This is a genomic window from Enterococcus sp. AMC1251, from assembly GCF_058216535.1.
The window spans coordinates 3,285,859-3,401,201 of the sequence record NZ_CM177098.1 but is presented as its reverse complement, the minus strand read 5'-3'; the positions used below and the strand labels follow the sequence as shown (position 1 = coordinate 3,401,201).

Annotated in this window: 111 protein-coding genes and 4 pseudogenes (2 of these 115 only partly in view); 85 read left to right on the top strand and 30 right to left on the bottom strand. The window is 34.9% G+C overall.

Annotated elements, in window-relative coordinates:
- On the bottom strand, nt 1-430 hold the 5' portion of the coding sequence (locus AC4BBR_RS16100) for a glucosamine-6-phosphate deaminase (protein WP_490460476.1). The gene continues 290 nt to the left of window position 1, outside the view; 430 of the gene's 720 nt are visible here — the first part of the coding sequence; it begins with the start codon at nt 428-430; its stop codon lies off the left edge, out of view.
- A 140-nt stretch (nt 431-570) separates the two neighbouring features.
- On the opposite strand from AC4BBR_RS16100, the gene msrA reads away from it, so the two are divergent.
- Nucleotides 571-1,104, top strand: coding sequence for a peptide-methionine (S)-S-oxide reductase MsrA (gene msrA / locus AC4BBR_RS16095; protein WP_490462142.1), 534 nt, complete (start codon nt 571-573; stop codon nt 1,102-1,104).
- A 40-nt stretch (nt 1,105-1,144) separates the two neighbouring features.
- On the opposite strand, the gene AC4BBR_RS16090 is transcribed toward msrA, so the two are convergent.
- Nucleotides 1,145-1,831, bottom strand: coding sequence for a prepilin peptidase (locus tag AC4BBR_RS16090; protein WP_490460475.1), 687 nt, complete (start codon nt 1,829-1,831; stop codon nt 1,145-1,147).
- Nucleotides 1,832-1,931: 100 nt separating this feature from the next.
- On the opposite strand from AC4BBR_RS16090, the gene AC4BBR_RS16085 reads away from it, so the two are divergent.
- From AC4BBR_RS16085 to AC4BBR_RS16075, 3 genes are all read left to right on the top strand, one after another.
- The gene (locus AC4BBR_RS16085) at nt 1,932-3,461 is read left to right on the top strand and encodes a gluconokinase (protein WP_490460474.1); all 1,530 of its coding nucleotides are present in this window, start codon (nt 1,932-1,934) and stop codon (nt 3,459-3,461) included.
- 62 nt (nt 3,462-3,523) lie between these two features.
- Nucleotides 3,524-4,261 (top strand): DUF5105 domain-containing protein, encoded by a 738-nt coding sequence (locus AC4BBR_RS16080; RefSeq protein ID WP_490460473.1) that lies wholly within the window; start codon nt 3,524-3,526, stop codon nt 4,259-4,261.
- 119 nt (nt 4,262-4,380) lie between these two features.
- Complete coding sequence (locus tag AC4BBR_RS16075) at nt 4,381-4,869, top strand: Dps family protein (RefSeq protein WP_490460472.1); 489 nt, start codon at nt 4,381-4,383, stop codon at nt 4,867-4,869.
- A gap of 187 nt (nt 4,870-5,056) precedes the next feature.
- On the opposite strand, the gene argH is transcribed toward AC4BBR_RS16075, so the two are convergent.
- Together argH and AC4BBR_RS16065 are read right to left on the bottom strand one after the other, a co-directional pair.
- Nucleotides 5,057-6,442, bottom strand: a complete 1,386-nt coding sequence (gene argH, locus AC4BBR_RS16070; RefSeq protein WP_490460471.1) for an argininosuccinate lyase — start codon at nt 6,440-6,442, stop codon at nt 5,057-5,059.
- Nucleotides 6,443-6,648: 206 nt separating this feature from the next.
- Nucleotides 6,649-7,851, bottom strand: a complete 1,203-nt coding sequence (locus AC4BBR_RS16065) for an argininosuccinate synthase (RefSeq protein ID WP_490460470.1) — start codon at nt 7,849-7,851, stop codon at nt 6,649-6,651.
- 381 nt (nt 7,852-8,232) lie between these two features.
- On the opposite strand from AC4BBR_RS16065, the gene rplM reads away from it, so the two are divergent.
- The gene (rplM, locus tag AC4BBR_RS16060) at nt 8,233-8,661 is read left to right on the top strand and encodes a 50S ribosomal protein L13 (RefSeq protein WP_071865853.1); all 429 of its coding nucleotides are present in this window, start codon (nt 8,233-8,235) and stop codon (nt 8,659-8,661) included.
- 13 nt (nt 8,662-8,674) lie between these two features.
- Nucleotides 8,675-9,067, top strand: coding sequence for a 30S ribosomal protein S9 (rpsI, locus tag AC4BBR_RS16055; RefSeq protein ID WP_010771970.1), 393 nt, complete (start codon nt 8,675-8,677; stop codon nt 9,065-9,067).
- Between the two features lie 147 nt (nt 9,068-9,214).
- On the opposite strand, the gene AC4BBR_RS16050 is transcribed toward rpsI, so the two are convergent.
- From AC4BBR_RS16050 to AC4BBR_RS16025, 6 genes are all read right to left on the bottom strand, one after another.
- Complete coding sequence (locus AC4BBR_RS16050) at nt 9,215-9,829, bottom strand: tyrosine-type recombinase/integrase (RefSeq protein WP_490462141.1); 615 nt, start codon at nt 9,827-9,829, stop codon at nt 9,215-9,217.
- Between the two features lie 13 nt (nt 9,830-9,842).
- Nucleotides 9,843-10,448 (bottom strand): integrase, encoded by a 606-nt coding sequence (locus AC4BBR_RS16045; RefSeq protein WP_490460469.1) that lies wholly within the window; start codon nt 10,446-10,448, stop codon nt 9,843-9,845.
- A 97-nt stretch (nt 10,449-10,545) separates the two neighbouring features.
- Nucleotides 10,546-10,827, bottom strand: a complete 282-nt coding sequence (locus tag AC4BBR_RS16040; RefSeq protein ID WP_490460468.1) for a helix-turn-helix transcriptional regulator — start codon at nt 10,825-10,827, stop codon at nt 10,546-10,548.
- Nucleotides 10,820-11,419, bottom strand: a complete 600-nt coding sequence (locus AC4BBR_RS16035; RefSeq protein WP_490462140.1) for a rolling circle replication-associated protein — start codon at nt 11,417-11,419, stop codon at nt 10,820-10,822. The genes AC4BBR_RS16040 and AC4BBR_RS16035 overlap by 8 nt, the downstream gene beginning before the upstream one ends.
- 426 nt (nt 11,420-11,845) lie before the next feature.
- Nucleotides 11,846-12,355 (bottom strand): hypothetical protein, encoded by a 510-nt coding sequence (locus AC4BBR_RS16030; RefSeq protein ID WP_490460467.1) that lies wholly within the window; start codon nt 12,353-12,355, stop codon nt 11,846-11,848.
- On the bottom strand, nt 12,355-12,684 hold the full coding sequence (locus AC4BBR_RS16025; RefSeq protein WP_490460466.1) for a hypothetical protein: 330 nt from the start codon (nt 12,682-12,684) through the stop codon (nt 12,355-12,357). Before AC4BBR_RS16025 ends, AC4BBR_RS16030 begins: the two co-directional genes overlap by 1 nt.
- A 172-nt stretch (nt 12,685-12,856) precedes the next feature.
- Here AC4BBR_RS16025 and AC4BBR_RS16020 point away from each other — a divergent pair, with 172 nt between their 5' ends.
- The 5 genes from AC4BBR_RS16020 to AC4BBR_RS16000 all read left to right on the top strand — a co-directional run bounded on the left by AC4BBR_RS16020 (nt 12,857) and on the right by AC4BBR_RS16000 (nt 17,773).
- Nucleotides 12,857-13,690 (top strand): helix-turn-helix domain-containing protein, encoded by an 834-nt coding sequence (locus tag AC4BBR_RS16020; RefSeq protein ID WP_490460465.1) that lies wholly within the window; start codon nt 12,857-12,859, stop codon nt 13,688-13,690.
- A 213-nt stretch (nt 13,691-13,903) separates the two neighbouring features.
- Entirely contained in the window at nt 13,904-15,532 is a 1,629-nt protein-coding gene (locus AC4BBR_RS16015; RefSeq protein ID WP_490460464.1) for an ABC transporter transmembrane domain-containing protein, read from the top strand.
- A 131-nt stretch (nt 15,533-15,663) separates the two neighbouring features.
- Nucleotides 15,664-16,242 carry a hypothetical protein gene (locus tag AC4BBR_RS16010; protein ID WP_490460463.1) on the top strand — a complete coding sequence of 193 codons (579 nt, stop codon included), beginning with the start codon at nt 15,664-15,666 and terminating at the stop codon, nt 16,240-16,242.
- Nucleotides 16,214-17,290: a radical SAM protein gene (locus tag AC4BBR_RS16005; RefSeq protein ID WP_490460462.1), complete on the top strand. Its 1,077-nt coding sequence runs from the start codon at nt 16,214-16,216 to the stop codon at nt 17,288-17,290. The genes AC4BBR_RS16010 and AC4BBR_RS16005 overlap by 29 nt, the downstream gene beginning before the upstream one ends.
- Before the next feature lie 102 nt (nt 17,291-17,392).
- Nucleotides 17,393-17,773, top strand: a complete 381-nt coding sequence (locus AC4BBR_RS16000; protein WP_490460461.1) for a hypothetical protein — start codon at nt 17,393-17,395, stop codon at nt 17,771-17,773.
- 271 nt (nt 17,774-18,044) lie between these two features.
- Here the strand turns inward: AC4BBR_RS16000 and AC4BBR_RS15995 are convergent.
- The 4 genes and pseudogenes from AC4BBR_RS15995 to AC4BBR_RS15980 form a co-directional block, all read right to left on the bottom strand.
- Nucleotides 18,045-19,307 (bottom strand): annotated as a pseudogene (locus AC4BBR_RS15995) (site-specific integrase).
- A gap of 66 nt (nt 19,308-19,373) precedes the next feature.
- Entirely contained in the window at nt 19,374-19,649 is a 276-nt protein-coding gene (locus AC4BBR_RS15990) for a helix-turn-helix transcriptional regulator (protein ID WP_490460460.1), read from the bottom strand.
- 41 nt (nt 19,650-19,690) lie between these two features.
- Nucleotides 19,691-20,293 carry a rolling circle replication-associated protein gene (locus AC4BBR_RS15985; protein ID WP_490460459.1) on the bottom strand — a complete coding sequence of 201 codons (603 nt, stop codon included), beginning with the start codon at nt 20,291-20,293 and terminating at the stop codon, nt 19,691-19,693.
- Nucleotides 20,294-20,771: 478 nt separating this feature from the next.
- A complete protein-coding gene (locus AC4BBR_RS15980; protein ID WP_490460458.1) occupies nt 20,772-21,101 on the bottom strand; it encodes a hypothetical protein in 330 nt (109 codons plus the stop codon).
- Nucleotides 21,102-21,305: 204 nt separating this feature from the next.
- Between AC4BBR_RS15980 and AC4BBR_RS15975 the strand changes: the two genes are divergently transcribed.
- From AC4BBR_RS15975 to AC4BBR_RS15925, 11 genes are all read left to right on the top strand, one after another.
- Nucleotides 21,306-22,157, top strand: coding sequence for a helix-turn-helix domain-containing protein (locus tag AC4BBR_RS15975; RefSeq protein ID WP_490460457.1), 852 nt, complete (start codon nt 21,306-21,308; stop codon nt 22,155-22,157).
- Nucleotides 22,158-22,378: 221 nt separating this feature from the next.
- On the top strand, nt 22,379-23,125 hold the full coding sequence (locus AC4BBR_RS15970) for a LytR/AlgR family response regulator transcription factor (protein WP_490460456.1): 747 nt from the start codon (nt 22,379-22,381) through the stop codon (nt 23,123-23,125).
- Nucleotides 23,126-23,429: 304 nt separating this feature from the next.
- On the top strand, nt 23,430-24,389 hold the full coding sequence (locus AC4BBR_RS15965) for a sensor histidine kinase (protein WP_490462139.1): 960 nt from the start codon (nt 23,430-23,432) through the stop codon (nt 24,387-24,389).
- A 164-nt stretch (nt 24,390-24,553) separates the two neighbouring features.
- Nucleotides 24,554-25,885 (top strand): radical SAM protein, encoded by a 1,332-nt coding sequence (locus AC4BBR_RS15960; protein ID WP_490460455.1) that lies wholly within the window; start codon nt 24,554-24,556, stop codon nt 25,883-25,885.
- On the top strand, nt 25,869-26,144 hold the full coding sequence (locus tag AC4BBR_RS15955) for a PqqD family protein (RefSeq protein WP_490460454.1): 276 nt from the start codon (nt 25,869-25,871) through the stop codon (nt 26,142-26,144). The genes AC4BBR_RS15960 and AC4BBR_RS15955 overlap by 17 nt, the downstream gene beginning before the upstream one ends.
- Before the next feature lie 469 nt (nt 26,145-26,613).
- Nucleotides 26,614-27,054 (top strand): signal peptidase I, encoded by a 441-nt coding sequence (locus tag AC4BBR_RS15950; protein ID WP_490460453.1) that lies wholly within the window; start codon nt 26,614-26,616, stop codon nt 27,052-27,054.
- Nucleotides 27,048-27,311, top strand: a complete 264-nt coding sequence (locus tag AC4BBR_RS15945; RefSeq protein ID WP_490460452.1) for a hypothetical protein — start codon at nt 27,048-27,050, stop codon at nt 27,309-27,311. Before AC4BBR_RS15950 ends, AC4BBR_RS15945 begins: the two co-directional genes overlap by 7 nt.
- Before the next feature lie 5 nt (nt 27,312-27,316).
- Entirely contained in the window at nt 27,317-28,162 is an 846-nt protein-coding gene (locus tag AC4BBR_RS15940; RefSeq protein WP_490460451.1) for an ABC transporter transmembrane domain-containing protein, read from the top strand.
- Between the two features lie 35 nt (nt 28,163-28,197).
- Nucleotides 28,198-28,983, top strand: coding sequence for an ATP-binding cassette domain-containing protein (locus AC4BBR_RS15935; RefSeq protein ID WP_490460450.1), 786 nt, complete (start codon nt 28,198-28,200; stop codon nt 28,981-28,983).
- Between the two features lie 18 nt (nt 28,984-29,001).
- Nucleotides 29,002-29,757 carry an ABC transporter ATP-binding protein gene (locus tag AC4BBR_RS15930; RefSeq protein ID WP_490460449.1) on the top strand — a complete coding sequence of 252 codons (756 nt, stop codon included), beginning with the start codon at nt 29,002-29,004 and terminating at the stop codon, nt 29,755-29,757.
- Nucleotides 29,754-31,034, top strand: a complete 1,281-nt coding sequence (locus AC4BBR_RS15925) for an FtsX-like permease family protein (RefSeq protein ID WP_490460448.1) — start codon at nt 29,754-29,756, stop codon at nt 31,032-31,034. The genes AC4BBR_RS15930 and AC4BBR_RS15925 overlap by 4 nt, the downstream gene beginning before the upstream one ends.
- 666 nt (nt 31,035-31,700) lie before the next feature.
- Here AC4BBR_RS15925 and AC4BBR_RS15920 read toward each other — a convergent pair.
- Nucleotides 31,701-32,831: pseudogene (locus AC4BBR_RS15920) on the bottom strand (IS3 family transposase).
- A 450-nt stretch (nt 32,832-33,281) separates the two neighbouring features.
- On the opposite strand from AC4BBR_RS15920, the gene purR reads away from it, so the two are divergent.
- From purR to AC4BBR_RS15860, 12 genes are all read left to right on the top strand, one after another.
- The gene (gene purR / locus AC4BBR_RS15915; protein WP_490460447.1) at nt 33,282-34,112 is read left to right on the top strand and encodes a pur operon repressor; all 831 of its coding nucleotides are present in this window, start codon (nt 33,282-33,284) and stop codon (nt 34,110-34,112) included.
- A gap of 190 nt (nt 34,113-34,302) precedes the next feature.
- Nucleotides 34,303-35,448 carry an ArgE/DapE family deacylase gene (locus AC4BBR_RS15910; protein ID WP_490460446.1) on the top strand — a complete coding sequence of 382 codons (1,146 nt, stop codon included), beginning with the start codon at nt 34,303-34,305 and terminating at the stop codon, nt 35,446-35,448.
- 1,132 nt (nt 35,449-36,580) lie between these two features.
- On the top strand, nt 36,581-37,141 hold the full coding sequence (locus AC4BBR_RS15905; protein ID WP_490460445.1) for a hypothetical protein: 561 nt from the start codon (nt 36,581-36,583) through the stop codon (nt 37,139-37,141).
- 1 nt (nt 37,142) lies between these two features.
- Nucleotides 37,143-37,355 (top strand): hypothetical protein, encoded by a 213-nt coding sequence (locus AC4BBR_RS15900; protein WP_490460444.1) that lies wholly within the window; start codon nt 37,143-37,145, stop codon nt 37,353-37,355.
- 107 nt (nt 37,356-37,462) lie between these two features.
- Nucleotides 37,463-38,824, top strand: a complete 1,362-nt coding sequence (locus tag AC4BBR_RS15895) for a sensor histidine kinase (protein WP_490460443.1) — start codon at nt 37,463-37,465, stop codon at nt 38,822-38,824.
- A gap of 313 nt (nt 38,825-39,137) precedes the next feature.
- Nucleotides 39,138-40,190, top strand: a complete 1,053-nt coding sequence (locus tag AC4BBR_RS15890; protein WP_490460442.1) for an efflux RND transporter periplasmic adaptor subunit — start codon at nt 39,138-39,140, stop codon at nt 40,188-40,190.
- Nucleotides 40,187-40,867 (top strand): ABC transporter ATP-binding protein, encoded by a 681-nt coding sequence (locus AC4BBR_RS15885; protein ID WP_490460441.1) that lies wholly within the window; start codon nt 40,187-40,189, stop codon nt 40,865-40,867. The genes AC4BBR_RS15890 and AC4BBR_RS15885 overlap by 4 nt, the downstream gene beginning before the upstream one ends.
- Nucleotides 40,868-40,870: 3 nt before the next feature.
- Complete coding sequence (locus AC4BBR_RS15880) at nt 40,871-42,058, top strand: ABC transporter permease (RefSeq protein WP_490460440.1); 1,188 nt, start codon at nt 40,871-40,873, stop codon at nt 42,056-42,058.
- Nucleotides 42,058-42,813 carry a LytR/AlgR family response regulator transcription factor gene (locus AC4BBR_RS15875; RefSeq protein WP_490460439.1) on the top strand — a complete coding sequence of 252 codons (756 nt, stop codon included), beginning with the start codon at nt 42,058-42,060 and terminating at the stop codon, nt 42,811-42,813. Before AC4BBR_RS15880 ends, AC4BBR_RS15875 begins: the two co-directional genes overlap by 1 nt.
- Before the next feature lie 19 nt (nt 42,814-42,832).
- A complete protein-coding gene (locus AC4BBR_RS15870) occupies nt 42,833-44,914 on the top strand; it encodes an ATP-binding cassette domain-containing protein (protein ID WP_490460438.1) in 2,082 nt (693 codons plus the stop codon).
- A 10-nt stretch (nt 44,915-44,924) separates the two neighbouring features.
- Complete coding sequence (locus AC4BBR_RS15865; RefSeq protein ID WP_490460437.1) at nt 44,925-45,338, top strand: thioredoxin family protein; 414 nt, start codon at nt 44,925-44,927, stop codon at nt 45,336-45,338.
- Complete coding sequence (locus AC4BBR_RS15860; RefSeq protein ID WP_490460436.1) at nt 45,339-45,830, top strand: thioredoxin family protein; 492 nt, start codon at nt 45,339-45,341, stop codon at nt 45,828-45,830.
- A 453-nt stretch (nt 45,831-46,283) separates the two neighbouring features.
- Here AC4BBR_RS15860 and AC4BBR_RS15855 read toward each other — a convergent pair whose 3' ends face one another.
- On the bottom strand, nt 46,284-46,931 hold the full coding sequence (locus tag AC4BBR_RS15855) for a FusB/FusC family EF-G-binding protein (protein ID WP_490460435.1): 648 nt from the start codon (nt 46,929-46,931) through the stop codon (nt 46,284-46,286).
- A 317-nt stretch (nt 46,932-47,248) separates the two neighbouring features.
- Between AC4BBR_RS15855 and glmU the strand changes: the two genes are divergently transcribed.
- The 3 genes from glmU (at nt 47,249) to AC4BBR_RS15840 (ending at nt 49,511) form a co-directional block, all read left to right on the top strand.
- The gene (gene glmU, locus AC4BBR_RS15850) at nt 47,249-48,631 is read left to right on the top strand and encodes a bifunctional UDP-N-acetylglucosamine diphosphorylase/glucosamine-1-phosphate N-acetyltransferase GlmU (RefSeq protein WP_490460434.1); all 1,383 of its coding nucleotides are present in this window, start codon (nt 47,249-47,251) and stop codon (nt 48,629-48,631) included.
- 271 nt (nt 48,632-48,902) lie between these two features.
- Entirely contained in the window at nt 48,903-49,124 is a 222-nt protein-coding gene (locus AC4BBR_RS15845) for a hypothetical protein (RefSeq protein ID WP_490460433.1), read from the top strand.
- A gap of 63 nt (nt 49,125-49,187) precedes the next feature.
- Nucleotides 49,188-49,511: a hypothetical protein gene (locus AC4BBR_RS15840; protein ID WP_490460432.1), complete on the top strand. Its 324-nt coding sequence runs from the start codon at nt 49,188-49,190 to the stop codon at nt 49,509-49,511.
- A gap of 279 nt (nt 49,512-49,790) precedes the next feature.
- Here the strand turns inward: AC4BBR_RS15840 and AC4BBR_RS15835 are convergent, their stop codons facing one another.
- Entirely contained in the window at nt 49,791-53,576 is a 3,786-nt protein-coding gene (locus tag AC4BBR_RS15835) for a 5'-nucleotidase C-terminal domain-containing protein (protein WP_490460431.1), read from the bottom strand.
- Between the two features lie 345 nt (nt 53,577-53,921).
- On the opposite strand from AC4BBR_RS15835, the gene AC4BBR_RS15830 reads away from it, so the two are divergent.
- The 7 genes from AC4BBR_RS15830 (at nt 53,922) to AC4BBR_RS15800 (ending at nt 60,372) form a co-directional block, all read left to right on the top strand.
- Nucleotides 53,922-54,029, top strand: coding sequence for an epipeptide YydF family RiPP (locus tag AC4BBR_RS15830; RefSeq protein WP_490460430.1), 108 nt, complete (start codon nt 53,922-53,924; stop codon nt 54,027-54,029).
- Nucleotides 54,030-54,340: 311 nt separating this feature from the next.
- Complete coding sequence (locus AC4BBR_RS15825; RefSeq protein ID WP_490460429.1) at nt 54,341-54,958, top strand: hypothetical protein; 618 nt, start codon at nt 54,341-54,343, stop codon at nt 54,956-54,958.
- Between the two features lie 138 nt (nt 54,959-55,096).
- Nucleotides 55,097-55,729: a YydI family epipeptide exporter ATP-binding subunit gene (gene yydI / locus AC4BBR_RS15820; protein ID WP_490460428.1), complete on the top strand. Its 633-nt coding sequence runs from the start codon at nt 55,097-55,099 to the stop codon at nt 55,727-55,729.
- A gap of 4 nt (nt 55,730-55,733) precedes the next feature.
- A complete protein-coding gene (gene yydJ, locus AC4BBR_RS15815; RefSeq protein WP_490460427.1) occupies nt 55,734-56,450 on the top strand; it encodes a YydJ family epipeptide exporter permease subunit in 717 nt (238 codons plus the stop codon).
- A 220-nt stretch (nt 56,451-56,670) separates the two neighbouring features.
- Nucleotides 56,671-57,642, top strand: coding sequence for a ribose-phosphate diphosphokinase (locus AC4BBR_RS15810; protein WP_490460426.1), 972 nt, complete (start codon nt 56,671-56,673; stop codon nt 57,640-57,642).
- A 487-nt stretch (nt 57,643-58,129) separates the two neighbouring features.
- A complete protein-coding gene (gene rsxC, locus AC4BBR_RS15805) occupies nt 58,130-59,419 on the top strand; it encodes an electron transport complex subunit RsxC (RefSeq protein ID WP_490460425.1) in 1,290 nt (429 codons plus the stop codon).
- Nucleotides 59,419-60,372 carry an RnfABCDGE type electron transport complex subunit D gene (locus AC4BBR_RS15800; RefSeq protein ID WP_490460424.1) on the top strand — a complete coding sequence of 318 codons (954 nt, stop codon included), beginning with the start codon at nt 59,419-59,421 and terminating at the stop codon, nt 60,370-60,372. The genes rsxC and AC4BBR_RS15800 overlap by 1 nt, the downstream gene beginning before the upstream one ends.
- A gap of 96 nt (nt 60,373-60,468) precedes the next feature.
- Here the strand turns inward: AC4BBR_RS15800 and celB are convergent, their stop codons facing one another.
- Nucleotides 60,469-61,815 (bottom strand): PTS cellobiose transporter subunit IIC, encoded by a 1,347-nt coding sequence (gene celB, locus AC4BBR_RS15795; RefSeq protein WP_490460423.1) that lies wholly within the window; start codon nt 61,813-61,815, stop codon nt 60,469-60,471.
- Nucleotides 61,816-62,132: 317 nt separating this feature from the next.
- On the opposite strand from celB, the gene AC4BBR_RS15790 reads away from it, so the two are divergent.
- Nucleotides 62,133-63,317: an IS110 family RNA-guided transposase gene (locus tag AC4BBR_RS15790; protein WP_490460422.1), complete on the top strand. Its 1,185-nt coding sequence runs from the start codon at nt 62,133-62,135 to the stop codon at nt 63,315-63,317.
- A 102-nt stretch (nt 63,318-63,419) separates the two neighbouring features.
- Here the strand turns inward: AC4BBR_RS15790 and AC4BBR_RS15785 are convergent.
- The 4 genes and pseudogenes from AC4BBR_RS15785 to AC4BBR_RS15770 all read right to left on the bottom strand — a co-directional run.
- Nucleotides 63,420-63,737 (bottom strand): annotated as a pseudogene (locus AC4BBR_RS15785) (family 1 glycosylhydrolase); the annotation flags it as partial.
- Nucleotides 63,738-63,911: 174 nt separating this feature from the next.
- Nucleotides 63,912-64,247 carry a DeoR/GlpR family DNA-binding transcription regulator gene (locus AC4BBR_RS15780; protein ID WP_490460421.1) on the bottom strand — a complete coding sequence of 112 codons (336 nt, stop codon included), beginning with the start codon at nt 64,245-64,247 and terminating at the stop codon, nt 63,912-63,914.
- A gap of 254 nt (nt 64,248-64,501) precedes the next feature.
- Nucleotides 64,502-64,570 carry a hypothetical protein gene (locus tag AC4BBR_RS15775; RefSeq protein ID WP_490462138.1) on the bottom strand — a complete coding sequence of 23 codons (69 nt, stop codon included), beginning with the start codon at nt 64,568-64,570 and terminating at the stop codon, nt 64,502-64,504.
- Complete coding sequence (locus tag AC4BBR_RS15770; RefSeq protein ID WP_490460420.1) at nt 64,546-64,689, bottom strand: hypothetical protein; 144 nt, start codon at nt 64,687-64,689, stop codon at nt 64,546-64,548. The genes AC4BBR_RS15775 and AC4BBR_RS15770 overlap by 25 nt, the downstream gene beginning before the upstream one ends.
- 134 nt (nt 64,690-64,823) lie before the next feature.
- On the opposite strand from AC4BBR_RS15770, the gene AC4BBR_RS15765 reads away from it, so the two are divergent.
- From AC4BBR_RS15765 to AC4BBR_RS15745, 5 genes and pseudogenes are all read left to right on the top strand, one after another.
- Nucleotides 64,824-67,169: a helix-turn-helix domain-containing protein gene (locus tag AC4BBR_RS15765; protein WP_490460419.1), complete on the top strand. Its 2,346-nt coding sequence runs from the start codon at nt 64,824-64,826 to the stop codon at nt 67,167-67,169.
- A 199-nt stretch (nt 67,170-67,368) separates the two neighbouring features.
- Entirely contained in the window at nt 67,369-68,565 is a 1,197-nt protein-coding gene (locus AC4BBR_RS15760) for an MFS transporter (protein WP_490460418.1), read from the top strand.
- 170 nt (nt 68,566-68,735) lie between these two features.
- Nucleotides 68,736-68,948, top strand: a pseudogene (locus tag AC4BBR_RS15755) (L-serine ammonia-lyase, iron-sulfur-dependent, subunit alpha); the annotation flags it as partial.
- A 65-nt stretch (nt 68,949-69,013) separates the two neighbouring features.
- Nucleotides 69,014-70,444 carry an amidohydrolase gene (locus AC4BBR_RS15750; protein ID WP_490460417.1) on the top strand — a complete coding sequence of 477 codons (1,431 nt, stop codon included), beginning with the start codon at nt 69,014-69,016 and terminating at the stop codon, nt 70,442-70,444.
- A 118-nt stretch (nt 70,445-70,562) separates the two neighbouring features.
- Nucleotides 70,563-71,849 carry an LPXTG cell wall anchor domain-containing protein gene (locus tag AC4BBR_RS15745; protein ID WP_490460416.1) on the top strand — a complete coding sequence of 429 codons (1,287 nt, stop codon included), beginning with the start codon at nt 70,563-70,565 and terminating at the stop codon, nt 71,847-71,849.
- 186 nt (nt 71,850-72,035) lie between these two features.
- Here the strand turns inward: AC4BBR_RS15745 and AC4BBR_RS15740 are convergent, their stop codons facing one another.
- The gene (locus AC4BBR_RS15740; protein WP_490460415.1) at nt 72,036-72,833 is read right to left on the bottom strand and encodes a MerR family transcriptional regulator; all 798 of its coding nucleotides are present in this window, start codon (nt 72,831-72,833) and stop codon (nt 72,036-72,038) included.
- Between the two features lie 125 nt (nt 72,834-72,958).
- Between AC4BBR_RS15740 and AC4BBR_RS15735 the strand changes: the two genes are divergently transcribed.
- Complete coding sequence (locus tag AC4BBR_RS15735) at nt 72,959-73,474, top strand: ClbS/DfsB family four-helix bundle protein (RefSeq protein ID WP_490460414.1); 516 nt, start codon at nt 72,959-72,961, stop codon at nt 73,472-73,474.
- 53 nt (nt 73,475-73,527) lie between these two features.
- Here the strand turns inward: AC4BBR_RS15735 and pgmB are convergent, their stop codons facing one another.
- Together pgmB and AC4BBR_RS15725 are read right to left on the bottom strand one after the other, a co-directional pair.
- Nucleotides 73,528-74,178: a beta-phosphoglucomutase gene (pgmB, locus tag AC4BBR_RS15730; protein WP_490460413.1), complete on the bottom strand. Its 651-nt coding sequence runs from the start codon at nt 74,176-74,178 to the stop codon at nt 73,528-73,530.
- A 20-nt stretch (nt 74,179-74,198) separates the two neighbouring features.
- Nucleotides 74,199-76,907, bottom strand: a complete 2,709-nt coding sequence (locus AC4BBR_RS15725; protein ID WP_490460412.1) for a glycoside hydrolase family 65 protein — start codon at nt 76,905-76,907, stop codon at nt 74,199-74,201.
- Between the two features lie 208 nt (nt 76,908-77,115).
- Between AC4BBR_RS15725 and treR the strand changes: the two genes are divergently transcribed.
- From treR to AC4BBR_RS15710, 3 genes are read left to right on the top strand one after another with little or no spacing between them, the layout of a single operon-like run.
- Nucleotides 77,116-77,829, top strand: coding sequence for a trehalose operon repressor (gene treR / locus AC4BBR_RS15720; RefSeq protein ID WP_490460411.1), 714 nt, complete (start codon nt 77,116-77,118; stop codon nt 77,827-77,829).
- A 34-nt stretch (nt 77,830-77,863) separates the two neighbouring features.
- Nucleotides 77,864-78,649, top strand: a complete 786-nt coding sequence (locus AC4BBR_RS15715) for a sulfite exporter TauE/SafE family protein (RefSeq protein WP_490460410.1) — start codon at nt 77,864-77,866, stop codon at nt 78,647-78,649.
- A 51-nt stretch (nt 78,650-78,700) separates the two neighbouring features.
- Nucleotides 78,701-79,132, top strand: coding sequence for a GNAT family N-acetyltransferase (locus AC4BBR_RS15710; RefSeq protein ID WP_490460409.1), 432 nt, complete (start codon nt 78,701-78,703; stop codon nt 79,130-79,132).
- A 68-nt stretch (nt 79,133-79,200) separates the two neighbouring features.
- On the opposite strand, the gene AC4BBR_RS15705 is transcribed toward AC4BBR_RS15710, so the two are convergent.
- Entirely contained in the window at nt 79,201-79,659 is a 459-nt protein-coding gene (locus AC4BBR_RS15705) for a DUF1433 domain-containing protein (RefSeq protein WP_490460408.1), read from the bottom strand.
- A gap of 53 nt (nt 79,660-79,712) precedes the next feature.
- Between AC4BBR_RS15705 and AC4BBR_RS15700 the strand changes: the two genes are divergently transcribed.
- The 4 genes from AC4BBR_RS15700 (at nt 79,713) to AC4BBR_RS15685 (ending at nt 81,720) form a co-directional block, all read left to right on the top strand.
- Nucleotides 79,713-80,519, top strand: coding sequence for a Tle-like phospholipase domain-containing protein (locus AC4BBR_RS15700; RefSeq protein WP_490460407.1), 807 nt, complete (start codon nt 79,713-79,715; stop codon nt 80,517-80,519).
- Nucleotides 80,520-80,666: 147 nt separating this feature from the next.
- A complete protein-coding gene (locus AC4BBR_RS15695; protein WP_490460406.1) occupies nt 80,667-80,849 on the top strand; it encodes a hypothetical protein in 183 nt (60 codons plus the stop codon).
- Between the two features lie 16 nt (nt 80,850-80,865).
- Nucleotides 80,866-81,279 carry a hypothetical protein gene (locus AC4BBR_RS15690; protein WP_490460405.1) on the top strand — a complete coding sequence of 138 codons (414 nt, stop codon included), beginning with the start codon at nt 80,866-80,868 and terminating at the stop codon, nt 81,277-81,279.
- A gap of 168 nt (nt 81,280-81,447) precedes the next feature.
- Nucleotides 81,448-81,720 (top strand): hypothetical protein, encoded by a 273-nt coding sequence (locus tag AC4BBR_RS15685; protein ID WP_490460404.1) that lies wholly within the window; start codon nt 81,448-81,450, stop codon nt 81,718-81,720.
- A gap of 126 nt (nt 81,721-81,846) precedes the next feature.
- On the opposite strand, the gene mscL is transcribed toward AC4BBR_RS15685, so the two are convergent.
- Nucleotides 81,847-82,296 (bottom strand): large conductance mechanosensitive channel protein MscL, encoded by a 450-nt coding sequence (gene mscL / locus AC4BBR_RS15680; RefSeq protein ID WP_490460403.1) that lies wholly within the window; start codon nt 82,294-82,296, stop codon nt 81,847-81,849.
- A 204-nt stretch (nt 82,297-82,500) separates the two neighbouring features.
- On the opposite strand from mscL, the gene yfmF reads away from it, so the two are divergent.
- The 5 genes from yfmF (at nt 82,501) to AC4BBR_RS15655 (ending at nt 88,023) form a co-directional block, all read left to right on the top strand.
- Nucleotides 82,501-83,769 carry an EF-P 5-aminopentanol modification-associated protein YfmF gene (gene yfmF / locus AC4BBR_RS15675; protein WP_490460402.1) on the top strand — a complete coding sequence of 423 codons (1,269 nt, stop codon included), beginning with the start codon at nt 82,501-82,503 and terminating at the stop codon, nt 83,767-83,769.
- Nucleotides 83,762-85,054: an EF-P 5-aminopentanol modification-associated protein YfmH gene (yfmH, locus tag AC4BBR_RS15670; protein ID WP_490460401.1), complete on the top strand. Its 1,293-nt coding sequence runs from the start codon at nt 83,762-83,764 to the stop codon at nt 85,052-85,054. Before yfmF ends, yfmH begins: the two co-directional genes overlap by 8 nt.
- 315 nt (nt 85,055-85,369) lie before the next feature.
- Complete coding sequence (locus tag AC4BBR_RS15665; protein ID WP_490460400.1) at nt 85,370-86,296, top strand: helix-turn-helix domain-containing protein; 927 nt, start codon at nt 85,370-85,372, stop codon at nt 86,294-86,296.
- 211 nt (nt 86,297-86,507) lie between these two features.
- Nucleotides 86,508-87,086 carry a CDP-diacylglycerol--glycerol-3-phosphate 3-phosphatidyltransferase gene (pgsA, locus tag AC4BBR_RS15660; RefSeq protein WP_490460399.1) on the top strand — a complete coding sequence of 193 codons (579 nt, stop codon included), beginning with the start codon at nt 86,508-86,510 and terminating at the stop codon, nt 87,084-87,086.
- A 271-nt stretch (nt 87,087-87,357) separates the two neighbouring features.
- Nucleotides 87,358-88,023 carry a hypothetical protein gene (locus tag AC4BBR_RS15655; RefSeq protein WP_490460398.1) on the top strand — a complete coding sequence of 222 codons (666 nt, stop codon included), beginning with the start codon at nt 87,358-87,360 and terminating at the stop codon, nt 88,021-88,023.
- Between the two features lie 157 nt (nt 88,024-88,180).
- On the opposite strand, the gene AC4BBR_RS15650 is transcribed toward AC4BBR_RS15655, so the two are convergent.
- Complete coding sequence (locus AC4BBR_RS15650; protein ID WP_490460397.1) at nt 88,181-89,614, bottom strand: DUF1958 domain-containing protein; 1,434 nt, start codon at nt 89,612-89,614, stop codon at nt 88,181-88,183.
- Between the two features lie 530 nt (nt 89,615-90,144).
- Between AC4BBR_RS15650 and AC4BBR_RS15645 the strand changes: the two genes are divergently transcribed.
- From AC4BBR_RS15645 to AC4BBR_RS15630, 4 genes are all read left to right on the top strand, one after another.
- A complete protein-coding gene (locus AC4BBR_RS15645) occupies nt 90,145-91,839 on the top strand; it encodes a patatin-like phospholipase family protein (protein WP_490460396.1) in 1,695 nt (564 codons plus the stop codon).
- Entirely contained in the window at nt 91,839-92,057 is a 219-nt protein-coding gene (locus AC4BBR_RS15640; protein WP_490460395.1) for a YdbC family protein, read from the top strand. The genes AC4BBR_RS15645 and AC4BBR_RS15640 overlap by 1 nt, the downstream gene beginning before the upstream one ends.
- A 16-nt stretch (nt 92,058-92,073) precedes the next feature.
- Nucleotides 92,074-92,958, top strand: coding sequence for a YicC/YloC family endoribonuclease (locus tag AC4BBR_RS15635; protein WP_490460394.1), 885 nt, complete (start codon nt 92,074-92,076; stop codon nt 92,956-92,958).
- A 69-nt stretch (nt 92,959-93,027) separates the two neighbouring features.
- Complete coding sequence (locus tag AC4BBR_RS15630) at nt 93,028-93,315, top strand: hypothetical protein (RefSeq protein WP_490460393.1); 288 nt, start codon at nt 93,028-93,030, stop codon at nt 93,313-93,315.
- Nucleotides 93,316-93,413: 98 nt separating this feature from the next.
- Here AC4BBR_RS15630 and AC4BBR_RS15625 read toward each other — a convergent pair whose 3' ends face one another.
- Complete coding sequence (locus AC4BBR_RS15625) at nt 93,414-94,862, bottom strand: DUF1958 domain-containing protein (RefSeq protein ID WP_490460392.1); 1,449 nt, start codon at nt 94,860-94,862, stop codon at nt 93,414-93,416.
- Between the two features lie 397 nt (nt 94,863-95,259).
- On the opposite strand from AC4BBR_RS15625, the gene gmk reads away from it, so the two are divergent.
- The 11 genes from gmk to AC4BBR_RS15570 all read left to right on the top strand — a co-directional run bounded on the left by gmk (nt 95,260) and on the right by AC4BBR_RS15570 (nt 107,175).
- Entirely contained in the window at nt 95,260-95,874 is a 615-nt protein-coding gene (gene gmk, locus AC4BBR_RS15620) for a guanylate kinase (RefSeq protein WP_490460391.1), read from the top strand.
- A gap of 4 nt (nt 95,875-95,878) precedes the next feature.
- Nucleotides 95,879-96,184: a DNA-directed RNA polymerase subunit omega gene (gene rpoZ / locus AC4BBR_RS15615; RefSeq protein ID WP_010766464.1), complete on the top strand. Its 306-nt coding sequence runs from the start codon at nt 95,879-95,881 to the stop codon at nt 96,182-96,184.
- Nucleotides 96,185-96,500: 316 nt separating this feature from the next.
- The gene (priA, locus tag AC4BBR_RS15610) at nt 96,501-98,933 is read left to right on the top strand and encodes a primosomal protein N' (RefSeq protein ID WP_490460390.1); all 2,433 of its coding nucleotides are present in this window, start codon (nt 96,501-96,503) and stop codon (nt 98,931-98,933) included.
- Between the two features lie 173 nt (nt 98,934-99,106).
- Nucleotides 99,107-99,601: a peptide deformylase gene (def, locus tag AC4BBR_RS15605; RefSeq protein WP_490460389.1), complete on the top strand. Its 495-nt coding sequence runs from the start codon at nt 99,107-99,109 to the stop codon at nt 99,599-99,601.
- The gene (fmt, locus tag AC4BBR_RS15600) at nt 99,594-100,535 is read left to right on the top strand and encodes a methionyl-tRNA formyltransferase (RefSeq protein WP_490460388.1); all 942 of its coding nucleotides are present in this window, start codon (nt 99,594-99,596) and stop codon (nt 100,533-100,535) included. Before def ends, fmt begins: the two co-directional genes overlap by 8 nt.
- A gap of 5 nt (nt 100,536-100,540) precedes the next feature.
- Nucleotides 100,541-101,905 (top strand): 16S rRNA (cytosine(967)-C(5))-methyltransferase RsmB, encoded by a 1,365-nt coding sequence (gene rsmB / locus AC4BBR_RS15595; RefSeq protein WP_490460387.1) that lies wholly within the window; start codon nt 100,541-100,543, stop codon nt 101,903-101,905.
- A gap of 15 nt (nt 101,906-101,920) precedes the next feature.
- Nucleotides 101,921-102,670 carry a Stp1/IreP family PP2C-type Ser/Thr phosphatase gene (locus AC4BBR_RS15590; RefSeq protein ID WP_490460386.1) on the top strand — a complete coding sequence of 250 codons (750 nt, stop codon included), beginning with the start codon at nt 101,921-101,923 and terminating at the stop codon, nt 102,668-102,670.
- Nucleotides 102,667-104,841 (top strand): Stk1 family PASTA domain-containing Ser/Thr kinase, encoded by a 2,175-nt coding sequence (gene pknB, locus AC4BBR_RS15585; RefSeq protein WP_490460385.1) that lies wholly within the window; start codon nt 102,667-102,669, stop codon nt 104,839-104,841. Before AC4BBR_RS15590 ends, pknB begins: the two co-directional genes overlap by 4 nt.
- 129 nt (nt 104,842-104,970) lie before the next feature.
- On the top strand, nt 104,971-105,870 hold the full coding sequence (gene rsgA, locus AC4BBR_RS15580) for a ribosome small subunit-dependent GTPase A (RefSeq protein WP_490460384.1): 900 nt from the start codon (nt 104,971-104,973) through the stop codon (nt 105,868-105,870).
- Between the two features lie 13 nt (nt 105,871-105,883).
- The gene (gene rpe / locus AC4BBR_RS15575) at nt 105,884-106,534 is read left to right on the top strand and encodes a ribulose-phosphate 3-epimerase (protein ID WP_490460383.1); all 651 of its coding nucleotides are present in this window, start codon (nt 105,884-105,886) and stop codon (nt 106,532-106,534) included.
- Nucleotides 106,534-107,175: a thiamine diphosphokinase gene (locus AC4BBR_RS15570; RefSeq protein WP_490460382.1), complete on the top strand. Its 642-nt coding sequence runs from the start codon at nt 106,534-106,536 to the stop codon at nt 107,173-107,175. Before rpe ends, AC4BBR_RS15570 begins: the two co-directional genes overlap by 1 nt.
- Before the next feature lie 44 nt (nt 107,176-107,219).
- Here the strand turns inward: AC4BBR_RS15570 and rpmB are convergent, their stop codons facing one another.
- A complete protein-coding gene (gene rpmB / locus AC4BBR_RS15565; RefSeq protein WP_010761898.1) occupies nt 107,220-107,408 on the bottom strand; it encodes a 50S ribosomal protein L28 in 189 nt (62 codons plus the stop codon).
- A 266-nt stretch (nt 107,409-107,674) separates the two neighbouring features.
- On the opposite strand from rpmB, the gene AC4BBR_RS15560 reads away from it, so the two are divergent.
- The 7 genes from AC4BBR_RS15560 to AC4BBR_RS15530 all read left to right on the top strand — a co-directional run.
- Nucleotides 107,675-108,037, top strand: coding sequence for an Asp23/Gls24 family envelope stress response protein (locus tag AC4BBR_RS15560; protein WP_010761897.1), 363 nt, complete (start codon nt 107,675-107,677; stop codon nt 108,035-108,037).
- A 66-nt stretch (nt 108,038-108,103) separates the two neighbouring features.
- Complete coding sequence (locus AC4BBR_RS15555; protein WP_490460381.1) at nt 108,104-109,777, top strand: DAK2 domain-containing protein; 1,674 nt, start codon at nt 108,104-108,106, stop codon at nt 109,775-109,777.
- A 250-nt stretch (nt 109,778-110,027) separates the two neighbouring features.
- A complete protein-coding gene (recG, locus tag AC4BBR_RS15550; RefSeq protein WP_490460380.1) occupies nt 110,028-112,064 on the top strand; it encodes an ATP-dependent DNA helicase RecG in 2,037 nt (678 codons plus the stop codon).
- Between the two features lie 582 nt (nt 112,065-112,646).
- Nucleotides 112,647-113,645, top strand: coding sequence for a phosphate acyltransferase PlsX (gene plsX / locus AC4BBR_RS15545; RefSeq protein ID WP_490460379.1), 999 nt, complete (start codon nt 112,647-112,649; stop codon nt 113,643-113,645).
- 143 nt (nt 113,646-113,788) lie between these two features.
- On the top strand, nt 113,789-114,028 hold the full coding sequence (gene acpP, locus AC4BBR_RS15540; protein ID WP_490460378.1) for an acyl carrier protein: 240 nt from the start codon (nt 113,789-113,791) through the stop codon (nt 114,026-114,028).
- Nucleotides 114,029-114,279: 251 nt separating this feature from the next.
- Nucleotides 114,280-115,287, top strand: coding sequence for an ABC transporter ATP-binding protein (locus tag AC4BBR_RS15535; protein WP_490460377.1), 1,008 nt, complete (start codon nt 114,280-114,282; stop codon nt 115,285-115,287).
- Nucleotides 115,287-115,343 carry the beginning of an ABC transporter ATP-binding protein gene (locus AC4BBR_RS15530; RefSeq protein ID WP_490460376.1) on the top strand. The gene runs 888 nt beyond the window's last position, so 57 of the gene's 945 nt are visible here — the first part of the coding sequence; the start codon lies at nt 115,287-115,289; its stop codon lies beyond the right edge, outside the window. Before AC4BBR_RS15535 ends, AC4BBR_RS15530 begins: the two co-directional genes overlap by 1 nt.

Genomic DNA, 115,343 nt, shown 5'->3' with positions numbered 1-115,343 from the left:
CTTCAAATTTTGTTGTACCTGGTAAGTTTCCGCAATAATGCCCATCTGCTCCGATCCCTAATAAAATCAAGTCCAATCCACCATCTTGTTCAATTCTTAAATCTTGAGATTTGTAGTTGGTTTCATCTAGTGGATGGATCTGATTCTCCGGAATTTCTGCTGGCTTAAAGAAGAGGTTATTGAGATTCGTCATTGTTACACCATAGCCTTTTTTCTGTTTGAATGGAATCTCGTCGAAGTTGTAATAATGAACATTATCAAAATAGTCCTTATTCTTTACATCAGCGATCAAGTATTCGTACATTTTAACAGGGGTTGAGCCAGCTGTGATCGCTAAGTTCACTCGTTTTTTCTGATACATTTTTCCTAATAAAATATTAGCGGCTACGCGGCTCATTTTTTCATAGTTTTCTTCAATGATGATTTTCATTTTTTTCACATCGCTTTCTTTTTATTAAATCTATCATGTGGGAACCATCCCATGTCAATGGATATTTTATTCTAGGCAAATCAATATCATTATTCCTTTATTCGGATTATGATAAAGTAAAAAGAAGAGGTGAAGTGATGATGGAACATAACTATGAAAAAGCAATTTTTGCTGGGGGCTGTTTTTGGTGTATGATTAAGCCTTTTGATACGCAACCTGGCATTGTTTCAGTAGTAGCTGGATATACAGGGGGGCATGTTGAAAATCCAACCTACGAACAAGTTACAATAGGAACAACTGGCCATACAGAAGCCGTTGAAATAACGTATGATCCAGCAGTTATTTCATATGAGAAATTGGTAGAAATCTATTGGCAACAAACAGATCCAACAGATGCTTTAGGACAATTTGCTGATCGAGGTGAATCTTATCGTCCTGTTATTTTTTATTCAAATGAAACACAAAAAGAAACGGCAGAAAAATCAAAAATAGCATTGGAAACAAGTGGTCGATTCGCACAACCGATTGTGACTAAAATTGAACGAGCACAACCTTTTTACCCAGCAGAAGACTATCATCAAGAGTATTATAAAAAACATAGTATACACTACAATCTGTATAAAGAAGGCTCTGGACGTGCAGGGTTTATTCGGAAAAATTGGAAAGATAAATAACTTAGAAATTGAGACAGAAGCAGATTTTGCTTTTGTCTCATTATTTACATAAAAATACAAAAAATAGTCCAATGCTTAAAAATGGTACAAAGGGAAGTTGCGTTAATGTTCTCTTTAACACGAATTGATAAAATAATAAGAAAAGCAATCCACTGCTACTGGCAATAAATAATAAGGAAATCAGTGATTCGCTTCCTAAAAGTGCTCCCCATACAGTCAGCAAGAGAATATCTCCGCCTCCTACTGAATCAGGAAGGATATAGTTCAACCCATTTAAACTAAAGAAGATAATGATGCTTGTAAAAAAATAAGTTGGTAAACCTAAGTAAATGTGTCCGAGACATAACAAAACAGATGATAGATAGAATATTTTAGGTTCAACGATTAAATAGAAAATATCTGTTAAAGATAAGATAACGGCTGTGAATAGAAAGAAAAGAGAATACAACGGGTAAATAGATTTAGAAACTATAAAAAGAGGAAGCAAGCCGCAAATTATTTCACTGTAAACATAAATAGATGATAATTTATGTTTGCAATGACGGCAACGGAAATGGAGAAAAACAATAGAGATAATTGGAATCAATTCTAAAGGTGTTAATTTAGTCTGGCAATAAGAACAATGAGAAGCGGGAAATAAGATAGATTTCCCAACTGGGAGCCGCTCAGCAGCTAAACAAAGAAACGAACCAATCACAGAACCTAAGATAAAATAAATAATTAACATAAAAATCTCCTTTCATAAATAAATACGCAAATAAACGCTATTTTAACTAGACAATTCTTTTTTTATTAGGAATAATGAAAGAGAGAAATGAGGCGAAAATATGGAAAAAATAGCAATTGGTGTAGATATTGGGACAACTCAGACAAAAGCAGTCGCTTTCAGAGCGAATGGAACAGTTCAGACATCAGCCTACGTTCGTTATCCACTCATTCAGGGAGCAGAAGGCATGGCGGAACAAGATGTGGAGCAGATTTTTCAAGCAGTAGTTACATGTATCAAACAGGTGGTAAGTGACGTGCACCCTATTGGGATTTCAGTTGTATCTTTCTCTACAGCGATGCATGGATTAATTGTCATAGATAAAAATAATCAACCGCTGACTCAAGTCATCACTTGGGCTGATAATCGCGCAGAAAAATATGCGGAGGAATTAAGGGATACCGCTTTAGGAAAAATGATGTATCAAAATACAGGAATGCCGATGCATCCAATGACTCCTTTTCATAAAATTCGATGGTTAAAAGAAGAATTTCCAGAAATTTATGAGCAAGCAGAGAAATTTATCGGTATGAAAGAGTATGTTTTTTATCGTTTATTCGGTCACTATGTTACAGACATTAGTACTGCTTCTGGGACAGGTTTTTTTAATATCCATGATCTTATTTGGGATCAGCTAGCGTTAGCGGAAATGGAAATCACAATCGAACAGTTGCCATTGTTGGTCACACCTACGCACCAATTAACAGGGTTAGATGCGGAATGGATAGAGCAATTAGGTTTGTCTACAAAAACCATTTTTGTGTTGGGAGGGGCAGATGGACCATTATCCAATCTAGGATTAGGCGCTATGAAAAAAGGAACAGCTACATTGACGGTTGGAACAAGTGGTGCATTGCGCTATATTGTTGAGCAACCTTACACTCATCCTCAAGCTGAGACTTTTTGCTGTGCTCTTGATGAGAATCATTGGGTAATTGGAGGCGCAACAAGTAATGGAGCTGGAATTTTCGATTGGGCGTGCGAAAATTTATTGAAAGAACTTCAAACAGAAGCGTGTATGGCTGGGAAAAATCCTTATGATGAGGTAATGGCGGCAGTAAAAGGAACGCCAGTTGGAGCTAAGGGATTAATGTTTCATCCTTATTTACTTGGAGAACGCGCACCGTTGTGGAATGCTGAAGCTACAGGAAGTTTTGTTGGTTTGAAGCGAAATCATGATGATAAATTGATGATGCGTGCAGTGATAGAGGGAATTTGTTTGAATTTAAAGCGTATTTTGACAGAATTAGAAGAGCTAGGCGGAACAGTGAGAGAAATTCGGGCAACAGGAGGTTTTGCTGATTCTGAGGTTTTTAAAAAAGTCATGGCGGATGTTTTTGGGTATAAACTTTCATTAACTAAAAGTATTGAAGCTTCAGCTTTCGGAGCAGTTTTATTAGGTTGGAAAAGTTTAGGTGTAATTCCAGATTTAGAGACAGCTTGTGAACAAGTTAAAATTTATGAAGTGGTAGATCCCAACCGTAAAAACTATCAGATATATCAACAGATTTATCCGCTGTTTATAACAACTCAGCAACAGCTATCCGCTAGTTATCATCAATTAGCTAAATTAAGAGTAGATTTAGAATAAAATTATTTTGACAAATAAGACTGAACTTGTTTTACTAGTAATAAGAGAACGGAGGAAAGGAAATGAAAAAATTATGGGTCATCCCCTTATTTTTAGTTGTGATTTTTCTGACAAGTTGTGGGTCTAAAGGGATCTCAGCAGAAGATGCTGGTGAGCTGTTTGTTGATCGCTTGGTGTATCAAACAGAAGAAAGTAAGTTTGATAAGGAATTTCGTGATGGCGAACAGGTTGGGAAGGAACTAGATGGAAATACTAAAACTTTCGAAAAAAATTTCATCAAAGGTTTGTCTTCTACAGGAGCAAAAGTTCCGCCAAAACAGGCTGACCAGTTAACAAATGAACTTTTACAGCAAGCGAGAGAAAAAGCAACCTATAAAATCGTTCAAATAGATGAAACAAAAAAGGGGACAACAATTACTTATTACGTAACTGGTTTAGATCTGGTAAGTGCGATGCAAGAGATGACAAGACAGCTAGTAAAAGTTACATTAGCTGATCCCGAAATAGCTAATGATGAGCAAAAAACATTAGAAGAAACTATTTCTATCTTAGAAGAGCGAGTTAAATCAATTAAAATAAAAACTGATCCAGTTGAAGTGAAATTACATTTAGAGAAAGAAAAAGGTAAGTGGTTTGTACCAGAGAATCAAAAAACGGTAGTATCTAATTTGTTTATGGCATTCATTTCTGGTTCAAAAGATACGGAGACGATGAATAAAGAATTGGAAGAAGCGTTAAACGAAGTTGCCAAAGAAATTATTGATTCAATGGACACTGTACCGATCCCTAAGAATAATTAACGTTTTAATTTATAATTATTATTAAATGATAATTTGTGTAAAAATGAAGATATTAGTGTACTTTTTTGTTATCTTGTAATACAATTGTATTAGATAAAAATTTAGGAGGATGATGTATAATGAAATTTGAACAAACTAAAGAAGTGTTGAACCAACTAGTTGCAGATCTAAGCCAGTTTTCAGTGGTAATCCACCAAACTCACTGGTATATGCGTGGACCAGAATTCTTGACATTACACCCTAAAATGGACGAATATATGGATCAAATCAATGATCAATTAGACGTTATTTCTGAGCGTTTGATTACATTGGACGGCGCTCCTTACTCAACATTACAAGAATTTGCTGATCATACTGGCATTGAAGATGAAATTGGCACATACGAACGTACAATTCCTGAACGTATGGAAAAATTAGTAGAAGGTTACCGCTATTTAGCTGACTTATACCAAAAAGGAATTGAAGTTTCTGGTGAAGAAGGCGATGATTCTACACAAGATATTTTTATTGCAAACAAAACAGATATCGAGAAGAATATTTGGATGTTGCAAGCAAAATTAGGTAAAGCACCTGGTATTGATGCAGATTCACGTACCAAAACTCGCTAATCAACAGAATTTGAAGAGCGTGGGACAAAACGAAAGATCAGTTTTGTTTCGCGCTCTAAATCCGAATAAACGGCGAGAAAAAAGCAGCGACTACGCTTCGCTCCGATCACATCAAATTCTAAGTGCTAAAGCACTAAGTTTTGAAGGCTTCGGAAATAAGCTAAACGCTTTTGTCTCGGCCTCTTTTTTAGTTTTCATCACTTTCTAGATTCAGCTTGCTGCGCTCAATGGCGGCTCTCACTTGATCGAATCCAGTTCCACCATACGAATGGCGACGTTCGATTGCTGTTTTTGATGTAAGTGTTTGGTAGATGTCTGATTCGATCAACGATGTAATCGCTTGGTATTCTTTTAATGGTACATCCTGTAAATAAATCCCTTGTTTTGTACACTGTAATACTAAATTTCCAACAACTTCATGGGCTTGTCTAAAAGGCATCCCTTTGTTTGCAAGATAATCTGCCAACTCTGTTGCGTTTGAAAAATCTTTTTCTGTCGATTGTTCCATTATTTCTTGATTTAGTTTCATTGTTTCTATCATGCCTGTGATAATCTCTAAACTAGTTAAAACTGTATGAGACGTATCAAACATGCCCTCTTTGTCTTCTTGCAAGTCTTTGTTGTAAGCTAATGGTAAACCTTTTAAAACGGTTAAGAGGCTGAATAAATTCCCATATACACGACCGGATTTCCCGCGGATCAATTCTGCCATATCCGGGTTCTTTTTTTGAGGCATAATCGAACTGCCTGTAGAAAAAGTATCCGTCAACTCGATAAATTGAAATTCGTGGCTGCACCACAAGATAATTTCCTCGCAAAAACGAGAAAGATGCATCATTAGAATAGAACTATTGCTAAGAAATTCTAAGATGAAATCTCGATCACTCACGCCGTCTATACTGTTTTCATAGACTGACGAAAAACCTAATAACTCAGCTGAATATACCTGATCTATAGGAAAAGTCGTTCCTGCAAGAGCGGCAGAACCTAATGGAGAGATATCGATTCGTTTCAAACTTTCAGAAAAACGTTCTTGATCTCGTGTAAGCATGCCGTAATAAGCCATTAAATGATGGGCGAAGGAAATAGGTTGTGCGTGTTGCAGGTGAGTGTAGCCTGGCATAATGGTCTCAATATTCTCTTCTGCTTTATGAACTAAAACTTGGCGAAATAAGTGGATTTTTCCGATGACTTCTTGAACGATTTCTTTTAAGTAGAGATGCATATCTGTAGCGACTTGATCATTCCTGCTGCGGCCTGTATGCAATTTCCCAGCAACAGGACCGATTTTGTCATGTAGATGTTTTTCAATGTTTAAATGGATATCTTCATTTTCTATACTGAATTCAAGCTCGCCAGCAGTTAACTTTTCCTGAATGGCATTAAGTCCCATAGTAATCTGCTCAGCTTCTGCTTTCGTTAAAATCCCGGTTTTAGCTAACATTTTTACATGAGCTAAACTCCCAGTAATATCTTGTTTGGCTAACGTTTGATCAAAAGGAATCGATGCACCAAAGGCATCTATCCATGCTTCACTTTTTCCTTCAAAACGTCCGCCCCATAATTTTTTCATTATATACACCTCATTTATGTATTATTATTCATTGTGATAAGTAACAGGTCATCTACTTACTGTTTTAGATAACCTGCTACTTATCAATTGTTTATGGAAGATAGCTATAGCTGAAAAAGATTGAATTTTTCATGTCGTAAGGAGCTTAGCTATAAGAAAATATAAACATTATCTCACTTTCAAATTCAGTTTATATCAAAATAAAATCAATTTTTGTTTAAAGCCGCTTGGACTTCTGCATTGACTTTGGTAGGTAGGCCCCAGAGTTTGATGAAACCAACAGCAGCATCTTGATCAAAAGTATCAGCAGATGTATAAGTTGCCAAGTTTTCGTTATATAGACTGTTTGCTGATTTACGTCCCTCAACAATAGCATGACCTTTGAATAGTTTTACCCGAACCACGCCATTTACATATTTTTGCGTAGATTTTAAGAAAGCAATCAATGCGTCTGTTAACGGATTGAACCATAAGCCATCATAAATAATTTGGGATAATTGGTTTTCGATGACTGGTTTGAAGTGTGCTACTTCACGAACGAAAGTCAAATCTTCTAGTTCTTTATGAGCGGTCATCAATGTGATTGCTGCTGGACATTCATAAACTTCCCGTGATTTGATCCCCACTAAACGGTTTTCTACATGATCAATCCGACCGATTCCGTGTTTCCCTGCTAAATCATTCAAATTTAAAATTAAATCAGATAATAGCATTTCTTTTCCATTGATTGCTGTAGGAACGCCTTCAACAAAAGTTAATTCGATAATATCCGCTTCATCAGGCGCATTTTCTAAGCTAACTGTTAATTCATAAGCACCTTCTGGGGGTGTTGCCCAGGGATCTTCTAAAATCCCACATTCATTGGCACGGCCCCAAAGGTTTTGGTCGACAGAATAAGGGGTGTCCAAGTCTGCAGGAACGGGTACACCTTTTTCTTTGGCATAATTGATTTCTTCTTCACGTGACCATTTCCATTCTCGAACTGGCGCAATGACGTTGAGTTCAGGTGCAAGGGCATTGATCGCAACTTCAAAACGTACTTGATCGTTCCCTTTTCCTGTACATCCGTGAGCAATTGTTGTAGCACCAGTCTCGTGCGCTAATTCTACTAATTTCTTAGCAATCAGCGGACGGGATAAAGCCGAAACTAACGGATAAGATTGTTCATAGAAGGTATGACCTTGTAAAGCAATCAAGGCAAATTCTTGAGCGAATTCCTCTTTGGCATCAATGGTATATGACGCAGAGGCGCCAACTTCTAATGCTTTATTTTTGATGAAATCTAAATCTTTCTTTTCACCCACATCTAAACAGCAAGCAATCACGTCATATCCTTCGTCAACTAACCATTTAACAGCAACAGAGGTATCTAGTCCTCCAGAATAGGCTAAAACAACTTTTTCTTTCATGAGTAACACTCCTTATTTTTTAATTGTCCTTTTTGATTGTTCTCATCATATCACTTGAAAATACAAAGATCAACACTTTTTGTAAATAAATATGCATAAAATTAAATATTTAAGTAAAATTATACATTTATATGTTTGGAAGTCGCATAATATACATTACGCATTTTTTGGCGTTTTACACTTTTTAGTGGAGGATATCTTTTTGAATCGAAAAAAAGAAGAAGAAAAATAATGGAAAACATCAGAAATTCATTGACTTTACTAGTGATAGAAGGTATCATGTTAAATGGTATTGTTTGCCCCACAATGAGCCCCGGAAACTCAAGTGTATGTCAAACATCGAATAGAAAATTGGAGGAAAAAAACGTGCGTACAACATATATGGCCAAATCTGGCGAAGTAGAACGTAAATGGTATGTAGTAGATGCGACAGATATCCCAATGGGACGTCTATCAACTGTAGTTGCTTCTATCTTACGTGGAAAAAATAAACCAACATTCACACCACATGTGGATACTGGAGATTTCGTAATTGTAATTAATGCTGACAAAATTAAATTAACTGGTAACAAAGCAAGCGATAAAATTTACTACCGTCACAGCCAATACCCAGGTGGGTTGAAATCTGTTACTGCTGGTGAATTACGCGATAAAAACTCTCGTCGTTTAATTGAAACTTCTGTAAAAGGTATGCTTCCTAAAAACACTTTAGGCCGTAAACAATTTACTAAGTTGAACGTATACGGTGGCGCAGAACATCCACATGCTGCACAACAACCAGAAGTATTAGATATTACTAACCTAATTTAAGGAGGGAAATTCATTGGCTCAAGTACAATATAGCGGCACTGGCCGTCGTAAAAAATCTGTTGCCCGCGTACGTTTAGTACCAGGTACTGGTAAAATTACTGTAAATAAAAAAGACGTTGAAGAATATATTCCACACGCTGATTTGCGTGAAGTTATCAACCAACCATTTGGCGTAACTGAAACTAAAGGCGCTTATGATGTAATGGTAAACGTTAACGGTGGAGGTTACTCTGGTCAATCAGGTGCGATCCGTCACGGAATCGCTCGTGCATTATTAGAAGTAGATCCTGACTTCCGCGGAGCTTTAAAACGCGCTGGACTTCTTACTCGTGATGCCCGTATGGTAGAACGTAAAAAACCAGGTCTTAAAAAAGCCCGTAAAGCTTCACAATTCTCAAAACGTTAATATATCTTTATATATCAACATTTCAAGGCACTTTCCAAATTTTGGAGGGTGTCTTTTTTTATGCCTTTGGGTACGAAAATGGGTACGACTTTTTCAAATCAATTATTCTCGTAAGTGAAAGGTGTGAAGTGTGCTATCTTAGACCTGTTATTTAATTTGTACTTTGGCTTGTTGTAATCGCTGTTCAAATTTCTCATAAGTAGATAAATCAACAATGTTTGGCGTATTCACATACACTTCTGTTGTTTTGGTATCTGAATGTGTTAAAGCTCTTGAAATTTGTTCCATTGAAGCACCACCTTCATATGCTAAGGTACTAAAGGTATGTCGCAACTTATGAGGTGTCGCATGAGCTAAATGTTGATGTCTACGCTTTACGGAATTGATACGATAATTGAGATAGTCAATGTGAACAGGAACGTTGATATTGACTTTTCTATCTGTATAAGTAAAAAGAAATTGATCAGAAGTTTGCTTGATACCAACTTTTAATAATTCTTTTGCTTGCTCTTTTTTCCACCTTGTTAAAAGTTCAATCAGTGAAGTTGGTAAATGGAATTTAGTATTTTTTCGACCTTTTGTAGCAGTTAAATTTCCGATTTTGTCTTTACTCTGAACAAGAAGAATTGTCCCTTCTTTTAAATCAATATGTTTCCACTGTAAGGCATAACTTTCACTTTTTCGGTCACCTAGATTCAATGTGAGTGTAAATAAAACATAATCTTGAAAAGTTAGTAATTCTTTTTTCGTATCTTCATGAATTGCTTCTATCCAGTTAAATTAACTGTTCGGCTGTTAAAGCTTCACCTTTTAGCATACGTTCCATTTTTCTACGCTGTTTTAAAGGGTCACCTACATAACGGATAATTTTAGCAATACGATTATATTCGATATAATCAAGTAACTCTGCAATATCAAATACTTGGTTTACATAACTTTTAATGGTTTTGATATTTGCATAGGTTTGCGCTTTAGCATTTAGTTTTCGTAAAACTAAATCTTTGCTATTGTTTAAGACAAACAAGGAATACTCACCGAACATTGGCAGAATATGCAAGCGGAATAGGTCTTGTGTGTTGAGAACGGTTTGTTCTGCTGGAATTTGTCGGCTTCTTCCGCTTGATCCATTGCGATAAATGTCGAGCCAAACTGTTTCATAAAACTCTTGAAAAGTAATAGTTGATTTCAGTTCAAAAGCACGTTCATGTTTTTCAAGTTTGACTCGTTCAATTTTTTCTAAAATTTCTGCTTGCTTCGCTTCTTCTTTTGAGGAATAGGTTTTTCTGAAACGTTGTGTTTTAATACCTAAGATTTCTCTTACTTCTTTTGGATAGAATACTTCAACTTTGTAGTTGCCACTGTTCATTTTTGTTATTGCCATAAATCTTTTCCTACTTTCTTGACGTGAATCAGAACGTGAAAAGACTACATGTTGATTATAAAATAAAAATCTTACTTGTAAATCATTTTTTCACTAATTATGCTGATTGAGTGTAACCTTTTAGCCAATTATCAACTTCTACTCTGTCATAAAGTACAACACCTTGAATATTGATTTTGGGTAATCCTTCCATGATTAATTTATCAACAGTGTTGTTAGAGAGATTAAGATAATGACAGAGTTGGTTTTTCTTAATATAGCGTTCATTTAAGCCGAGTTCTACTCGAAACTGATTAACTTCTTTGATTAATAATTGGTGAATGGTTTCTTGTAAATGTAGTTGTTGTTGTTCAGATAACAAGATAGTGAGTTCATTCATGAATATCGTCTCCGTTTTTTTTGATTTTTGTGTAACGAACCTTGCTTTCTTCAAACATAAGTATTGGTTCTGTTATTTCGTATAAATTCCATTCTCTAAAAAGGAATGGTTTCTTTTTTGTATATTCTTTCGTTACTAATACTTTTTGATTAGAAACATTATAAGGTGTATCTGTTCGTTTCTTTGTCTCTTTAGGAAGGCGTAAATTTTGAGATTTGAAGAAAGCTTTCTTTTTGTATTCCTTTAGCTCTAATTCTTTATCAAAATATTTACTGATATATCTTCCTCGATTCTCGATACTATCCACATCAATTTTATTTATTCTAACGGCACCATGTCCCCATGTGCTTAAAAGCTGTTTATGAGGAACGTAAGGGAAGTGAAAGAGAATAATGTGATAATGGATAGCTCCGCGCTTTTGCTTCTCCCACGTAGCTAAGTAGCGAATTTGAGCTTTCTTGGTTTTATATAATTGGTAATTTAATCGTTTAATAAATTTTTTGAACTCACTATTTGTATAGTCAATATCTTCTATGTTTTCTTTAAAGGTTAATGTTAGAAATTTCGTTTGTTTGTCAAAGTTTGTGTCAATTAATCGTGCAATATCAAATCGTTTCGTTTTATAATGTTTTTGTTTTCTCTTTAAATTGTCATATTGTCCTTGTGCAGATAGTTCATCAAATTTTTTTCGTGTTGTTTTATCTTCTAGCCATTCAAGTTTTTCTTTTTTCGTTTCTTCTGTTTTTGATCGTTTTGAATAGATTGGTTGCTCATATTCCCAAATTTCTATATACGTAGGAGTTTCAATGATTTTCTGATTGTAACTCGTATACAGTGTTTATCACTCCTAAATGTAGAAATTGAGTGGCGAATGACGAACTAAGTCTTGTACCTTTATTTTCGCCAGATGTTGTCCTATAGAACAAGTAAAGGGGAAGAAAGGCGTTGCCTTTCTTCCAGACAACACGTCCATCGTTTGGTTGTTTTCGAGCGGAAAGCGGTGTTGGGCTTGATTGCCCTACCGCTTCCGTCGAAACCACCCGCTGGAAGTATTGTCAGAATCAGGTGCGGAAGTTTTCTCTATCTGTGTTACTCTGTGGGATAAATCAATGATTCGTTTGTCTATGTCATGATACTGTCTGACTAGCGCATTGATAACCTTATCTCTTTCTCTCAATTTTTCATTGAAAATCTCTGTAATAAAGTCAATAAGTTCATGATGTTTCATCAAATCAACTTTCTCGTGAACATTAAATAATTGTCTTAAAGCATTATCACGTCCAATTTTCGGAATTAAATGAGCGACTTCTTGAAGTTTTTGAATTTCTTCTGTAGAAAATACCCTTGTTTTCCGATGATGTTTCGTTTGTCCCTTTCGTCCATGACTGACAAAGGGGATGTATTCGTATTGAAAAGTATAATCACATTCTTTTTGAATGAAATTTGCCCACTTATTTAACGTAGATAGAGAGTGAAGCCCATGAACTTGTTGAACGACATCATGGGCTGTAAAAAATTGCTCTCCCATTATTTTTGAGTAATAAGTTTTGCGGATTTTGCTGTAGCAGAAAGCCCGTAACTAACAAATTGCCCATTGGCACGCCCCCATGCAGAAATCGTTAATCCTTCAAAAGAAACCAATACCATTCCTTGAGATTCCAGTTCTTCTTTAGAAATAACAGGAAATTCACTTGAGATTTTCACACTAACTTTTTCAAAGCGTAATTTTGGTAATACACATTCATATGTCCAACCGAGTACTTCACCATCTTTTTGCCATTTTGTTACTTGTACTACTTGATAATCTTTTTCTAATTTGTTCTCAGGTAAAACTAAATCACTAATTTTTACTGCCATTTTTACATGCCTCCTTTCTTTTTAGTACGTATTTTAGTACAAAAATAGTATAAAACAAAAATAGGTGGCTTGTCAATACGTTTTAGTACAAAAAATAGTACGAATGTGTTTTACTCTAAATATAGAATCTGTTATGATAGATTTAGCATATTAGTTGAAAGGAACAATGATTATGAAGCCTAATAAAAAGAAGGTCGCAAATAGAATACGAGAAATTAGGACAAATTTAGGTTATAGTATGGAGGAGTTTGGGAAATTAATAGGTAATTCTCCAAGAAGTTCTGTTAATAATTGGGAAAAAGGGGTTAGTATTCCCAAACGAGATAAGTTAGAAAAGATAGCTTTGTTAGGTAAAATGATGCCAGATCAGATTTTGTATGGGAGAGCTGAAGAATATTTATATGATTTAATTGAACAGAATTTTGACGTGAAACTTAGTGATAGTATACTTTTTTCGATTTTTGAAGCTATTCCACCGGCAAAACGTACATATGACGATATGATGTGGTTAGCGGTAGCTAAGTATGTTCTAGACAATGGAACGTATGGAAAAAGAGTAGGACATTTAGTCTATACTTCAATATTGGGAATGCCTAATTTATATGCTGGACGATATAAAGATGAATTTATTGAACAGAGTGAAAGCTTTAATCAATTAGAAATCATGTATTACGTTTATGCAGAAATTGAAAAAAACAGATTACATGTCATTCCTTTTTCATTGAATGAGAAGAATAGCAAGTTATTTTTTGAATTTCCAATGTATATTGAAAAAAAAAGAGAACATCAAGTATTTACAGAGAATTTTGATGAAATAGGATTAACTTTGGAAGGTTCCTCTATCATTTATTATGGAATAGATAAGGACAAAGAAGTGAAGGATATTCGTTCATTTCAGTATAATGAAAAAAGAAATAATTATGTTTTAAGCAAATCAAACAATTCTATTTATTTAGGAATATTTATAGATGAGCTTGAAAAAGAAATTGAGCAGATAGAAAAATAGAATCTTCCGTGTAAAATACCTACTGCTAAATTATCATGAGTGCAAGAATAACTATTGCTTATAAATGACCGAATAACAAGGAGTGGTTGTTTTGAAAACTTTATAAAGCATGTATATCTTTACTATTAATCAGGTACAGTTATTTAATGTTGTAATGGAAATTTTTAGTAGTTATGTAAATAGAATTATATAATATTTATTAGGAGAATTACGATGAACTTTTTTGTGGAATATATGAAAAATAGAAAGAAGTTATTTTTTTTGTTATTGTTTTTTACTTTACTGAGTTCAGTAGTATCAATACCTATACCATATCTTTCAAAATATCTTATTGATGTGGTTTTTATTGAGAAGCAGTATAATCGTATTTGGATATACTTGACTGTTGTTACAGTTATTATCCTAGTACAATTGATTACTGGACGAGTAACTATAAGGCTCTCTGCAAATTTTTTTCAAGGTTTTTTATTTGAAATCAGAAAAAAGATATTTAAGAATAGCTTTAATACGAGTTATAAAGATCAATCGTCATTTAGTACAGTTGTATTTAACGATTCAGAACTTTATGCTAACAATGTTCAGCAAATTATCACCACTGTACTCACAAATACGTTTACTGGGATAGCTTATATTCTTGTAATGTTGAATATAAATTGGAGGTTATCACTGGGAACATTTCTGTTTATTCCAGTTTATATTATTTGGATTATGTATGTGAGCTCTAAACTTAGTGTGCTTAGTAAAAAACAACAAAACGCTAAAGATGGATTATTATTTTCTATCAACAATGCAACATCCAATTTAGAAGTTATAAAGATTTATAAATTCACAAAATTTGTAATTGATTCCTTTAATTCAGTAATAGATAAAAATAAGCAATTAAACATTAAGGCATCAATTTATCAAAATTTCATTAATATAGTTGCGGGTATAATCATTACCATAGCATCAATTGTTCCTTTTATCATTGGTATTAACCTTGTAAAAAATGGTAGTATTACTATTGGGAGCTTAGTGGCGTTTAATTCATATAGTAGTTTATTATTCGTACCTCTAACTCAGCTAATTTCAATAATATCAACTATTAAAATATCTAATGTTTATAAATCAAGAATTCAGTATTTTACCACTGAGGAAGGCATTTTGGAAGAAATAACAATTCCAAGAGTCAAAAAAATTGATATAAATAATCTAAACTTATACACAAATAATACGTTACTTCTCGAAAATGTAAATTTAACTCTCTATTCAGGAAAATGGGTACGCTTTTTAGGTACAAATGGTAGTGGAAAATCTTTATTTTTGAAGTCTATAGCAAAACTTTATACGAATTACACTGGAGAGATTATACTAGAAGCTAGTAATAATAATTTAATTAGACTAGATGAAAATATTTGTATAAGCCCCAACAAAATTATTTATGTATCGAATAAACAGAATTTTCCATTAAACAATTTATTTGAAGAATTTACGATTGGAAATAAAATTACGAACGATGAAATTAATGATGCTTTGAATATTGTAGGAATTGGTGATAAAATATCCGCTTTGCCAAATGGTCTTTACACCTCTAACGACAAAGTTCAGGATGAGTTCAGTACTGGTGAAGTGCAAAAAATAAGGTTAGTGAGAGCACTTGTAAGGAAACCAGACTTTCTATTTTTGGACGAAATATTGTCGAATATTGAACCGATACAAAGTATTCAAATTTTAGAAAACATACGTCAAAAATACCCAGATATTTCTTTGATTGTTGTAGAACACCATTTTGCTGACAATGGATTGTTCAATGAGCAAATATCTATAATAAAAAATGAGATAATTCAAGATGGTATCTGGTAGTTACTAATAATAGGTACGGTATCGTACTTAACGAAATATTATTTATTATTCTATTGATATTATTTACATCTAGGAGTAAAATAAAATTGTAATTGTGATGCATTGAGCAAAAACTTAGAGGAGGAATATCTATGTATGGAAGAAGTCGGGAAAATATTTTTGGAGAACCAAGTAGTGTAAGTGTACTATCAAAGTCGCACAATAATTCATTAAACATCAAGGCACCCTTAATTCTGAATAGGAATTCAAGTTCAGATGATATTAACAGTATTTTAATTGAACTGTTTAATAATGATCAACTAAGTGAAATCTGTAAATCCAAAAACGAAGAAAAGTTTATTAAGTTTTTATTTGAAAAAGGAGTTCTAAAAGCAGCGGCTGAAGATGCAGGAGCTGATTCTAAAGGGTGGCTTGTGGCTAATGCTTATGTAGCAGGTAACAGTGTAGCAATAGTCGCATTACAAGTTATTGCAGCAGTTGGAGCCGTTGTCATGGCAATTGCTGTCCGTAAACCTCAAGAGGAGGAAAAAGCAACAGCTTATATTAAAGAAGTGAGAAATCCTATTTTAAATACTTGCAGAACAATAGCACGTAAATTAGGAGGAGATGACTTCGGTAGTCAAATTCATAATTTATTTTATGGTTTGGAGAGTGGTGAATATCAGATTGTAGTGAAGGATAGTGAATGCATTGTCGATTTCGCAAGATGATATAGAAGTAGTTGCTAACTATTATCCAAACTCCGCAAGTATAATACTTACTTTTAAATGTAATGCAATGTGTGCAGAATGTTGTTTTGAATGTGGACCTAAAAACCCATTTTCATTGAGTAAGGAAAATATAGTAAACATAATTGATAGAGTAGTTGAAACTAATTCAGTGAAATTTTTGGTTTGGACTGGCGGCGAAGCTTTTTTAAATTATGATCTTTTGTTATTTAGTATGAAATATGCTAGGACAAAAGGTATTTATTCTAGAGTCGTTTCAAATGGGTTTTGGGCTACTACTAAAGAAAAAGCTAAACAAAAGTTAATACCATTAGTAGAAGCGGGTTTAGCAGAACTGAATATATCAACAGGGGACAACCACCAAGAATATATTTCGTTTGATCGAGTTATGAATGGCACTGTAGCAGCAGTTGAATTGGGTATTCTAGGAGTCATATCTGTAGAAAAAACTAAGAATTCGATTTTTACTATAGAAAATATTTTTGAGCATCCACTTTATAAAAAATTAAATGAATCAGAGTATAATTCTGATCTATTTAAAGCTGTATCATCAATTTGGGTTTCTTTCCATAATGATCAACAATATGAATACGATTCTGTTCATTTAAACTCACCAGAACTTTCAAATGGATGTGATAATATCTTTTCAATGTTTGTGGTAGATCCTAAAAATAGAGGACTGTCTTGCTGTGGAATCACGGTAGAATATATTGATGAATTGCAGTTAGGTAATATAACTAGTGAGAAAAATTCTCTAACGAGAATCTTTGATACACAAAAATCTGACTTTATGAAACAATGGCTTTTTGTTGATGGTCCAGTAAAAATCTTAAAACAGGTGAAAAAGTGGAATCCTCAAATTGATTCCCCAAAATTTTACCACTTTTGTCAAACTTGTGCTTATATTTTTAATAATCAAGATGTAAAAGAGACGATTTTAGAAAATTATACTGATATAATTGATGATGTTCAGAATCGTTTTGTCCAAAAAATAAAGTTGAAATCTATGATGAGAGATTGTTCGGTATGACATACATTAATTAAAAGAATATGTATATTATGATTTAAATAATGGATACTTTCATTAAATTTTACTATCTTAAAAGTAAATAAAAATTAGGGAATGATATTTTTGAAAAAAATGAAAAATAAACAGATGAAAACTTTCACTAAAAAAGATAAAAAGGCAGCTGATTCAGAAGTGAAGGTGAGTAAGCGGAATATAAATCAAATATTGATAGGGTTCTTAGTATTTGTTTCAATTGGTGGAATTATTTTAAATAAAACTATTTTGAAAGATAGTTCGTTTGATTTGTTTCCACTAATTTGTTCAATTTTTGTGCTATCTATATTAATAGCAAGTTTTTTAGGAGTAGATCCATCAAAAAAATCTCAATTTTTTGTAGAAAAGGGAGTTGGATATGGTTGGACAATTAATCCAAGAAATCTATGGGGGTTTTTAATATATCTGATCCTTTTTTTGGTAACATTATTGCCATATTTTGGTTTTTAAAAAATAGGTTATGCTACTAATTGTTATAATATAATTGCAGTCTGTTCTGATTCACGTTTATTTTTGGGTACGTTCCTAGGTACGAGTTATCTGAAATTAGATGGAAGTAAATAAAACTGTTTTTAATGAATTTTTTTCAATCCATTGTTATTAAAGAATTTTGAAGCACAGTCAAAATCTCTGACACACAACCAGGTCTTAAAAAAGCTCGTAAAGCTTCACAATTTTCAAAACGTTAATATATCTTTATATATCAACATTTCAAGGCGTTTCACAATTCAGTTTGTGAAGCGTCTTTTTTATTATTGACACCATTCCGGTCTGCACCTTTGTGAGACAATTTACGATAGGCGATTTCACCAACGGGTATCTGAACCACATTAGGTGTGTTAACGTGAGTTCGTGTGATAGTTGTATCACTGTGAGTTAAGGCTTCTGAAATCTTCTCAAGTGTAACACCAGACTGTTTTGCTAAGGTTGCGCCAGTGTATCTTAGCTTATGCGGTGTGGCATGGACTAGATTTTTATGACGACGTTCAATAGAGTTCATTCGATAATTTAGATAGTCTGTGTGTAATCGTTGATTGACGTTTCCCTTGTTGTCAAAAAAAGTAAAGAGTAATTGGCTTTCGGTCTGTTTAATATCAAATTTAGCTAATTCTGTTTTTTGCTGATTTTTCCATTGTTGGAGTAAATTCTTTAATTCAGTAGGGATATGAAAAATTGTGGTTTTATTCCCTTTTGTACTTTTTTCATTGCCAAATTTGTCTAAGGCTTTGCCAATCGTAATCTGAGAAGTTTCAAAATTTACATCTTTCCATTTGATAGCATATGTTTCTGACTTACGATCAGATAAGAAGAATGTAGTAAGAAAAAGTACATAGTCTTGTAGAGTTAGTTGCTCATTATCCTAATCCTCTTGAACAGCACTTAACCAGTCTTGAAGTTGCTCAAAGGAGAGATACAACTCTTCTTCTTTTTTAGATTCTTTCAACTGATTTTTCTTAGTAGAATTAATTCGTTTTAATGACTTTTCTAGCTTGTTTTGTTCGATATATTCAAGTTCTTCTGCCCAATCAAAAATAGAATTGACATAACTTCGCAGTGTTTTAAAATTTGCATATTCTACTGCTTTTTTAGTCATGACTTGAAGCACAAACGCTTTGTTATGATTGAGATAGTTTAGTGTATATTTACCGAACATTGGTAAAATGTGTAATCGAAAAATATCTTTTGTATTTGAAATTGTTACAGCAGTAGGGGATTTTGTATTTCTAGAAGTCAATCCAGCTATATAAGCATCCAACCAAATCTCTTCATAAAAGTCTTTGAATAATGCTTCGCCCCCTAATTCAAAAGCATCCTTCTCTTTATTTTCGCGAATTTCTTTAATTGAGGCATAGAAATTTTTAGCCTCCTTTCTTGTTTTGAAGGTTTTAGAGTACAATTTATTGACGCCCAAACGTTCCTGAATATCTTTTGGGTAATAAAGTCGTACACGATACGTATCATTTTCTGTCTTACTAATAGCCATAGTATTTCCCTCCGAGTTTTGCGAGCCGAAATCAAATACTATAAGTTGATTATAGCGATAGCTGATTTATTTTGCTAGGCTTGCCAGCCATTGATCAATAGCAATACGATCAAAACGGCTTGATCCATGGATTTGAATCAGAGGCAATCCTTCCTTGATCCAACTATCTAATGTGTTGTTTGAAACTTGCAGATAGTTACAGGTTTGCTTTTTATTCATGTAACGATACTGTTGAAGCGTTTGATTTTTGATCTGTTCGATTTGAGTGAGAATCATTGTATGAAGTTGGTTTGAAATGTCCGCTAGTTGTTCCTCGCTCAATAAAATTGTCATTTCAGTCATAGTATTCACTTCCTTAGAAAAAGAGTATTCAAATAAAAAAATTATTTTTTTATTTTTGTATAATGAACGGTGCTTTCTTGAAAATCCATGACTTGTTCTGGACTACCAAATTCGTTTAAAGCACTGTAAAAAATTGGTCGTCTGACTAAATATTCGCTGGTGTACAATACGTCTTGATTTGTGGAATTGTAAGGTATAGTCACCACTTTTTTAGTGACGGTTGGTAATTTGAGATTCCGAGATTTGAAGAATTCCTTTTTTTTGTGTTCTTTCAAATCTAAATCTTTATCAAAGTACTTGCTGATGTAGCGTCCACGATTTTCAGCGCTATCTACATCAATCTTATTAATTTTGACAAATCCATTTCCCCATACCGTAGTTAAACGATTAATGGAGATAAAAGGAAAGTCAAATAAGATAATATGATAGTGAATTGCACCGCGTTTCTGTTTTTCCCACGTGGCAAGATATTTTAAATTTGCTGTTTTTGTTTTATAAATTTCATAGTTTAGTCGTTTGATAAATTTTTTGAATTCATTATTTGCATACTCAATATCTTGAATATTTTCTTTGAAAGTGAGCGTTAAAAATTTTGTCTGATTGTCAAAATTCATATCTACAAGGCGAGCAATTTCAAAACGCATATTTTTGTAATGTTGCTGTTTGCGTTTTAAACTGTCGTATTGCTCTTGAGCAGATAATTCATCATAGTTCTTTCTTTTTTCAGTCGTTGGTTGTTCTTCATCATAAAGCCAAGCTAATTTTTGTTTTCTTTCTGGAGTTATTTCATAATTTTCAGTTTTTCGTTTTGGAGTAATGAATGCTTCTTAATCATAAATTTCAATATACGTGGGAGTTTCAATGATTTTTTGGTTGTAAGCCTTTAAAAATCATCACTCCTTGGTAAGTCTTTAATTGTCAAAGGGCAGTCGATTTTCTCCTGATGTTGTTCTATAAATTTCAAGTTAAGTAGGAAGAAAGTCTACGCCTTTCTTCCAGAGCTGCCATCCATCGTGTGGTTAAGTTCGAGCGAAAAGTGGTATTGGGCTAGTTTGCCCTACCACTTCCGTCGAACCCACCCGCTGGAAGTCTGCTCTTGGGCAATTGAATTTAAACTATTGGTTATTTGCTTTGAACAAGTGTTGCTTTATTCGCAATAGCAGCTAACCCATAGCTAACAAATTGCCCGTTCACACGTCCCCATGGTGTAATCACAAGGTTATCAAATCGAAGGAGTGCCATTCCTTGCTCATCCAAAGTTTCCTTAGTAATCACAGGGTTTTCGCTTTTTACTTTGACACTAATTTTTTCAAATCGTAATTTTGGAAGTATGCATTCGTATGTCCAACCTAGTGCTTCCCCATCCTTTTGCCAGCGTGAAACTTGTACTACTTGATACTCTGTTTCCAGTTTTTCCTTTGGTAGTGTTAAATCATTAATTTTTACTGCCATGTTACAGCCCTTTTTTCTGTATACGATGATGTATACGATCTAGTTAAAAAAATTGCAGGGTACCTCTACGACTTTATCATATACGAATTGATACACGATGTCAATGCTTTTTTGATATTTTTATATACGAAAATGTACACGATGTGCTATAATCAATTATGAGACAATCAGAGCAAAGAAGAAACAATACAGGAGGAATGAAGCATGTTTGGACTGTTAAAACCGAATAAAGAGCAAGTGGGTAGTCGTTTACGGGAAGTGAAGGATAATTTAGGACTTTCTTTTAGTGAGTATGGCAATCGTTTAGGGTTAATTAAGCCAACGATTAATTCTTATGTTAGAGGCTATTCTTTGGCACCACTAGAAGTCATTAAGAAGGTTTCAGAACTTAGTGGCAAAGGGGTTGGCTGGTTTTATTTTGGAGAAATTGAAGAGTACATTAAAGAATATCTGTTGCTGAGAGGGCAAGAAACGCTATTGAAGGCTCATTCTGATGTTCCGTTAAAAATAAAGGAAGAATTTTTAACAGGAGAGTTCAAAAATATAGGTTGGGAAACAGAGTTTGGCTATCCAGTAGAAGAATTTATAGATGATTGTTATGCTGACATCCATTTTAATTTATTAAGGGAACAGGTTCAAACGTTGGCGCTGAGCTACCTTAAGAAGCATACTGCGTTGGAAGAGAATGAAATGAATGATGTAAGTATTTTTGTTAGCTCAGAAGTAATGGGATATTATGAAATAAACAAGGAGTTTGATTATGGCGATATAGAAAAGATCACCAATACGATAAGAAGCAGTTATGAAGCTTTAAAAGAGAAGAGACTTTCTTTTGATGATACCTACCTGGTTGGTAGATTGATTAATATTCTTTCAGATGATGATGAGACAAAGGGGATGATTTCTAGGTTATCTAAGGAATTGACAGGTAAACATTTTTCAAGCTACTTTGGTGGTGAAGAGTTGATTCATACTTTTCAATTATTACGTCCTGAGCTGTTAAAGATATATGCTGAGAAAACGAATGATGATTATTATGACTGGTTTGAAAAATAGGGAAGGAACATTTAATAGAATTACCCAATAAATGACTTGTGAATCTTATTCATCGAGAATGAGTAATTCATGTAGGTAAGAATTTTAACTAGTGTTACATCTATACTTTCTTTATTTTCAGAAATATCTGAAAATAAAGAAAGTATAGTGGTATAATTACATCAAAAGCGTTGATTACTTGTATCACTTTAAGTGATATGAGTAGAGTAAGGAGGATTCTTATGCTTAGAGTAGCCATTTGTGATGATGAAAAATCAACTAGTTCATTACTCGAGGAAATTCTTATTGAGTCCGTTACAAGTAATGGCGTGACTGATGTAGAATTTGATGTTTTTGAATCTGGTCAATCGTTAGTTAGTTTAATGGAGAAAAATGAAGTAAACTATCAAATTATTTTTTTGGATATTGAGATGCCAAAGTTAAATGGAATTGAAACAGCTAAAATGATTAGAAAGTTTGATCAAAAAGCATTTATTATTTATGTTACTGCGTACGAGAAATATTCTATAGAAAGTTTTGAAGTTAGACCGTACAGATATTTATTGAAACCATTAAAGAAAGAGCAAATTGAAAGGGTAATGCTGAAAGCTATCGAAGATATATTAAAAAGTGATCAATTTTTTTTCTTTTCTTATCTAGGTATAAACTATCAGGTAAAATGTGATGAAATAATTAGTATGGAAAGTAAAAAAAATCGAATGATTGAACTAAAAATAAAGACGGATTCAAGAGCATTATCATTTTATGGCAAAATTAAAGAGTTAGAGAATGTATTCAATCCATTATCCTTTGTCAAAGTTAATTCAGGAACATTAATAAATATGAATTACATTGCTAAAATTGTATCAAGTGAAATTTACTTAGAAAACAAGCAAATAGTAACAGTCAGCCGAGGTCAAAAGAAATGGGTCACAAAAGCATATCGCAAATTCACGAAAAGGAAATCGGGGGTGCACAATTTTGAATAATGTTGTACCTGAATCTTTTCTTTTGATGATCTCCTTTATCCTTCAATTTTTTTCACTGTTACTGTATTTTAAAGGATTTTTAAGTCTTCGAATTGATACCAAAAAATTTATGTTATGCTTGTTCCTTTTTTTACTGAGTTCGAAAATTTTTTTGAATACAAGTAATCATGTCTTGAAAACACTTATGATGATATTCCTTTTATTCCTATGCATCAATTATTCTTTCCATGGCTATTATGTACAAAAATTCTATCATGTGATCTTTTTTTGTACAATGGTTTCAATTTTTGAGTTACTAACAGTGATGATTATTAAGGATGTAAGTGCATCATCATTTCTTAATAATTATGTGACCTTATTTTTTCTATTCATCATACACACAGTATCATTAATTCTTGTGATTGTTTTAACAAAAGTTTTTATTTTTTTCAAAACAGATCATAACTCTTTAAAAAGAAAAGAAATTTTTGTGATGTGCTTAATAACGTTAACTTCATTGATGGTGTTGGAAAATATTATCAATATCTCTGATAGAAGTAAATATCTTTTTTGTTTTTTTATCCTCTTAGTGAATATTTGTGTGATGATTATTTACAATGATGCTATGAAAAAAAAGTATTTTATCCAAAAAATGTGGCTCATGGAAACACAAAATGAATATTATCAAAAGGTTTTGGATGACAATGAAGAGGTTTTAAAAACTAAGCATGATTTAAAAAATGTATTAATTCATTTGAGATATTGTCTTGAAAAAAATCAGTTATCTAAAGCTAAAGAAACGTTAAATGATTTACTGTCTAATTCAAATTTTATCGGAGATACTTATTCGGGCTGTATTGCTATAGATGCGATATTGGCAAGTAAAGTGAAAGAAATGGAGAAACATAATATTACTAAAACTATAATAGTTGATGTACCTTATGATTTGAAATTTGATGATTCCGTTGTATTATCAGTTATATTAGGAAATTTAGTAGATAATGCTATTGAAGCTGTACTCCGATTAAAGGAAGTTACGAAAAGGTTAATCAAGATTAATATTAAGTATGATGGAACTAAATTAATAATAATAGTTGAAAATACTTCAAATTTTGTGGAAATAAATGAAGCAAAAGAGTTGATTTTATCTGAAAAAAGAGAAAATCAATTTGGTATGGGAATTAATAGTATAAAAGAAAATGTACGTAAATGTGATGGATACTATTCTTTTGACTACAATAAAGGGAAATTTGAGTCTTTAGTCATCCTATACCCTACAAATTAAATGAAGGACTTGCGTAAAACTGTTTAGCTGAATAGGCTAGACAGTTTTTTATTTAAGACAGAATAATACAAAAAAGATAGCAATATAATACATTATTTTAAAATACATAAAAATAGAAAGTAGAATTGGAATACATATAAAGGCAAAGAAAAGAGGCGTTTGCTATGAAAAATTTAGTGGTTCAAAAAGACAAATTAAAATTTTATCCTGTGAAAGATGCCGTAATTGTGTTCAATCCTTTTACTGTTGATTGGTGTAAATTAAGTTTGGAAGAATTTAAGCTATTAAAAGAAATGAAGGATTTGCAGATTAATAGAAATGATAAAGAAATTCGTGATTTAACATTAAAGCTACTAGTCAATGGCATTATTCTTTTTGACGACGAAACGTTAGAACCCTCATTATCAGAAGAAGAAAAGCTCTATCCTCTAACTGTTTATTATGAGCCAACGGATGGATGTAATTTAAAATGTGTTTATTGTTATGCGGAAGCAGTAAAGCCTTGTGATTTAAAGTATAGCAAAGAACAATCAATGAAAAACCTTGATGAAATTATGAAGTATCCTACTCTTAGACGAATCATTTTTACAGGGGGAGAACCCTTATTGAGAAATGATACTTTAGATTTAGCAGAGTATGTTTACCAAAAAATGGGTGTAAAGCCATCTCTGTTGACAAATGGAATGTATATCAATCGGAAGAATGTGGATAGATTTCATATCTTTGAAAAAGTAACGATTAGCTTAGATGGGCATAATAGTGAAATTCACGATGAAACTAGAGGGAAAGGAAGCTTTAATGCAGTCGTAAGAGCAATAAAATTACTTAGAGGTGAAGAGATTGATGTAACTGTAACAACGGTTGTTTCCAAATTTAATCAAGCGTATATTACTGAGATTATGGAATTTGTAGAGAAAGAGCTTGATGTTCATGATCATAATATGACAACGCATGTTTCACTAGGACGTGGTGCGGATAGTTGTATTGAGTGTTCTCCTATTGAAGTGAAGGAATATCGCGAACGTTATTATAATCACTTATGCAAGACACAGAAAACCAATTTTACTCAACTGGTGAAACCCAATTTACAGAAGAGACAGATTAAGACTGTTTGTGGAGCAGCAAGAACAGAAGTTTTTATCAAAGATAATGGAGATGTTTATCCATGTCGATTATTGGTAACAGATGAAAATTTACTAGGCAACCTTAATAATGAGCAATTGAAAAATATATTAACAACAGCTACTGCAAATAAATTGAAAGAAAAAACAAGCGTTAAGAATATTTCTGGTTGTAGTAAATGCTCCTATAAATTCATTTGTGGTGGAGGTTGTCGTAGTGCCCATTCAGCATATACGAACTCACTAACGGAGTCTGCACCTCATCTATGCAGTTTAATTAGGGATGAAATAGACAGTGTTGTAATGATGGAGAATGGTTATAATCCAGTAACAAAAGAAAAAATCGAGGTGACTAAAAATGAAGCTTATTCTTAATTCAGAGGTAATCAATTATTTTGATGAGGATTCTAAAAAAAATTATTTAGTTATTCCAGAAGAAGGGAAAATATTTGAACTCAATGAAACATCGAAAGTCATTATGGATAGCTTGGAAACAGAAACAACTATTGAGCAAATTGTAGAAAATATAGTTGGAGTATTTTCTGCAAATGAAATTGATGCAGATATGGTACTTAAGGATGTAAAGAGTTTTGTGACGTCGTTAATCAACAATAGTTTTGTTTATACATTATAGATTGGTAGGACACTACTATTGTTGTTTTTATTTTAAATAGGAATTCAAGATCTCTATTTAAAATAAGCAATAATTAATGAAGAAAGGAGATTCTAAGATGAAAAAATATGTTGTACCTAGCATGGTGGAAGTTTCTGTGCACGCAGATATGTTTTGCTTATGTGTAATTATTGGAGCAGGTGTCTAAAGAAAGGAGGAATTTTAATGTATGAAAAACCAGTATTAAAAACAATTAATGTGACTGCTGAATTAAAATCTAACTGTGTGTGTTTTTTAATTGGCGTAGGATTTTAATCAAAATGAGGAAAGGAGGGATACAATGAAATATCAAAAACCTAAGATGGAGCAATTAAAAAATACTGCTGAGCTTTTGTGCTTCTGTATTATTTGGGGAGCAGGCGTATAGTAATACAGCTTTTTTAGGGACTATTGTGCATAGTAGTCCCTAAATGAATATATTGGAGGAATCATGAAAAATACAGCTTTATTAAAAAATATTTTAAAGAAAACAGGATATTATAAAATACAATGTACTGGTCATTCGATGTTTCCCACAATTAAAGAAGGTGAGCAGATAACAATCGTTCCAGCTGATGATTTGGCTATTGGTGAAATCATCTTATTTGAAGAGGGGAAGAATATGATCCTTCATCGAATTATTGAGTTAAACGATTCATTTATTGTAACTAAAGGCGATAATCATCCATATTCAGATCATTATATAAAGCTAGAGCAAGTGATAGGAAAAATGAAGCAGATGAGGCAAGGCACTCAAAATTTTTCGTTGCCTTTCAATTATAGCAAGTTTAGTGGGTTAACTATAGTTGTTTGGGGAAATGAGGTTCTTTCAGAAAGTATCACTGATCAATACCGCATGTATAACATTAGTATAGAAAAAATAAGATGTTAAAAAATAAAAAGAATGTTGTAATAATGCCAGGAGTTGAGACGGATGTACAGACTTGTTTTGATTTACTAGAAAAATATCAGCCAGAAGAAATTGCCATACATATAAATGCAAGAGTAAGCAATACTGAAAGAGAGGGATTCCTAATGTTTGAAGACTTCTATAGTTCATTTCGAATTGGAGGTAGAATATCTAATTTTTTATTCAATGCAGAAGAAACAGCATTTGTTTTATTAGGAATACTGGTATCTGTTGAATGAGTATGATGAAAAAGGAAATACTACGATTAAAGGTACTTTATCTCTTTACGTTTGTTGTAATTATTATGAAAGGCCTGTTAAATATTTATTTGGCCTTTATATTAAGAGGATTGATTGATTCTTTTTCAAATGTAGATAAACAGCAAATCATCCGAAGTTGTTGCTTTTTGGTGTTGTTTATCTGTATTTTTATTTTTATGCAGGTTTTATATAGTTATTTAGCAGCAAAAATCTCTAAAAGTATTTTAATATCAGTGAAGTCCAAAACTGTAGATAACATCCTCAAAAGATCTATGACAGATTTAGCAAATACCAATATGTCTTCTTACCTCTCTTTATTAACAAATAATATAAACGATTTAGAAGAAGATTATTTGAAAAGTTGGTTAATTTTAACAGAGATGATTGTCAATTTTGTTTTTTCTACAATTGCATTATTTATAATGAATCCGATTATTGGAGGGATTGCAAGTGGAGCAACACTAGTAGCACTTCTCATTCCTAGCGAACTTTCTAATTGGGGGAATCAGTTGAAAACAGCTTACGCTGACTCACAGGAGCAGTTAACAAAGCTAACAAAAGATATGTTTTCTGGAATAGATCTGATTCAAGCTTATAATGTTCATAAAAGAATGATGGAAAACTATAATATGAGTAATATTTCTGTTGAAAAAGCCAGATTCAAATACAATTTTTCATTAGGGATAGTTGGTGGAATTAGTGTTCTTTTGGGCTACATCATTTTCTTTTCAGTAATTATATCCGGTCTTTTTCTTTCTCTAAACAGCTATATTTCAATTGGGACTTTAATAGCTTGTGTTAATCTTAGCATGGACTGGTTAATCCTCTAGTAAACGGTCTTCAGCAAGCGTTTAAAATTAAAGCAATGAAAGGAATAGCTAGTAAATTTGAGTTGACTTCTCCAACCTCAGAAAATGAAAGAGATACGACAATTAATAAATTTAATACGGCAATTATTATGGAGAATGTAAGCTTTAGTTACAATGGAAATAAGGGAATTCAAGATATTAATTTAAGGATAGAAAAAGGGAAAAAATATGCTATTGTTGGAAAAAGTGGCTCAGGAAAAAGTACGTTACTAAAACTACTATCTGGCTTGATAAATACGTATCAGGGAATACTCACAATTGATAACCAAGAGTTTAAGAGGATAAGGTTTGAGGATATTCGGAAGGTTGTACAAATTGTTAATCAAAATCCAGTGCTTTTTGATACTAGTCTTATGGACAACATAACGTTTTATCGAGATTATAACGATGAAGAAGTTAAAAAAGTAATGTTAATGTCAAAGCTTGAAGAGACAGGTTTAGATTTTCAAGATTCAGTTGGAGAAAACGGAGTTCAGCTTTCAGGTGGAGAGAAGCAGCGTATTTCTTTAGCCCGTGCATTGATTAGCAAGAGTGAAATTCTATTGTTAGATGAGGGGACTAGTAATTTAGATAATACTACAGCAAGTGAAATTGAAGAGATGCTTCTTTCACTACAAAATACGCTTGTTGCAGTTACGCATAGAATGGATAAAAAAATATTAAAAAGATACGATCAGATTATTGTTTTTAATAAAGGAAGTATCGAGGAAATCGGAACATTTGAAGCATTAATTGAAAAGAAAGGATATTTTTATAGTTTGTTTTATTTACAAAATCACTAGCAGAAAAGAGTGAGGTTTATGGGAATTTTGAGAGCAGTAGAGCTCAGTAAATCGTATAGTCAAAATAACTTAAAGCGATCCATATTGGATCAGATATCTTTTACACTGAAACGTGGAGAATTTGTAGGCTTGATGGGCGCATCTGGTTCAGGAAAGACGACATTACTTAATGTTTTATCAACCATTGATAAACCTGATAAAGGAGAGATTTGGCTGAATGATACACAGATAGTGGGCTTAAGAGATAATGAACTTGCATTGCTTAGGGAAAAAGAACTATCTTTTATTTTTCAAGACTATAATCTGATTGACACTATGACCGTCTTTGAAAATATTACTCTTTCATTAATGGTAAAAAAACAGAATATGAAAGAAATAGAAAAAGAAGTAACTGCTATCTGTAAGGTACTTGGAATTGATGATAGTTTAAATAAGCTCCCCTATGAACTATCCGGTGGAGAGCGACAGCGTTGTGCTTGTGCACGAGCACTTATTAAGAAATCCTCTTTGATTTTTGCTGATGAGCCTACAGGAGCATTAGATTCAAAGACTGCTAACGTTCTACTTACTAAGTTTGTGGAAATGTCTAAATCCTTCAATAAAACTATTTTTATGGTCACTCACGATGCAGCAGTAGCAAGTTATTGTGATCGCGTGCTGATATTGGAAGATGGGCATCTTGACAAGATTCTTGAGCGAGATGAAAGAACGCGGAAGCATTTTTATAATGAAATCCTAGCAACAGTTTCTCCTTTTAGGGAGGAAGAAGAATGAAAATATATCGAACGGTGACAAGACATTTGAAGGATGCTACAAACATCATCTATATTGTTACATTACTGATTGTCGTGATACTAATCCAAATTGCTTTTTCAATTAATGTCGACATAACTAATGTAGCGGAAAAGGGATTGCAATCGTCGAATTCTGCTCCGATGATGATTGTATTTATTGGAGGCATTTTAAATGCATTTTTCACTAGATACTGGCTACAGTGTAATGGAAAAGAACTAGCTAACTATTTATTAGTGGGGTTAAGAAAAAAGGATATTTTTCAACTTTTTTGGATCACAAATTCTATATTATGCTTTAGTTCACTTTTTTTAGGTATTTTAGTCGGAGGGGGTGTCTTACATTTTTTAAGTGCCTATGTTGGATTTGTCTCATCGGCTTCTATGTTGAGTATAATTTTAACAATTGGTAGCTATTTACTCATTTATGTTTTTGGTGTAGGGATGATATATTTCAAAATACGTAACCTGCAATTAATTCAATTAATGACTTTTCACAATAAATATGAAAAATTTCCGACAAAGAAAGAAATACAGAAAAACCGACTTTTGTTGATGGGATCATTATTTATTTTGATAATACAACTAATGAATTTGAAGCATTTTATTGTAGTGGGAACTATAGCATTGAATATTATCTTTTTTTCATACCAGTTATTTAAAAATGTCATCAATGAGATGCATGTTTTGAGAATGAAAAAATCTTCTGTGCTATTTAGAAGGAATCGAACGATTGTGTTATGCAACTTATTATCTAGAGCGCAGCAAAACGTTATTGTTTATACCATTACTATGCTATGTTTTTTAGTATCATTTGTAACTTATTTGGTGGGAGGGATTTTTCTCAATTCCCCAAACGTCATAATAGACAGAGAAATTGATTTTTATATGGGAAATACACAATTATTTTTAGCTATTTTATTTTTGGTGATTGTATTTGTCGTGTTCCATATTAAGATTTCCTTTGATTTAGTTGATATTGAAAAGCAAAAGAAACTGATACACTCACTTGGAGGAACTATGTTTAGCTTGAAAGGAATGGTAAAATATCAGGTATTAATCAATTTTTTAGTGCCTATTTTAGGATTTCTATTTGTGTTTTTATTAGTGGGCTGTCCAGTCTATAGCTTTGTTGCAAATTATTTGAATCCTATGGTAATGTTGATGATTCCGATATATTTTCTTCTTTTTTTTATACTTTCTAGTTTGTATTTTGCATTGAGTTATTTTACAAGTTTAAAACAGATTGATATGTTCTAGTATTGGTTTATAATATTCTGAAATAAGAATTTTTCAGCTTTTAAATTATGGAAAGGAAGTTCTAAGATTTTAATAGAATTGAAAAGGTAAGTATGGCAAAACAGTTATAAACTGAACTTTGCTATACTTTTTAATTTATAAATAGTCTATTTTTGTTCATCTGTATCTTTTCAGGCGCTTATTTTATGTAAGAAGTAGGTGTTCCTTCCACCTTTAAGTAAAGATATAATAGATATTAGCAGAAGAATATCCAGTTACTATTTTCTTAAGCTTCTATTTTTGTTGTAAGCCTACCAGAGTTCTACTATTACTTTCATTGAACGTTGTTACATAAATTTTGAAAACTAACAGAGAAAATCATAATGAAAGCTTTTTGTTAGTTATGTATTATCCATTTACGAGGAAAGACTTGGTACAGGCATATAAACTATTTTTATGGGGAATGAGTTTGTGAATGGATATTTTATAAGGTTTATAGAATTGGTTCACTGGTACTTTTTTACTTATCTTAACTTTGTCAGTGCATTAATAGTAAAATTGAGGGGATTTGAATATTATAAAGAACTTAAAATATATGGATAGAAAAAGCAGGAATGAATTGGCAACACTTTTCTGTACAAAAATTATAAGGTCTCTATTCCCTTTAAATCGTTATTATATTTTCTACTAAACAGCTTGTTTCATTTCCCAGTCTAAGCGGTAATTAATTGGGAATTGGTAGCCTAGTTTGCCGTGTTTTCTAAAATGGTTCCACCAATTGACATAGTCCATTAACTCGTACTGTAGTTCAAATAACGAGTCAAAAGATTGTTGATAAATAAACTCTATTTTAAACGTTCGGTAAGTCGACTCCGCCACTGCGTTATCATAGGGACAGCTAGGGCGTGATAAAGAGCGTTTGATTTGAAATACATCCAGTAGTTCATCAATACTTTGATTGTCAAATTCTTTTCCTCTGTCTGTGTGAAAGAGGTGAACAGTGTCTAACAGTTGATTTAGCGTTCCTAGAGCTTGTAAAATAAGGTCGACTGATTTATTAGGTCCACTTGAATAGCCAACTATTTCTCGATTGAATAAATCGAGAAATAAAACAAACATAATGCCATTTCGCCCCTACTTTAACGTAGGGCAAGTCGGTGACTAATGCTTCCATAGGTTGATTTCTATCAAATTGACGTGACAAAACATTCTCAATTTTTTGTTCATTTTTACTGGCTGCTAATGGTTTAAACTTCAATGTGGTATAACTCGAGACAAAATTGAATTTCAACATTATTCGTCTAATTTTTCTTCTCGATACGGTTAACCCTAAATCCTTCAAATCGTCTTTAATTCTTCTTGCTCCGTAGGAGTTCCTGCTACTAGTGAAAGAGTCAATGACAGCTTCTTCTAGAATAGCTTCTGATTCTTTTCTTTTGACTTCATAGTAATAAGATCCACGAGAAATACCTAATTTTAAACACATCGCTGATATGCTGTATTTCTTTTTATTTTTTCTAATGACCTCTACTTTCGTCCGGATATCAGCGCAGCTTGCTTTAAAATATCATTTTCCATCATAAGTTCTTTATTTTGTTTGCGCAGGTTACGTAATTCTTTTTCCTCAGGAGTTAAATTATTTTTTTCTTTGAATGAACCAGATTGATTGTATTGTTTCACTCATTTGTCAAAAGTTGATGGCGTTAGATCATATTCTCTGAGGATGTCTTTTCTAGGTTTACCTGATTTGTGTAGTTCAACCATTTGTTTCTTGAAAGATTCTTTGAATGTGCGTCTAGGTTTTCTATTAGTTGTCATAAGATATGCTCCTACTTTAAGTATAAACACCTTATCTTTATTGTTCAACTAAGTGTAACCTATCCAGAATATCACGAATTTTTACAAGAGTTAGGGAAATACAAGTACATGTAAACTAATATGGAAGGTAGATTTAGTAATGGAACAAATTAAAGATTATGGGTCATCAGATATATCTATATGATATTCTCTTGGAGGAAAAACGAAAGTTTTTTTGATTCACTTCTTTTTTGTTTTATAAATTGCGAACTATTTTGCGTTTTTATTAAATAATGCTCGAATTTTTTCTTGAAACACCTTATAATAGGAACGATAGATCATATGAGAGTATCATTTATTTTACTTGTTAAAAAATAATGAATAACGCATCTATAAAAAAGAAGGGATATCCCTTATTCTGATGAGTTCTGCTTGTTAGGGAAAATACCCTTAAAGGAAAGAGGAGAAGAAGTGACGGATTCTAAAATTCGGAGAAGCGAACGATTGATTGATATGACGCAATATTTATTGGATCATCCTCATGCATTGGTTTCTTTGACCCATTTTGCGCAACTTTATAAATCAGCTAAATCATCAATAAGCGAGGATTTAGCGATTATCAAAAAAACATTTAAACAACGAGGTACAGGAATACTTGAAACAATTCCAGGAGCAGCTGGCGGTGTTCGCTTTATTCCAGAAATGCCCTACGAGGAATCAAAAGAATTAGTATTAGCTTTGTGCGAACGTTTATCAGAACAAGATCGTCTGTTACCAGGAGGATATGTGTATCTTTCTGATCTATTAGGACAGCCAGAATTACTGCGCCAAGTTGGGAGAATTATTGCATCTAAATATTTAGGAGAACAAATTGATGCAGTTATGACGGTAGCAACAAAAGGCGTACCGATTGCACAAGCTGTGTCTTATTATTTGAATGTTCCTTTTGTAATCGTTCGTCGTGATTCAAAAATCACTGAAGGTTCTACAGTTAGTGTAAATTACGTTTCTGGATCATCTGAGCGGATTGAAAAAATGGAGCTGTCAAAACGTAGTTTGAAACGTGGCTCAAGAGTTTTAGTTGTCGATGACTTCATGAAAGGCGGAGGCACAGTTAACGGAATGAAGAGCTTAATAGAAGAATTTGAAGCTGAGCTTGTTGGAATCACAGTGTTTGCGGAGTCTAAATTTAAAGGCCAACGTGCGATCGAAGACTATACGTCATTACTTTATGTTGAAGACGTAGATACACGTACGAAAACGATTAATGTAGTTCCTGGAAATTATTTTGATGAACAATAGGTAAATAGTAAGGTAAAACTGATTCTAGGTTTTACCTCACTATTTTTTTTTGAGGAGCTAAAAATAACTGTTTCTATTTAACGATTTTTCAATTTAGGTGTATAGTTAATATGTAAACAATTTTATCTAACTTCTTTACACATAATAGACATAGGAATTTGGATAAATCATATGAAAGAAGGCCAATATTATGGAAAAACAAGAAAAAATTCAAATTTTAAAAGATATTGTTGCAATCAAATCGGTCAATGGTAATGAAAAAGAAGTCGCTCAATATTTAAGTAAACTATTCAAAAAACATGGCATCGACTCCAGCTTTTTAGAATACGACAATGATCGTGATAATCTAATCGCTGAAATCGGTAATAAAAATAGCGGAAAAGTCTTAGCTTTTTCAGGGCATATGGATGTTGTTTCAGCAGGTAATATTGTCGATTGGACCTCTGATCCGTTCAAACCTGAAATTCGTGATGGTAAAATGTATGGTCGAGGTACTTGTGATATGAAAAGTGGTTTAGCTGCTATGGCAATCGCAATGATTGAGTTGAAAGACGGGAACGCTGACTTTAATGGCCGCTTACGTTTATTAGCAACAGTTGGTGAAGAAGTTGGCGAATTAGGTGCAGAACAATTAACTAAAGAAGGTTATGTAGACGACATAACCTCAATGGTGATTGGCGAACCATCGGGCTATGCTGGTATTGTTTATGCCCACAAAGGATCGATTAATTTCAAAGTAGAGTCTCGAGGGAAAAATGCCCATAGCTCAATGCCACAACTCGGTGTAAATGCAATCGATCATTTGAATGACTTTTATTCAAGAGCTAACCAGTTGTTCCGCAGTGAAATTCACACAGATGAAGTCTTAGGTGATTTTATCTACAATGTAACGATGATTTCCGGTGGGGAACAAATCAACAGTATTCCAAGTGAAGCGAGCCTTCAAGGGAATATCAGAACGATTCCTGGTTATGATAATGATCTTGTTATTAAAAAAATGAATGAACTGATCGATGAACTGAACAAAAAAGATCTGTATCATTTAACGTTAAGTATTGAAGCAAATAAAATTTCAGTTAAAAGTGAAAAAGATTCCGATATCGCAAAAATCGCTCAACAAGTAGCGAAAAAACAAGTTAATGTCGATATTCCAATGGTTGGGGTGTCTGGTACAACAGATGCGGCTGAATTTACCAAAGGCAAACATGCTTTCCCAGTAATCATCTTTGGACCAGGGAATGAAACACCCCACCAAGTAGATGAATATGTGGATGTGGATAACTATTTGGAAATGGTCGATATTTATAAAGAAATCGCGACCACGTATTTAGCGTAACAGAATAGATCGAATAACTTTTATAAACAAGAAAAAATCCGAATAAACGGCGAGAAAAAAGCAGCTACTACGCTTCGCTTCGAACACATCAAATTCTAAGTGCTAAAGTACTAAGTTTTGAAGGTTTATTTCTCGGAGCTAGACGCCTTTATACGAAAACTAAAACGGTAAAAAAACAAAAAAAGACTACCTCCTACTAAAACCGTAGTTAGCTAAATTTTGTCTAGAGCACTTTGATGGTTATCCGCTAGAGTGTTCTTTCTATTTTGTTTTTCGCTCTAAGTACCTAATTTCAATACACAAAAAATGATATTAGTCAGCTACTAATACAATGAAGTGTTCGTTAAATAACCATTCACTAAGATTATTGAGTAAGTAAAATAAGGTTGGAAGTCTGTTCTTACTTTTAATACAATAAGGTTAGTCAATAAAAAATTATTGGCGAGGCAACTTTTATTATTAGTTTAGGTTGATAATAAAGGGCTCTGTTTAGAAGATTACCGTCTTCTGACAGGGCGCCTTTTTTTAATTTATGCTGTAAATTTATTTTAACTTAAAGAAGTTAGAATAATCAATAGAATATTGTGAAAGAATTTGAATTGTCAAAATTGGGTAGAAACAAGGACAAGTTTGACAAAAGAGGTCGAATTTTTTGAGTTTTACTTGCATTGGATACTAAGTTTTCTTCTCTCTTGCATACATAAAAAAGCCTTTAAATGTAAAATAATCTAGTAAAAACTAGAAGCGCGTTCAGGTATACTTATTTGTTAGTACACAACCTTTAAACGGTTATTTAAGTATGAATTGTTAGCCATTCAGGTACTTATGAACTATCCGTTCAAAAGTTCGATTAGACTAAGTTTAGACAAGAGATTGTTCTTGTAAATACTATATAAGAGGTGATATTTAATGCGTAAACTTACAAAGAACGAAGCAAGTTCAAAAGCTGCTGGAGCAGTTTGGTATTGTTGGTGGGTGACATCAACTTGGTTGCGTTGTGTGCGTATCGCTTAATCAAAAAGAAATTACGCATAAAAAAAGGGTAGCTACTTTGTAGATCTACTCTTTTTGATTTTATAAATTAAAAAGAGTAACCAACATTATATGGAATATGGAAAGGATATGGAAAAAGATGAAAAGAAAACTATACATACTAACAGTCATTTTTGCAGTCGCTTCTTCACTTTCTGCATGTACACAGAAAGAAGAGCAGGCAAATAATCAAAAAGAAGCAAGTAGCCAAACGAGTAATAGTAAACCAAATAGCTCTGAACCATTAGAGACATCCGCTTCTAAAGAAAATACAGAAACAAGTAGTAAACAGACAACAAGGAAAGAACAAAATCAAACTGACATTTCTGGATCTGAAATGGATAAGTTGAAACAAACTGGTGAAACAGCAATAGGTTTAGTTGTAGATCCTAAGAATCAAGATTATAAATTACTATTGGATACTGTAAAAGAAATTTGTGAAGAGCGGGATTTAAGCTATTATATTGTTGACGTGACAAATCCTGATAATAAAGCTTGGCTTAGCGAAAATAATGTGAAGAAGGACATGAATGTTGCGGTTATCCATGACAAAAGAATAACACTCTTTGATCTACAACATAAGAATGAATACAATCCTGTGTTATTGGGTACAATCGTCGACGGAATTATAGGTAAAATGAAAGAGCTGGAGGGAAACTAAAATGAAAGGAAAAAATAATATAGCTAAAAAAGCTTGGAAAATCTTACTATCTGTTGGTATAATAGTTATGTTGATAGGTGGCGGAGTGAGCTGGTATTTATATAGTAAAGTTGGTGAGATTCCAAAAGATGGTAAAATTGTTGGTGATCAAGAAATGCAGAAGATGATTGAAGAAGCAGAAAAAAATGGTGCTAAAGTAGAAGTTGTCGAATAATAATTAAGAAACTAGCAGTTAATTTTATTAGAATAACCAACATCAATTCTATTAGATAGACCTTCAACTTTTCATAATAGTTATTTTTTAGAATAGGAGTAGGTTGTTTGTTGTCATTTTTTTTAATGGGGATCGATTTATTTTTCAGTGTTGCGTTGTTTATCTTTCCCGTATATTTATTTCTAAATAAGAATATTAAAAAAGTATGTGTGTTAGCTGGGATATCTTCTTTTGTATTATACATCCTGTATGCTAATCTGCTAGTACCATATTTTTTTTCAAGTGGTGGGATCGCTTTGTCAGCGATTAGCCTATATTCAATTATCACGTTGTGTTTTTTGACTATGTGGTATTTACTTGAAAATAAACGAATTGATAATTGGTTAGAATCCATCTTAATTGTTCATTGCGAAGTTATAGGAAGTTGGTTATTAGTGAGTAAACTTGTCGTTTCGATACTTCAAAGTTATTCATTACTTATTCATGTAGCAATTGTTATGATCGTTAGTTTTTTCATGTTTGCTTGTGTTTTTGTCAATGTCAAAATACTTAATTATTTTAGCAAAATAAAGCAACGAACATTACTATTTTGTCTATTATTTTTATCTTTACTGGGATTATATATGTACGATATTGTATTACCCAATTTGATGAAAACTGAAATTATAATGGATGGAAGTGTTGGAAACACAGCTGAGCAATCCATGCTACAATCATCATTATTGCTGTTTATTATATTTGTTATGATAACAATTTTTATTGGTACAGTTATTCTAAGGGATCGTTTATCAACTAGAAAGATAAAAGAACAACAAGAGAAAGAAATACAACTTGAAAATTATATAGATGCTATGGAATCTATGCAAACAGATATTCAAAAGATTCATCATGACTATAAAAACTTAGTTATAGCCATTGGGGGATATCTTCAAAATGGCGATGCAGATATATCAGGATTACGCAAATATTATAAAGATATTTTAAAACTAGAAAAAGATACATCATTAAAAACCGTTCACTTATCTAAGTTGAAGAAAATAAAAATTATTGAGTTAAAAGGTTTGCTAATAGCAAAGCTTATTCAAGCAACACAGAAATCCATAAATATAAGCATAGAAGTTGAGGATAAAATATCCAGTTTACCAATAGATATTGTTGATTTGACAAGAATTATTGGAAATTTATTGGATAATGCCATCGAAGCAAGTTTAGAATGTGAAACTCCAGAGATTAGAATCGCATTTATTATGTTGAACAAGCACATATTGATAATCATAGAAAATACAACGTTGTTAACGACCTTAACAACTAAAAATTTCTTCGAGTATGGCGTTTCCAGTAAAGGAAAAGATAGAGGCATTGGATTGACAAATGTCTTTGAATTATTAGAAAACTATCCTTTGATAGAACTAGATACTACTCTGGAACAATCCAAATTTAGACAGACAATTATTTTTCCGAATGTATGAGTGATAGGAAGCTACTTAACAATTAAGAACTGAGTGGATACGATAAATGATTGTATCGCTAAGTTCTTTTTTTACGACTTTTTCGACCTAGACTTTGATACATTGCTTATTAGTAGATTTAGGCAATATCAGCTAGCAGTTTAAAATCTATGAGCACCGAAAAAACATTTAGGTATACTTAAATGCGCAAAAAAAAATATTTTGATTTTTAAGGTAGTAGAAAGAACCCAATTGAGTATCTAGCCACTTTAGTTAACAGTGCTTGGCTATAATTTATTTATAGACATAATGCAGGGAGAGGAAACGGATAATTATGAGAAAAAAAGCAGTAATAATTTTAATAGGAATAGCCATAGTATTGATACTAGCAGTTTTTGTTGTAGTAAAAAATACAAAAAGTAAAGCTGTAGCACAATGGACAACGTATACAATAAAAAAACCAGAGGATTTGACTCTTTCTGGAAAAGTTGTTTCAAAAGCTGAACAAAGAGTCTCATATAATTCAATTTTGGGAGAAATTACGAAAGTCAATGTGACGAACGGTGTTCAAGTTAAAGCTGGAGATGTCTTGCTTACATATTCAAGTCAAAGTAATCAAAACTCATTAAAAGAAAAGCAAGCATTACAGGCTCAATACACAACAAATATTGCAAATTTAGAAAATGATTTATTTCTAGCGAATGAAAAATTAACAAAAGCCAAAAATGAAAGCAACGACGCAAATAAACAAAATGCTGAAACAGAGATAAATTCACTTGAAACTAGTTTGACAAGCTATAGAGATCAACTCACGGATATCAATGCACAAATATCAACTTTAGAAAATACAGCAGAAACAGTTGTTACTGCAAACTTCGATGGAAAAGCAAAGATAGACGAGACGGCTAAAAATGATAATAGTAGACCTGTAATAGTGCTCTATAGTAATGATCTTTTGATAGATACTACAGTTACAGAATACGATGTCGAAAAACTGAAAGCTGATCAAGAAGTAACGATATCGTATACGAACCAATCAAAAAAAGTCTCTGGCAAAATTAATTTTGTAGGCTCTATCCCAATATCAGAAGATACTGTGGTCTCTAATTATAAGGTACAGGCTACATTGAATGAAGCTATACCATTAGGATATTCTGTTCAAGTGAAAATACCTCAAAACGAAGTCAATGTTCCTGATCAAGCAGTACTCGATGATAAAGGTCAAAAATATGTTTTTAAATATATAAAAGGAAAAGCGAGCAAAACAAACGTTAAGGTAGAAGCATTGGATGGCTACACACGAATTACCGAAGGACTACAATTAGGAGAGAAGGTTATTGAAAACCCTAAGGGAGTGAAAGATAATATGGATGTGAATGTAAAATGATCCAATTAAATAATGTTGAAAAGTATTATGAAATAGGTGATGAAAAACTTTGGGTATTGAGAAAGGTAAATTTAACGATTCAAAAAGGCGAGTTTACCGCAATTGTTGGTCCATCAGGCTCAGGTAAATCATCATTAATGAATACAATTAGTTTTTTAGATGGTGATTTTTTAGGAGATTACTTGTTTAGTAACGATGATGTCTATCAATATTCTGATAAGTATTTATCTAAAATTAGAAATGAAACAGTTGGGTTCATTTTTCAATCGTTTAATTTAATTGGAAATAATACTGTTTATGAGAATGTTGAGCTACCACTTCTATATGGAGGATATTCCCACAAAGAATCAAAAGAAAAAATTATGAATATGTTGACTCTTGTTGGTATACCAGATAAAGCAGATAAGTTTCCTAAGCAGCTATCGGGCGGGCAACAACAGCGAGTCGCTATTGCACGTGCATTGATCAATAATCCCAGTTTTATTGTAGCGGATGAGCCTACAGGAGCTTTGGATACACATACCTCAGAAGAGATTTTGAATTTATTTAAAAAGTTAAATGAAGAGCAAGGGGTAACGATTCTTATGGTAACTCATGATGCAGAAGCTGCGGCTTATTGTAATCGGATCATAGAAGTAAGAGATGGGAAAATTTTAGATCAAGAGGTGGTGAACTAACTTATGAAGTTTTTAATGATTTGGGAAACTGCTTTAAAATCCGTAAAAAAGAATGCACGGAGGAGCTTGTTAACGATGTTGGGGCTTGTGATTGGAACCGCAGCAGTGATCACTATTGTTAGTGTAGGGCGTGGTTACGAAAAATTTCAAACTGAAAAAATGTTGCCAAGCAGTGACGAGAATACTATCCAAACAACTATCAGTTTTAATCCAAAAGATGAAAGTGTTGAAAATAGTAATATTCGCTTTTTTAGTCTGGGTGATATTGAAAAAATTAAAAATATCGCTGGAGTTATTAATGTAAACTATGAAAAAGAGGATATTGAAAAAACATTTAGAACTCAAAATGTCATTTTGAAAGAGTATTCAAAATCAACAAAAATGAGATTAGTTCCTTCAAAAGGAAGAGAAGTTAAATATGGTCGAACTTTAACTAAAAGCGATTTAGTCAATCGTAATAAGGTAGTCATTCTATCATCAGTTGTAGCCACTCAAATTGATAAAAATAGTGAGTCGCTTATAGGAAGAGCGTTGAAAATAGGGATGGAAACAGTTGAAATAGTAGGTATTTATGAAGGAAATTATTCAGAAAGTAGTTTAATGGAAATTCCAGCGAGTACATACCACTATTATTGGAAAGACAGCTCTCCAAAAAACTTAACGATTACGTTATCTAATAAATATTCTAGTACACTTATTGGACAAAAAGCGGTTGAACTTATGAGTAGTGAAGGTGCGGTGAAAAAATTAGGAGAATATTCAAACGCAAGTAGCGCTGGAATGGTTGATTCTTTAAGCACTATGTTTCAAAGTTTGACATTATTGATTTCATTCGTAGGTGCAATCTCATTATTTATTTCAGGAGTAGGCGTAATGAACATGATCTATACTTCAGTATCTGAAAGAACAAAAGAAATTGGTGTTAGACGTGCAATGGGCGCAACAGAAAAGGCAATTCAGATACAGTTTTTATTAGAAGGGCTCACGTTAACCTTATTAGGTGGATTATTTGGGTATATAATAGGGCTCTTGTTAGCCAAATTAATTAGTATGCTTATGAGTTTTACCTTTGTACCAGATATATTCACTGCAATTTTAGCTGTAGTGATTTCAGTATTTATAGGTGTGATTTTTAGTTATTTTCCATCAAAATCTGCCACTGAGAAAGACATAGTGCAACTAGTCAAATAATGAAAAAAGGTGAAAAAATGATTAATATTCATATTTGTGATGATAAAGAAATTGAATTGAAACAAATAAAGAAAGCATTATCATATGCTAAGTCAGTAGTAGATTCAGACTTAGAATTTTACAATGTAACAACTAACCCATTAGAAATCTTAGAATATAGTCCCACTTCAATGAGTAAGGATGTTTATTTTTTAGATATTGATTTAGAATTACCTAACTTGAATGGGTTATCTCTAGCGGTAAAAATTAGAGAGAAAAATCCTAGTGCGTTTATCTGTTTTGTTACAACACATGCAGAAATGAGTTATTTGACGTTTAAATATAAAGTAATGGCATTTGATTTTATTTTAAAAGATAGCTATGAAAACATGTTAAATAGTTTTGTTGAATGTCTCAGAGCATTAGTAAAACAAGTCAATTCACTAGAAGAACCTAGTAAAGAAATAATTGAGTTAGATTTTTATCATGAAAAAAAGAGAATCCAGATAGATAGCATCATTGCTTTTGAAACAATAGGAAATCATAAAATTAGAATGTATAGTGATACGCAAGTACTAAATTTATCAAGAAGTTTAGCAAGTTTGAAAAAAGAATTACCTGATAATTTTTTGAACTTTCATAGAAGTTATCTAATCAATTCAGATAAAATCGTTAGCTACGATAAAGTGGCTGGAAGAATTACAATGTCTAATGGTTTAGATGTGTATGTTCCTATTAGAAAAAAGAAAAGTGTATTTTCTATTTTGGAAAAATGAGTTGTTTTAGGAGGGGAAAATGAAAAGGTATGCGCATGTAATGCAAAATGAATCAAGTGATTGCGGAATAGCGGTTGTACAAACTATATTGCAACAATTAAATTTGAAAAATAGTAATCTAGCTGAACAAATGCAACAAGTTTTTGATCAAAGAAAATCACAGAAAGCTATCCAGGGTTTAACACTACAAGATATTCAAGACATTTTTAAACAATATGGGGTAATAGCTGATTCGTATGAAGTAGCTGATTTCGAAGAGCTATCATTACAGAAATATCCATCTATTATTATGATAAAAAACGAGGGGATGCCTCATTATTGTGTGATTCATCATATGGACGGTGATAACATTACTATATCTGATCCGTCAAAAGGAACTATTGAAATTGAAAAAATCATGGACATCAAAAAAAGATTTATGGGTTTTGCGATTTGTATTAGTGAAGTGACAGAAGTTGTACAAAAGCTAGATAATCCTAGTTATCCAGAACTCATTGTCAAAGAATCGATCAAAGATATCTCTTTGTATAAAAAAATAGTGGCGATTTGTTTGTTAATTACCAGTTTGACTATACCAATTGTTATAACTTATATTACAGAGTTTATTTTAGGGAACTATTTGGACAAGGTTGATGGCTTATTTTTAGCGTATATAAGCGTATTTTTTATTTGCATGAGTAGTTTATATTTTGTGATGATGAAATTTAATACCAAATTCAAAATTGAATTAAACAATAAAATCGAAGAGAAAATTCTAACCTTGTATTTTGATAATAAGTTACAAGATATTGAAGCAAGAAAAAATATGAACAATTTAACTGCCTATTTTTGGAATATCATCATTGCTGTCAAAGGCTTACTGGAAAAATTTTATCTATATATCAATCTTCTTTTTACAGCCCTCTTAATTATTATTTTGGCAAAATACAGTCTATTTTTATCAATGTTGTTATTAACGTGGGTACTTATTTTCAGCATAGTTGTAATGCCGTATGTAGCTGAAGTTAGAAAAGGATATAAGCTATTTATTGCATCTTCAAATGCATTCTCAGGCAGCTTTGAAGAGTCGATTCGTACAACTTTAGATATTCATGCATTTAATAAAGAAGAGGAGGTAAAAGAAAACTTTAAAAAAAGGATGAATGACTATTTTGAAAGTACGTTATACGTTAGCGAAAGAGAAATAGAAACAACCGCATTAATGGAAATTGCTAGAATATTAATGTTACTAAGCTTCTTTTGCCTATATTGCTATTTGTATATGAATGGAGAACTAGCTATGCTTAGTGCGATCGGGAGTGGTATATACGTTTTGTATATTGCTACGAGTGGATTAAATACAGTATTTTCTAGCTATCTTCAGTATGTAAAAAGCAGAGATGCAATTGAGTATATTGAAAGTAGAAATGATTTCAGAGACAAAGTAAGCAAAAAAATATATGAAATTGACAGTTCAAGCATACAAAACATACGAATTGAAAACTTGTCATTTTCTTATGAAGAAAAGTCAATATTAGAAAAAAAGTCTTTTGAATTTCAAGCAGGTCAGATATATGGCATTGTAGGAGCTAATGGTTCAGGTAAAACAACGTTGATAAAATTAATAAGTGGACTTTTAAAAAACCAAAAAGGTACATTTTATATTAACAAAAAAGTAGCATACCAAAATTTAAGTGAAACCAATATTGATGAGTATATTTCTATATATAGTACAGAGATGGATGTTTACCAACAAACAATTAGAAACAATGCGTTGTTCAATCTCTTTATGGATGAAGAGCTAATGGTTGCTAACCAACATAAAACGATTCGCTTTAAAAAAGATATTGGACTAGAGTTAGAAGAAAATTATCTTGTAACGTCGTCAGGTACCAATCTTTCACAAGGTCAAAAACAAAAATTACTTTTATTACGAACTCTAAATAGAGAGGCAGATATTTATATATTTGATGAACCTACTGGAAATTTAGATGAAGAATCAGAAAACAAATTTATGGAGATTCTATCATTTATAGCAAAAAAAGAAAGTAAAATAATCATTTTAGTAACACATAATAAAAATGTTATAGAAAATTGTGATTGTATATATACATTAGGTTAGGAGCTAAAAGATGAATCAAAAACAGTGGATTGTTACAGGTATAGTCATTTTAATGATTCTTTCTGCATTTGCTATGTATAAAAAAGCAACAACATCCGATAACATATATAGTTTTGAAGAAATAACAGGAAAAGAAGCAACAGATCGAATTGAGAAAAAAGAAAATATGATTTTACTTTATAGTTCTAAGGATTGTAAGGCTTGTCGTGTGTTCTCTCCTATTCTAGAGAAAGTTGCAACGGATTTTAATGTAAAGATCTACTCTTTAGATGCAGATAAACAGTCAACAGAGGAAATTGCAACGGCCTATAATTTGTATGTAACCCCAACGTTGTTAAGTTTTAAGCAAGGTAGTGTGGATAGGTATGAAAATGCACTAGGAGAACAAGAAGTGAGGAAGGTCATAAAAAAATGGAGTGAGTAGATGAAAAAGATAGAACGACTAGTGACATGTTTATTGTTGATTGGGTTGTGTGCAACACTTTTTTATAGTTTTCTGTTGAAAAAGCAAGTGGAGACTAAGGTAAATGAGTTAAACATTGAGAAAGAACAATATCCAGAAATTTATAACGTGTTAAATTCTGTCACTTTTTCATCATTTGAAAAGAAGATACGGGATGAGGAAGATCTAGTTGTTTATATTGGACGACCATCCTGTAGTGATTGTACAAAATTCGAACCTGAATTAATAAGAATAATGAACGAAAAGAAATTGAACGACAGAGTATTGTATTTAAACGTTAGTGAGTTAAAAAAAGATAAAAAATTGTGGGAAAAGTATGTGGAGCATTACGAACTGCCCTATACACCTACATTAGCAACATTTAGACAAGGAAAAGTAGTGAATCAAGTAAGTTGGACTCCGGAAAAAGGCTCGGACATAAAAGCATTTGAAAAATTCTTAACCGACCTATGACAAAAATTCATACAAGACCATTAATAGGAGATACTCTTGTGTGAATATTGAGTAACAAAGTGATAATAAATATGAATGAGTGTGAGACAAAAATAGAAAGCACTTTTGCCTCACACTCTAAATCGAATAAATGGTAGTTCAAAAGCAGCTACTACGCTACGCTCCTATCACATTGTTGTAAATTACGAAGAACAAAGTGATTCGATGATGCACAATACAAGGTGTCTGAAAGACACGTTGCTTCCGTTACTCTCTAAGTCCTAAAGCACTAAGTTTTGAAGGCTTCGGAAATAAGCTGAAATTGCTGTGAAACAAAGCGAGGTACGAGCTGATGTAGAACAGTAACTACTTGGTTCTCGGAGCTAAACGTTATTGTCCCAACCTTATTCGTTCAAGAAAATAGAAACAAGTTAGAAATGAAATTTCATTTCTAACTTGTTTCTATTTTCTGTACTATTTCATAAACTCCACATTCTGAACGAACGCTTCTAACTCTTCTCTACGCTCTATATTATAATTACATTTCTCACTGTCATAGCAAATATAATTCCCGCGCTTGGTATACATCCCATCACCAGATTCTTTCACTTTAGACAGAAACATCGAAACTTCTGACGTTTCATGGCAAATCGGGCAGATGCCTTTTTGAGTCGTAGGAGCAATCGTTCCGGAAACACCAACTAGCTGTCCATCGATTGAAGCGATAATAAATTTCTGTTGTTTCCCACTATCATTCCAGCTATAAAAGGTATAATCACGCAAATTCATTGCTTCCCACTCTGGGATTTTCAATTTCTTCGTCTTTTTAAAGAGCTTTGTCAGCTGTTGTTTTGAAGGCGGATCAAACGGAATAACCACTTCTTTTAACCCGTCTAAATACTGTTCTAGTCGTGGCTTAGAAGTCGCTGCTTCTAAGAATCCATCTAATAAAGGCTGTAACTGATCTTTATCTGCACCAAACTGTTCATTGATTTTCTCAAGAATGATCGCTTGTAATGTTTTGATTGTATTTTTATCATTTACAGATAAATGAGCTTGTAGCAAAACATTGGCTTGTTTTCTAATAAAATTAAATTGATATGGCTGTATTTGTTTTGTCATAATGGACTTCCTCTCTATCATTCAAGTGATAAAATACTTTGCGTAAAGGCAATCCTTCAACAACCAAAGCACTTTATTATTTCAAACCTGAATGGGCTTTTGATTGAGATACGTGTTTTTGAATTGGTATCATATTATCACCCCGCTAACATAATTTCTCTTTATTATAACGCAAACACGTAAAATTATAAATTGGTATAGCAAAAAAGCAATTGGTTCAGTTGAAAAACCGTAAAGAGTAAGCTAAACTAAAACATGGCGCTATTTTAAATCGAAAGAAACTATTGAAAATAAAACAAATCTTAGGAGTGAAGCAATTGGAAAATAGATATGTCATCATCCTCGCTGCCGGTAAAGGAACACGCATGAAATCAAAACTTTATAAAGTGTTACATCCTGTCGCTGGAAAACCAATGGTAGAACACATCATGGATCAAGTAGAAAAAACGAATCCAAATGAAGTTGTGACGATTGTAGGTCATGGTGCAGAAGCAATCAAAAGCCATTTGGGTGAACGTAGCCAATATGCTTTACAAGCAGAACAATTAGGAACGGGACATGCCGTATTGCAAGCTAAATCACATTTAGCTGGAAAACAAGGAACAACGCTTGTCATTACAGGAGATACACCACTTTTAACTGCTGAAACATTAGCGAATCTGTTTGACTATCATCAAGGAAAAAATGCGAGTGCAACAATTTTGACAGCTCATGCCACAGATCCAACAGGTTATGGTCGAATTATTCGAGATCATGTGGGGATTGTTGAAAAAATTGTAGAGCAAAAAGATGCATCTGAACAAGAAGCTCGTGTTCAGGAAATCAACACTGGAACATTTTGCTTTGACAATGAAGCGTTATTTAATGCGTTATCTAAAATCAATACGAATAATGCGCAAGGAGAATATTATTTAACGGATATTATTGAAATCCTAAAAAAAGAAGGCAAGACAATTGCTGCATACCAGATGGCTGATTTTGAAGAAGCAATGGGGATCAATGACCGTGTTGCTCTGGCCGAGGCCAATAAAATCATGTACCGTCGTTTGAATACAATGCATATGCGAAAGGGTGTGTCATTTGTTGATTCTGATTCAACGTACATTGATGAAGGTGTCGTGATTGGTTCAGATACGGTGATTGAAGCAAGTGTTCATTTAAAAGGAAAAACTGTGATTGGCGATGATTGCTTTATCGGGGCGCATTCTGAAATCGTTGATAGTGTGATCGAAGATAATGTCAAAATCACACAATCAGTTATCGAAGAAAGTATTATTCGTAAAGATGCAGATGTAGGTCCGTTTGCTCATATCCGTCCAAAAGCCGAGATTGGTGAACGGGTTCACGTCGGTAATTTTGTCGAAATCAAGAATGCGACTGTGGCAGAAGATACTAAAGTGGGGCATTTGACGTATGTTGGTGATGCAGACTTAGGGAAAGACATCAATGTTGGCTGCGGTGTAGTTTTCGTTAATTATGATGGAAAAGACAAACATCGTACAACAGTTGGAGACCATGCATTTATCGGCTCATCAACAAGTTTGATTGCACCTGTGAATGTTGCAGCGAATTCCGTAATCGCTGCAGGTTCTACGATCACAGAGGATGTGGCAGAATTTGACTTGGCGATTGCTCGGGCAAGACAGGTGAATAAAGAAGGATATGGGAAGAACATGCCTTATATGAATAACGAGAAATAAGAGATATAAAGAAGATGGATGCTGAGGATTTGGCATTCATTTTTTTTAGTTTATTCATATAATTGCTATAGTTAGAGTGTCTCAATGTTTCTGCTAATCCTACTATAATTAAAAATGTGTACTTGTTTTTCATAGCAAATGTTTGGTTTTTGTGCCATAATTAGTTCTAAGTGTAACCTAAGGGGGCAATTCTGCTAATTCATTTCGCTGGAAAGATTGAGACTCTTGGAGCAGTTTTATTAATGGTTTTATCGTAAAAAGGAGTGAACTTATGGCCTATCATACTTATGAATTTTTAAGAAAACGACGGAATGATCCTAAGTGGCGGGAATCTTATATTTCCGCAAGAAATAAACGGATTATTACGTTTTTAGTATTGGGGAATTTGATTCTTTGGGGGGCAGTTCTTTGGAGATATATTGAGCGTAATGATATAGACGTCACTATTTATATCAATGAGTTCAAACAAAAAATTATGGATCGTTTAAACTAATCTTTGTCAATTTTTAGAAAGAAATAGACGTACAGAGAAAACAACAAGAAGGAACGTGAATGTATGAAAAAAGAAGAACGTTTTTCTCCTACTATAATTGAAGAACATTGGAAAGAAATTCGACCACACTTGACGAAACAAATTATGGCAGAAAATCCAGATAAACCTCTTGAAGTAAAGCGTATGATGAAACAAATTGACGAGGTTAATCATCAAATGACGGAAATATTGACAGGAACATTTGTGGTAATTAATCAGATGCAAGAAATGATGGAATTTCATGAAGCAGCAAAAAGAAGCATCCTTTATCAACAACAAAAACAACAGAAAAAATCAGCACATTTGGAGGTTTTACAAGATAAAAAAGGCCGCGACAAAAGCGTTTAGCTCCGAAAAATAAGAGGGAACTCACGAAAATTGCCAAGAATCACAGCAATTTCAGCTTATTTCCGAAGTATTCAAAACATAGTGCTTTAGGACTTAGAGAGTAACGGAAGCAACGTGTCTTTCAGACACCTTGTATTGTGCATCATCGAATCACTTTGTTCTTCGTGATTTACAACAATGTGATCGGAGCGAAGCGTAGTAGCTGCTTTTTTCTCGCTGTTTATTCAGATTTAGAGCGCGAAACAAAACTGATCTTTCGTTTTGTCCCACGCTCTTGAGTTAACCTATTTTTCGTTTACGATTATATTCATAGAAACTATAACCAGAAAGACCAATGATAAGTAGTCCTAAACGACCATAAGCAATAACTGTTTCACCCATTTTGGGATAATCTGCTGTTTTTCCGACAGGTTTAGCTACTCTAATTTCATCTGGTTTCATTTTCGTTGGATCTTTTGGATTTGGTACAGGTTCGGGTTTGTTTTTCTTATTAAATTCGGCTTCTGAAATGGAAATGATTCGTTCGCCTGGAAAGGCTTCTTTGTATTGTGCAAGATCGATATTTGTTGCGACATCGTACAGACGCAGGTTTGTTGCTTGTTTTAGATGATCGATCAAGACAGTATCTAAAGAAGGTCCTTCTTCACGCTCGCCGCCTAACATATCGTAACCATCACCGCCAGCTGCTAAAAAGTCATTCGTTGCCATATAGTAAGTCGCTTTTTTATCGATTGGTGAAAATTTTCCAGTCGTACGGTCTTGAATATCTATTTGCAGTACTCGTTCTCCAACAATGGTTTTATCTGTACCATTGCCTTCATCCGCTGGCAGTAAAGAACCTTTCTTAGTTGAATCATAGTGTACACGAATCGTACTTGAAACATGAAGGAAACCGCCATTTGCACCAAGTTTCGGTTGATTGTAGTCATCTAAAATGATGTTACCATTTTCGTCTTTTTGCGCCATTGAACGAAGAGAAAGCTCAAACATTTCTTTGACCTCAGCTCCAGTCACTTTTATTTGAGAAATACTATTACCAAACGGCATTACAGCGATAACATCTCCTAATGTCACTTTACCAGGTTCAATATTTGCTCGAATACCCCCGCCATTTGTTACAGCAAAATCAGTTTGATTATTGAAGCCGTGTTGTCCATAAGCTAGCATAGCATCGCCAATCAGATTCCCGAGATTGGTTTCTCTAGTTCGTACGTTATCACGTTCACCATTGAATTGATAAGGGTTATTTTCAATCACAACTTCTGATCCCCATTCTTCAAATCTTGCTCTAGCTTGATCAACTAATGCTTTGACTGGAGGGTTTTCTTCTAGATCTGCTAAAGTTTCCGCTGGTGTTAATGAAGCATTTTTTTTGTTAAGATCTGTCAAATCAACATCAACTAAACCGACATTATTCAAGTAGTTTCCAGTTTGCGTGTACATCACATTTCCGAAGTGTTTTCCGCCATCGACAGCTGTATGAGAGTGTCCATCCAAAACGGTAATATTCAAATCGGGATATTCTTTGCTCAAGGTCTCAGCTAAAGTATCACCACGCCATTCATGAGGTGTGGTTTCGTCGATTCCTAAATGTCCTGTAACAACATATGCAGCAATCGTTTCACCAGAATCTTTGATTGATTGAATTGTTTTTTTCGTTTCAGCGATTGGATCAGCAAAAGTCACCCCTTCAATGTTCTTTGGATGTGTTTTTGTAGCTGTTTCAGGTGTTGTTACGCCGATAATTGCGTATTTGTTGCCACTTTTTTCAACGATTGTATACGGCTCAAAGACCAGATTTCCATCTCTGAATGTATTATTGGATAAGATTGGGAAGTTTAACTCGTCTTTATATTCCAGAGCAGTTTTTAGACCAAAATCGAATTCATGATTTCCAACGGCTATTGCATCGTAGCCAACTTCATTCATTACTTTGACCATGTCTTTGCCTTTAGAAAAATTAGAAATCGGTAGGCCTTGGAAAACATCGCCTGCATCGATCAAGAGATCGGGATTCATCATGTTTTTATAGGTCTTCAAACGTGCCATCCCTAAAACGTCTTTACCATTTCCTTCTAACCGCCCGTGTACATCATTAGTATGCATGATCGTGATTGATTCTGAGTCTGGTTGATGCCCTGCATTGCGCACATCTTGTTTCGTGATTGGTTTAACGTTAGGTGTCCGTCCATCTGCAGCGGGTTCTGTCTGCAGCGTACCGTCATTGACTAATTTGACTGCTAGGTCACGCCAATTTTTATTGAAATGGTAGCCGATCACTTCCCAGTTCTGTTCGATTTCTTGTGCTGGATCAAGGGTTTGTTTTTCTCGGATATAATCTGCAATTAAGCCACGCAATGTTTCTGGATCAGTAGATTTTATAGGTTCACCTGTAACGATGCCCTGTGTTAGTAAACCTTCATAACGGTAATTATTCATGGCAATGGTATAGTTTGCTGTAAGATCGACTGGTTTGCCCTCGATCGTTGGATCGATAATCCGTTCACCATGTGGTTTAGAAATATCGATCTTATAAGAAATTCCTGAAAAAATATCATAGTTATATACGCGAATTTTTTCGTTAAAGCTGATCGTTAAATCATCAGGTCCAGGTGTATTGTAGTAATCCGCCTGATTTTCCATGTATTTCAGTAGATTTTTTCCAGTAATATTGACACTGACTAATGTGTTGGGGTATTTATAAATATCAAAAATATTGGAATAAGAAATATCCCCTGCATTTAGTTTACTGTCCGCTTTAAAGAGAGCAGAGGCGGCAAGTTGTGCACCTGTTGCTTTTCGTTGCACATTATTGATTAGAGAAATCATTGCTGTGGGACGAAGTTGAGCTTCAGGAATTCCTTTTACTTCTTCTGCTGGTAAAAAATCATCAGTGGCTGTTCCAATTTTTTCTGAAATGAATTCTCTCGTTTTATCATGATATTCTTGTGTTTCAGCTTTCAATGCTTCATCTGCTGGAACAGTTTTGGTATTTACAATAGCTGCATCACTATTTTTGACGTGCCATTTGTCCCCAGTTTTTTCAACGTCAAGGTCGATTTTGATCATTTCTGTACCAGTGTCTTTAGGTCCAGCTACTGGAACTAGTCCATTTGGCCCTTGGATTTTTTCAGCGAAGGAGCGATGATCGTGCCCTAAAATGTACGCATCGATGCCAGAGACATTAGTGATAACTTGATCTGCACTTGCAGCAGGATCAGAGTTTTGACGTCCAGCGTGGATCGAAGCGACAATGATGTCCGTTTCTTTTTTTAATTCAGCTACAGCTTTTTCTGCTTCTTCTTTCAATGGATTGAAAGACAAACTTTCAACTTTAGCACCGTCCCATAATGGAATTTGCGGTGTTGTCAGACCGATAATACCGACAGTTAAATCTTTATTTCCATCTCCATCTAAGTCAATGTCTTTTTTCATCGTGCCGCCGACAAATCGGTTGTTTGAGTCTTTTATATATGTGTTAGCAGATAAGATTGGAAATTCTGCTTCATTATCAAGTTTTTTGATTAAATCTAAACCAAAATTAAACTCATGATTCCCTAAAACCATCGCATCATATTTCATGTAATTCATGGCTTTGATCATTGGATTTGGTTTGTCAATCAAAGGAGCTTTATTATACAAATCATCCGTTAAAATTGTGCCTTGGTTCATATCACCATTATCGATCAGAATAGTCCCATTCGGATTTTCTGAACGAATATTTTTTACGACAGAACTGACTTGTGAAAGTCCCACTGGTGTTTGTTTATCCTCTTCATAAGACCAGTCCCATAGTTGACCATGAACATCTGAGGTGCCTAAAATGGTTAGTTTTTGCAGATTTTTCATTGATTCTACTTTGGAAGAGGGCGTGTTATCGCTTTCATTTTTCGTCGTACTGGAAACAGTGGAACGATCTGGAGCAGTTACATCCTTCATCGGAGTTTCACTACTGAGCGTATTTTCGATTGCTAAAGCAGTAGTTGTACTTGGACCTACTAATAAAGTTGAAAGCATCAAGATCTGTAAACTAAGTTGTACTTTTTTCAAAACTGACTTTTTCACAAAATTCCCCCCCTAAGAATAATTAATGATAGACAGTGCTTCATCAATCTTGTTGTGCGTTAGATGCAACATAAAATGAGAAGTAAAACACAACCTATAATGATTTGGAATACATTTTAAATATGGATCCTATTCATAATAATAATACATATATATTAACTTGTCATTAGAAAATGTAGATAATAATGGACTTTGAAGTTTAAAAAGAAATAAGTATAATATTCAACAAAATAGTATATAATAATCTGTTTGATTTTATTGATGATTGTTATTGCTTCTTAATTATAACAAGTTATTTACAATTTTATTTTACTTTGATATAATCAATTTATCATAGAATGTGAAATGATACACAATGTAGTGTTACTCATGAAAGAATTAGTTGAAAAGTCAGAAAAATTAGCTAAGGTCAATAACTTATGGTATTTTGTTAAGTCGCAAGGCAGAGCTTGAATTGCAGGATCTGGGAAATAATTTCTGGCGTTATCTGTAGATCTAAGTAGCAGAATCGGAGAGCTTCTATTTGAAATTTTTCAATTGAAAGCTCTCCAATTTTTATTTAGTTGTGGTAGTGATTATAGGGTGGTGAAGTATTTGTTTAAGAAAAGAAGGTTTTAGATGGTTTATTGAGGTTGTTATGAATAATCAAGAGTTTTCTCATATACAGATTGAAGATAAATTCCCATCTATCTGTACCATTTGTCGCCAATTATTTAAATCGGAAGAGAATATAAAACTATTTACACCATACATGAGGGAATATTATGAGCAAATATTATAAAGATAATGAATATGAAATATTTGTTGAAGATTACGTGTTTATAAAAGATATAGAAAATAACGTGTATTTAAAAAATGACGTTAATAATTTACCAAAACAAATATTAAGTTCACTAATAGAGTGTATTCCCCAAATCTATGGCTTGTCTTTTGTTATGTTTGTTTTTTTATTCGTATTTTTACTCGTGGGTAATCTTATTTTATTAAATCATGCTAATGTTAGTATTCAAGCAATCCCTATTAGTGACTATCTAGCGTATCTTTTTTTAGTTGGGTATCTTTTGTTTAATATATTTACACACGACATTGGGTATATAAAGGCTTTAAACTATATGGGGAGAAAGCATCAAAAAGTAGGCATTAAATTGAATTATTATGTTTTTCCTGCAGTTTATGTGGAAATGAATGAAGTTTATCTTTTATCTAAAACTGAAAAAATAGTTGTTCATCTTGCTGGGTTAGTGACTAATTATTTGATAATCAACCTATTTCAGATAGCGAATATTTTGTTTTTTAGTAGTAAAACAATTGATAGTGCGTTTATTTTTTTCATATGCCTTACTTTGGAATTTACTTCCAATACTAAATTCAGATGGCTATAAAGTTTTGATCACGTTGTTTAATATAGATGAATTAGATAATAAGAGAAAGAACCATATGATTGTAGAAACCATACAAGGTATTCGTATTTTGTTAGCGGTTTGGACGGTCATTAGCTGGTTTTTGTGAGGTGATGTGTTTTGTTAACGTTTAATGATTATAATTTGAAAGTAAAAAATAAATTATTACTAGAGAACACCAATTTTTCTTTTGTTAAGGGAAAAATAAATCATATTTTAGGGAAAAATGGTGTAGGTAAATCACAATTTGCTAAAGATTTACTTTTAAATACAAGTGGTTTAATATCTCCTGGAATAAGTGAGAACGTTACGATTATTTCAAGCTTTTCAAATGTTCCCAATGATTTGAGTAGCAAGGAATTGTTAACTATTTTGAAAAAAAGATTTGGGACAGATTCTGTTGAACATCTGGCTAGTTCTCTACATATTGAAAATATACCGATGGATGCGTTGATTGGACAGTTGAGTGATGGGCAAAAACAAAAATTGAAACTATTATCGTTTTTGCTAGAAGATAAATCAATTATTGTTTTTGATGAGATTACGAATGCTCTTGATAAACAAACGATTAACGATATTTATCTATTTTTACAGAAATATGTGGACGAGCAACCTGAAAAATTTATTTTAAATATTACACATAACTTGTCAGATTTAAAAAACTTAGGTGGGAACTACTACCTCATTGAAGAGCTGAAAATGACTAGTTTTGAACAGCAAGATGATGTTATAACAGCGTATATTGAGGGGTGATGAATTGGAATTAAAAAGAACTATATCTAATAAAATAGTATTTGTTTTACTAGCAGTGATTCTAGCCATATTTTTAATGGGTTGGATTTTACCAGTTGGAATTGATAAGGTAAGCAGCTTGACTTATCGAGAGTATTTGTTTAGCACCTATACAGTATTTACACAGTTTGGTTTTTTGATGTTTGCCTTTTTAGTCGCATTTTTTATTAATAAAGAATATTCTGGGAAAACTATTTTATTTTATCGAATGATGAATGATAATAGCTTGACTTTTTATAGTAAAAAGGTCTTGACGTTAGTTATTGAGACCGTAGGAATAATTTTTAGTATACTTTTAATTATTTCTGCTGTTTTTAAAGAATTTTCAGTTTTTCTGCAAATGTTTTACTTATTTTCAATGGTTGCGATTCAGTATATATTGATTGTTTCTTTGATTAGTTTGTTAATGACAAACGTACTATTATCGATAGGATTTAGCTTGCTTTACTGGATCGTTACAGTTGTATTTGTATCGATTGGGGGGACACTTCGCTTTTTTGCTATCTTTGACGCATCCAATGATTTATATGGAAAAGTAGGTTCATTTTTAGAAAGTACTGATCTATTTTTAGGCATTGAAGATAATCTGACCATCTATATATATATATCTGTAATAGCAATTCTAAGTATAGTGATTGTTAAACTAAATAATAAGCGTTGGCTTGTATTAGGAACAAGATAATGAATGAATTAATTGATGGGAGGTACTTACCTAAACTAGTCAAGATACTGAAATCGCTATAAATAAACGTGAATTTGTTTAAGAGTTTTCTATTTTGATAAAAAATTAAGCTGATTATTACTAAATGATAACAGAATACAAAAATCACTTGATTTATTTTGAAAAAGTGACTACTATTTATAGGGAAACTATTGTTCAGTAAAAGAAAGTGGAGGTCCTCATGTCAAAACATTATTTTGATCCTAGATTGAAAATTTTTTCTCTTAACTCGAATCGACCATTAGCGGAAAAAATCGCTGCTGCTGTCGGTGTAGAATTAGGGAAATCTTCTGTCACTCAATTCAGTGATGGTGAAATTCAAGTAAATATTGAAGAAAGTATTCGTGGCTCTCACGTCTATATCATCCAATCAACAAGCAGTCCTGTCAATGATAATTTGATGGAATTATTGATCATGATTGATGCGTTAAAACGTGCTAGTGCAAAAACAATCAACGTTGTGATGCCTTATTATGGTTATGCACGTCAAGATCGTAAAGCGCGTGCCCGTGAACCGATCACAGCGAAACTTGTAGCAAATATGCTTGAAAAAGCAGGAGCAACTAGAATGTTGACATTAGATCTACATGCCGTTCAAATTCAAGGATTCTTCGATATTCCAGTGGATCACTTGATGGGCGCTCCATTGATTGCAGATTACTTTATGGAACACGGCATTCAAGGAGATGACGTTGTCGTTGTTTCTCCTGACCATGGCGGTGTGACGCGTGCCCGCAAACTTGCGGAATACTTGAAAGCACCGATTGCAATCATCGACAAACGTCGTCCAAAAGCGAATGTTGCGGAAGTGATGAACATTATTGGACATGTAGAAGGCAAAATATGTGTCTTGATCGATGACATGATCGACACAGCTGGGACAATTTCATTAGCTGCTAACGCATTACAAGAAGCGGGCGCAAAAGAAGTGTATGCTTCATGTACACACCCAGTTTTATCGGGACCGGCTTTACAGCGTATTGAAGATTCTGCTATTAAACGTTTAGTTGTAACGGATTCTATCTACCTTTCTGATGATCGTAAAATCGATAAAATTGATGAGATTAGTGTTAGTGAATTAATTGGTGATGCGATTAAACGTATCCATGAAAACAAACCAGTTAGTCCTTTATTTGAAACGAAACGTCGTTAAAATTAATTGTTAAAAATCGATAAACATTAGTTTTCTGTATGGAAAAATGCAGAAAACTAATGTTTATTTATTTTTTTGAAAAATGTCAATATTAGTTTTATAACAGGAAAAAATTGATTTTTAAATTTTTCACTTAAACAAATAAAGACCCGGTACTTAGTAATAGCAAATAGAAAACGGTTTATTGATTTTATTTATTAAAAATAAGAATAACTGTTAGCTCTTGGAAAGAATCGCAAGTTCATCTTTCGGCAATTAGCGGAAAAAAATAATTTTGAGGGGGAAAATTTGATGTTATGCTAAATTTAATGAGTAAAATATAGTTGTACTTAGAAAAAATAGACATGTAAAAGGAGTAAACATGAAAAGAGAAAAATATGAAATTATAGGTCTAACGACACAATTAATTGTTGTTGTGATTGCGTTAGGCTACTATTTTTTTATTTACAGATAAATGGAGAATTTCTAATCAGAAGGAGATAAAGTAATGCTTTTTAGGATAAAAAGAAAACTTGGAGGCGTAATGGTTCCCAAAAATAAACGGCCAACAAAATTGGAATCAATTAAAGAGCTAAACGCTCCGAAGCAGATTATTTTACCAATGAATATGCACATCGGTAAACCAGCTAAAATCATTGTTTCTATCGGGCAAAAAGTAAAAATAGGAACATTGATTGGGCAAAAAGATGGCTTGATTTCAGCCAACATACATAGCTCAATTTCGGGAACAGTTGAAAAGATTGAGCAACGAATCATCGGAACAGTAGAAGTGTCAGTTGTGATTATCAAAAATGATTTTAAAGATACATATGAAATACCAAAGTTAGATCATGAGCGTTTAGTGGAGACGATCAAAAACAACGGAATCGTTGGAATGGGTGGAGCAGGTTTCCCAACAGATGTAAAGTTTCTTTTGAAAGAAGATCAGCAAATGGAAACGTTGATTGTAAATGCTGTTGAATGTGAACCTTTTGTGACAGCTGACAGAAGAATTATTATTGAACAAATGAATGATTTTATCGAAGGAATTAGTATGCTTCAGGAAAGACTGTCCGTCAAGCAATGTGTGATTGCGATAGAAAGCTCGTCGGAAGAAGCAATCCAAAAACTGAAAGTCAAAATTGATAACGATCGAATCAAGTTAAAAATTTTACCGAATCACTATCCACAAGGAGCAGAAAAAATTGTTATTAAAGCTGTTCTCAAAAAAGAACTGCCAGCTGGTAAATTACCAATCGATTTAAACGTTGGAATCATGAATGTTTCTACTGTATTAGCGACGTTTCATGCATTGAAAGAGAACCGACCGTTGATTGATCGAGTGGTTACCATTTCAGGTACACCAATCAAACAACCTCAGAACTTACGTGTAAGAATCGGTACACCAATCGAGCATGTCATTGAAGCCTGTGGCGGCTTTATTGAGAGTCCGATGAAACTGATCAATGGTGGACCAATGATGGGGAAAGTTATTCAAAATTTGGATGAACCAGTAACCAAAACAACATCTTTGATCTTAGCCTTGACTGGAGAAGAAGCGAATATACCTAAAGAAAAAAATTGTATTCGCTGTTCAGAATGTGTGAATGCTTGTCCCGTCAATTTACAACCGATTTCCATCAGTAATGCGTATCGAGCAGGAAATATCGAAGAAACTAAACGACTAGGTGTGTTGAATTGTATCGATTGTGGCGCATGTTCGTACATTTGTCCGTCAAAAATCGATATTTTAGGTGATATTCGAGCAGCAAAGCAAAAAGTATTGGAGAGTCGATGATGGTAAATAAAGAATATACAAGTACAGGACCATTTATGGGCCCTCATATTAGAGAAAAATGGACCTCTCAGTGGATCATGCAGCAAGTATTGATCGCTTTAGTATTTCCAACAATTGCAGCAACTTATTTTTTTGGATTAAGGTCTTTAGTAATGGTGGTTGTAAGTATTGTTGCATGTGTCGGGCTTGAGTTTGCTTTTCAGAAAATCGTTTGGAAGAAAGTGACGATAACGGACTATAGTGCAGTGATCACAGGTTGGCTTTTAGCACTGACATTACCTGTCACAGCACCGTTGTGGACGCTGCTTGTCGGGGATTTTATTGCGATCGTTGTTGTAAAACAATTTACTGGTGGAATAGGAAGAAATTGGTTAAATCCTGCGGTAGCAGCACGTGTGTTGTTGAAGTTGTTTTTCTCGCCGTGGATTACGAACTGGGTTACGCCCCAACCGGATATTGTGACAACAGTGACGCCATTGGTTGATTTAGGACACTTTGCTAAAGAGGTTTCTCCAACGACACCCGATTTGTTTGATTTGTTTATGGGAGTGGGCTTAGGCGGTCCGATTGGGGAGACCTGTAAGTTTGCGTTGCTTTTATCAGCGATTTATTTGATTGCACGCAAAATCATCAATCCGTTGGTTCCTGTTTTTACGTTGGGATCATTTTATGTGGCTATTTTGTTGTATAGTTCATTTGATTTTTCCTTTGCAAATGCTCATTTGTTAAGTGGTGCGTTGATTTTTGCTGCGGTCTTTATGGTGACAGATTATACGACTTCACCGTTGACTGATAAAGGGAAATATATTTTTGCGATAGGCTGTGGTGTTTTGGCGGCAGTATTGAGGATTTGTATTGATTTGCCCGGCGGGATTGGTGTGGCGATTTTAGTGATGAACTTGTTGACGCCTTTGATCAATAAATATACAGTCTCTAGGATTTACGGGGAATGATTTTGTAGCTAGTGTTCATTGCCAAAAGATGATGATATTATGAAAAAAGATAACAGTTTCTGTAACAGAACTGCTATCTTTTTTATTTACTGTTAACTAATTTTTTTTCGTAGCGGCCATCTGTTCACCATACAATTTTCCATCATACATCTTAAAAAACGGATAATAACAAACAATCGAAACGGCTAAATTAAGTAACGCAATCAACACCGCTCGAAAATCTCCGCCAGTTCCCAGAAATGCCCCGATTCCCACAGGAGAAATCCAAGGTATTCCAGTAATCACTTTATTCACGAACCCAACAGAAGAAGCAAAATAAGCAATCGTCACATTGATCAAGGGCGTCACAATGAACGGAATAATCAAATACGGATTATAAACAATCGGTGCCCCGAAAATCACTGGTTCATTGATATTGAATAAACCAGGAAGCACGGCCGCTTTACCAAGTACCTTCAGTTGATCAGATTTTGCTACAAAAATCATCAGTAAAACCAAGCCGAGCGTACTACCAGCACCACCGATGAAGATATACATATTAATAAAATCTCCAGCAAAAATATTGGTTCCGCCATTCACATTTTCAGTCAATGCAACGAGTAAAATCGGGTTGATAAAACTATTTTTAATAACAGCAGTCCCATGAACCCCAACGGCCCAAAGCAGATGGATCAATAACATAATTACAATAATCCCTAACCAAGAACCCGTCAAATCTTTAACAAACTCAAATGGTTTTGACAACAACTCATGTAAATCAGTATGGAACACAGCCAAAATCGTATTGATAAACAACATCACAAATGCAATAAAAATAGCAGGAATCAATGAAGCAAAAGCTTTACTTACCCCATCAGGAACTCCTTCAGGCATCCGAATCGCAATATTTTTTTTCACACAAAAACGATAAATTTGAGTCGCAATCACAGCCGTGATGATCCCAATAAAAATCCCAACACCGCTAAAACGAGTGACCCATCCACCAAGTGCAATCCCATTATAAACAATCGATGTTTCACTTTCTGATTGAATCAGCTGGGCACCGTCGTCGACGATATCTGTTTGGACAATCGTCATCAAAAAAGCAAACAGCCCTAAAATCGCTCCAACAAAACTACTCAGCCCGTCACTTTCTTCTTTTCGATAAATATCCGTTAAATAATAAGCAGTTGCCAAACAGTAAAAAATTGCGATCGAGCCGATCGACATTGTGGTCGCCACACTATAAATCGGCGCAAATTTCAAAATCGTATGTTCAAAAAACGGTGCTAATGGTGGAATGATCTGCGGCAAATTATTGATGATCAAAAAAATCGAACCGACAATCGTAAAAGGTACAGTAATAATCCCAGCCTGCATAATCGCTCGGATAAAGCGCAAGTTCGCAATTTTATTCAAAGGTGGCATCAATTTTGTTTCCAAAAACGTAAATACTTTATTCATCTTTTTCTCCTTGTATATTATATTTAAGGTTTTAATCTTCTGATTTTAGTGGATAACCTTATGAACCATTGTTATTTTTCATTAGGTATTAACTCAATAAATTTGAGATAATATAATTACTGGATTGAGAGGCTATGTCGTTTTCTCCTTGAGTCTATGAGCTCGTCATCGAAAGACTGACACCTCTCTCTGTTTAGCTGTTTACGAATGAGTTAGATGTTGAAAGCCTTCTGGCTTTACTCCGTATCTAGAACAAGGTAGTAACGCTTTTCAGTTGAGTGGATTTCAATCCAAATCCTTATGAAGGCGGTATAATTATGTTCTACATTGGAATTGATATTGGGAAACGTTCCCATGTTGCTTCAATCATGAATGATGAAGGAAAGGTTGTTCTTAAAGGATTTTCTTTTCCGAATACCATTGAAGGTGGAGAAAAATTACTTGGAAAAATTCATGATTTTTCTTCTTCATCAGATGATTTTACTGTAGATATGGAAGCTACCGGTCATTATTGGTTAACGGTTTTTTCATACTTACATGAAAAAGAGTTTTTAATTCATGTTCTTAACCCCATCCAAACGGATGGGTGGCGTAAAGGGACAGAAATTCGTAAACGTAAGAATGATATTATTGATTCAGTTTTAATTGCAGATCTGATTCGCTTCGGTTCCTTTGTTGAAACGACACTCTCTGATGAAAATATTTTTTCTCTTAAACAGCTTTCCCGTTATCGTACTTATCTAGTTGGGACAGCGAGTGACTTTAAACGTAAAATCATTGCCGTATTAGACCAAGTTTTCCCTGAGTATGACTCAGTATTCGGTAAATCAGGTGTTTTTGGTAAAGCATCAAAAGAAATTTTACTTGAATTTAGTTCTCCTGAAACACTCCATGATATCTCTGCGAATACTCTTGCGAAACTACTTAAAGAAGCGAGTCACAATCGTTTAGGGATAGATAAAGCCAATGCCTTAAAAAGTGCTGCGAGTCGATCTTTTGGTATTACTTTTGCTCAAGAGACCTTTACTTTCCAATTACGATCAATGATTGAACAACTTAAATTTCTGGAAGCCCAAATTAAAGATACTGAAACTGAAATCAAAAAAATCATGGTTACTCTGCATTCTGTCATTGAAACGATCCCAGGGATCGGACCAATCAATGGCGCTACTATTCTTGGGGAAATTGGAGACATTAGTAAATTTTCCAATCCTACAAAATTAGTCGCATACGCTGGTCTAGACGCGACTGTTTCTCAGTCTGGTCAATATCAAGCAACACATAACGTTATGAGTAAACGTGGTTCCCCTTATCTTAGAAAAGCCTTATTTTCAGCTGCTTTAATTGCAGTACAACATGATCCTGTTCTTAAAGCCTTCTACGAAAAGAAACGTTCTGAAGGGAAACACCACCTCACAGCTCTTGGAGCAGTTTCCAGAAAGTTATGTTACATCGTTCATGCGATTCTCAAAAAGAACGAACCTTACGAAATACGAATGTAACTCAAAAAAATACCTTTGCTTTCTCTTATTTGTTATGCACTTTTTTGTTATTAAATTTTGGACTAATTCTTTTATTCTTTACTTGACTTCTTATAGTTAGTCTTTCTTTAACTCATCAATAACATCGCTATAATGTTGTAATCCTTTCTGATTGATTTCTCCTCGTCCATTTGGGTAAATTCGTGTCCAAGCAATCGAGAAACGGAAAATCTTGATTCCCATCTCAGCTAACAAACGAATATCCTCTTTGTAATGTTGATAGTGATCTACGGCTACTGTGAAATCAGCGATCTCATGATTATCTCTTGGACGTGTATCTTGTACACTTAAACCTTTGCCGTCAATGTTATAAGCACCTTCTGTTTGATGGGCGGAAATTGATGCACCCCATAGGAAATTTTCTGGAAATATATGTGTCATTATTTTCTCCATTCTATCTATTCTATAAAGCGTTTTCTTTGTTTTTAGAATAAGTGATCGTCTGAATAAATTCAAGATAATCAAAAGAACTGTTCATGAAAAAAATTTATGAACAGTTTGAGTGACTCTATTTCGTTATTTTACTAAAAAACTAACTCTTACAGTAACCCTTTTTTATTCAATTAACACTTTAATGGAGATTCCTTGTGCTGGATAGCGTAACAAAATAGTAGATGCGATGGCTGAGTCTGTATATAATGTATCAAATAGAAACGTACGATCGATCATAAATGAGCTGGCTGTTTCTATATTACTAGAAGGTGTATAAACGATTTTTTGTCCTTTTGTGTGCTGGATCATTGTGCGATAAATGAATGATTCGTTCAATGTTTTAGTCGTTACTTCATGTGCATTAAATCTAGCTGCTTTGATGATACACAAATCAGCGCTGGTTTTAGTAAAAGAGTAAGTAGCAAAATCACCAACAAGAGCATTTGTATCTTTTTCCAACTCACCTCCGCTAATCAAAATGAGTGCTTTTTTCTTGTGGTGATTGATGGAAAGCGCAACAGCATCCATTCGTCAAAATAGTGATGTTAAAAATTGATAACGCTAGAATAATAGCTGTGGAAAAACGTCCAGCTCCAACAAAAATAAGTGTTTCTTTTGATAAAGAAACAGAGATTTCTTCAACGAAATTTACTATAGGAAATGGTTTTTTTCTTGCGTAGGTTGCTGTAATGATGCCTGGTTTTGAATTAATTTTACACCGCCGTAAAAACAAAACGTTCGATCATCTTTTTCTTTTCTAAAAACAATAGGTCTCGTTTAATCGTAACAGGTGAAACGTAAAAAAGTCAGCTAGCTCCTTAACCGTCAGACTTTTCATTTTTTTCAATTGTTCAATCAAATTTTCACGTCGTTTAAACGCATCGCCCTGACTCTTTTTCATCTTTATCCCCCCATTATTTTTTTAATTATCCATAGTATAGACAATTTTTCACTAAAAAGACAGCTTGTTTTACTAAGGATTTGATGCTATATTTTGTTAAATAAGTCAGAAAAAAATTAAGAGGAGGTAATTTTATGGAAGAATCCAAACTATTTCCATTTCATTTAACGTTGATGAAGGTCAATTATGCGCCGCTGCAAATCAGTGAGTATTTAACACTTTTTCTTATGCTCAGCGGTAGTATAATAGTAACCATCAAGGAAAAAGATTATTTGCTAAATGTGGATGATTTGTTGGTCATCAATCCACGGGAACCATTTCAAATCAAGAGTTCACAGAAGAATCTGTTGTTGGTTTTACGGATTTCTAAAACGCCAATTACCTCGCAATTTAAAGAAAACTGGCTTCCTGATCTTGAGTGTTTGTCTTCAAATAAAATGGAAATAATCGAGAACGAAAAATTTCAGCAGTTACGTAAGGCGTTGGTTCAATTGATGGTCGCTTACTTTGAGCCAAACGAAACGAGAGATTTAGAGAGTTATCAACATTTTTTTACAGTTCTGACACAATTGATCAAAGGATTCAAAAAAGAAGCTATTCCAGTCCCACAATTGACGACTGAAATAGCAGATGAGCGACTGAATCAATTGTTAGGTCATATTCAAAAAAATTATGATCAGCCTATTTCATTAGAAATGCTAGCAGAATCAAGTGGAATCTCCTATTATCATCTATCTCGCACCTTTAAAAAGCAACTAGGGATTACGTTTACTGAATATTTAAATCAAATTCGTTCGATGCATGCCGCTGAATCATTGGTTTTGACCTCTCACTCAGTGATTAGAGTAGCTTTAAATAGTGGCTTTTCTAACGCTAAAACGTTTCATCAAGTATTTAAAAAACAATACGGGCTAACACCTGCAAATTACCGTAAAACATATACTGTAACTAACGATATAAAGAAACCATCAACAGAACAAGAGGATTATCAAGAAATATCGGGTGCAGCTGCATTGCAGGAATTGGCGAAATATTTAGCAGAAAAAGATATTGAAGATGAGCACGCGACAATTGAAAAACGGCTGAAATTGGTTTTGCCCAAGGAGCCTCAGCCAAATTATTATAATAATAAAAAAATTATAAAAATTGGTCCTGCTCGAGAAGGTTTAGCGAATGGGGTACAGCGGGAATTATGTATTTTGCAAAAAGATTTGGCTTTTGATTTGATTCAATTTGAAGGTTTTTGCGAAGAAACAAATTTTGAAGACGATGTTTTATTAGTTTCAGAATACATTTTAAATAATCAATGGTTTGATTTTTTAGTGAAGATTCAATTGAAACCGATGATTCAACTTTATTTGCCAGAAGAGTATACTGAAAAAAGAGCTGTTCAGTTATGGTGTGATAAGCAGTTGAAAATCATTCGTCACTTTCTGAATCGCTATAGTAGAGAGGAAATAAATCAATGGTATATTCAATGGTCGTTGCCTAAAATTAGTGGATTTTGGAATGAAGCAAATCATTGGGGGTATAATTATTTTTACCGCAAGTTGAAACAGTGGGCACCTAAATGTAAATTAGGGTTGATGTCACTGCGCTCACTAGATGAAAAAGAATATCAGCAATATCAAGCATTTATTTTAGAACAAGGAAAACAATATTGTTTACCAGACTTTATTAGTTTTCATGCTGATCCATACGCAACACTGTTGATCAAAGATGAACATGCACTGCGTTTTAAAGAGTATCAACGAGCAATTTTGAATAGAGTAAAGTCTGTTATTGAAGAAGAAAAGACGGTTTTTTTTAATTGGTCTCCTGAATTATTTTTAACGGACTGGAATACATTAGTTGGTGAAGGTAACACTTTTTCAGGTACTTTTTTTCGTTCAGCGCTGATTTTAGAGTCGATTGTTGAGCTGTCAAAAGAGGTCACAGGCATTGCCTTTTGGTTGAATATTAAGGTGAAAGAACGACAGACGCATACAAGAGAAGACAGTAGTTTATCTGTTTTTCTATATGAAGAGTTACGACGACCACTATTTTTTTCACTACGCTTTTTGACTCATTTAAAAGGGGAATTACTTGCTAGTGGAGATGGGTATATTTTGACACGAAATCAAGGTCAGTATCAGCTTTTGTTATACAATTCTAGCTATTTAGATCCGCTCTATTCGGTAGATACATTTCAAGTTCAGTATCAGACAAAGAAAATCAAAATTCATTTAAGTAACCTTCCAGTGGGGAACTATTTGATTCGAGAGTACACCTTGGATAAAGATCATGGTGGAATTTATAATGATTGGATTAGAATTGGTGGACAAGCGGAGTTAGACCATGAATTGCAGAAATATTTGGAGCAGAAGATTGCTCCTAAATTTGAATTGAAAAATGAACGCATCGACTCGTTTGGCTATGAGTTGGAAACGACCTTGACGCTGAATGCATGTCAGTTGTATTTGTTTCAGCCGTTGTATTAATTAAGATGTATATGACTGGGAATTAATTTATGAGAAAGCAAAAAAGGCGATTCTTTTTTTGTTGTTTATTTTTATATTTCGTTATATTAAAAATATCCGTACCCTATTTAGCAAGTAAGGTTATTTTTATTTGTAAAATATTTCGTATAATGAAAGTTAAGAAAACGTTTTTTTTTTGATTTGACAATGGAGGGGAAAAATGGAAACACAAGTTGAAAAAGTAACAAATAGTAGTGTAGGGTTGATTCTTGCTTTAATGGCAGGCTATTCGATGATTTACATGGATAAAAGTATGATTTCTACAGCTGTTTTACCAATAGCGAAAGAGTTTAATTTGGATGCGGGTCAAACAGGCATGGTTATGTCCTTCTTTTTTCTAGGGTATTCATTGATGCAAATTCCTGGAGGGTGGTTAGCAGATAAAATTGGAGCTAAAAAAGTATTAATGTTGTCACTAGCAATTATTTCAATTTTTTCATTTGCTTTTGGGGCTGTTAGCAGTTTGATGCTGTTTATGGTTATCCGTTTTTTTGCCGGAGTTGGTCACGGTGGTTATCCGCCAAGTTGTTCAAAGGCGATTGCAGATAATTTTCCGCAAGAACGAAGAACGTTTGTACAATCGTTGATTCTATCAACATCAGGAATTGGTGGAATTTTAGCCTTTACCTTAGGGACGAACTTAATCAATGCAAATTGGCGTTATGGCTATATAGCGCTAGGAACATTATTTGCGGTGGCATTGATTCTCGTTGCTGTATTTGTTCCTAGTCAAGCTATTCGTTTAAAAGTTAATGCTACGAATAAGCCGAAAATTCAATTTAGGCAAGTAATCTCGAACCGCAACGTCTTAGTTTTGTTTGTTGCAATGTTGTTGCTGAACTTTTTATTATATGGAAACATGTCTTGGCTACCAAGTTATTTAGCGCAAAAATTTGCGATCGACATTAAAACTATTGGGTATTTATTAGCAGTCAATGCAGTCTTTCAAACCGCAGCAACAATGTTTGCAGGAGTATTATTATCGAAACTATTTTTAGGAAAAGAACGTATATTTATCCTTAGTGCAACTGTTTTAGCTGCGGTTTTAGTGGCCGCTTTTGTTGCTTCGAATAATTTAGTATTATCAATGGTTAGCTTGATCGCAGTAAGTATGGTTTCGGTGAGTGCTTTTACAGCAATCTTTACATGGCCACACAAAATCATGGATCCATCGATTATTGGTTCTTCAATAGGCATCATCAATACTGGGGGGACATTGGGTGGATTTTTGGCACCATTGATTTTAGGTCAGTTAATCAAAGCTGCTGGCGGTTCATTTACGTTAGCATTCGGTTTTATGGCAGTAGCAAGTCTGCTTTGTGGATTCTGTGTATTAGGAGTGAAAAAAGAATCGTGATGTCAGACAAAAAATTAACATACAAAAGTGCTTTTGAAATCATCGGCCCAATCATGGTCGGTCTATCTATCTAGCTCTCATACGGCTGGCACAGTCAAAAACAGCAATATGGCAAGAAAATTTTACAAGCGAATAACTAAAAAAATGGTCGTGACTTTTTTCGGTTCATTTTAGCTTGCGATCCAGTTGCGGGGTTAGTAGAGATCACTTGCGTCAAACGAAATGCAGGAGGAACTTCAAACACTATCAGTGTAGCAGAAATGGCTTTAGCAGGAATTGAAAGTGAGATCCCCGCCGATATTCGTGAGACGGGAATCGAGGGATTAGCTGGAACAAAAACTGGCAAAAGAATCGCCAAAGAGTTATTTGGAATCAATCAATAAGCTAATAATGTATCAGGATTTAACTTTATAAGAGAGCGAATATAATCAAGAAAGGAAAAACTAAGATGGATGCAAAACAACAAATTTCAGAATTAATCGATGCAAAAAAAGACCAATTTATCACTGCAGCGGATAAGATTTGGGGAACACCTGAAACAAGGTTTGCCACAATAAAATCTGTAAAACCTTTTCTAGAAATTCTAGAAAAAGAAGGATTTTCAATTGAAAAAGGTGTGGCTAATATGGAACATTCTTTTGTAGCTACTTATGGCAGTGGCAATCCTGTGATTGGAATTTTAGCGGAATATGATGCTTTAGGTAACCTAAGTCAAGTTGCTGATTTAGGAGAGCAAAAAGCTGAATTTGAAGGCGGAAATGGACATGGATGTGGTCACAATTTATTGGGAATTGGTGCGTTGGCTGGAGCGATCGGTGTGAAAGATTTTATGGTAAAAGAGAAATTATCAGGAACAATTAAGTTATTTGGCTGTCCCGCTGAAGAAAGTGGTTATGGGAAAGCTTTTATGGCAAGAGATGGTGTATTTGATTGTTTGGATGTTGCTCTTTCTTGGCATCCAATGGATACGAGTATGGCTTGGGGACTTAGTAGTTTGGCGGTTTACCAGATTTATTACAATTTTAAAGGTGTTTCAGCGCATGCCGCATCAGATCCTGAACAAGGTAGGAGTGCGCTTGATGCAGCAGAATTAATGAATATCGGTGTTCAATTTTTAAGAGAACATATCATTGATGAAGGGCGTGTTCACTATGCCTTTATGGATGCTGGCGGGGAATCGGCAAATGTGGTTCAGCCAACGTCTAGTTTGTACTACTTTATTCGTGCGCCAAAACTAGCACAAGCAGAAGAAATATACAAACGAGTCAACAAAATCGCAGAAGGTGCGGCTTTAATGACGGAAACAAAGCTTGAAATCGTGTTTGACTCGGCTTGTGCCAATTATTTGCCGAATCAAGCAGTTACTACAGCAATGTATGAAAACTTTAAAGAATTTGGCAAGTTGAACTTAACAACAGAAGATCAAGAATATAGTCAACGATATTACGACAGTTTAAATGAAGTAACGAAAGCAAATTTAATAACTCGAGCAAGACAGAACAATCCAACAGCAAGTGAAGAAGAAATTCAAAGACTTGGTGCAATGCCAATCTTAGATCAAATCAGGCCATTAGTTTTCTCAGAAGAAACTTCTGGTTCAACGGATGTGGGAGATGTTAGTTGGGTTTGTCCCACTGCTCAAGTATTAGTGGGGTGTGAACCGCAAGGAACGCCTCCCCATTCTTGGCAATGGGTGGCTAATGGTAAATCTTCTGTAGCTCATAAAGGGTTGTTGGCAGCTGGGAAAACAATCGCAACCACAGCTTATGATCTACTGACAAATCCTGAATTAGTAGCACAAGCAAAAGTGGAGCATCAAGCGACAGTCGGAGGTAAAAAATATCAATCTGCTATTCCAGCTGATGTAATGCCGAAATGACAATAATCAGGCTGTTTGTCCTCGGCATGTATTTTTTGTAAAACAGTGATTGCTCTAATGATGAGAATTTGGTAAGATTAAAGTGTATCGATTATAATAAAAAAGGGGGTAACAATTGATGAAAAAAATAAAAGGCTTGGTGTTGGGAATCTTGTTTAGTTCAATATGTTTATCGTTTTCAACGGTTTCATTTGCTACAGAGGGTAACTATAAAGCTGAAACGACTAAAACATCTGAAACAAAAACTGAAAATACCGAAGCGAAAAAACAAATCGATATTACACCAAACTTCAAAATCCAAAAGATCAAAACATTTGTTGGTGGAAAAGGAACTTTGGAAGTTGAACAAATTGAGGGAATGAAAGATCTTAAAGGGACGTTTAAAACAACAGTCGCTGATCAAAGCATTCTTTCAATCGACGATCAAGGTCAATGGAAAGGATTAAAACTGGGAAAAACAACAGCAACCTTGGATTTTGAATGGGATAAAGAATCACTACAAAAAATTCAAGACAAATATCCTGGTTACAAATTAGTCAAAAAGGATATTGTTCAAGAAATTCCAGTTGAAGTAACGGCAGAAAAAGAAAAGTATGTCGACATCACGCCCAATTTCAATGTTGGAACAATCAGTGCAAAAATAGGTGAAACTGGGCAATTTAAAGTAGCACCTATGGGCGGTGTGAGTGATTTAAAAGGGACATATACAGCTTATATTCCAGATAATGATAAAGGGATTATCTCTGTAGATGCAGATGGAAAATGGACAGCTTTAAAAACTGGAAAGACGGAGTTCATTCTAAATTTTGAACTTTCAAAAGAATCATACAAAGAAATTCAAGACAAAAATCCAGGCAGTACCTTGATGGCACGAGATATTGCTAGTGTTATTAAAGTAGAAGTGAAGCCTGCTGGAAGCTTAAACATCACACCAAAAATTGATGTGACTTCTATTAATGGAGAAGTTGGTGAAACTGGACAACTCAAGGTGAAACCGCTTGAAGGAATAAAAGATGCTACAGGTTCGTTTGCTGTATCTATGAAGGATCCTTCAATCATTGAAATTGATCCAGCAGGAAACTGGAAAGCGCTAAAAGCAGGAACGACATCATTTACGTATAATTATAACTGGTCAGATGAAACAATGAAAAAACTGGCTGAAAAATATCCAGGTTATGAGTTTTATGTAGAAGAAGGCGAAAAAGTAGTCGAGGTGAAAATTACCGAAAATACCACTGATTCAACAAAGCCTGCTGAAACAACAAAACCTGTGGGAACAACAAAACCTGTAGGCAAACAATTACCAGCAACTAATGAGTCGAGTGGGAATGTGGCATGGGTTATGGGATTGTTCCTTGTGATTCTGACTGTTTTAGGCTGGTATAAAAAAGAATCATTGAAATAGGGATAAAAAAATGCAACGAATTTGTAAGAGAAGAAACTGGACTGATGTTGATACGGGCGTGTCTAGCTCTGAAAAATAAGTCGGAATTCATTATATAAGTTGTGGGAAAAGGTAAAGGTTACTTTCTCCACAACTTATTTTTGATAGTTAAATTATCATTTAGTATCCATAAAAATTTAGGAATAATCAATTACAATTTATGGGATAGCAAACCTCTGTAATATAAAGTTTCTCGTTGCGCTCGGTTGCAGGACTAGAATGATAAATAGTAAATATATTTCCAGAACGTACATATTTATGTAGTCTGAACCATTCACGCATATCCTCATGAACCTTAGGCATAGTTGAGTACGAACCATTAGTAACAACAGAAGCAATTAGTCCTGGTGAGAATATTTTTATATCTTGATAAATTTCTTTGAGCTTTTCAGGAATACTAACCATAACGTCAATATCTAAGATTTCAGGATCATCACCATGGAAAACGGCGATAGACTGACCTAATTTAGTTCGATCTTGCGGTCTTATTTTAGAAAATAATTTCTGCCAAAGCTGCTCTTCATGATAATAAGAAGCTACGTTCTCTCGATGTGCAAGAATGAACATATCATTCATACGCTTCACTTCTATAGGATAATTCATTTCTTTAATTTTCGAGGTTGTATTCCTTTCTTCCAATAAATCTAAATAAGCAAGTTGGAGTTTTTTTTCGGCTAATGCCGTTTCTAAAACGTTTCTGTGTTTAATTAAATAATCGCCTTGAGAATCTTCGTTATCTAAAAATATTGGGATTTCTTTTAGTGGAATTCCAATATTTTTAAGTGAAAGAATTTGATTTGCCTGACTGATTTGTTCAGGAGAGTAATAGCGATAGCCATTTTCTTTTTGAATAATCATAGGTTTTAATAAATTAAGTTTATCATAGTATCTGAGCATGCGTGGGCTGATACGTGTTAATTCAGAAAACTCGCTAATTTTAAACATTTTTTCTCCTTAGTATAAATAGTTTGATTTGTAATTAGTATACTCTTGTTTGTAACTATACCCTTGACGTTGACATTGTGGCAAGGTTTAAACTAAAGATAAGGATATATGAAAGGAGCATGATTATGCGCGCATATGAAAATAAACAGGAAATGATTATCGAAATAAAAAAAAGATATGAGAAGTACGATGAAGAATTTGAACAAGTACCAGAAGCTTTAAAGCATGAGCGGATCGAAGAAGTAGATAAAACGCCGTCTGAAAATTTGTCTTATCAGCTAGGTTGGGTGAATTTGATTCTTCAATGGGAAAAAGATGAGCAATCAGGAAAAACCGTGGAAACTCCTGCTCCCGGTTATAAATGGAATAATCTAGGTGGGTTGTATCAGTCATTTTATGAAAAATATGGTAAATATAGTATTGCAGAACAAAGAAAAATGTTGAGAGCGTCTGTTGCTGAGGTATGCGCATGGCTAGAGACCCTTTCTGATGAGGAAATATTTGAAGCAGGTCAGCGAGATTATGCTACAACTAAAGCGATGTGGCCCTTATATAAATGGGTACATGTCAATACTGTTGCTCCGTTTACCAACTTTCGAACTAAGATTCGCAAGTGGAAAAAATTAGTTTTATCATCATGAACATATAAAAGAAGAAGTAGCATCTAGGTTCGTTGCTACTTCTTTTTTTGTTTTTATTGATTGATCAGCTGTTCGATGTCTAACTCTGTCATGGAAAGAACCTGTAAATCAGCACCGACTAAAGTTTCAGTGGCGGAAACCCCTACAGCATACATTCCAGCTGCTTTGACTCCTTCGATTCCCGCCTGTGCATCTTCAAATCCTATTGCATTTTTTGGCGCAACATCAATACTTTCTGCTGCTTTTATGAAAATTTCTGGATCAGGTTTACCTTTTTTTAGCGTTTCTGGATCAACGATATGCCCGAAGAAACCAAGCACGCCTAATTTTTCTAAAATCATCGGTGCATTTTTAGAAGCGGAAGCAATCGAACAGGGAATATTCCGTTCTTTCGCTTGAACTAAAAAGTCGTGAACGCCTGGTAATAAGTCTGACGCAGAAAGATCCGCCAGAAGTTTAACATATTCATCATTTTTCATTTTTGCTAAAACTTCTTTTTCAGCTGTAGTGAAATCATTTTCCTTTTGTCCATAAGCTAAAATTTTATCCAAAGAATCCATGCGGCTGATTCCTTTTAATGTTTCGTTGAATACTTCATCGATTGTAATGTCAAGACTGCGAGCTAAATTTTTCCAAGCTATATAATGGAATTTCGCAGTATCAGTAATCACGCCATCTAAGTCAAAAACAAAGCCTTTTTTCATGTGTATTCTCCTGTCTGATTTTAATAGTTGATTGTTGTTGTTTCATGGGCAATTAGCTTATAAGGCTGATTTTGTACGATTACCGTGACGTTTTGCGAGGGACAAACGTGAACAGCTCTTTTTGAAATAGTCACGTCATAATGAATCCCTTTGTGGTTTATATTAAAAGTTATATCAGACCAATTTTTCGGTAAGTTTGGTTGAATTATCAGGTCGTTCTTTTTGATATCAATTCCAGCATAAGTGGTCAAGGTGACATAAATTGTAGCTGCCATCACACCTGTATGAATTCCTTCAGCCGTCGTCCCACCTTGAATATCTCGATAATCAGAATATAAAGCTTCTTGGTATAACGTCCAAGACAAATCATGAAAAGCTACTTCTTCTGCTAGTTGTGCATGGACGATTCTTGATAACGTTGAGCCGTGTGATGTTCTGTTTAAATAGTACAAAAGATTTTTTTCAAGATAATCTGCAGGTAAATCGTAGCCAAGTTCCTCTAAGATTTCATCGATCTTTTCTTTATTTAAATTATAGAACAACATCAAGGTATCTGCTTGTTTTGAGACTTTATAATCATCGGGAGACTGACCTTCCGCTTTTAAAATACGATCCATCCGATAAATATTACCATATTTTTCTTTTGCTTTTTCCCAATCGATTTCTTTTAAATCAAAATAGCCTTCGTACTGAGCGATAATCCCGTCTTCATTGACTTCGATTGATAAGCGTTTGCGAATGTCTTTCATTTTTTCTAGATTTTCCTGTGTGATGCTTGTTTTATTAAATAATTCTGTTTGTTCTTGCGTATTTAATAGTGAGAGAATATTTTCCAACTCTTCAAATAGCCAAACAACCATCAAATTGGTATAAGCATTATTTTTTAAGCCACTTTCGTCACTATCTGGATAAGCTTCGTGAAATTCATCGGGGCCCATGACTTTATCGATATAATAGCGATTGGTTGTTTCATCGAATGTTGCAGCACTACGCCAGAAGTCCGCAATTTCTACTAACATTTCAGCGCCGTATTCTTTGATGAACTGGTCATCTCCAGAGTTGTTCCAGTACATCCAGACATTATACGCAATCGCCAACGAGACATGGCGTTGAAGGATACTATGGTCTTCTCCCCATTCGCCATTCAAAGGATTCAAGTGAAGTTTTTGTGTTTCTTCGCTTCCATCAAGGCTAGATTGCCAAGGATACATCGCACCAGCATAGTTACTTTTTTGAGCATTTTTCTTCGCTTTACCTAGGCGATTATAGCGATACATCAACAGTTGTTTGGCAGTTTCAGGGAAGTGCAGAATATAAAATGGCAAGATAAAAATCTCATCCCAGAAAATATGACCACGATAGGCTTCACCATGCAAGCCGCGTGCAGTTACAGAAACGTCCAAATCATTATTATTAAATGGGGAAGCTGAAACTAATAAATGATATGTATGGATTCTCAACAATTTTTGGGACATTAGATCACCTGTCACTTGAATATCTGATTTTTTCCATAATGTCTCCCAAGCCTGTGCGCTCTCAGTAAATTCTGAGTCAAAAGAAGTTGCCGGAAGTAAGGTAGTCTTCCAGTTTTCTTCTGCTATAGAGGCTTTAACTAGGACCTGCTTTTCGAGCGTATACGTATTATTTTGCACTGCATAAAAAGTAATTTCTTGTTCAATGATTTCTTTACCAATAGAATTTTTGATCGCATCAGCTTCAAAAAAATCACCTGCGATTGTTGCGATTTGTTTGACATTTATTTTCGATTGATTGGTTTGAACCTCGATCATTGAATTGTTTTTTTCTGCAAGTAATTGAGTTACATGGAAATGCTTAGCTGTTAGATTGCGGTATCGTTCAACATTGAAATTGTAGACAGAGCCGTCAGTTGTTGTTTTGACTATAATGTTTTTAGAAAAATTCAATGGTTTGATCGAGTATTGGATGCTATAATTATTTTTTTTAGCCATATTGACTATTTTTTTAGCTGTTATTTTTACTTGATGCTGGTAGGGATCTTCAATAATCATATGAGAAGAAAACAAGCCTGTCTTTAAGTTTAGATTTCTGTGCAAATAATGCAATGTGGCTGTTTCAAGAGTCAACCATCCGTCGGAGCCATCTACTTTGAAGCTGATATATTGATTATTTGGTGTGTTGACAAAGTCTTCATTTTCAACAATTTGACCAGCAACTTCAGATTTTTCTTCATTGTAAAGTCCAGCAATGTAAGTGGCAGGATAATGGTCTTTTGAAAGGGTCATCTCAGGTGTTGTGCCTCGCAAGCCCATAAAGCCGTTGCCGATTGTCAGTAAGGACTCAACGGAATATTCTTCTTTGCCAGGAGTATAGCCAAAATAATCTAAATTCCAAGTTAAGTACTCTGATTTTTCTTTAAATGCTACGGCTAAATCTGTAGCAGACTCTAATTCAGAAAAGGTAAGAATAGGTATATTCAATAGCTCTGAAAAAAGTTTGATAAGATTTTCCGTGCTTGTGTTCAAAGCTGTTACTTGTGTATTTTGTTCATAAAATTTATCAGTTACATTATTAAAAACAGCTCCAGTTGCTGTTGGAAAGTGTTCTTTGATTTGTGTGGTTAAAGTGGTCACTGTTTTTGGGAATTCAAAATCAGTGAAGGAAAATGTCTGTTCTGAAAGTATAGATTTTTGCTCCTTTTCCTGAACATATAGACTGTTTTGCGTAAGTGTAAGTAAAAGAAATTTCATTATAATAGGCTCCTGACTAAGATTTATTCCAACTTGTATAGACATGTTCTTGTTTTCGTTTTCATTATAGTATGAAATGCTTATAAATACAAGTCGGATAATCTAAAAGAATTGTTTCAGTTTAAAAGTAGACTTATTTAGAAAGCTATTTTTTTAAGGAAGAATGTGCTATTATTTTCTGTGAGTATCCTAGTGTGGAGGGATGGAAATGAATAAATTTCATGATATATTTTTAGAACTTGAAAAGGGGATTTTAGAGGGGGCTTATCAGCCTGGAACCTTGTTGCCAAGTGAAAATCAATTAGTTGAACAGTATTCTGTTTCAAGAGAAACAATTCGCAAAGCGTTGAATTTGCTGATCAATGCAGGGTATATCCAAAAGCAACAAGGAAAAGGGTCGATCGTTTTAAATGTGAGGAAGTTCGATTTACCGATTTCTGGTGTTATCAGCTATAAAGAGCTGCAAAGTGCGCAACAAATACATAGTGTCACTAGAGTTGTGGAACTGAAAGAAGAGCATGTTAGTGAATCTTTGGCTCGTTTAACAGGATGGAAGAAAGATACTGCAGTTTGGCGTTTAGTTCGACAAAGGGAGATTGACGGAGAAGTTGTGATCGTTGATATCGATTATTTACTAAAAGACATTATTAATGAGTTGCCTGAGGAGCGGGCAGTAGACTCTATCTATGATTATTTTGAGAACGATTTAGGGCTAGTGATCAGCTACGCGCAAAAAGAGATAACAGTAGAAGTTGTGACAGAAGACGATCGTACATTAATGGATATTCAAGAAGATACCCATGTAGTTGTTGTTCGTAGTGTAGTTAGTTTAGAAGATACACGTTGTTTTGAATACACAGAGTCTAGGCATAGATTGGATAAATTCAAATTCGTTGATTTTGCCAGACGAAGAAAAGCCTAAAGAAAAATTAATTGCTTTTAGGAGAGGAAAAATTGTGTATATAGGGATTATTTATTTCATTGTTATCATTTTGGCGAATACAGTAGGGGCTATTTCAGGAATGGGCGGCGGCGTGATCATAAAACCTGTGTTAGATACACTGCACTTTCACCCGTTAGCTGCAATTTCATTTTATTCTAGCGTAGCAGTTTTCACAATGTCGATTGTCTCTACAATGAGGCAGATGAAAAATGGGTTAAGGTTGCAAATTCCAATTGCAGCATTAGTTTCTTTAGGTTCTGTAATAGGCGGAATTTCTGGGAATTCGGTGTTCGAAATTTTGTTGCGATTATTTTCTGATGAAAAATACGTTCAATTGATTCAAATTGTTTTGACAATCATCACGTTGTTATTTGCCTATTTCTATACAAAAATTGGCAAGGAGCGTTCCTTTAATTTATCTCACCCTATATGGTATGTGATTGTTGGCTTATTTTTGGGGTTTGTTTCTACGTTATTAGGAATCGGTGGTGGACCGATCAATGTAGCTTTATTGATGCTGTGCTTTGGAATTCCGATCAAAGAAGCAACGGTTTATTCGATCATTACGATTTTCTTTTCGCAGGCAGCAAAAATATTTACGATCGCGCAAACAGCGGGTTTTGGGCGATTTGATCTTGCGATCCTATTTTATATAATTCCAGCTGCCATTTTTAGCGGTTTTGTGGGCGCGTTGATCAGTGGGAAAATTTCCTCTGAACGAGTGACCCAAGTATTTCAACTTGTTATTCTTTTGGTATTATTGTTAAATTTATGGAATGGTATACAACTATTTATTTGATGACTAAAACGATTATTTTACACTATTTGATGTGTCAAGGAGGTCAATGCAATGGACTATCATGTAAAAGAGTTTAAAAAATTGACGATTAAGGAATTTCTAGAAATCGTAAAGTTGAGAATCGCTGTATTTGTAGTTGAACAAAATTGTCCTTATCAAGAAGTGGATGAAGCTGATGAATTTGCTTGGCATACTTGGTTGCAAGTAGGATCAGATATTGTGGGCTATACCCGAATCATTGATAGAGGAGATACAGTAACTTTTGGTAGAGTAATAGTAAATCCTGATTATCGTGGGAAGAAATTAGGAAATAAGCTTTTAGAGGAAACGTTAAAAGTCGTTGAAGATAACTATCCAAATCGCCCAATTATTATCGGTGCGCAAGCGCATCTGATAGAGTTCTACGGAGCTTTTGGATTTGAAGTGATTTCGGATGTATATTTAGAAGATGATATCCCTCATGTTCAGATGAGAAGAAACTAATTAAAAAAGTTGGCACGCATGAAAAATGTGTGCCAACTTTTTTTGCATTAAGTAGAGTCCAAACAATTCTAAAATTTATCAGCATATTTTGATAAACCAGCTGAATCAGAAAACCAAGAACTAGAATCCGTTGATTGCTTTTTTCGCCGTTCTTTTCGTTTAATTTTTTCTATTTCAGAAACAGAATATGTTTTTCCATCCTCAAATTTAGCATTCTTTTTATCAAATGCACCTTTAATTACTACATTACCTTCAAATTCTTTTTGATAAGGCATTACACTTCCTATAAAGCTATTCGATTTGTCAGAGTTAAAATAACCATGAAAATCGAGTGAGCCTATAGGAGTTTTTTTTGTTTCTGAAAAAGTAAGAGAATCAATATTGTCATAATTATAGTTAAAGAATAACTCTATACGCTCTTTCTGTTTTTCCATATAGTCCTTATAGCTGTAATAATTCAATCCTGCCACCCCTATTATTATTATTCCTATCCCAATTAAAAATTTATACCTAGTTTTCATAGTCATTGTGTCCTTTTTGTGTCATAATTGAATATAAGTATAACATAAGGAGAACAACAATGAGTAAGACAGATAAAGATTTTTTTGATATAACTACTGGAGCGTATCAAGGGTTACAAATTGGGGACAGAATTAAGGGATTAGATAATAAAAAATATGAAGTAGTGGAAATTTTAAATAATCCTGATAAAAATGGAGCACAAGGGATTGCTGTTGCGCCTATCGTTAATGGGACCCCTGATATGTCTAATATCACGATTTCTTATAAAGGAACCAATCTTGCTGATATGGATGGTGACCTAAGCGCTGATGTTCAACAAGTCACCATGGGTCAAAAAGATAAATACCAAAATGTACATGTCCCAGGAACAACCATACGTGTTCCCGTTCAAGTCAAAAGTCAATTCGATACGGCATTGGCTTTTGCTGAACAAGTAAAAAAGGATCCACGTTTTAAAAATACAACGTTTGATTACACAGGACATAGTTTAGGTGCTGGTTTAGCCTCTTATGTTGCTGCTGAGTTTGGAGAGTATGCCACAGTCTTTTCTGCCCCAAATATTTATCGATTATTGAGTGAAAAAGCAAAAAAATGGGTTGATGCCGGACATGCCACAGATAAAATTACAAATTACACGCATATGAATGATAGTGTTGGAAATTTTGATCAATTTGGTATGCCTTTAGTTGGAAAGCGAGTCCTCACTAAAAGTAATAAAGAGTTAGAAACGTTTATCATGAGTTTATTAACATTAGGTGGACACCCTACTGATACTTTCATGAATATGTTTAATGGTGATGGAAGTATCATGCGGCTATTTGCCCGGCATTACTTCGGGCGACTGCTGTCCAATACGATGACATGAAGAGTACTGCATTAGGCATCAAAAAAACAATCGAACAATATGAATGGGACGAAGGCGAAGAAGTAATAGCTCTACAAAAAACATATACGAAGTGAATCTAGTGGTGGGGCTTATTCTGAGTTAGAAGATCATGAAATCCAAGATATCTTGAAATCGGTCGCACCTTATTCTAAAGGGGATCAGTACTATGCTCATAACCCAGAAGTCGTTAAAAAATTAAAGGACAAGATGGTATCGATTGGAGACAATCTAGGCGAATTTGCCCATAGTTTACGCATGGCAGCTGTTACAGCAGAAGCAGCAGATGAACAAATAGCAACGGCGTTTTAATTAAGGAGAGAAAAAAATGGATTTATCAGGGATGGATTTTAATGTTGGTGGAGAGTCATATAGTGATGTTATTTTAAGTTTACAGCAAAAAATTACATTTGAATCGAGCTTAAAGAAATCGAATACCGCGACCATTACATTATACAAGATTCAATTAGAACAGTACCAAAAATTGGAGAAAAAAAGACTTCAAAAAATTGCACTGCAAGCAAAATGTGTCAGTATATTTGAACCGCTAAAAGAGGAAGCAGCACAAATGCAAAATAAAATTAGGACGGAGCAGTTTAATCTAAGAAGTAGCGTTGAAACATTCGTTCAAAATGCTCCAGATATGGTCAAAGGACAAGCGGGTACTTCATTTGCTCATGAGGTATCCGTAATGAGAAATAGTGTAATTGAAGCAAGTGGGATGTGTGAGTCTATTACTTGAAAAAATAGTAGAACAATGAAGATTGAGTTTGGATAACATAGCTTGGAATTAGAATAATTGTAAGTATATAAAAATAAATGAGATATAAAAAATGAGAGAAACAGATTTCTGTGCTGCCATAGTGTTATACAACTTTGAAAATGAACTAACAGGAATAGGAGTGGTTTTGTGGATGAGGAAAAAGAACGTCAAAAAGAAGCAATACGCAAGATAGGACAGGAAACCCTTGCGCAACATCAGAAAAACAAGAGAGAAGTAGATGAAAAAGCAAGTAAAAAGTTAGAAAATATCCATGAAATAATGCTGGAAACACAAAAAATGGTAGCGAAGTGGACAGAGCATATGACAGATAAACCCCAACCAAAACGGGATCATCTACACTTGGTTCTTCCAATCGAAAAAGCGGATGAGGATACGGTAAACTTGAACTTGGGAGATTAAATCCAGTTACAAGTATTATTGAAATGTTTGTACTGCCTTAATACAAACAAAAACTTTCCCGAAAAATGCAGATGCACTTGTTAGGAAAGTTAATTTAAAAAATTGAGTTGGTGTTCTCTTTGACTGTTACTTTTTAATATCTTCAGTGTTGTCTTTCAAACCATCAGTTATTTTCGCAGCATTTTGAGCCGCTAACAAATCACGGATTTGTTCTAATAAATCATCCGTTGTAGGACCAGCAACCTCTTCTTCCTCATCTTGTGGTTTCTTTTTCATCTTGTTGACAGCTTTGACGATTAGGAACAAAACAAAAGCAGTAATTAAAAATGTAATAAGTGCACTGATCACATCACCAATATTGAATGCTACGCCTTTAATATGAAAAACGAGTGCTCCTAATGCATCATCAGCGCTTTTATTACCTGTAGTCAATACAAATACTAGACTAACGAGCGGTGTAATCAACCCATTAACGATTTGAGTAACAATTGCAGTAAAAGCAGAACCAATAACGACCCCAACAGCTAAATCAAGGACATTTCCGCGCATAATAAATTCTTTGAATTCTTTAATCATCAGGCTTAACCTCCCTTTCTCAAGTTCAGTATACAGAAAAAATTAAAAAAATTGAAATGAAAAACTCTTACATCCAGGAAAGACAGTTGAGCTGTGCTATAATTAAATGAATATAGAAAATCTTAAAAAAACATTTAAAAACAGCCAGATGATTGTATTTCAGACTGGGCTTTATTATGATGAAAACAAAGAGGAGCTGACAAGATGCCGATCACATTAGCACAAGGAGTTAACTTACATGTTGTTTCAACAGAAAAATATAAAACAGTGCGTATTTTGGTTCGTTTTAATACGCGTTTGAATAAAGAAACAATCACAAAGCGAACACTTTTATCCAGTTTGATGGAAACCAACAGTTTGAACTACCCAGACCAAGTAAAATTAAGTGAAAAATTAGCGGAGTTATACGGTGCTAGTTTTGGGATTCATGTGAATAAAAAAGGAAACTTACATTGGTGGAACCTTTCAATGAACTTAGTCAATGATAAATATCTGAAAAATGGTCATGTCTTGGCGGATGCGGCTGATTTCGTGAAAGAAATTTTATTTTTTCCAAATATTATTGATGGGCAATTTGATAAGGAGACATTCAAACGTGAAAAAGAAAATTTAACAGCCTATTACGAAAGCATTTCAGAAGACAAGCAAGCGTATTCTTCTTTATCTTTACAAAACTTATATTTCAGCCAATCTGACGAGCAAAAAATACCAAGTTTCGGAACTATTGCTGATTTACAAAAAGAAACAGCTGCGAGTATGGCGGCCTATCATCAACAAATGCTACGAGAAGACCAAGTGGATATTTTTGTTCTTGGAGATGTGGATGAAGCGGAAGTAACAGCGCTGTTTAGCAAACTACCATTCGAAGATCGCGCGTCTGGTATTGCAGATATTTTCTATGCTCGACCAGCTAGAAATGTGATCGAAGAACGTTCTGAACAAGAAACATTGGCGCAATCAAAATTGAATTTAGGCTATCATACGGATGTCTATTATGGCGACGAAAACTATTTTGCGTTGCAAATTTTCAACGGTGTATTCGGCGGATTTCCACATTCTAAATTATTCATGAATGTTCGCGAGAAAGAAAATTTAGCTTATTATGCATCTAGTAGTATCGATACATTCCGTGGATTTCTAAGTGTTCAGACAGGAATCGATGGCAAGAACCGCAATCAAGTTTTGCATCTGATTTCAGTAGAATTAGACAACATCCGTCAAGGAAATGTGACAGACTTAGAAATCGAACAAACCAAAGCAATGTTAAAAAATCAATACTTACTTTCTTTAGACAATGTAGGTGCTGTGTTAGAAAATGAATATTTAAATGATTTAATTCCTCACCTTCGTTTAAAAGATGACGAGTGGATTCGCCGAATGGAAGCTGTCACCTTGGCAGACGTTCAGCGTGTTGCCAAATTAGTGCAACTACAAGCCATTTTCTTTTTGGAAGGAGAAAAAGTCGATGAATAAAAAAGAATATCCTCAAATCAATGAAGTTCTCTATACAGAAGTCCTAGATAATGGCTTAACTGTCTATTTACTACCGAAAAAAGAGTACAACAAAACTTATGGTTTGTTTACAACAAATTATGGTTCAATCGATAATGAATTTGTACCACTCGGCGAAACAGACTTTGTAAAAGTACCAGATGGAATCGCTCATTTTCTAGAACATAAGATGTTTGAAAAAGAAGATGGGGATGTGTTTCAACAATTTGGGCGTCAAGGGGCTTCCGCCAATGCATTTACCAGCTTTACAAAAACAAGCTACCTGTTTTCAACAACAGATCAAGTAGAGAAAAACTTAGAAACATTACTAAATTTTGTTCAAGAACCTTATTTTACTAAAGAAACAGTGGATAAAGAAAAAGGGATTATCGGACAAGAAATCCAAATGTATTTGGATGATTCTAACTGGCGCTTATTTTTCGGCACATTAGGCAATCTTTATCCAAAACATCCTCTGCATATTGATATTGCAGGAACCGTGGAAAGTATTGGAGAAATCACAGCAGAAGACTTATATACTTGTTACAATACCTTCTACCACCCAAGCAACATGACATTATTTGTTGTTGGGAAAATGGATCCAGAAGAAATGATGACCTTTATCCGCAACAATCAGTCGGCAAAAACATTTGCGAAAGCTGAGCCAATCAAACGTCATTTTCCAAAAGAAACAGAGGCAGATATTATTAAAGAAAGCTCTCTTTCTATGGCTATCAGTCGTCCTAAAGTGATTGTTGGTTTGAAAGGATTAGATAAAGTTCCAACTAACGGCAAAGAATTGCTTAAATATAAGATAACAGCGAATTTGTTGTTTCAATTGCTATTTGGCAATACATCACAAAATTATTTGAATCTATACAATGAAGGTTTGTTGGATGATAGTTTTGGCTACGAGTTTACTTTAGATCGTAGCTTTCACTTTGCAGATTTTGGTGGAGATAGCGATTATCCAGAACAATTAGCTGAACGCATGGAAGAGATTCTTTTGACTGCAGACGAAAGTTCAGAAGTAACAGAGGAAAACTTATGCTTACTAAAGAAAAAAATGATCGGAAAGTATTTTCAATCGTTAAATTCATTAGAATACATTGCAAACCAATTTTCGCAATCGCTCTATGGTGAAACGACGTTGTTTGATACGCCAGAAGTGATTGAAAGTGTTCAATTAGCTGAAGTGAAAGAATTAGCGCAATCATTTATCAATAAAGCTGGACTAAGTCGCTTTTACATGTATCCTAAAAAGTAATAAGTTTTCGAAGTGACATGTATAAAAAAGTCCGATATTTAGTTAAAACTTTCAAAAATGTTATCCTCATCGGTATTTTTTTGTGTTATCCTTAGAATAGTTGGATGAACAGATAGTTTTAACTATTTGATTAAGGACTCAAGTGATTGAACTATTTTTACTATAAAAAACAAATGGTAAAGTATATAAAAGAGCAGTTAGATAAAGACCTATTCAGAGGTGTTTTATCTTATTTACTAAAAAGCTGTACGATTAAAACCGCCTAAGTGATTTTGGCAAAACTGATAAATTAGAGAGACTGGAGAAGATGGACGAGTGGCCAGCGTAAATATAGGAAAAAAATTAAGAGATGCACGACTGCAGCAAAATATGTCACTAGACGAACTGCAGCAAATTACTAAAACACAAAAACGCTATTTAATTGCAATCGAAGAAAATGATTTTGATTCTATGCCAGGGACTTTTTATGTGCGTGCATTTATTCGTCAGTACGCAAGTGCAGTCGGGTTAGATGGCAATGAGTTAGTTGAGATTTATGATGGTATAGATGAACCAGAAGATATAGAAGATGCGGTTCAATATGAAACATTAGATGAGTCACGGACACGAATGTATGACGAAAACAGCCAAGCTAAGCGTTTTATGCGCAGTTTACCAGCGGTTATTTTTTCTTTGATTGGATTAGCGATTGCAGTCGTTGTTTTTTATATTACATGGCAAGATCGGCAGGCGACACCAATGATCCAGCCGCCAGCCTCTGAAGTTATCAGAGATTCTTCTTCTGAATCAAGCCAATCGCTTGTTTCAAGCACTATAGAGTCGTCAGAATCAAGTTCTACTACTTCTTCCGAACCAAAAGCTACGACAGAAGTGAAATTTGAGAATGAATCTGGAGTGACGGTGAATATGAGTGCGGTCAACGTAGCAAGTCCAGCTAAGCTTGAGTTTAGTGCTGTAACAGGACCTTGTTGGGTTGGTGTTTATATTGCAACAGCGACTAACAATGACAATGGCTACTTCTATCAAGAAACAATTCAACCTGGACAGCCAAAATCTGTTGACATTCCAGCTGGAACGGCACAAGTGGTCATTAGTCTAGGTGCGTCTGAGTATATGGAGTTCAAATTGGATGGTCAAAAAGCTGAGTTCAATCCTAATAATGCAGGAATTGGACCAAGAAATATCAATTTGACGTTAGCATATGCACAAACAGAACAAACAGAACAAATCCAACCGCAATAAGAAAAAATAAATGATTTAATTTGTTCATAATGATGAGCGAGGAAAATTTACGATGGATGACAAACCATAGTAAGTATTTTTCTCGCTCATTTGTTGAGACGACGACGAAATATACCTAAATGATTCTCTTTAGAATAGAAATGTGTCTTTTTTCGTGACACCTTCTGTAAGATAACGTAAAATAGGAATGAAAAGAGAGGGGTAAAAGGCATTGAACTTACCAAATAAATTAACAGTTATCAGAATATTTATGATACCAATTTTTATTGTTGTCGTCAGTATACCAATGGATTGGGGCACGATTACAATAGCTGGAACATCTTTAGCGATTACTCAGTTAGTTGGGGCGATTATTTTTGCCGTTGCAAGTATTACCGATTGGCTAGATGGAAAGATTGCTCGAGCGCGGGGCTTAGTTACCAACTTTGGTAAGTTTGCTGATCCTTTAGCAGATAAAATGCTGGTGATGACAGCTTTTATCGTTTTAGTGGGGCAACAAAAAGCACCTACTTGGGTTGTCGCAATCATTGTTTGTAGAGAATTAGCAGTGACCGGATTACGATTATTACTAGTTGAAGGTGGCGAAGTGATGGCTGCTGCTTGGCCAGGGAAAGTAAAAACAGCAACACAGATGGTTGCGATTATATTATTATTCATCAATAATATTCCTTTTGCTTCTCTAGGCTTCCCATTAGATCAAATCATGTTGTATGTTTGTTTACTGTTCACAATTTATTCTGGAGTAGATTATTTTGTGAAGAATGCAGATGTATTTAAAGGATCAATGTAATGAGTATTAAAAAATCTACCTTTCCTGCTTTATTTTAAGGAAAAAAGGTAGATTTTTTTTATTTTATAAAAAAATTTTTTTGCAAAATATGAGCTACAAAGTCTGATAAATAGCCCTTTTTCTTTTCTTATAAATACATATAAATTTCTATCGCTACTATTTATAAAATAATAGTTTACTTTTTTTGAAATAGCAGGTATAATCTGTGTATCGGGACTATTATTATATAAACAGTAGTGTTCGAACAAAAAAATAATTGGAGGAATTTATAATGAACAAATTTGTAAAAGGTGCAGTAGTTGCTGGTTTAGCTTTATCAATCGGAGGAACAGGATTTGTTGCAACTGCTACTCAAGCGCATGCCAACTCAGCTCAACTTGTAGATAATGCAGCTAAAATCACTGCATTAATCCAAGAAAAACAAGAATTAATCAACAAGAAAAAAGTTAGCCGTGACTGGCAAGAACAAAAAGCATTAGGTATTCGTATCGGTGAAATCGAACGTGAAATCCAAGCGTTAAAAAATAATAGTTCAACAGGTGGTTCAACAGGGAATACAACAACTCCATCAACACCAATTGAAGATAACGCAGCTAAAATCACTGCATTGATTCAAGAAAAACAAGAATTAATCAACAAGAAAAAAGCTAGCCGTGACTGGCAAGAACAAAAAGCATTAGGTATTCGTATCGGCGAAATCGAACGTGAAATCCAAGCGTTAAAAAATAATAGTTCAGTAGGTGGTTCAACAGGGAATACAACAACTCCATCAACACCAGTTGAAGATAACGCAGCTAAAATCACTGCATTGATCCAAGAAAAGCAAGAATTGATTAACAAGAAAAAGATCTCACGCGATAAAAACGAACAAAAAGCTTTAGGTAAACAAATTGATCAAATCGAAAAAGAAATCAAACAACTTAAAAAAAATAAATAATTCTCAATGTTCTTATCTAAATTTATATAAATCTTTTAAAAATTATGACGAATGAACAGCGAGAAAAACTCAGATTCTTCGGCAATTTTCTAAAAACGGCACAATGCGCTATATGCATTGTGCCGTTTTTAGTCGAATTACTTAAGCTTGAGACTTGTTAAACCCAAGGTCCAACTACTACTGCATAGATGCTCAAAACAGTTCCTATAAGAAGAAATAGGGCGCCTAGAGCTAATAGAAAGTTGTTTTTTTTAAATTTACTAGTTTCTGAGGGTTCTTTTATTAATAGCTTTGATAAAGCGATTAATAATAAACCTAAAATAATCAGCAAACCATTGACAAAAAATGTAGATAAGGCACTTTTTTTCTTACCTTTTTTCGTAGCAACAGAATTTTGTAGTGCTTTTAATTTTGTTGCATATTTAAAGTTACCATTAGGCGCTTTGATGGTGGGTGAAACTTGAGTAAGGCCATTTTCCATTATTACTTTATCAGCAGCTAGTTTAAATGAAGGCTGAGTATTTTGCTGAATCACACCATAAAAATCTTGCTCTAAAATAATTTTTTCTTGGCTGATAGTGTTGTCTCCTTTAGAGAGTAGTTTTTTATACTCATAAGTTGCGAAAGCTCGGTCAAAAATTGCGTTACCAAAAGTGTGCCGTTGCAGCTCGCCTTCTTGATCTTCCCAATTTCCCACACCTAGAATGACTTCAATTAAGCGAGTATCTCCTCGTTTTGCAGTTGCAGCATAATTAAAACCACCAGTGGGGCTGGAGCCAGTTTTCAGCCCATCTGTACCTTCATAACCATAAGCTAGACCAGGTAAAGAATAGTTATGATTTTCCAAAACTTCAGCATAAGGAGTATTTTCCATAATCGTGATTTGAGTTGGACTGGTGTAGACTATAGTATCTGGATAATTTTTTAATAAATGATAGGACAAAATAGCTAAATCTCTAGCAGTACTCACGTTATCGGCACTTTGATCGATTCCTTCTGGTTTGTAATACCCGTTAAATGAACCTGTTTCAGCACCACTGCAATTATAAAAGGTTGAATTGGTCATACCAAGTTCTTTTGCTTTATCGTTCATCATATGAATAAATTCTGCTTCATCATTTGCAGTCACTAAATTTGCTAGCATCACAGTCGCAACGTTTGACGATTGAACAAGGGTTGCGTACAACAGATCCCGAACCGGATAATCAACGCCAGAAACAATCGAATTATTACTTAATTCATAGATTTGAGAAATAGCTTGGTCTTTTTCTGTCGCTTTAACGGTTGTATCCAAAGTGAATTTTCCTTGCGCCATTGCTTCAAACACTAGATAAGCAGACATTAATTTAGCAATACTTGCAGGATTCCATTTCAAATCAGGATTATCTTCCCAAAGAACTTGCCCGGTATGAGCTTCGATGACGATTGAGGCTTTAGGTTTATAAAATTCATTTGTTTGATAGCCGGCATTTTGGGTGATCGTCAGAATGTCCTCTTCAGCTTGGGCATTCATGACTTTAAAGATACCAGAAAAATAACCTATAACCAATATTAACGAGCAGATTTTCAGTAAAACAGTTCTTTTCTTCATATAAACATCTAAACATCCTTTGTAATTAATCAGGTTTTTCTAATAAATATAGTCATTATCAAAAGGGGAAAACCAGTTTCTCCTTGAGTTCTTAGTTTGAATCTTTCAAAAATTAGGTTATTCAAAGTTTTCTTTATAGCTACTTTCTTGTTTTCAGAAAGCTAGTCAGTGTATTCTAACAGATTTACTTGTTAGTTGTCAGAAAATAGTCTTCTATTTAGAAAAATATAAATAGAAGCGAAATGATCATCTTCTATTAAACTATCGTTTTTTGATAAAGTCAACGCTAAATCAAAAGCTGTTTTTAAGTGCAGGAGTGTTCTCTATTACTACATTCAAGTTTGTTTGGTGATTGTGCTAATCAAAATAATCTACTTGTGATCGATACCGAATTATGTGTTTTTTCACAAAAAGTTTAACATGTTTATTTTACGTGAAAAGAGAAAAGAAATGTATGTTTTTTGTATATTTTTAATAAAAAGTAATTTTTGAGGAATTTTGGTATACTTTAATAGATAGGGGTGTTTGTGATGAGAAGTGAACAAATGGTAGCCTCAGAATGGCCAAATTTTTCTAAGAAACTATCTAAAAGTACTCAGTTATTGCCTTTTTATGATACGCATACCTTGGCGAGACAATTATTCAGCCGAAAAGTGCGAGAGAATACCGGAGTAGCTCATGTGATTTACAAAGGAAAGACACCTTATTTGTTTATGACAGTTGAGGCGGAGAGAGTGACAAATTTGTTGGTAGCGGAAGCAGCTAAAATAAGTTGGTCTGCTGTCTTCTTAGCTGTAGAACGATTTTTTAAGCAAACATTTCAACCTAAGATTGTTTTTCATTTTCCGCAATCGCTTAGTCTTCATTTACAAGAAGTCTTTTTTAACTATGGATATCTAGTGAAAGAAAATAGCTTAGCTGTCAAAGAACTGACGTATCACACTAGTTTGGTTTTAGGTGGTGGCGGGGCAAGAGGGGCTTACCAAATCGGTGTTTGGCAAGCGCTAAAAGAATTAGAGATTCCGATCAAAGTCATTACAGGTACATCAGTAGGGGCGTTAAATGGTGCATTAATTTTGCAAGATGATTTTGAAGCTGCCAGAAATATGTGGGGAAAAATCGATACGCAAAAAATCCTTGCTTTTCCATCAGCAGTCATAGCAAGTGATACTTTAGGAGGAATGATGAGTCAAATTGGTTCTTTCACATTAAATGCGATCCAATCAAAAGGTGTTTCTACAAAACCGCTACAACAATTGATCCAGGATACGTTTTCACAAGAAAAAATGCAGCAAATCACCACAGATTTTCATTTAGTAACCACAGAGCTACCGAATATGCAAGAAAAAACTATTCATTTTAACGCATGTGAAAGCGATCGTTGGCAAAGTTGGTTGCTTGCTTCAGCCTCTTTTTTCCCAGCAATGGCTGCAACGAAAATTGTGAATAAATATTATGTAGATGGCGGTTATCGAAACAATATTCCAGTCGATATTGCATTGGAAAATGGCGCAACTGAGTGCATTATCGTGGATGTGAAAGGTCCAGGAATTACAAAATCGGTGAAAATTCCAACAACAATAAGTTGTCTCACTTTAAAAACACCATGGTCAATGGGGGCGGTTCTTTTATTTGATGGGGCTCGTTCAATACAAAACATCAAGTTAGGCTATTTAGAAACGATGAGAACGATTAGCAGAAAATATAGTGGTTATTGGTATACTGTTGCTGAGACGTTAAATAGTATAGAGGCATTTCAACAGGACTTTTTAATCTTTATCGAAGAGACCTATCAAATAAAATTATGGGATTCTTTAGATAAACAAAATAAAATCTGTAAAAAATTGCGTAAAGTTTATAAAGACAGGGTGTATAGTGAAAATATTGGGTTGGTTTTAGTCGAGTTATTAGCAAAGAGTCAGGAAATCTCTGCTTCTAAGCTATATACGATCCAAGAATTAGTAGGTCTTTTGCAACAAAGTGGACAAGTGAAAGTCGAGTCAGTGAATACGTTGGGAATGATATCTGTCCAAGAATGGCTGAAAAAATATTATGAAGATTACTTTTTACTTTCCGATAAACAACAGTTATTATTAATGAGTAATTTGCTGGATGCAGATGAAAAAGAAAAAAAACAACGCTTAACTTTTTTACTGGATAAATTACCAGTTCAAGCGTTACAAATTTTAATGAAAGAATTTATATTACAAGGAGTGGATGAATAGTGAAACAAGAATTTTCATATGAAATAGTAGAAGAAATCGCAGTATTATCAGAAAACACCCAAGGTTGGCGCAAAGAGTTCAATTTAGTTAGCTGGAATGGACGTCCGCCGAAATTTGATTTAAGAGATTGGTCTGCTGATCATGAAAAAATGGGTAAAGGGATCACATTAACTAACGAGGAATTTGAGATCTTATCTAAAGCAATAAAATTCATGTAGAAAGGACACCCTGTCAATGAAAAGTATGACTGGTTTTGGAAAAGAAACATTTTTAAATGATACGTATCAGATTGATGTCGAGATCAAAAGTGTCAATCAGCGCTTTTTAGATATTCAATTACGAATGCCCAAAGAAGTCAATCCTTATGAAATGGCTATTCGCCAATTGGTGAAAGAGACATTGCAGCGAGGGCGGATCGAAGCTTATATTAATATTAAACAAACTGGTAGTGGCAACAAAGAAGTGTTGGTCCATTGGAATCTCATTCATCAATTGTTAGGAGAAATTCAACAAGAAGTAACGGCTAATTATCCCCAAGCTGAATTTAATCTTGTGCAAAACATTAATCAACTACTTAATAATTCTGATTATGTTGAGGTTACAGAAAAACAGGAAGCAGATGAAACGTTTGGGTTGTTAGTGATAGATTGTGTGAAAAAAGCAGTTGAACGAATTGACGCAAGTCGCTTACAAGAGGGACAAAAAATTCAGCAAGTCTTGTCCACGTATTGTCAAGATCTTATTGCTTTGGTGAATGAGTTAAATGGCTTTGTGGTTATCTATGAAAAGGATTATCGTGCAAAGTTTGAAGCGAAATTAAATGATTGGTTAGGGAGTCAAGTGGATGAAACACGTTTGTTGACGGAGCTTGCGATCTTACTTGAAAAAGGCGATATCCATGAAGAATTAGATCGCCTAGTGATGCATATGGATAAGTTGCAGGAATTATTAATCCAGCCAGCACCCGTTGGCCGGGAATTAGATTTTTTGATCCAAGAGATGAATCGTGAAGTCAATACAATTGGATCTAAATCCAGTCCGATAGAGATTAAAAACATCGTAGTTCAGATGAAAACTATTCTCGAAAAAATCCGCGAACAGATACAAAATGTTGAATAATAGAAAATAGTTTGTGATTTTATTTTTTAAAGCTATAATGAATAGAATAAATCAAAGAGGTGAATAATTATGTCAAAATATTATGATGTAACGTTCCATGAATTAAGCGGGAAATCCGTGGTGAAGAGAGAAGTCATTTCGGATAAAGAGCCGTTTGATGTTTGGGAAGATGCGTGTGCTTCATTTACAGAGGATGCTTTAAATATTTATGTGAATGAAGATGCATTTGTGACATTAAACCGTCGTTTCGTTGTCCGTGTAGATGCTGAAGAAGTGGATGGACCTGTAGATAAAAAAATCAAACGTCATGATGAAATTATGGGTGTTGTGAATACTTTATCGAATATGGGATTTTAAAAGAATGGGTAATTAAATGAGGATGTACAGAACCGTTTATTCGGATTTCTTGAGGCTTGGATGTGACTCGTAGAGTCAAGTCCAAGCCTCTCTATTCTTTATAAAAAGATAGATATGCCGATTGCTGAAAGAATAAAAAGAATTCCTAAAATAAATAACAAACGGCTCATCGGCGTTGGCAGTTTTCGATTTCCACGTCTGATTCCAGCAACTCGTTTTTTAAACAGTCTAGAAAAAATAAGTAGCAATAATCCGAAAATAGCTAAAATACCAGTGGTTAAATAATTATGTTCCTCTTTTTTTATGGACGAAGTCTGGGCAGAGTTCTTTTTTTCTGATTTGGTAGCCTGATCATTATTAGTTTTCGAGTTTAATTCTTCATATTGAACACTTTGAACAGGGATTTTTGGTGATACTTGACCATATTTATTATTTAAAGATACTTGACCATCTGCTAATGTGAAACTAGGGTCAGTATGCTTTTTGACAAGGCCGTAAAAGTCTTCTTCTAGGGTGATTTCTTTTTGGTTGATCTTATTTTGGCCTTTAGAAAGCAATTTTTTATATTCGTAAGTAGAAAAGGCGTGGTCTAAAATCGCATTTCCAGCAAGATGTCGTTCATATTCACCTTCTTGATCTGACCAATCACCGACACCTAAGACAACTTCAATTAGACGAGTATCACCTTTTTTAGCAGTTGCGATGTAATTAAAGCCTCCTGTTGGACTGGAACCAGTTTTTAATCCATCGACCCCGTCATAACCATATTGTGCGCCAGGTAATGAGTAATTGTAGGTTTCAAAAGTTTCTGCATAAGGTGTATTTTCCATAGTCGTAACGACTGGTTTACTGGTGAACTCTAATACATCAGGATATTTCTTGATTAGATTATACGTTAAAATTGCCAAGTCTCTAGCCGTAGATTTGTTATCACCATCTGGATCGATGCCCTCTGCTTGGTACAACCCGTCGAAAGCACTGATTTGCGCTCCACTACAGTTAAAGTAAGTTGTATTTGTCATGCCTAATTCAGCTGCTTTTTCATTCATCTTACGAATGAATCCTGTTTCATCATCGTCAGAAACTAAATTTGCTAGCATTAATGTGGCAACATTTGAAGAGGGAACAGCGATCATTGAAAATAGTTCACGAACAGGATAATCGACACCTAGGACAATAGTATTATTGCTTAACGCATAGATTTGAGAGATCGCTAGATATTTTTCAGTTGCGGTGACAGTAGTGTCTAAATTGAATTTCCCTTGTTCTATCGCTTCTAAGGCTAGATACATAGTCATAACTTTAGCGATACTTGCTGGACTCCAAGAGAGGTCTGGTTGTTCTTCCCACAAGATCTGTCCTGAATCAGCATCAATAACGATTGAGGCTTTCGGGAGGTATCCTTCTTTTATAGGATATCCTGAATTTTTTGCAAATTCCATTAAGTCTTCTTCTGCATAACTTGTTTTTGCAAAACTTCCAAGTAAGATACAAACCGTAAGTAAGAAGACTGTTGTGATTTTCCAAAATCTTTTTTTAATAAACATAGAGTTAAATCCCTTCATTTTTTAATCTATTAATTTCCAGAGTTTAGTAGGTTGCCGTAGTACAAAAATACGTAATATCTTTATTTTACTTCAAAAATAGACGAAGTGTATACTTTTTTTGCAAATGTTTTCGTAAAATAGAGGGAATAATTTTGATAGTTAGCAGATAATAAGATAGAATGACATTGTAAGACCATTAGGTAAAATGCTAAAGTTAAAACGAATAGGTTTTTTTCTTAGAAGTAAAATATGTTGCAACAGACAAAATCATTTTATGAACTATCTGAATTGAAAAGTACTTTTTTGAAAATATTAAGCAATAAAGTCTTGAAAATTACTGAAAAAAAGTGCATTATAGAAGTAATACTTAAAAGACATATTTTGAAAGGAAGTCATCATGTCAGAGCGTGGTTTATTAATTGTATTATCAGGTCCTTCTGGAGTCGGAAAAGGAACAGTACGAAAAGCAATTTTTGATAGTGAAGAGAATGATTTTCAGTACTCAATTTCTATGACTACCCGTAAAATGCGGGAAGGAGAAGTAGAAGGAGTGGATTACTACTTCCGCACAAAAGAAGAATTTGAAGCGATGATCGAAGCTGGTGAAATGCTGGAATATGCACAATACGTGGGGAATTATTACGGAACGCCGCTTTCTTATGTTAACCAAACGCTTGATAAGGGAAAAGATGTCTTTTTAGAAATCGAAGTCCAAGGTGCCGAGCAAGTGAAAGAACAAGTGCCAGACGGCGTATTTATTTTTCTAACACCGCCGGATTTATCCGAGCTAAAATCACGAATCGTGGGTCGTGGTACCGATGATCATGATGTGATTGAAGAAAGAATGCAAGTGGCTCGTGAAGAAATCGAAATGATGGCATTATATGATTATGCTGTTGTGAACGATAAAGTACCATTGGCAGTGAGACGAATCAAAGAAATTATCGCGAGTGAACATTTCCGCGTTGATCGAGTAATTGGTAAATATATTAAAATGTTGAAGGAGATGTAGCCTTATGATGCTAAAACCATCTATTGACTCATTATTAAAAGAAGTACCATCAAAATATTCACTTGTTATTCTAGCGAGCAAACGTGCGCACGAATTAGACGAAGGTGCACAACCAACATTAGAAAGCTTTGAATCTGTAAAAAGCGTAGGCCAAGCATTAGAAGAAATCGATGCGGCAACAGTGATCAATGATCCACGCCCGGAAGAAAAACGTGAAAGAATGCGTATGGCAAAAGAAGAACAAAAAATGAGACATGAACAAGAACAAAAAGAACTTGAAAATCGTATTCGCGAAGAAAAAAGTCTATAAAATAACTGGAACTGGGATGAAACCATGAAACGTTTTCATCTCAGTTTTTATATGTTTCGAAAAGTAAGTAACGAATGGCTACTTTAATTTTTAGTAACAGAAATTAGAGGAACAAGACAAATGCTAGATTCTTTAGTACAATAGTCAAAGAAAAGCTGAATGAATCGTTTAGTTCATATGAAACTTTACATCAACTCATTTCATTTGTGGTGTATCAAGGCAATTGGTACTGTGAATAATAGCATGTGAAGATTGTCTATTTTTCTGGTGGACGGGTTCGAGAAGTTAGATCAATCAATGGAATGGAGGAATGTTTATGAGAAAAGCGGCACAAGTGATTGTGGATGTACCAACGATGCAGACAGACCAGCCGTTTACATATTTGATTCCTTTCAACTTAGAACAACAATTAACAGTTGGTATGCGCGTGGAAGTTCCTTTCGGTAATGGGAATCGACATTTGCAAGGATTTGTTTTAACAATTGATGATGTGTCAGATGAAGTGATAGCGGCGCAGCAGTTTGAATGGAAAGAGATTCTTTCCGTGTTAGACTTAAAACCAGTGCTGAACACGGAATTGTTGGAATTGGCTGACTACATGAAGGAAAAAACATTTGCTTTTAAAATCACCTGTTTACAAACAATGTTGCCGAGTGTGATGCGTGCAGACTATAGTAAATACATATATATAACAGATGAATTAGAAGGAAATATGCAAGATGAGTTATTCTATGGATTGAATGAAATTGCTTGGGAAGATGCGTTGGCGCGCAATATTTTACCGGAATTGATGCAGCTTAGAAAGCAACAAAAAGTTGATATCCGCTATGAAGTACATACCAGAAATAGAGTGAAAAAAATCCGTTATATCCAAGCGTTGAAAGATTTCGAAAAGTTAGAAGAAGCGCGAACGGAGCTCAGAAAAGGCTCGCAAAAGAAAGAGCAGTTGATCAACTATTTGCAGCAATTAGGCTTAGAAAAAATGACCACAGTCAAAGAGATGAAAGAACTAGGATTTAGTACCGCTGTTTTAAATGACGGAGCAAACAGACAGTGGCTGACGTTTGTAGAAGCGGAAGCTTATCGTGATCCATTTGCTGATCATACGTTTGAAAAAACCACCGCGCTTGCTTTAAATGATGAACAGGGAATCGCAGTAGAAAAAATTTTAAAATCAATGAACCAAGGTGTAAGCCAAACATATTTATTAGAAGGAATCACTGGTAGCGGAAAAACTGAAGTCTATCTACAAGTGATCGCAGAAGTGTTGCATCAAGGGAAAACAGCAATGATGCTCGTGCCGGAAATTTCATTAACACCGCAAATGGTTCAGCGTTTTAAGAGCCGTTTTGGTGAACAAGTTGCGGTGATGCACAGTGCTTTGTCTCAAGGGGAGAAGTATGATGAGTGGCGGAAAATTGAACGTGGCGAAGCACAAGTTGTGGTAGGTGTACGCTCTGCTATTTTTGCTCCTTTGGAAAATCTTGGCGTCGTGATTATTGACGAAGAACATGAAGCGAGTTATAAGCAAGAAGAAACGCCACGCTATCATGCACGAGATCTAGCTATTTGGCGAGGAGCTTATCACCATTGTCCAGTGGTTTTAGGAAGTGCCACTCCATCATTAGAGACGCGGGCACGTGCACAGAAAAATGTGTACGAACGACTAGTTCTATCTAAAAGAGCTAATCAGACAGCAACATTACCAACGATCGATGTAGTAGATATGCGTGAAGAAATTCAAAATAAAAATACCTCATCATTCTCGCTAGCACTACAGAAAAAAATACAAGATCGTCTTGTTAAAAAGGAGCAAAGCGTTTTGTTACTAAACCGCCGAGGGTATTCTTCTTTTTTGATGTGTCGGGATTGCGGGTATGTTTTACCTTGTCCAAACTGTGATATTTCGCTAACGCTCCATATGGATACGAAAACGATGAAATGTCATTATTGTGGTCATGAGGAACGAATTCCCTATCATTGTCCAAGTTGTGGCGGAGACAAAATTCGTTATTATGGAACGGGAACTCAAAAAGTGGAAGAAGAACTAAAAGCTCTTTTCCCTGAAAGTCGTGTTTTGCGGATGGATGTTGATACGACTAGACGAAAAGGTGCGCATGAGAAGATTTTGACAGCATTTGGCAATTATGAAGCGGATATTTTACTAGGTACTCAAATGATTGCCAAAGGATTAGATTTTCCCAATGTAACATTAGTGGGTGTTTTGAATGCAGATACAGCACTGAATTTGCCGGATTTTCGTTCAAGCGAACGGACCTTTCAATTGTTAACTCAGGTTAGCGGACGAGCAGGACGAGCAGAAAAACCAGGAGAAGTCATCATTCAATCCTTTAATCCTGAACATTACGCGATCCAATTAGCTAAAGCGCAAGATTATGAAGACTTTTATCAAAAAGAAATGTACGTCCGGCACCGTGGAGACTATCCGCCGTTTTATTTTACGGTACAAATCACAGCCAGTCATTCAGAAGAAAACCAAGCGGCTAAACAGATGTTTGAAATAGTCAAAGAGTTAAAAGAAGGATTATCCGATCAAAGTATCTTACTTGGTCCAACACCAAATGCCATCTTACGAGTCAATAATCGTTACTTTTATCAAGTAATTATTAAATATAAAAACGAACCAAAATTGCAAAACATTTTAAAAAAAATATTAATTGACACTCAAAGAGAAACAGCACGTGGCTTGAAATTGTCGATTGATGCTGAGCCAATGAACTTTATATAGTGCAGCTGTTGATCTAGCTTCATGAACCAACTTCTCGGAAAAAAGCTGAAATTGAATGAGTCATAAAGCAATTCAGCTAATTCCACTTATTTTTCAATTGAAGTTCAACGGGTTCGTTCTGCCATATTATAAACTTGATAATTCATTTAGTATCATCAAAGAAAGGAAACTTTATGCGCTACCCTATAGTAATATACCCTAATGAACGTCTGAAACAAAAAGCAAAGCCAATAACAATGATCACCGATGAAACGATCACTCTTTTAGAAGATATGTACGAAACGATGATCGTTCACGATGGTATCGGGTTGGCTGCGCCTCAAATCGGTAAAAATTTGCAACTTGCAGTGATCGAGGTAGATGAAGAAACTGGTTTATTTGAACTAATTAATCCAGAAATCATTGAGCGAAAAGGCACAGATGTCGATGTGGAAGGCTGTTTAAGTATCCCGGAAACGTATGGAACAGTTGAACGAGCAGATGAAGTGACAGTGCGTTATTTTGATCGTGAAGGAGACGAGGTCGAGGTAACAGCTTATGGATATCTTGCCAGAGCTTTTCAACATGAAATCGACCACCTAAATGGCGAATTATTTATTGATAAAATCATCGATCCAATCAAACCAGAAGATTTAGATGCATATATGGAGGAACATTTAGATGACTAAACTAATTTTTATGGGAACACCAGCATTTTCTGTCCCTATTTTAGAAGGGCTGATCGAAAATGACTATGAAATCCAAGCGGTAGTCACTCAGCCAGATCGCCCAGTTGGACGAAAAAAAGTAATTACACCAACGCCTGTGAAAGAAGCCGCGGCAAAGCATGATTTACTTGTTTTACAGCCAGAAAAAATCTCAGGTTCACCTGAAATGGAAAAAATCATCGAACTTGCGCCAGATCTTATTGTGACAGCAGCTTTCGGTCAGTTTTTACCAGAAAATATTTTAAACGTCCCTAAATTTGGCGCAGTTAATGTCCATGCATCATTGTTGCCGAAATATCGCGGCGGCGCACCTGTTCATTATTCGATCATCGAAGGAGAAAAAGAAACAGGTGTTACGATCATGGAAATGGTGAAGAAAATGGATGCTGGCGATATTCTTTCGCAAAAGGCAATTCCGATCACTAAAGCCGACGATGTAGGTACGATGTTTGACCGCTTAAGCATTGTCGGAAAAGAGTTGTTACTGGATACTTTACCTAAATTATTGGCGAATGAAATCACACCGATTCCTCAAAATGAGAGTCAAGTAACCTTTTCTCCAAATATTACGAGAGAACAAGAACGAATCGATTGGCATCAAACAGCGGAACAAATCGACAATCAAGTCCGAGGTATGCGTCCTTGGCCAACAGCGTTCACAACATACAATGAGATCAATTGGAAATTATGGGAAGTCACACCCTTAGAAGCAACAACAGCTGCTGCTCCTGGAACAATCATCAAGTGTAGCAAAAAAGAATTATGGATCGCTTGTGGAGAAGGCACAGTTCTTTCTATAAACAAGATTCAGCCATCCGGCAAAGGCAAATTATTCATTCAAGATTTCTTAAATGGCGTCGGTAAAACCGTTGCTGAATCAGACAAGGTGGGCTAATTGATATGGGGAAAAAAATACCAGCAAGAATAAAAAGCTCTGTCCGCTACGTGGCACTAAGAACCATTGAGCGTGTGGATAATGGCGGTGCATATTCAAATTTATTATTAAATGAAATGATCAACAAGTCTGCTTTAGGAGAAAAAGATAGCCGCTTATTCACGGAACTTGTCTATGGTACGATCAGCCGTAAGTTGTTACTGGAGTATTATTTGACACCATTTATCACAAATCCTAAAAAAGTAGATAGCTGGGTGAAAAATTTACTTAGTTTGTCAATTTATCAGTTAGTATTTTTAGATAAAATTCCGGATCATGCCATCATTAATGAAGCGGTAGAAATTGGGAAACACAGAGGAAATGTCGGGATCGGTAAGTTTGTTAATGGTGTACTCCGTGCTTTTCAACGTGAAGGGGCTCCTAGTTTAGAGAATATTAAAGATCCTGTCGAACGCTTGTCGGTGGAAATCAGTATGCCTAAATGGTTGACGGAAAAGTTGATCAAACAAATGGGCATGGATGAAACAAGAAAACTAGGCTTGTCACTTTTTGAAAAAAGTCATGTTAGCGGACGTGTGGATACACGAGAAATCAGTGTTTCTAATGCACTGGAAGAATTACAAAAAGATCATATTGAAGCATCTATCAGCCAAGTTTCCCCTTATGGTGTAGTGGCAGACAAAGGCTTTTTGGCAGGCAGTTATTTATTTGCAACAGGTAAACTAACGATTCAAGATGAAAGCTCGATGCTAGTGGCGCCAGCGATGCAAATTGAAAAAAATCATGTTGTTTTGGATGCTTGTGCAGCTCCTGGTGGTAAAACGACACATATCGCAACATTTCTTGATGCGGCAAAAGGCGGCCGTGTAAAGTCTTTAGACATTCATGATCATAAAATAAAATTGATCAAACAAAACGCGGAACGTCTTCACGTGAAAGAGGTTGTCGATACTGAAAAATTAGATGCACGTAAAGTAGGAGAAGAATTTCCAGCTGAATATTTTGATCGAATTTTAGTAGATGCGCCTTGTTCGGGATTAGGCTTGATGCGTCGTAAACCAGATATTAAATATAATAAATCGGCGCAAGATTTTGAGCAATTACCTAAAATTCAACTAGAAATTCTAGAAAGTGTTGCCCAAACATTAAAACAATACGGTATAATGGTCTATAGCACGTGTACAATTGCCGAAGAAGAAAATCAAGAAGTAGTTGCAGCATTTTTACAAAAGCATCCAGAATTCAAAAAAATCGATGTGAGTGTCAGTGAGGCAGTTCAGCCTTCTGTGCAGGATCAAATGCTCGCATTATACCCGCATCAATTAGGTACGGATGGATTTTTTATTTGCTGTATGCAGAAAGTTTGTTAAACGAGGTGAAGCATAGTGAAAATCAATTTTCAAACAGATGTCGGACGGAAACGCAATACTAATCAGGATTATGCGGGTCTATTTGAGAATCAGTCTGGCGTTTCTTTAGCTGTTTTAGCGGATGGAATGGGCGGTCATCAGGCAGGTGATATTGCAAGCCAAATGGCAGTTAATAATCTTGGTGAACGTTGGCAGGACAGTCTTATTGATACATCAGAAAAGGCAGCACAATGGCTGATCAAAGAAATCCAAGATGAAAATACATTAATTTATGAAAAAGGTCAGTCACGACCTGAGTATTTAGGGATGGGCACAACAATTGTTAGTGCGGTACTTTTAGACCAGTCATTCGTATTGGCTAATATTGGTGATAGCCGAGCTTATTTAGTTCGTAATGGTCAATTACGCCAACTGACGGAAGACCATTCTTTGGTCAATGAGTTAGTAAAATCTGGCGAAATTACGCGTGAAATGGCAGCAAATCATCCCAGGAAAAACGTCTTGACTCGCTCGTTAGGTATGCCCAGAATGGTAGAAGTGGATGTAGCAAATCATCTTTGGGTACCTGACGACTATATTTTACTATGCTCAGACGGGCTGACAAATATGGTTTCAGAAGAAGATATTTTGGCTATCATCCTTTCAGAAAAACCATTAAGTGAAAAAGTCGAAACCTTGATCGCAACGGCCAATGAAGCAGGCGGAGCGGATAATATCACAGTCTTAGTGATTCATTTTGACGAACAGAAGGAGGAAAACCAATGATCGAAATCGGCAGAAAATTGAATGGTCGATATCATATTATTGGCAACATCGGCAGCGGTGGCATGGCAAATGTCTTTTTAGCGCATGATTTAATTTTAGATCGTGATGTAGCTGTTAAGGTGCTTCGGTTTGACTTTCAAAATGATCAAGCAGCGATTCGTCGTTTTCAAAGAGAAGCTTTAGCCGCAACTGAGTTGGTTCATCCTAATATTGTCAGTGTCTATGATGTAGGTGAAGAAGATGGCTTGCAATACCTGGTAATGGAGTACGTGAAAGGAATGGATCTAAAACGATTTATCCAGACACAATACCCTATTCCATATGCAAAAATTGTTGATATCATGGAACAAATTTTATCAGCAGTTTCACTAGCTCATGAACATAGAATCATTCATAGAGATTTAAAACCGCAAAATATATTGATGGATGAAAGCGGCGTTGTGAAAATCACAGATTTTGGGATTGCAATTGCGTTAACAGAAACATCGATTACGCAAACCAATACGATGCTGGGTTCTGTTCACTATTTATCTCCAGAACAAGCCCGTGGCAGTATGGCCACTAATCAATCTGATGTTTATGCGGTTGGGATTATTCTATATGAAATGCTGACAGGGAATGTTCCATTTGACGGTGAATCTGCTGTCACGATTGCGTTGAAACATTTTCAAGAAGAGATGCCTTCAGTTAAAACGTTTGATCCGAATATTCCTCAGTCATTGGAAAATGTGGTCTTGCATGCAACGGCTAAAGATCCAGCAGATCGTTATAAAACGGCTGAAGAAATGTCTCGCGATTTATATACTGTACTAGCTGCAAACCGTTTAAACGAACCCAAATGGCAACCAACTGGATTGATGGGAGAAACGAAAATTTTAACGCCGATTACAGATGATATGGCGATGCCGTCTTCTTTTAATTCGATGGAAACGCCGTCCGAAGAGCGGAATGAACATGAAGAAATCGAAGAGCAGGAGGCTGCGAAGAAGAAAAGAAGGAAGCCGTTGATTATTGTGATAATCTTACTGGTACTAGCTTTGATTATCGGTGTGGGCGTCTATTTTGCGGGGCAAGGCAGTAGTGAAGTTAAGATTCCTAACGTGGAAGACAAAACGGAAGCTGAAGCGCGTAAAATACTGGAAGATGCGGGACTGAAAGTCAAAGGTGAGACAAAAGAAATACAAAGCGAGAATATCGAAGAAGGAAAAGTGGTTAAGACAGATCCTGAGATAGATTCTACAGTGAAAAAAAATAGAGAAGTCGAACTTTATATAAGCTCTGGGAATAAGAAAATAGAGCTTGATGATTATACTGGAGAAGATTATAAGGATGCTATAGAAGCATTAGGGAAATTAGGGTTCAAAGAGAGTCAAATCAAGATCACGAAGGAAACGGATTCTAAAGTAGATGAAGATAAAGTCATTAGTCAAATGCCAGAAGAAGGGGCAGAAGTTGATCCGAAAACGGATGAGATTACGCTAGTTGTTAGCAAAGGACCGGATGATATCTATTTAGCTGATTACGCAAGTTTGGGTTATAGCTACAATGATGCAGTGACTGAGTTATTGAGTTATGGAATTAAAGAAAGCCAGATTACTCGAGTAGATAAGCCAAGTGATACAGTAGCTAGAGAGTTAGTCATTGCCCAAAATCCAGCTGCAGGTAATCCGTTTAATCCTAAAAAAGGTAAGATTACATTAACGATAAGCTCTGGACCTGATAAAACGACGGTGACTAGTTCCGAGTCAAGTAAAATTTCTTTAAGTAACTATGTAGGACGTTCGTATGAGAATGTAGTAACTGATTTAGTTGCACTTGGTATTAAGTATGAACAAGTTGATGAAGCAAGTGATACAGTGAATAAAGGTGTAGTTATCTCTCAAGATCCAAAAGAAGGCGTCTCTTTTGACATTAAAACAGGCAAAGTTATATTACGTGTCAGCTCAGGTCCGGGAGAAATTGCTGTCCCGGATGTTACAGGACTATCGCAAGCTGAGGCAAAAGCAAAACTAGAAGGTAGCGGATTTACGTATGCTACAGGCTCTGGTGATGCATCGAAAGGAAAAGTAGAGAGTACTTCACCAAGTGCAGGTGGAACTCTTGCTAAAGGAGAGACTGTCACCGTTAATTTCTCAAATGCAACCGACCCGACTAACAATGGAAATAATTAAAAAGTACCATAAAGTGATTAAGACAAACGCTGTCTTAGTCGCTTTTTTTGTAGGGAAAAGTGATTTCTCTAGCCCTGCGTTTAGCTTTTCTTCAACCTATGGTAAAATAGAAGCAACAGAAACGAGGAGGTGGCATTTCTGAAAGGTCAAATCAGAAAAGCGTTAAGTGGTTTTTACTACATTTACGCAGATGGCGCAACATTTCAAACAAGAGCCCGCGGGAATTTTCGCAATCGAAAAATTACGCCGCTAGTTGGTGATGAAGTTATGTTTGAAAGCGATAATCCAACTGATGGCTATTTGCTTGAAGTTTTCCCTAGACATAATGAGCTGGTGCGTCCGCCAGTGGCAAATGTGGATCAAGGCGTGATTGTTATGAGTATGGTGGAACCTAATTTTTCATACAATTTAATGGATCGCTTTTTAGTCACACTAGAGGATAAAGGAATTGCTCCGATCATTTATTTAACGAAAGTAGATTTGCTCACCGGAGCAGAGTCAGTCAGTGTAGCGGATGTCAAAAAGGTCTATGAAGCAATCGGGTATCCTGTAATTGCTGCAACAAAAGCTGCTGCTGATGATGCAGTTCGAGCTTTGGCGCAATATTTTCCGGAACGTTTGACTGTTTTTATGGGACAATCAGGTGCGGGTAAATCGACTTTACTAAACAGAATTTCTCCTGATTTACAATTAGCTACGGATAAAATTTCGGAATCATTAGGCCGAGGAAAACATACTACACGACATGTAGAGTTGCTGCCGTTGTATGATGGTTTAGTTGCTGATACGCCTGGATTTAGCTCAATCGACTTTTTAGAAATGGAAACAACTGAGTTGCCAAAACAATTTCCAGAATTTGTAGAAGCCTCATCTGCATGCAAGTTCCGTGAATGCATGCACCGCAAAGAACCTGGTTGTGAAGTGAAAAAACGTGTAGAAGAAGGAACAATCGCTCAAACACGTTATGATAATTATCTACAATTTTTATTAGAAATAGAAAATCGCAGACCGATTTATAAGAAAAAATAAAGGAGTGGCTGTAATGAAACTAGCACCATCGATTTTAAGCGCCGATTTTGCCAATTTAGAAAGAGATATTCAATTAGTCGAAAAACTAGGAGCGGATTACATTCATGTGGATGTGATGGATGGACAATTCGTACCGAATATTACCTTGGGACCTAATGTTGTTTCAGCGATTCGACCGGTGACAAAATTACCATTAGATGTTCATTTGATGATTGTTCAGCCCGAAAACTACATTGAAGCATTTGCGAAAGCGGGAGCAGATATTATCACTGTTCACGTAGAGTCAACGACTCATATCCATCGTGCGGTGCAAATGATTAAAGCATCAGGCGTAAAATCAGGTGTTGTGATCAATCCTGGGACGCCATTGTCTGCGATCGAATATGTCCTGGATTTAGTGGATCAAGTGTTGATTATGACCGTAAATCCTGGATTTGGCGGACAATCATTTATTGAAAGTTCATTGGATAAAATCGCTCAATTAAAAGAGTGGAAAGAAATAAAAGGCTATGCCTATGATATCGAAGTGGATGGCGGCATTGTTCCTGAGACTGCTAAACGTTGTAAAGAAGCGGGAGCGAATGTTTTTGTAGCAGGTTCTTATATCTATGATTCAGAAAGTCCTAAAGACCGTATCGACGCACTTAGAGCTGTGTTGGATTAATGAAGATTCTTCTTGTGGCAGGCGGTTCGCCTGAGGAGTGGCCGCAGTTGAACTCGGAGGATTTTGATTACATGGTGGGAATCGATCGAGGAAGTTTATATATTTTAGAAAATGGCTGGTCATTAGATTTAGCAGTGGGAGATTTTGACTCTTTAACGAATGACGAACAGCTGACCGTTCAAAAACAAGCAAAAGAACTTGTTCAGGCACAAGCAGAAAAAGATGATACAGATACCCAACTGGCTTTGGCACTCGTGCTTAAAGAGTTTCCAGAAGCGGAAATCACGATCATAGGTGCAACAGGTGGTCGCTTGGATCACCTTTTATCCAATCTGTGGCTGCCGTTAGAATCACGTTTTCAAGAGTTTGCCCATCAAATAAAAGTAAAAGATCATCAAAATAGTATTGCCTATTATCTTCCAGGCGATTATGTGGTGAAAAAAGAAGCGAGAATGGATTATTTAGCGTACGGTTGTTTAACACCTGTTAAAAACCTGACATTAACAAAAAGTAAATATACGCTAGATCATGTGGATGTTGAGACTCCTACCTCCTATGCAAGCAATGAGTTTGTGGGAGAAACTGCTGGATTTTCATTCGATACGGGAATGATCGCTGTGATCCAAAGTCGTGATAAATAAAAAAAGCTGATCGGCATGCCGTTCAGCTTTTTGATTATGTTCTATTAAACACGCTCGATTTTACCAGATTTCAAAGCACGAGTTGACACCCAAACTTTTTTAGGTTTACCGTCTATTAATACACGAACTTTTTGCAAGTTAGGTTTAACAGTACGTTTAGTAGCGTTCATTGCATGTGAGCGGTTATTGCCGCTGCTTGTCTTACGACCAGTAAAGTAACATACTTTTGCCATTTTTAGTTTCCTCCTTTGCTTTGATCTCGGAGCGATAGTTTTCAGCTCATACTAAATTAATTTATCATAGATAGCAGTTTTTTGCAAGAGAAATTTCAGATCTGTTTGACATTTTCCGACAAACGATGTAAATTATACAATTATTAGCAAATTCGATGAGACGCTCTATAATTATCTAGATAAGTTCCTTTTCATTGGGGTACGGCTATGTTAAAATATTATAGAAGAAAATAGGGCAAATGTGCTCTTTAAGGAGGCTTTCATCAATGGCTGTAAAAATCAAAACACCAGCAGGTACCATTGAGATTACCAATGAGGTTATCGCCACAGTCGTTGGCGGTGCTGCGACAGATATCTATGGAATCGTCGGTATGGCTAGTAAAAACCAAATCAAAGATAATTTAAATGGCATTTTACGCAAAGAAAATTATTCTAAAGGTGTGGTCGTACGTCAAGAAGAAAATGGCGTTGCGGTTGACGTATATACTATTGTAAGTTATGGAACAAAAATTTCAGAAGTATCTCGTAATGTACAAGAAAAAGTAAAATACAACCTTGAAACACTATTAGGTGTGACTGCTAATTCGGTCAACGTATTTGTGCAAGGTGTTCGCGTGTTGCCTGACTAGGTAGCCAGCTGCTAAATAGATGAACGATCATCTATTTGCAGTGAATCTCAAAGGAGGATTTTTTAGGTGAATGTAACAGAAATCAGTGCAAGTCAGTTCCAAGAGATGGTTCAGGCTGGCGCGAGTCGTTTGCATGTAAATGCAGAATACGTCAACTCATTGAATGTTTTCCCTGTACCAGATGGTGATACAGGAACAAATATGAACTTATCTATGACAAGTGGAGCGAAGGCTGTAGCCGATTCTCGTTCTGAAAAAGTTGGAGAATTAACAACGATTCTTTCAAAAGGTCTATTGATGGGAGCTAGAGGAAACTCTGGTGTTATCTTATCACAATTATTCCGTGGTTTTTCTAAACAAATTCCAGATGTTGTGACGTTGAATGCAAAGGATTTAGCAGCGGCTTTTACTCATGGTGTGGAGACTGCTTATAAAGCAGTCATGAAGCCAGTTGAAGGTACAATTTTAACTGTTTCCCGTGAAGCTGCCCGTTCAGGTGAACGCAAAGCGAAAGAAACGGATGACTGTATCGAAGTGATGGAGGCAGTCGTTAAAGGTGCCAAACGTGCTTTAGCTAAAACTCCTGACCTTTTACCTGTGCTAAAAGAAGTTGGTGTGGTTGATAGCGGTGGTCAAGGTTTGTTGTTTATCTATGAAGGTTTTCTAGAAGCTTTGTCGGGTGAATTTTTAGCAGCAGAAGTCTATGAACCTAGTCCTGGTGAGATGGACGAGATGGTCAATGCTGAACATCACCGCGGAGTTAGCGGACATGTTGCGACTGAAGATATCAAATTCGGTTACTGTACAGAAATCATGGTTCAAATCGGTGAAGGTCCAACTGTGGATAGTGATTTCGATTATGAAACATTTAGAAACTATTTAAACGAATTAGGGGATTCTTTACTTGTCGTAAACGACGATGAAATCATCAAAGTTCATGTGCATACAGAACATCCTGGTGAAGTAATGAATTACGGACAAAAATTCGGTTCATTAGTGAAAATCAAAGTTGACAACATGCGTTTGCAACATGAAACGTTGGTTGAACATGATGCACAAGTAGCAGTCACACAAAAAGCACGTGTTCCTTATGCGGTTATTGCGATTGCAGCAGGAGACGGTGTTCAAGAATTGTTCAGAAGCCTTGGTGCAAGCTATATCATCAGCGGGGGGCAAACAATGAACCCAAGTACTGAAGACATCTTAAAAGCCGTTAAAGAAGTGAATGCTGAGCAAGTTATTATCTTACCTAATAATAAAAATATTTTCATGGCAGCTGATCAAGCAGCAGAAGTAGCAGATGTTCCAGTAGCAGTTGTTCCAACAAAAACAATCTCTCAAGGGATGACGGCAATGCTTGCTTTCAATGAGCAACAAACCCTTGAAGAAAATAAAACAACTATGACAGAAATGATCGAAAGTGTTGTCAGTGGACAGGTAACAACAGCTGTACGTGACACAACAATCGACAATGTCGAAATCAAAAAAGATGATTATCTAGGAATGATCGACGGTAAAATCGTTGTATCAGAACCAGATATGTTTAATGCATCATTGGACACACTCAAACGTATGATCGATGAAGAGACAGAAATCATAACGATCATTGTCGGTGAGGGTGGCACTATGAAAGAAGCTGAAAAATTTGTAGAAGCATTGGCTACTGAGTATGAAGATATAGAAACAGAGCTTCATGAAGGCGGACAACCTGTTTACCCCTATCTATTTTCAGCTGAATAATAAATGACTTATCGAGAGGTTGGGACAGAAGAGTTTAACCCCGAGAAATAAGAGGGGATTCACGAAAATTGTTCTTCAAATTTTTGTGAATTTCAGCTTATTTCCGAAGGGGTTGCTTCTGCTCCTACCGTTTATTCGGATTTTAGGTGACTGGGTTGTAACTCATAGAGTTATGTCCCAGTCACTTTTCTATAGAAAATAAATAAATAGAGAGCACATCACGTATCTATTAATGAAGGGAGGAAAAGTGGTGGTTTTATCGGATGACATCGGTATGTTGCCAGGTGTAGGCCCAAAACGTGCAGAGAATTTAAAAGAATTAGGTATCCAAACGATCGAAGATTTGTTATCCTACTATCCTTTTCGATATGATGATATTCAAGAAAAGGAATTAAATGAAATCCAAGATCAAGAAAAAGTCACGTTAAAAGGGTTGGTTGTATCAGAGCCGGTCGTGAGCCGTTATGGCTATAAGAAAAGTCGAATGATGTTTCGGATGATGCAAGACCATGCGGTGATCAATGTTTCCTTTTTTAACCAGCCTTATTTAAAGGACAAAATCATTATGTCCGAGGAAATCGCAGTTTATGGAAAATGGGATGCGAAACGAAAATCCTTGAATGGCATGAAAATCTTAGCAGCTAAAAACGACGGAGAAGATTTTGCTCCGATTTATCATGTAAATAAAAAAGTTCGACAAAGTAGTTTGATTCAGCTCATTCGTACGGGGTTTGAAAAATATGGCGCTCTGATTTCAGAAATTTTACCAGAAGAGTTACTAGAAAAATATCGTTTGATGCCAAGAAAAGAAGCAATGTTTGCGATGCATTTTCCAAGTAATCCAGAAGAAAGCCATCAAGCGAAGCGGCGGGTTGTGTTTGAAGAATTCTTTTTGTTTCAATTAAAAATGCAAGGCTTGAAGCGACAAGAAAAAGCAGAAAATAATGGATTGAGCATTCAATATGATGTGGAACGTTTAAAATCATTTACGCAGAAATTGCCATTTGAACTGACTGCAGCTCAAAAAAAGGTAACAAATGAGATCTGTCGAGATTTAATGAGCCCGAATCATATGCAGCGGTTATTACAAGGTGATGTAGGGAGTGGTAAAACGGTTGTTGCTGCTATTGCTCTTTACGCAACGATGACAGCTGGATTTCAAGGGGCTTTAATGGTGCCGACAGAGATTTTGGCGCAACAACATATGGAGAGCCTTCAGCAATTATACGATCCTTTAGAAGTTCGCTCGGCACTCTTAACTGGATCGACGAAAACAAAAGAACGCCGAGAGATTCTTGAACAACTAGCGATAGGAGAGATCGATATCATTATTGGTACCCATGCCTTGATTCAAGAAGATGTTCTGTTCCATCGCTTAGGTTTAGTAATCACAGATGAACAACATCGATTTGGTGTGAACCAGCGCCGAATCTTAAGAGAAAAAGGCTTGAAGCCAGATGTATTGTTTATGACGGCAACGCCTATTCCAAGAACTTTGGCAATCACGGCTTTTGGTGAGATGGATGTCTCGATCATTGATGAAATGCCAGCTGGTCGTATTCCCATAGAAACACGCTGGATCCGACCTCCTCAACTAGATACCGTTTTAGAGTGGATGGAAAAAGAATTGGCGCGTGGGCATCAAGCTTACGTAATTTGTCCGCTGATCGAAGAATCAGAAGCGCTAGATGTTAAAAATGCGACAGAGATTTTTGAGCATATGTCTGCTTTCTTCAATCCTACTTATCAGGTTGGTTTACTTCATGGGAAAATGAAAAATCAAGAAAAAGAAGAAATTATGCAGGAGTTTAAAGAAAACAATTTGCAACTGCTAGTTTCTACTACAGTAATTGAAGTCGGGGTCAATGTTCCAAATGCTACAGTCATGCTGATCATGGATGCTGATCGTTTTGGGCTAGCACAATTACACCAACTTCGTGGACGTGTCGGTCGTGGCTCAGAAGCATCGTATTGTATCTTAGTTGCTAACCCGAAAAATGAAATGGGTGTAGAGCGAATGAAAATCATGACAGAAACGAATAATGGTTTTGTGCTAAGTGAAAAGGATTTGGAATTGCGAGGACCAGGTGAAGTGTTTGGTGCCAGACAATCAGGTGTACCGCAGTTTGTTGTTGGAGATATTGTGACGGATTTCAATATACTGGAAGTTGCTCGTCAAGAAGCTAATGTTATTTGGAAAAAGGAACAGTGGTGGATCTTGCCAGAGTATCGTGGAGTTGCTGATAAAATCAAGCCGAATGATAATGAGGAAAAGTTTTTTGATTGAAATATGATTGAGATATGTGTTTTGTTTTTCGGTGATTTAGCAGTCAGAGCTAAACGACTCATTCCGCTATTCATGATCCAGCTACACGAACCAGACCTCTCAACAAATAGATAAAATGCTGAAAAGATAAAGAGCGTCTTTCCATCATTTTCCTAATTGCCTTGACACACAAAGAATGAAATGAGTTGATGTAGAAAGGTACCTACTTGGTTGTTCAAGGTCTAAACGGTTCGTTCCGCTTTTCGTGATCCAGCTGCACAAAGCAACTCTCAAGGAAAATAGACAATCTGCCTATGAAACAAAGAGCGTTTCTTAGTCAGATTCCTAATTTTCATGAGAGTTAAACGCTTTGTTCCGCTTTTCGATGATCCAGCTGCACGAATCAGACCTCTCAACAAATAGATAAAATGCTGAAAAGATAAAGAGCATCTTTCCATCATTTTCCTAATTGCCTTGACACACAAAGAATGAAATGAGTTGATGTAGAAAGGTACCTACTTGGTTGTTCGAGGTCTAAACGCTTCGTTCCGCTTTTCGATATGTTATACTATTTATTGTAATTTACCTAGGAGGGACTATGTTATGAAGATTGCAGTAGATGCAATGGGTGGCGATCATGCACCACAGGCTATCGTTGAAGGCGTGATGCTAGCTAAAAAGGATTTTCCAGAGATCGAGTTTTTACTTTATGGAAAAGAAGATGAAATTAAAAAATATGTGACAGATGAAACGAATATTACGATTATCCATACTGATGAAAAAATCAATAGCGATGATGAACCAGTAAAAGCGATTCGTCGTAAGAAAACTGCTTCGATGGTGCTAGCTGCACAAGCAGTGAAAAATGGTGAAGCGGATGCGATTTTCTCAGCTGGTAACACAGGTGCGTTACTAGCTGCTGGATTATTTATCGTTGGACGAATCAAAAATGTTGAACGCCCAGGTTTGATGTCAACGTTACCGGTGATCGGACAGCCAGACGGAGGATTTGATATGTTAGATTTAGGTGCGAATGCTGATAATAAACCAGAGCACCTTGTCCAATATGCTGTTTTGGGTTCTTTCTATGCTGAAAAAGTCAGAAATATCGCAAAACCTCGTGTGGCTCTTTTAAATAATGGTGCAGAAGAAACCAAGGGCAGTGAGTTGACTAAAAAAGCCTTTGAATTGCTTTCAGAAGAAGAAGGTATTCGTTTTATCGGGAACGTTGAAGCTCGGGATTTACTAAGCGGAGCAGCCGATGTTGTTGTGACAGACGGTTTTACAGGGAATGCTGTATTGAAATCAATTGAAGGAACAGCATTAAATATGATGGGCCTTTTAAAATCATCGATTCTTGCAGAAGGATTCAAAGGAAAAATGGGGGCGTTACTTTTAAAAAATGCATTGCGTGGAATGAAAGATGAGATGGATTATTCCAAACATGGTGGAGCGGTTCTGTTTGGCTTGAAAGCACCAGTCATTAAAACACATGGATCGACAGGACCAGAGGCTGTCCGTTATACGATTCGTCAAATTCATACAATGTTAAAGACCGAGGTCGTGCCACAGCTTGTCAGTTATTATGAAACAAAAGAATAACTATTTATGCAACCTGTTTGCAACTGAATTGTAATGATTTTGCAAAAAAAGATGGACAAATCCATCATTTGTGAGTACAATGTATCATAGCGTTTAACTCTTTTACGAGGAACGCTTTTCAAAAGCAGTGGAGGTGAATACAGTTGAGTCGTGAAGAAGTGCTTGAAAAAGTAGCGAAGATTATCTCAAACCACTTTGATATTGAAGCTGAGAAAGTGACAGATCAATTAAACATTAAAGATGACTTGAATGCAGATTCAATTAGTGTAATGGAATTTGTTTTAGAGCTGGAAGATGAGTTTGGTACAGAAATTTCTGATGAAGACGCAGAACAAATTGAAACAGTTGGTGCCGCTGTAGATTACATTATGAATAACTTATAATTGAAATGAAAAAAGTGGAACAAAACAAATCCTGTTTTGTTCCACTTTTTTTTTAGGAAAATTCTTATTATCAAAATGTTGCAATTTTCAAAAAAAATATATACAATTACTTAAAAATGGTTATAATGAGGGTGTGTATTGATAGAAATTGGTTGCAATGAGTTCGTGAAGAGATTACATTAAAAAAAGGTTTTTTAATAAGTTTCTTGTTGTAATAAGCTATTTAATTGAGCATGAAGGAGTGTTTTAAAGTGAGTGAGGGGAATCAATTGTTAGATGTTCAAGGTTTGCGTACAGGGTTTCGTATTAAAGATGAATACTATGATGCTGTCGATGATGTGTCATTTGAATTAGAAAAAAATGAAATTTTGGCGATTGTCGGCGAATCTGGTTGTGGGAAAAGTACTTTGGCGACAACGATTATCGGTCTGCATGATGAAAATCATACTCGTATAACTGGAGAAATTATTTACAAGGATCTAAACCTAACTACATTTAACGAGCAATTATATAATAAGATTCGAGGCAGTGATATTGGTATGATCTTTCAAGATCCATTGTCAGCGCTGAACCCTTTGATGCGAATAGAGGATCAGATCAAAGAAAGTTTAACCTATCATACCGACATGAATGGAGAACAAAAGCAAGTGCGAGTGATCGAGTTATTAACACAGGTAGGGATTCCAAATCCTGAACGCGTTGGAAAACAGTATCCTCATGAATTATCTGGAGGAATGCGTCAACGTGTGATCATAGCAATTGCTATTGCCTGTAAACCTGCAATTATTATTGCGGATGAACCAACAACTGCATTAGACGTAACGATCCAAGCGCAAATTTTAGACTTACTCAAAGATTTACAAGAAGAAACGGGAGCGGGAATTATTTTGATTACACATGATTTAGGTGTAGTAGCTGAGATGGCTGATAAGGTGGCGGTGATGTATGCAGGGCAATTCGTTGAAGTTGCGACTGCCGAAGAAGTATTCAGCAATCCAAAACATCCATATACGCGCTCTTTATTACAGTCGATTCCACAAGAAGATTCAGATGATAGTCAGTTACACGTAATTGAAGGTGTAGTTCCTTCGTTGAGCAAATTACCAAGAGAAGGCTGTCGTTTTGCACCAAGAATTCCTTGGATTCCAGAGTATGCTCATGAAGCAGAACCAACATTACATGAAGTGTCAGAAGGGCATTTTGTTCGTTGTACTTGTTATCAGCATTTTCATTTTAGAGACGATCAGGAGGAAGTATAATGGCAGAAATCATTCAAATCAAAGACTTGAAAGTCCATTATCCTATTCGCAGCGGT

Bases quoted from the DNA above. Each gene is read 5' to 3' on its own strand.
- msrA (WP_490462142.1), top strand. From the start codon at position 571: ATGGAACATAACTATGAAAAAGCAATTTTTGCTGGGGGCTGTTTTTGG.
- AC4BBR_RS16090 (WP_490460475.1), bottom strand. From the start codon at position 1,831: ATGTTAATTATTTATTTTATCTTAGGTTCTGTGATTGGTTCGTTTCTT.
- AC4BBR_RS16085 (WP_490460474.1), top strand. From the start codon at position 1,932: ATGGAAAAAATAGCAATTGGTGTAGATATTGGGACAACTCAGACAAAA.
- AC4BBR_RS16080 (WP_490460473.1), top strand. From the start codon at position 3,524: ATGAAAAAATTATGGGTCATCCCCTTATTTTTAGTTGTGATTTTTCTG.
- AC4BBR_RS16075 (WP_490460472.1), top strand. From the start codon at position 4,381: ATGAAATTTGAACAAACTAAAGAAGTGTTGAACCAACTAGTTGCAGAT.
- argH (WP_490460471.1), bottom strand. From the start codon at position 6,442: ATGAAAAAATTATGGGGCGGACGTTTTGAAGGAAAAAGTGAAGCATGG.
- AC4BBR_RS16065 (WP_490460470.1), bottom strand. From the start codon at position 7,851: ATGAAAGAAAAAGTTGTTTTAGCCTATTCTGGAGGACTAGATACCTCT.
- rplM (WP_071865853.1), top strand. From the start codon at position 8,233: ATGGCCAAATCTGGCGAAGTAGAACGTAAATGGTATGTAGTAGATGCG.
- AC4BBR_RS16045 (WP_490460469.1), bottom strand. From the start codon at position 10,448: ATGGCAATAACAAAAATGAACAGTGGCAACTACAAAGTTGAAGTATTC.
- AC4BBR_RS16040 (WP_490460468.1), bottom strand. From the start codon at position 10,827: ATGAATGAACTCACTATCTTGTTATCTGAACAACAACAACTACATTTA.
- AC4BBR_RS16030 (WP_490460467.1), bottom strand. From the start codon at position 12,355: ATGGGAGAGCAATTTTTTACAGCCCATGATGTCGTTCAACAAGTTCAT.
- AC4BBR_RS16025 (WP_490460466.1), bottom strand. From the start codon at position 12,684: ATGGCAGTAAAAATTAGTGATTTAGTTTTACCTGAGAACAAATTAGAA.
- AC4BBR_RS16020 (WP_490460465.1), top strand. From the start codon at position 12,857: ATGAAGCCTAATAAAAAGAAGGTCGCAAATAGAATACGAGAAATTAGG.
- AC4BBR_RS16015 (WP_490460464.1), top strand. From the start codon at position 13,904: ATGAACTTTTTTGTGGAATATATGAAAAATAGAAAGAAGTTATTTTTT.
- AC4BBR_RS16010 (WP_490460463.1), top strand. From the start codon at position 15,664: ATGTATGGAAGAAGTCGGGAAAATATTTTTGGAGAACCAAGTAGTGTA.
- AC4BBR_RS15990 (WP_490460460.1), bottom strand. From the start codon at position 19,649: ATGACTGAAATGACAATTTTATTGAGCGAGGAACAACTAGCGGACATT.
- AC4BBR_RS15985 (WP_490460459.1), bottom strand. From the start codon at position 20,293: ATGCGTTTTGAAATTGCTCGCCTTGTAGATATGAATTTTGACAATCAG.
- AC4BBR_RS15980 (WP_490460458.1), bottom strand. From the start codon at position 21,101: ATGGCAGTAAAAATTAATGATTTAACACTACCAAAGGAAAAACTGGAA.
- AC4BBR_RS15975 (WP_490460457.1), top strand. From the start codon at position 21,306: ATGTTTGGACTGTTAAAACCGAATAAAGAGCAAGTGGGTAGTCGTTTA.
- AC4BBR_RS15970 (WP_490460456.1), top strand. From the start codon at position 22,379: ATGCTTAGAGTAGCCATTTGTGATGATGAAAAATCAACTAGTTCATTA.
- AC4BBR_RS15965 (WP_490462139.1), top strand. From the start codon at position 23,430: ATGATTATTAAGGATGTAAGTGCATCATCATTTCTTAATAATTATGTG.
- AC4BBR_RS15960 (WP_490460455.1), top strand. From the start codon at position 24,554: ATGAAAAATTTAGTGGTTCAAAAAGACAAATTAAAATTTTATCCTGTG.
- AC4BBR_RS15955 (WP_490460454.1), top strand. From the start codon at position 25,869: ATGAAGCTTATTCTTAATTCAGAGGTAATCAATTATTTTGATGAGGAT.
- AC4BBR_RS15950 (WP_490460453.1), top strand. From the start codon at position 26,614: ATGAAAAATACAGCTTTATTAAAAAATATTTTAAAGAAAACAGGATAT.
- AC4BBR_RS15945 (WP_490460452.1), top strand. From the start codon at position 27,048: ATGTTAAAAAATAAAAAGAATGTTGTAATAATGCCAGGAGTTGAGACG.
- AC4BBR_RS15940 (WP_490460451.1), top strand. From the start codon at position 27,317: ATGAAAAAGGAAATACTACGATTAAAGGTACTTTATCTCTTTACGTTT.
- AC4BBR_RS15935 (WP_490460450.1), top strand. From the start codon at position 28,198: ATGAAAGGAATAGCTAGTAAATTTGAGTTGACTTCTCCAACCTCAGAA.
- AC4BBR_RS15930 (WP_490460449.1), top strand. From the start codon at position 29,002: ATGGGAATTTTGAGAGCAGTAGAGCTCAGTAAATCGTATAGTCAAAAT.
- AC4BBR_RS15925 (WP_490460448.1), top strand. From the start codon at position 29,754: ATGAAAATATATCGAACGGTGACAAGACATTTGAAGGATGCTACAAAC.
- AC4BBR_RS15910 (WP_490460446.1), top strand. From the start codon at position 34,303: ATGGAAAAACAAGAAAAAATTCAAATTTTAAAAGATATTGTTGCAATC.
- AC4BBR_RS15905 (WP_490460445.1), top strand. From the start codon at position 36,581: ATGAAAAGAAAACTATACATACTAACAGTCATTTTTGCAGTCGCTTCT.
- AC4BBR_RS15900 (WP_490460444.1), top strand. From the start codon at position 37,143: ATGAAAGGAAAAAATAATATAGCTAAAAAAGCTTGGAAAATCTTACTA.
- AC4BBR_RS15890 (WP_490460442.1), top strand. From the start codon at position 39,138: ATGAGAAAAAAAGCAGTAATAATTTTAATAGGAATAGCCATAGTATTG.
- AC4BBR_RS15885 (WP_490460441.1), top strand. From the start codon at position 40,187: ATGATCCAATTAAATAATGTTGAAAAGTATTATGAAATAGGTGATGAA.
- AC4BBR_RS15880 (WP_490460440.1), top strand. From the start codon at position 40,871: ATGAAGTTTTTAATGATTTGGGAAACTGCTTTAAAATCCGTAAAAAAG.
- AC4BBR_RS15875 (WP_490460439.1), top strand. From the start codon at position 42,058: ATGAAAAAAGGTGAAAAAATGATTAATATTCATATTTGTGATGATAAA.
- AC4BBR_RS15870 (WP_490460438.1), top strand. From the start codon at position 42,833: ATGAAAAGGTATGCGCATGTAATGCAAAATGAATCAAGTGATTGCGGA.
- AC4BBR_RS15865 (WP_490460437.1), top strand. From the start codon at position 44,925: ATGAATCAAAAACAGTGGATTGTTACAGGTATAGTCATTTTAATGATT.
- AC4BBR_RS15860 (WP_490460436.1), top strand. From the start codon at position 45,339: ATGAAAAAGATAGAACGACTAGTGACATGTTTATTGTTGATTGGGTTG.
- AC4BBR_RS15855 (WP_490460435.1), bottom strand. From the start codon at position 46,931: ATGACAAAACAAATACAGCCATATCAATTTAATTTTATTAGAAAACAA.
- AC4BBR_RS15845 (WP_490460433.1), top strand. From the start codon at position 48,903: ATGGCCTATCATACTTATGAATTTTTAAGAAAACGACGGAATGATCCT.
- AC4BBR_RS15840 (WP_490460432.1), top strand. From the start codon at position 49,188: ATGAAAAAAGAAGAACGTTTTTCTCCTACTATAATTGAAGAACATTGG.
- AC4BBR_RS15830 (WP_490460430.1), top strand. From the start codon at position 53,922: ATGATACACAATGTAGTGTTACTCATGAAAGAATTAGTTGAAAAGTCA.
- AC4BBR_RS15825 (WP_490460429.1), top strand. From the start codon at position 54,341: ATGAGCAAATATTATAAAGATAATGAATATGAAATATTTGTTGAAGAT.
- AC4BBR_RS15810 (WP_490460426.1), top strand. From the start codon at position 56,671: ATGTCAAAACATTATTTTGATCCTAGATTGAAAATTTTTTCTCTTAAC.
- rsxC (WP_490460425.1), top strand. From the start codon at position 58,130: ATGCTTTTTAGGATAAAAAGAAAACTTGGAGGCGTAATGGTTCCCAAA.
- AC4BBR_RS15800 (WP_490460424.1), top strand. From the start codon at position 59,419: ATGGTAAATAAAGAATATACAAGTACAGGACCATTTATGGGCCCTCAT.
- celB (WP_490460423.1), bottom strand. From the start codon at position 61,815: ATGAATAAAGTATTTACGTTTTTGGAAACAAAATTGATGCCACCTTTG.
- AC4BBR_RS15790 (WP_490460422.1), top strand. From the start codon at position 62,133: ATGTTCTACATTGGAATTGATATTGGGAAACGTTCCCATGTTGCTTCA.
- AC4BBR_RS15770 (WP_490460420.1), bottom strand. From the start codon at position 64,689: ATGAAAAAGAGTCAGGGCGATGCGTTTAAACGACGTGAAAATTTGATT.
- AC4BBR_RS15765 (WP_490460419.1), top strand. From the start codon at position 64,824: ATGGAAGAATCCAAACTATTTCCATTTCATTTAACGTTGATGAAGGTC.
- AC4BBR_RS15760 (WP_490460418.1), top strand. From the start codon at position 67,369: ATGGAAACACAAGTTGAAAAAGTAACAAATAGTAGTGTAGGGTTGATT.
- AC4BBR_RS15750 (WP_490460417.1), top strand. From the start codon at position 69,014: ATGGATGCAAAACAACAAATTTCAGAATTAATCGATGCAAAAAAAGAC.
- AC4BBR_RS15745 (WP_490460416.1), top strand. From the start codon at position 70,563: ATGAAAAAAATAAAAGGCTTGGTGTTGGGAATCTTGTTTAGTTCAATA.
- AC4BBR_RS15740 (WP_490460415.1), bottom strand. From the start codon at position 72,833: ATGTTTAAAATTAGCGAGTTTTCTGAATTAACACGTATCAGCCCACGC.
- AC4BBR_RS15735 (WP_490460414.1), top strand. From the start codon at position 72,959: ATGCGCGCATATGAAAATAAACAGGAAATGATTATCGAAATAAAAAAA.
- pgmB (WP_490460413.1), bottom strand. From the start codon at position 74,178: ATGAAAAAAGGCTTTGTTTTTGACTTAGATGGCGTGATTACTGATACT.
- AC4BBR_RS15725 (WP_490460412.1), bottom strand. From the start codon at position 76,907: ATGAAATTTCTTTTACTTACACTTACGCAAAACAGTCTATATGTTCAG.
- treR (WP_490460411.1), top strand. From the start codon at position 77,116: ATGAATAAATTTCATGATATATTTTTAGAACTTGAAAAGGGGATTTTA.
- AC4BBR_RS15710 (WP_490460409.1), top strand. From the start codon at position 78,701: ATGGACTATCATGTAAAAGAGTTTAAAAAATTGACGATTAAGGAATTT.
- AC4BBR_RS15705 (WP_490460408.1), bottom strand. From the start codon at position 79,659: ATGACTATGAAAACTAGGTATAAATTTTTAATTGGGATAGGAATAATA.
- AC4BBR_RS15700 (WP_490460407.1), top strand. From the start codon at position 79,713: ATGAGTAAGACAGATAAAGATTTTTTTGATATAACTACTGGAGCGTAT.
- AC4BBR_RS15690 (WP_490460405.1), top strand. From the start codon at position 80,866: ATGGATTTATCAGGGATGGATTTTAATGTTGGTGGAGAGTCATATAGT.
- mscL (WP_490460403.1), bottom strand. From the start codon at position 82,296: ATGATTAAAGAATTCAAAGAATTTATTATGCGCGGAAATGTCCTTGAT.
- yfmF (WP_490460402.1), top strand. From the start codon at position 82,501: ATGCCGATCACATTAGCACAAGGAGTTAACTTACATGTTGTTTCAACA.
- yfmH (WP_490460401.1), top strand. From the start codon at position 83,762: ATGAATAAAAAAGAATATCCTCAAATCAATGAAGTTCTCTATACAGAA.
- AC4BBR_RS15655 (WP_490460398.1), top strand. From the start codon at position 87,358: ATGAACAAATTTGTAAAAGGTGCAGTAGTTGCTGGTTTAGCTTTATCA.
- AC4BBR_RS15650 (WP_490460397.1), bottom strand. From the start codon at position 89,614: ATGAAGAAAAGAACTGTTTTACTGAAAATCTGCTCGTTAATATTGGTT.
- AC4BBR_RS15645 (WP_490460396.1), top strand. From the start codon at position 90,145: ATGAGAAGTGAACAAATGGTAGCCTCAGAATGGCCAAATTTTTCTAAG.
- AC4BBR_RS15635 (WP_490460394.1), top strand. From the start codon at position 92,074: ATGAAAAGTATGACTGGTTTTGGAAAAGAAACATTTTTAAATGATACG.
- AC4BBR_RS15630 (WP_490460393.1), top strand. From the start codon at position 93,028: ATGTCAAAATATTATGATGTAACGTTCCATGAATTAAGCGGGAAATCC.
- AC4BBR_RS15625 (WP_490460392.1), bottom strand. From the start codon at position 94,862: ATGTTTATTAAAAAAAGATTTTGGAAAATCACAACAGTCTTCTTACTT.
- gmk (WP_490460391.1), top strand. From the start codon at position 95,260: ATGTCAGAGCGTGGTTTATTAATTGTATTATCAGGTCCTTCTGGAGTC.
- rpoZ (WP_010766464.1), top strand. From the start codon at position 95,879: ATGATGCTAAAACCATCTATTGACTCATTATTAAAAGAAGTACCATCA.
- priA (WP_490460390.1), top strand. From the start codon at position 96,501: ATGAGAAAAGCGGCACAAGTGATTGTGGATGTACCAACGATGCAGACA.
- def (WP_490460389.1), top strand. From the start codon at position 99,107: ATGCGCTACCCTATAGTAATATACCCTAATGAACGTCTGAAACAAAAA.
- fmt (WP_490460388.1), top strand. From the start codon at position 99,594: ATGACTAAACTAATTTTTATGGGAACACCAGCATTTTCTGTCCCTATT.
- rsmB (WP_490460387.1), top strand. From the start codon at position 100,541: ATGGGGAAAAAAATACCAGCAAGAATAAAAAGCTCTGTCCGCTACGTG.
- pknB (WP_490460385.1), top strand. From the start codon at position 102,667: ATGATCGAAATCGGCAGAAAATTGAATGGTCGATATCATATTATTGGC.
- rpe (WP_490460383.1), top strand. From the start codon at position 105,884: ATGAAACTAGCACCATCGATTTTAAGCGCCGATTTTGCCAATTTAGAA.
- AC4BBR_RS15570 (WP_490460382.1), top strand. From the start codon at position 106,534: ATGAAGATTCTTCTTGTGGCAGGCGGTTCGCCTGAGGAGTGGCCGCAG.
- rpmB (WP_010761898.1), bottom strand. From the start codon at position 107,408: ATGGCAAAAGTATGTTACTTTACTGGTCGTAAGACAAGCAGCGGCAAT.
- AC4BBR_RS15560 (WP_010761897.1), top strand. From the start codon at position 107,675: ATGGCTGTAAAAATCAAAACACCAGCAGGTACCATTGAGATTACCAAT.
- plsX (WP_490460379.1), top strand. From the start codon at position 112,647: ATGAAGATTGCAGTAGATGCAATGGGTGGCGATCATGCACCACAGGCT.